The sequence below is a fragment of the Nocardioides sp. YR527 genome (assembly GCF_900101045.1).
GTDB lineage: Bacteria > Actinomycetota > Actinomycetes > Propionibacteriales > Nocardioidaceae > Nocardioides.
Map to the genome: position 1 here is coordinate 226292 of NZ_FNFN01000001.1, position 113131 is coordinate 339422.

The window sequence follows — 113131 nt, forward strand, 5'->3', positions numbered from 1 at the left end:
AGGAAGTCGCCGAGTCGCCTGGGGTCGGTGGCGCCCAAACGCACCAGCCAGCCGCGCAGCTGCTCGGCGAGCGCCTCCTTCGTCTCCTCCAGGTGAGGGCCGTCGTAGAGCGCCTCGCGGCTGGCGGTGGGGCGAAGCTCGGAGATGTCCACCAGGCAGCGCACGAAGAACGCCCAGTCGGGGAGCAGGCCCTCGAGGCTCTCGGAGAGGAGCATCCGCTTCAGATAGACGCGATGGGTGGCGCGCTCGGCGGGGTTGGCGGGGAAGGGGAGCACGAACGCGACCCCGTCGAGGCCGGCAGCAGGCACCTTCAGGTCGATCACGTCGAACGGCGTGAACCCAAGCTCGTCCTGCGCATAGCCGACCAGACGGGCCTTGCGCTCGCCAGGCGTCCCGGTGCGGTCCCAGGGCGCGAGGCCGTCGCTGACCAGGTCGTCGTCGACGGTGATCGTCACGGGCAGCATCGAGCCGAAGAAGAGTGCCAGGTCGCGTACGGACTGCGGGTCGACCCACTGCTCGGCGCCGTGTCTTGCGGTCAGCGAGACCGTTGTCCCGACGTCATCGCGCTCGGGCGCTTCGGCGACGGTGTAACGGCCGTCGGCGGTGCCGACCCACAGGGTGGTGCTCCCGTTCGCGGCCTTCGTCGTCACTGCGATCTCGTCGGCGACCATGAACGCGGAGAGCATGCCGATCCCGAACTGGCCGAGAAACTCCTCCCGGGCGAAACCGATCTCGTCGCGCTTGGAGCTGCGGCCGATGGTGGCGAGCAGCTCGGAGACCTGGTCGGCGGTGAGCCCGATGCCGGTGTCGCGAACCTCGAGTCCGCCCGGGAACGTCCGGATGCTGATCTCCGCGGGCGCTTCCGAGTCCTGCAGATGGCGGGCTGTGATCGCGTCCGCGGCGTTCTGGAGAAGCTCGCGGAGATAGACGCGCGGGCTCGAGTAGAGGTGGTGGGACAGGAGGTCGACGAGTCCGTGGAGGTCGACTTGGAAGTTCCGCGCGTCTGACACAGCGTGCAGGGTAGCCGAGGGCGCCGACATGCTGGAGGGGTTTATCGGCGGGCTGCCTTGTCCCTCTCGTACGCAGCCTGGTACGCCGCCTTCACGGCCTGCTTCTGGGCCAGCTTGGCGGCCTTCTTGCGGGCGCGCTCATCGGTCGGCTCGTTGCCGTCAGCGGTGTCATCGTCTGGTGCAGGGGCGTCCTGGCGCTGTGTGCGCCGCTCGTCGTACATCAGGTAGAAGAAGCCGGCGATGGCGAGTACGCCGAAGAACCACCACTGCAGTCCGTAGAAGAAGTGGGGGCCGTTGTCGAGCTCGGGCAGGTCGGCCTGGCGCAGCTGCGTGGCGGGCTCGGGGGACTCGGTGTCGAGGTGGAGCCAGCCGGTCAGCAGCGACTCGTCGACGACCTTCGCGACCTGGGACGAGGAGAGCGCGCGGGTGGCGTGGTAGCCGTCGACTTCGGCGATGTCGGTGGAGTCACCGGTGCCGTCGGCGCGCACCCAGCCGGTGATCGTGACCTCACCCGACGGCGGCGCCGGGAGGTCCTCGAACTCGTCCTGCGACTCGGTCTGGAGCCAGCCGCGGTCGACGAGCACCGCGCTGCCGTCGGCGAGCACCAACGGGACGACGATGTCGACGCCCTTCGCGTCGTCGGGGGTGCGGTAGCGCCAGATGATCGTGTCGTCGACCGCGTACGTCCCGGTCGCGGTCACCCGCCGCCACTCGTCCTTCTCCGAGACCTGTCGGCCCGGGGCCAGCACGTCGGAGACGGGAGCCGCCTCGGCGTGCTCGTTGACGCGGACGATCTGGTTGCTGGTCTTGCGGTCCTCGAGACGGTCGAACTGCCACTGGCCCAGCCACCACGTCCCGTAGGCCAGGATCAGCACGAACACCGTGAAACCGGCCCAGCGTCGGCTGAGCAGGAAACGGAACGAACTCACCCGATGAGACTAACTGGCATGCGGTCCTCACTCACGATCCGGGTCGAGCCTGCCTAGACTGGTGTGATGACGACCTCCCCGACAGATCAGACCCAGCAGAGGCTCGTCGACCGGTTCGGCCGGGTCGCGACCGATCTGCGGGTCTCTCTGACCGACCGCTGCAACCTGCGGTGCACCTACTGCATGCCGGCCGAAGGGCTCGACTGGCTGCCCGGCGACGAGGTGCTCACCGACGACGAGGTGGTGCGGCTGATCGGCGTGGCCACCGGTCAGCTCGGGGTCCGCGAGGTGCGGTTCACCGGTGGCGAGCCGCTGGTGCGGCGTGGGCTCGTCTCGATCGTCGCGCGCACCCGCGAGGTCGCACCCGACGCGGAGCTCTCGATCACCACGAACGCGCTGGGGCTGGCCAAGATGGCCGGGGCGCTCGCCGAAGCCGGCCTCGACCGGGTCAACGTGTCGTTGGACTCGATCCGGCCCGAGACCTTCGCGCAGATCACCCGCCGCGACCGGCTGGCCGACGTGGTCGCCGGGCTGGAGGCCGCGGCCGCTGCCGGTCTGGGCCCGATCAAGATCAACGCGGTGCTGCTGCGCGGAGTCAACGACGACCATGCCGCCGAGCTGCTCGGCTGGTCGGTCGAGCGCGGCTACGAGTTGCGGTTCATCGAGCAGATGCCTCTCGACGCCCAGCACGGCTGGTCGCGCGACAAGATGGTCACCGCCGACGAGACCCTGGCGGCGCTGTCGGCGGCCTTCGAGCTGACGCCCGCGCAGGAGCCCCGCGGCAGCGCCCCCGCCGAGCTCTTCTACGTCGACGGTGGCCCGGCCAAGGTCGGCATCATCGCCTCCGTCACCCGCCCCTTCTGCGGAGACTGCGACCGGGTGCGCCTCACCGCCGACGGGCAGGTGCGCGACTGCCTCTTCGCGCGCTCGGAGTCGGACCTGCGTACGCCACTGCGTGCCGGCGCCTCCGACGCCGATCTCGCCGCCCGCTGGGTCACCGCCATGGCCGGCAAGCGCGCCGGCCACGGCATCGACGACCTCGGCTTCCTCCAGCCCGACCGTCCGATGTCCGCCATCGGCGGCTGACCACCAGCCGAGGCGTCACCCGCGTCGGCCGAGCTGGCACCGCGTTGACGCCTCGGCCGACGGGAGTGACGCCTCGTCAGCTGCCTACGCGGTCGAGGGCGTCGAGGACGAGGTCCCAGTAGGCAGGTACGTCGAGGGTGATCGCGACCTGGGCGTTGGGCGGCTCGTCGAGGCGGCCGTGCAGGTCGACGACGGTGGCGCCGCGGGTCCAGCGGCCCTCGGTCTCAGCGGCCACGAACGACTTGTGCCAGGTGATCAGGCCGGGGTCGATGAGGGCCGCGATGGTGCAGGGGTCGTGGACCGGGGGAGCGGCGAAGTCGAAGACGTCGGAGTAGGTGCCGCCGAAGAAGCCCATCAGGTCGGCGCACGCCCGGCCGACCGGATGGTCCATGGCCCGCATCCGCGCGACGACGTCGGGAGTGGCCAGCGCCTGGTGGGACAGATTGAGCCCGACCATCCGGATCGGGAGGCCGCTGGTGAGGACGAGGTCGAGCGCCTCGGGATCGGCGTAGGCGTTGAACTCGGCGGCCGGCGTGGTGTTGCCGCGCTCGGTCGAGCCGCCCATGAAGAGGATCTCGGCGATCTTCGGACCGACCTCGGGATGGTCGCGCAGCAGCAGCGCGATGTTGGTGATCGGTCCGGTGGCGACGACGGTGACGGGGTCCGGGGCGGCCAGGAGAGACGTACGCAGGAACTCGACCGCTCCGGCGGCGACCGGGGGAGCGAGCGGCTCGGGAAGGTCAGGACCGTCGATCCCGGTCGTGCCGTGGATGAAGTCGCCGATGTGGGCGGTGCCGGTCAGGGGCGCGGCAGCCCCCGCGGAGACCGGGATGTCGGGCCGCCCCGCCAGGGCCAGCAGACGCTGGGCGTTGTAGGTCGCCTTCTCGACCCGGCAGTTGCCGAACGTGGTGGTGATCCCGAGCAGGTCGATGCGCGGGCTGCCCAGGGCCAGCAGGATCGCGATGGCGTCGTCGTGGCCGGGGTCGCAGTCGAGGAGAACAGGGATCGGGTTCAACGCACGACCTCTCCGGGGGAACAGCTAGTGAGGGACGACGTCCTTGAGGAATCCGCGCGCTCCCAGAAAGTCGCTGAGCGACTCCTTGTGGGTCTCGCACGCGAGCCAGATCTTACGCCGATCGGCCGTGTGGATCTTCGGATTGTTCCACTGCAGCTCCCACGAACCGGGGTCCTGGCAGCCCTTGGCCGAGCACAGGTCGGAATCGAGCGCGCCCATCAGCTCTCGTCCTTCTCGTTGAGCTGCTGCTCGCGGCCGCTGCTGAGCTGGCGCGGGCCGTAGGGCGAGTCCATCAGGTTCATCTCGTCGCTCTTGGTGTTGGTCGCGTTGGCCATGACGACCGCGACGTAGGGCAGGATCAGGGCCGCCACGATCAGGATCGGCCACAGCCAGCCGATACCGGCCAGGCCGGCGATCACGGCACCGATGAAGCACAGCGAGCGGATCGACATCGAGATGGCGTAGCGCTTCTGGCGGATCGCGATGTCCTCGGCGCGGCTACGGCCGGCGGTGGTGATCCTGATCGGTTGTGCCTTGGACATACCGCCAGTCTAGGTCGTGGCCGATGGCATCCGGTCAATGGTGTGGACCCAACAGGGGCTCTCCGATGGACTTTGGATGGTTCTCACAAGCAAATCCAAGACATTGGTCGTACGCCGAAGTAATCGCTACCGTCGCGCCTGTGACTGACAGTGAAAACCCCACAAGCAAGCCGCCTCGCTCGGTGCTTGTCACCGGCGGCAGCCGCGGCATCGGCCGGGCGATCGCCGAGGCCTTCGTGGCCAACGGCGACAACGTGGCCGTGACCTCCCGCAAGGGCGGGGCTCCGGAAGGTGCCCTGGACCTGGTGTGTGACATCACCGACCCGGCCGCCGTCGAGGAGGCGTACGCCGCCGCCGAGGCCGCCCACGGACCCGTCGAGGTCCTCGTCGCCAACGCCGGGATCACGAAGGACACCCTCGTGCTCCGGATGTCGGAGGACGACTTCACCTCGGTGATCGACACCAACCTGACCGCGTCGTTCCGGCTCGCCAAGCGGGCCTCGAAGGGCATGCTGCGGCTGCGCCGCGGGCGGATCATCTTCATCTCCTCGGTCGTCGGGCTGCTGGGCAACCCGGGCCAGGTCAACTACGCGGCCTCGAAGGCCGGGCTGGTCGGCATGGCCCGCTCGCTCGCGCGTGAGCTCGGCTCGCGGGGGATCACCGCCAACGTGGTCGCGCCGGGGTTCGTGGAGACCGAGATGACCGCGGTCCTGACCGATGAGCAGCAGAAGGCGATCACGGACCGGGTGCCGTTGGGGCGCTACGCGTCACCGGACGAGGTGGCCTCGGCCGTGACGTGGTTGGCAGATGCGGGTTATGTGACCGGGGCCGTGATCCCGGTCGACGGCGGACTTGGAATGGGGCACTGATCATGGGTTTGTTGGACGGCAAGACTGTTCTCGTCGCAGGGGTCACGATGGATTCCTCGATCGGCTTCGCGGTGGCCAAGGTGGCCCAGGAGCAGGGCGCCCGCGTCCTGATCTCCAACTTCGGGCGCGCGCTGTCGATCACCAAGCGGATCGCGAAGCGGCTCCCCGAGGAGCCGCCGGTCCTCGACCTCGACGTCACCAACCAGGAGCACCTCGACGGTCTGGCCGACGCGCTCCGGGCCGAGGGCGTCGAGCGGCTCGACGGGGTCGTGCACTCGATCGCGTACGGCAACCCCGAGACGCTTCTCGGTGGCAAGTTTCTCGACGGCCCGTGGGACGACGTCTCCCAGGCGGTCCAGGTCAGCGCCTACTCGCTGAAGTCGCTCGCGATGGCGACCCGGCCGCTCCTGGCTCCGGGTTCGTCGATCGTGGGGCTGACCTTCGACGCGACGATCGCCTGGCCGGCGTACGACTGGATGGGTGTCGCCAAGGCCGCGCTCGAGTCGACCTCGCGCTACCTCGCCCGCGACCTCGGTCCCGACGGGATCCGCTGCAACCTCGTCTCCGCCGGGCCGCTCAAGACGCTCGCCGCCAAGGCCATCCCGGGCTTCGAGGAGCTCGACGAGGGCTGGGGCACCCGGGCGCCGCTGGGCTGGGACAACACCGACCAGGGCCCGACCGCGAAGGCCGTCTGTGCGCTGATCTCGGACTTCTTCCCGGCGACCACCGGCGAGATCATCCACGTCGACGGGGGCTATCACTCGCTGGGAGCGTGAGGTCATAGGGTTGCCCGCATGCGGACCCTCGTCATCATGCGGCACGCCAAGGCGGAGTCGTCGGCACCCACCGACTACGAGCGCCAGCTGACCGAGCGCGGCCATGCCGACGCGGTCGCGGCGGGGAAGTGGCTGGCCGAGCAGGGCGTGGTCCCGGACTACGCCCTGGTCTCGGCGGCCGACCGCACCACCCAGACCTGGGAGGACGTCGCCGTCGCGGCGTCGTGGGACCTGACGCTGGCCGAGTACGACCAGGGTCTGTACGCCGCCGGCACCTCCACCGCCCTCGACCTCGTCCGCGGCGTCGATGACGGCATCTCGACGGTCATGGTGATCGGTCACAACCCGACCGCGTTCTCGCTCGTGCAGCTCCTGGACGACGGCGAGGGCGACGACGAGGCCGGCAACGAGCTCGCCCTCGGCTTTCCGACAGCCGCCGTCGCCGTACTCACCTACGACGGCGACTGGTCCGAGCTCGACGAGGCCGAGGCCTCCGTCACCGCCTTTCACGTCGGCCGGGCCTGACCGACGAGGCGTCACCTACGTCGGCCGAGACGTCACGTACGTCGGCCGAGACGTCACGTACGTCGGCTGAGATGTCACGCGCCTGCCACCTCGGCCGACGCGAGTGACGCCTCGGCAGGGCTCAGATGAGCGGCGGGGCGGGGGTGACGATGCCGGCTTCGGCGTCGGCGGCCTCGATCTCCTCGCGGGAGATCCCGAGGAGATACATGATCGTGTCGAGGTAGGGGACGTTGATGGCGGTCCCGGCAGCCGAACGGACCGCGGGCTTGGCGTTGTAGGCGATGCCGAGGCCGGCGGCTGCGAGCATGTCGAGGTCGTTGGCGCCGTCGCCGATGGCGACCGTGGCGGCCTCGGGGATGCCGATCTCGGCGGCGAACTCGCGAAGCGCGCGGGCCTTGCCGGCGCGGTCGACGACCTCACCGACGACCTCACCGGTCAGTACGCCGTCGACGATCTCGAGCTCGTTGGCGCGGGCGTAGTGGATGCCGAGGTCGGCCGCCAACCGGTCGGTGATCTGCGAGAACCCGCCGGAGACGATGGCGAAGCGGTAGCCGAGGCGGCGCAGGGTGCGGACCATCGTCCGCGCTCCCGGGTTGAGCTGCAGCCCGGCGTAGACCTCGTCCAACGCGGTCGCGGGGACACCCTTGAGATACTTCACCCGCCCGCGGAGCGACTCCTCGAAGTCGAGCTCGCCGCGCATGGCCGCCTCGGTGACCGAGGCGACCTCCTTCTCGTAGCCCGCGTGGGCGGCGATCATCTCGATCACCTCGCCGTCGATCAGCGTCGAGTCGACGTCCATGACGATCAGACGCATGCCGCGGCGGACCAGATTGGCGGGCTGCACCGCGATGTCGACGCCCTGGGCGGCCGCCTCGGCCGCCAGCGTCACGCGCAGCTCGTCGGGAGAGGCACCGGAGACGTGCAGGTCGAAGGCGGTGACCGGGTAGCGAGCCAGCCGGATGATCCGGTCGATGTTGCCGCCGGCCGAGGCGATCGTACGGGTCACCGACGCGAGCGCGGCCGCCTTCAGCGGCAGGCCCAGCACCGTCACCCGGGCGCGGTCGGCGGGCTCGCGCGGGGTGTCGCCGACGCCCTCCTCGATCTCGACGGTCATGTCGAGGGCGTGGGCGGTCTCCTCGATCGCGTGCTTGAGCGCTTCGGTGCTCGCCGCGTCGGCCGGCGCGGTCACCAGGAGCCCGAGCACGAGCCGCGCCCGCAGCACGATCTGCTCCAGGTCGACCACGTCGACCCCCGCCAACGCGAGCGTCGCCAGGGTGGCCGAGGTCAGCCCGGGTCGGTCGTTTCCGGCGAGGGTGATCAGCAGAGTGTCGGGACGGCGCTCGAGCGCGTCGAATTCCTCGGTCATCGCTGCACAGGATAGTGGAGCCGGCCCCCGCGTCTCAGTTCGGCGGCCACACCTCGGGCGATCCCGCCGCGGTGAGCGCCCTCCGGGCCGCGCGGTCGAGGCCGACCAGCGCCTCTCGCCGCCGGAGCATCTCCGAGGCGGACACGGCGCCGCCGTCGTCCTCGAGTGCCACCGCGACGATCTCTCTCGCCTGTACGCCACGGGCAGCGAGCTCCACGCACCGCGGCGGCACGCCGGGAGCCCCGGCCAGCGAGGGCCGGTGGCGCAGGTTCATCAGCCGGTCGGCGACCTCGGGCCGCCACCGGGCGACGTCGAGCTCGGCGAGCGCCGTCGCGGACTCGCTCAGCGCGAGCCGCAGCGCACGGTCGGCCTCACCGACGTCGGGCAGCTGACGTCGAGATGCCGCGTACGCCTGCCACTCGACGACCGCGCCGACCCGGACCGGAACGAGCCCGATGCCGGCGTCGCACACCGTCGCCTCCCCGGCCTCCATCGCTGCCGAGTTGAAGGCCCGCGGCCCACCCAGCCCGACCGGGTCGCCCTCGGCCGGGAACGCGACCCCGACACCGGTCGCTCCCTCCGTACGCAGCCGTCCCATCCCGCTGACCAGGGTGTCCGCGACCCCTTCGGTGCCACCGAGCCCCAGCGTGGCGAGCCCGCTGACGGTGTGGGTCGCATCGGGCCCGATCACCGCATCGAGCACCAGGTCGGTGACCGCCTCACCGCGCAACCATGCCGTCACCCACCAGGCCAGCCGCAGCGCCTCAGGGGTGGTCTCCAGCGACCCTGAATTCAGCTCCGCATCGTCGACACTCACAGCCGCCTACCCTAACCCCGGGCCGGCCGACCCCTGCCGATAGATTTGCCGCCATGGCAGCCGTGCTGGAGTTCACCGACGTCACCGTACGCCGCGGGGGCAACGCCCTTCTCGACTCTGTGAGCTGGGTGGTCGAAGAGGATGAACGCTGGGTCATCCTCGGCCACAACGGCGCCGGCAAGACCACGTTGCTCCAGACCGCTGCGGCTCAGCTCCACCCGACCTCGGGCGTCGTGAAGGTGCTCGGCGAGCAGATCGGCCGCATCGACGTCTTCGAGCTGCGCCCGCGTATCGGCCTCACCTCCGCTGCGCTCGCAGACCGGATCCCGCGCCAGGAGCTCGTCCGCGACGTCGTGGTGAGTGCCTCCTACGGGGTGGTCGGGCGCTGGCGCGAGCACTACGACGACCTCGACCACGACCGTGCCCAGGCGCTGCTGATCGAGGTCGGCATCAAGCACCTCGGCGAGCGGAAGTTCGGCACGCTGTCCGAGGGTGAGCGCAAGCGCGTCCAGCTGGCCCGCGCGCTGATGGTCGACCCCGAGATGCTGCTCCTGGACGAGCCCGCCGCCGGGCTCGATCTTGGCGGTCGCGAGGACCTGGTCTCGACGCTGTCGACGCTGGCCTACGACCCCGACAGCCCGGCGACCGTGCTCGTCTCCCACCACGTCGAGGAGATCCCGCCCGGCTTCAGCCACGTGCTGATGATGCGCTCCGGCCGGATCACCGCCCAGGGGCTCATCGAGGACACCCTGACCTCGGCCAACCTGTCCAAGACCTTCGGTATGCCGCTCGAGCTCGAGGAGAGCGAGGGCCGCTTCTGGGCCAAGCGTCGCGCCCGTCACACCCGGTAGGCCGAACGTTAAGAAGTCGGTACCCGAACCTCCCCACAACGCATGGCCCGTCTGGATAGGGTGACGCCCATGGACTGGCAGGACTGGGACTGGGCGATCTGGACGGCACTCGGAGCGCTGCTCGTCGTCGGAGAGCTCTTCAGCCTCGACCTGATCCTGCTGATGCTCGCCACCGGCGCCTTCGCGGGTGCCTTGACCGGCGCGTTCACCGACAGCTTCGTGATCCAGGCGATCGTCGCGATGGCGGTCTCTGTCTCCATGCTCGCGGTCGTACGCCCGGGGTTGGCCAGGCGGCTCCACAACGGCCCGGAGATCCAGATCGGCGCGCAGAAGCTGATCGGTGTCCAGGCCATCTCGCCCGTCGAGATCAGCGCCCACAAGCCTGGGCAGCTCAAGCTCGAGGGCGAGCTCTGGACCGCTCAGCCCTACGACGAGACGCTCGTGATCGCGGCCGGCACGCCGGTCGAGGTGCTCGAGATCAGAGGAGCGACGGCGTACGTCCATCCTCTTCCGGAGCTCGGGACTCCGTAGCTTCCGGGCAACCTGACGCACAAACGAACAGACAAGGACTGATTGGCAATGGGTGGCATCATCCTGGCCCTCCTGGTCATCTTGGCGGTGCTGGTGATCACCACGCTGGCCAAGACGATCAAGATCATCCCGCAGGCGCGGGTCGGCATCGTGGAGCGCTTCGGCAAGTTCCAGTCGAAGCGCGACCCCGGCCTGAACGCGGTGATCCCGTTCGTCGACAAGGTGCGCTACATGATCGACATGCGTGAGCAGGTCGTCGCGTTCGCACCGCAGCCGGTGATCACGGAGGACAACCTGACCGTCTCGATCGACACGGTCATCTACTTCCAGGTCAACGACCCGGTGGCGGCGACGTACGAGATCGCCAACTACATCCAGGCCGTCGAGCAGCTCACCATGACCACCCTGCGAAACATCGTCGGTGGCATGACCCTGGAGGAGACGCTGACCAGCCGCGAGCAGATCAACTCCGGTCTCTCGATCGTCCTGGACGAGGCCACCGGTCGCTGGGGCATCAAGGTCAAGCGCGTCGAGATCAAGTCGATCGACCCGCCCATGTCCATCAAGGACGCGATGGAGAAGCAGATGCGCGCCGACCGCGACAAGCGCGCCGCGATCCTCACCGCCGAGGGTCAGCGCCAGTCCGCGATCCTCTCCGCCGAGGGAAACAAGCAGTCCGCCATCCTCAACGCTGAGGGTCAGCGCGAGTCGCAGATCCTCGCGGCGCAGGCCGACCGCGAGGCCGCGATCCTGCGCGCTCAGGGTGAGGGCCAGGCCATCCAGACCGTCTTCCAGGCGATCCACGACGGCCGCCCCGACCAGTCGCTGCTGGCCTACCAGTACCTGCAGATGATGCCGAAGATCGCCGAGGGCGACGCCAACAAGGTGTGGATCGTCCCGAGCGAGATCGGCAAGGCCCTCGAGGGCCTCGGCTCGACGATGAACAGCCTCCGGGGCATCCCGGACGAGGTCGAGGGCCCGGTCAAGCGGGTCGACATGGGCTCGACCGAGCCCGTGATCGACCTCGAGCAGTCGGCCGCGGCCGCGGCCGTCGAGCAGGCGCTGGCCGAGGCCAAGGAGGCCGAGGCCCCCAACCGGCCGAAGCCTCCTGCAGAGCCGACCGCCTAAGTGGATCCTGTTCAGTCCGCCCTCATCCTGATCGCCGGGGTGGGGGCGGGCACCATCAATGCCGCCGTCGGTTCCGGGACGCTGATCACGTTCCCGACGCTGCTGGCCTTCGGCGTACCTCCGGTCGTCGCCAACGTGTCCAACACGATCGGCCTGGTGCCGGGCTCGCTGGCCGGCGCCTGGGGCTACCGCCGCGAGCTCGCCGGTCAGCGCGGGCGGATCCTGCGGCTCGGGGTCGCGGCACTCATCGGCGGCGCGGTCGGCGGGATCCTGCTGCTGGTGCTCCCGGCGGGTGCGTTCGAGGCGATCGTCCCGGTGCTGATCGGGCTCGGGGTGGTCCTGGTGATCACCGGCCCGCGGATCTCCCGGTGGGTCGCCAGACGGCACGGCGACCTGCCTGACGACGGCAGCGAGCGCTGGTGGGTCTGGCCGGCGGTCGCGATGCTCGGCGTCTACGGCGGCTACTTCGGTGCCGCTCAGGGCGTGCTGATGATCGCGATCATCGGCATCGGGGTCGCCGAGTCGCTGCAGCGTCTCAACGGGCTCAAGAACGTCCTGGTCGCCATCACCAACGGCATCTCCGGGCTCATCTTCGCCGTCGTGGCCGACGTCGACTGGCAGATCGCCGCGCTGATCGCCGTCGGCGCGGCGATCGGGGGGCTCCTGGGTGCCAGGATCGGCCGGCGGCTGCCGCCCAACGTGCTCCGTGGCGTGATCGTCGTGGTCGGCATCACGGCACTGGTCGCCTTCTTGCTGGGCTGAGTCTGCTGGGATGGAGCCATGGAGCTCTACGAGGCGATGCGGACCACCCATGCGGTACGTGATTTCACCGACGACCCGCTGCCCGACGAGGTCCTCGCCAGGATCCTCGACAACGCCCGGTTCGCGCCCTCCGGCGGCAACCGGCAGGGCGCACACGTCGTGGTCGTACGCAGCCAGGAGACCCGCGAGCGCCTGGTCGAGCTGACCGCGACGGGTGCCCGCAGGTACCTCGCGCAGCAGCAGGCGGGGGAGATGCCCTGGAACACCGTGCATCCGACGGCGGTCACCGAGGAGCAGATCGCCGAGACCCGCGTGCCACGTGGGATGACCGAGCCGCTGCGTACCGCTGCGGTGGTGCTCGTCTTCCTCGTCGATCTGAGCGTGATCGCCTCGATCGACTCCGAGCTGGACCGGGTGGGTGTCGTCTCCGGCGCCTCGGTCTATCCGCTGGTGTGGAACACGCTCCTGGCCGCGCGCAACGAGGGTTTCGGCGGGGTGATCACGACGATGGCGGTGGCCGAGGAGCCGGCGCTCCTCGACCTTCTCGGTGCCCCCGAGAGCTACGCCGTCGCCGCCGTCGTCCCGCTGGGCAAGCCCGTCAAGCAGCTCACCAAGCTGCGCAGGCAGCCGGTCGAGGAGTTCGTCACCCTGGAGACGTACGCAGGTACACCGCTCAGAGACGACTGATGGCGGGTCCCGGAGGACCCGCCATCAGACTCAGACCTCGCGGATCAGGCCTTGTCGGCAGGAACCGCGGTGGCGGTGTCCTCGGCCGAAGCCAGCTCGGCGCCGTTGCTGCTGTGGTCGTCCTCGACGACCGCGAGCGCGAAGTCGTCACCATGCTCGGTGACGCCGGTGATGACCGCCTGCTCGACCGCCTCCGCGGCGTACTGACCACGCACGATCAGCGGGTCGTGGGCCAGGTCGCGCTGCAGCGAGACCGCCAGCCCGACCATGATCACCGCGAACGGCAGTGCTGCCACGATCGTGATCGTCTGCAGACCGGAGAGCGCATCCGCACCACCGGCGATCAGGCCCAGGATGGCCACGAGACCGGTCGCGACGCCCCAGAAGACCACCGTGGGCCGGCTCGGCTCCTCCGAGCCGTGCTCGGAGAGGGTGCCCATCACGATCGAGGCTGCGTCGGCTCCGGAGACGAAGAAGATCGCCACCAGGACCATGACCAGGATGCTCATCACGGTGGCCAGCGGGAACTGGTCGAGCGTGGTGAACAGCTGCGACTCGACCCCGCCGAGGCCGGCGATGTCGACGGTGCCGTCGCGCTGCAGGTCGATGGCGGTGCCGCCCATGATGCAGAACCAGAGCACGCTGACGGCGCTCGGGACGAGGAGCACGCCGGCGACGAACTGCCGGATGGTGCGCCCACGCGAGATCCGCGCGATGAACATGCCGACGAACGGCGTCCAGGAGATCCACCAGGCCCAGTAGAAGACGGTCCAGGAACCGAGCCAGGCCGAGGTCTCCTCGCCGCCGACGCCGGTGCGCGCCGACATCTGCGCGAGGTCGCCGACGTACGTGCCGAGCGAGGTCGGGATCAGATCGAGGATGAAGACCGTCGGGCCGACCACGAACAGGAACAGCGCCAGGAACAGCGCCAGCACCATGTTGATGTTGGAGAGCCACTGGATGCCCTTGGCCACACCCGAGACCGCAGAGATGACGAAGCAGACCGTCAGGACCGCGATGATCCCGATGAGGACGTTGTTGCCGACCTCGCCGAGCCCGGCCACGATCTGCAGGCCGCTCTCGATCTGGATCGCGCCCGTGCCGAGCGAGGTGGCCGAGCCGAACAGGGTCGCGAAGATCGCGAAGATGTCGATCGCCTTGCCGGCCGGACCCTCGACGGTCTTCTTGCCGAGCAGCGGCGTGAAGGCCGCGGAGATCAGGCTGACGCGGCCCTTGCGGTAGGCGCCGTAGCCGATCGCAAGGCCCACGACCGCGTAGATCGCCCAGGGGTGCAGCGTCCAGTGGAACATCGTGGTCGCCATCGCGTGCTGGATGGCCTCGGGGTTGCCCGCCTCGCCGGTGCCCGGAGGCGGCGTGACGAAGTGCGAGATCGGCTCGCTGACGCCGTAGAACATCAGACCGATGCCCATTCCGGCGCTGAACATCATCGCGATCCAGGACGCCGTCCTGAACTCCGGCTTCTCGTCGTCACGGCCCAAGGGGATGTTGCCGTACTTGCTGACGGCGAGCCAGACGATGTAGATGACGAAGCCGCTGGCGGTCAGGACGAAGAACCAGCCGGCCTTGTCCAGCACCCAGGCGAGGGCGTCGCCGGCGACCTTGCCCATGCCGTCGGTGTTGATGAAGCCCCAGGCCATGAACGCGATGGCGATGGCCGCCGCGACGCCGAAGACTACCCAGTCGATTCCCTTGCGTTGGTCCTGTTCGCTCGAGATCGGCAGGTCCAGCGCAGGGTGGGGAACGACTTCGCCCGTGGGGGATTTGATGAGACCAGTAGCGTTGTGATGGTCGGAATTTTTCGGACTGTCTGTCTTCTTCTCAGAAGTCACACTGTTGTCCTTCCGGTTGGGTTCGGGACCACAGCACCCTAACGCGCACTGTCTTTGCCTTCTGTTCACCGGGGTGGCGCGGCCGTCGATTGAAATCGACTTCTGGATCGACTGTGTCCGGCCGGTTCGCGTGTTGTTCTGGTGATGTGGTCCGCCGTGCTGCAGCGGTGTCTGAGGCTCACACCGTGGAAATATTGCGGCTCTACCGTTGATGTCATGCGCTACCGGCAGAGTCTCCACGGGCACGGCTTCGAGTTCGACGGTCTGGTGGAGGTGCTGGCGCGGGCGACGCCGCTGCGCTCCGGCGACATCCTGGCCGGATGCGCCGCACGGTCCGACACCGAGCGGGTCGCGGCGCGGATGCTGCTCGCCGACCTGCCGCTGACCACCTTCCTCGAGGAGCAGGTGGTTCCGGCCGAGTCGGACGACGTCACCCGGCTGATCCTGGAGACCCACGACGAGGACGCGTTCGCGCAGGTCAGCGGCCTGACCGTCGGGGCTCTTCGGGAGTGGCTGCTCGACGCCGCCGCCCGGCGCGACACCGCCGCGCTGACCGCGGTCGCGCCGGGGCTGACCCCCGAGATGGTGGCGGCCGTCTCCAAGATCATGCGCAACCAGGATCTGATCGCGGTGGCCGCGGCCACCGAGGTGGTGACCGGCTTCCGTACGACGATGGGACTGCGGGGCCGGCTGGCGACCCGGCTGCAGCCCAACCATCCCACCGACGACCCGAGCGCCATCGCGGCCTCGATCCTGGACGGCCTGCTTCTGGGGTCCGGGGACGCGCTGATCGGCATCAACCCGGCCTCCGACAACCCGCGCACGGTCGCCGACCTGCTCCGGCTCGTCGATGAGGTACGCCTCCGCTACGAGATCCCGACGCAGAGCTGCGTGCTGACCCATGTCACCACCACGATCGACCTGATCGAGGCGGGGCTGCCGGTCGACCTCCCGTTCCAGTCGATCGGTGGCACCCAGGGTGCGAACGAGGGTTTCGGGGTGACCCTGGCGATGCTGGCGGAGGCCGACGAGGCTGCCCGGTCGCTGGCGCGCGGCACCGTGGGGGACGAGGTGATGTACTTCGAGACCGGCCAGGGCTCGGCGCTCTCCACCGGTGCCCATCTCGGCAGCGGTGGCAGGCCGGTCGACCAGCAGACCCTGGAGGCCAGGGCGTACGGGGTCGCGCGGGCGTTCCGGCCGTTCCTGGTCAACACGGTGGTCGGCTTCATCGGCCCCGAGTACCTCTACGACGGCAAGCAGATCATCCGCGCCGGGCTCGAGGACCACTTCTGTGGCAAGGTGCTGGGCGTGCCGATGGGCGTCGACGTCTGCTACACCAACCATGCCGAAGCCGACTCCGACGACATGGACAACCTGCTCACCCTGCTCGGTGTCGCCGGGTGCACGTACGTCATGGCCGTCCCGGGTGCCGACGACGTCATGCTCGGCTACCAGTCGACCTCCTTCCACGACGCTCTCTACGCCCGCCAGGTCCTCGGCAAACGCCCGGCGCCGGAGCTCGAGGAGTGGCTGGCCTCGGCCGGCCTGCTCGACCCGGACGGTTCCGTACGCGACATCGACCCGGCCACCACGGTGCTGAAGGAGCTGGCGCGATGAGCGAGTTCTGGGAGTCGTTGCGCAGGGCTACCCCGGCACGGATCGGACTGGGCCGGGCCGGCAACTCGATCCCGACCGCCGAGGTCCTCGCCTTCGGCGCTGCCCATGCGGCGGCCCGCGACGCGGTCCATCTCCCGCTCGACGTCCATGCCCTCGTCGAGGCGCTCGACGGCCTCGCACTGGGTACCCCGCGGGTGGTCGCCTCGGCGGCACCGGACCGGACCACCTACCTGACCCGGCCGGACCTGGGGCGTGTGCCAGGCGCCGACCTGGAGCTCGGGCGGGGCGGAGCCGAGATGGCGGTCGTCGTCGCCGACGGCCTCTCCGCCGAGGCGGTGGCGAAGCACGCGGTGCCGCTCCTGGAGAATCTGGTCCCGCTCCTCGACAGCGCCACGACCGTCGCCGCGCCGGTGGTCGCCACCCAGGCCCGGGTGGCGCTGGGCGACCACATCGGCCGGGCGCTGGGCGCGCGACTGGTCCTGGTGCTGATCGGCGAGCGGCCGGGGCTCTCGTCCAGCGACTCGTTGGGCGCCTACCTCACCTGGGACCCACGGCCCGGCGTCCTCGACTCGGCCCGCAACTGCGTCTCCAACATCCGTCCACCCCACGGCCTGGACCATGCGACCGCCGCGCGCACCATCGCCGGCCTGGTCGCCGGGGCCCGGGCGCTCGGCGCGACCGGGGTGACGCTCAAGGACGGATCTTTCACAGCGCCGTTACCTGGCGCGACCACGACCGCCACGGACCGTTTCTAGCCTCAGGCACATCCACCCCCACGAAATCCGGAGGCGTGCCATGCCCGAGGCACCTGAAACCGTCGAGCCGGCCCAGCTCGACGACGAAGCACATCTCGCCCGGCTCGGCTACAAGCAGGAGCTGGCCCGCACCTGGTCGGGGTTCTCGAACTTCGCCATCTCGTTCTCGATCATCTCGATCCTGGCCGGTTGCTTCACCACGTTCGGCCAGGCCTGGAACAACGGCGGACCGGTGGCCATCTCATGGGGCTGGCCGATCATCTCCGCGTTCATCCTGATCATCGGCTTCACCATGTCCGAGCTGGTCTCGGCGTACCCGACCTCGGGCGGCATCTACTGGTGGGCGGCCAAGCTCGGCGGCCCGGCGGCCGGATTCTTCACCGGGTGGCTCAACCTGATCGGTCTGCTCGCGGTGACCGCGAGCGTCGCGTACGGAGCCGCCACCTTCCTCGACCTCACCCTCTCGACCCTGAGCGCGAGCTGGGCGGAGGGCTACTCCCTGGGCCGGGTCTACCTGATCTTCCTGGCCATCCTGGTGCTGGCCGCGCTCGCCAACATCTTCTCCAGCCACCTGCTGGCCGTCATCAACAACGTCTCGGTGTGGTGGCACGTCGCCGGCGCCGCGGTCGTGGTCCTGGTGCTGATCATCGTCCCGGACGACCACCAGAGCATCAGCTACGTCTTCACCGAGCGGATCAACAACTCCGGCTACGCCGACGCGAAGTACTGGTTCCTGGTGCTCCCGCTCGGTTTCCTGCTGACGCAGTACACGATCACCGGGTTCGACGCCTCCGCCCACCTCTCCGAGGAGACCCAGGGCGCCGCCGACGGCGCCGCGAAGGGCATCTGGCGCTCGATCTTCTACTCCGCGGTCGGCGGGTACGTCCTGCTGCTGGCCTTCCTCTTCGCGGTCCAGGACCCGGAGGGCGTGAGCGCGGGCGGCGGCGCGGTCGACGTGATCTTCGGTCAGGCGCTTCCGGACTCCTGGCACTTCGTGGTGCTGCTGATCTCCACCGCCGGGCAGCTCTTCTGCGCCACCGCCTGTCTCACCAGCGCCTCCCGGATGACGTACGCCTTCGCCCGCGACGGCGCGGTCCCCGGCTCCTCGCTGTGGGCGAAGGTCAGCCCGAGCAGGAAGGTCCCGGTGAACGCGGTGCTCCTGGTGGCGGTCGTCGGTGCGGCCATCACGCTCCCCGCACTGTGGGGCGTCGGTGGCATCCCGCTGGCCTTCTACGCGATCACCTCGGTCGCGGTGATCGGCCTCTACCTCGCCTTCGCGATCCCGATCTTCTTGCGCTGGCGGGCCGGGGACGCCTTCGAGACCGGGCAGTGGACCCTCGGCAAGCACTACAAGTGGCTCAACCTGGTCGCCGTCGCCGAGATCGCGATCATCTCGGTCTACTTCATCCTGCCGTTCGTGCCGTCCGGCTGGATCACCAGCGACGACTTCTCCTGGGCGTCGGTCAACTACGCGCCGATCCTCACGGTCGGCTCGCTGGTCGTCCTCGGCCTGTGGTGGAGGCTCTCCGCGCGCAGGTGGTTCAAGGGCCCGAAGACGACCCTCGACTGATCCGGCTCAGACGCCGTACGCCGCCAGCCACCGCTCGATCTCGGCGTAGGCCTGCTTGCGGACCTCGGGGCGCGACAGGATCACGTCGTGCTTCGCCCCGGGGACCGCGACGTAGGTGACATGGCTGCCGATGGCGGTCGACCAGCGGCGGATCTGGCGCACGTCGAGCACGATGTCGGTCGAGTGGACGAGCTCGCCCATCGCCTTCGGCTTGCTGGAGCGGTCGGAGGAGAGCACCAGCACGGGCGCCTTCACGTCCAGGCCACGGTGGAGCCGGGCGTGGCCGTCGCGGATCGCCTTGAGCCAGCCGAGCCGGATCGGGTAGGAGCCGACCGGCTTGAGGCCGAGGTCGAACTCCCACTCGCCGTCGTGCTCGACGTGGAGCGACATGGTGTAGAAGCCGCTGACGTCGCGGCCGAGCTCGCGCATCGGGGCGCGGTGGCCGACCCGGCGCACCACCGGGCTGGCGACCTCGCGCAGCAGGAACGAACCCTGCAGGTCGAGCCACGGCGAGTTGAGCACCATCCCGGCCAGGGCGTCGGGCTGCCGGTCGTCAGCCCACAGCGAGACCGTCAGCCCGCCGGTGGAGTGGGCGCTGAGCATGACGTGCGAGTGACCGTCACGCTCGGTGATCCGCTCCCAGGCGGCGTCGATCTCGTCGAAGTACTCGACGAGATCACCGACGTACGTCCCCGACTGGTGCTCACGCAGCGAGCGACCGTACTTGCGCAGGTCGAGGCCGTAGAAGTCGTAGCCGCGAGCGGTCCACCACTCGGCGTACTCCTTCTGGAAGAAGTAGTCGGAGAAGCCGTGGACGTAGAGGACGGCGCCCTTCGCCTCGCCGTCGGCCGGCCGCTTGACCAGCGTGGCCACGACGGTGCCCTCGAAGTCGTCCGCGAGCTCGATGGTCTCCACGGTGTAGGGCTCACCGAGTACGTCGATCGTCATGAACGCATCCTCTCACCAGAAGGAAGGAGTGAGTCCCCGACGTCCGTAGACGGTGGTCACGATCTCCTTCAGTCGCTCGGAGTCCGGGATCGCGTCGGGGTCGAGCGCGCGGATGCCGAAGGTGCAGGTCTCTCCGACCTCGCTCCACCACGATGTGACGCCGCCCCGCATCCGGCGAAGCTCGCCGCGGGTCGCGCCGAGCGCCAGCGCACGGAAGAGGATCGAGTCGGCGGCCACGCCGAACGGCGCCACGAAGTCGGGGTCGGGGCGGCCGAGGTTGGAGGCCAGGCCGAGCGGGGTGACGACGTTCTTGAGCAGCGTTCCGGCCAGCTTGTCCGGGATCATCTGCGCCAGCGGTGCGATGTGCGCGATCGGGTCGGGGCGGGTGCCCTTGAAGAGCGCAGAGAACTCCTTCTTCGACCGCTCCCGGATGTGGGCGAGGTCGGTGACCCGGCCGACGCCGTCGCGCAGCTCGGTCTCGACCGCGATCGAGACGCCCGAGGTGGCGTTGGAGCGCAGGTCGCCCTCGCCGCGCATCGAGACGGGCAGCGACATCTTGACCGGCTCGCCGGGGCGTACGATCCCGGCCTCGAGGAGCACCTCGACCGAGATCGCGACCTGCAGCGCGTTGGAGGTGCCACCGGCCCGCGCCACGGCCACGTCCCACTCCTCGACGGGGCAGTCGGCGCCGGCGAAGGCGACCTCCTGGACGACGCCGTCGTCGGGCTGCGGGGCGGGCAGTGGCCGCTTCTCGGAGGACTGGGCCTCCAGCACCGGGGGCTTCCCGGCCCTGCGGGCCGCCCGGAGGCCGCGAGCGGCGGCGCGGGCCATCGTGCGTGCGTCGCGCCGATCGTCCTTCCGGGTGACCTCGGCCTCTGCTTCGGCGATGGGGAGGCGGGGCAGAGGCTGGCGGCGTACGGCCGCGATCAGCGCCCCGAGCTTCATCCCGCCGTCGCAGACGATGTGGGAGGCGTTGTAGGCCACCACCGTGCCACCGTCGGTGGTCTGCGCCATGAATAGCGCCCACAGCGGGCCCGTCACCGGGTCGAACGGCACCTCCTCGGCCGTGCTGTCGAGCCAGGCCATGACCTGGTCGGGCTTGATCCGGTCGGGGTGCAGACGGACCGGCTCGGCCGTCGTCGCCGGCACCCAGTGCGAGCGCGCGCCGATGGCGCGGGGGCGGACCACCAGCCGGTTGAGCGGGCCCTTGGCCAGCTCGTCGACGACGCCCTGGACGGCCTCCACCGGGATCTCGGCAGGGAACCGCCAGGCGGTCTGGGCGACCACCGGGACCCCGATCACGGTCGCCGTCCGGAGGAAGACCTCGTCGTCGTACGTCAGCCGGTTGGTCGGCTCGGGAGTGAACGGCGCCGGGCGGGCACCGGGGCTCGCGGGCGGCAGCATCACCACACCTCGACGCTCAGACCCCACGAGCCGAGCTCCTCGACGACCAGATTCTTGAGAAACTCCAGGTCGGGCACGCGGTCGGGCTCGGCGGCGACCAGGTTGAGCGTCGTACGCGGGCCCGACTGGATCAGCCAGGAGATGATCCCGCCGCCGACGTCGTAGGCGTCCTGGGCGGTGGCGTTCTGGTAGCCGGCGAGCCCGGCCACGAGGCGTACGTCCTCGCCCATCGCGTAGCGGTAGTCGTCGGGGAGCTGCGGCAGGTTGGAGGCCATGCACGCGGCCGCCGGCGGCTGCGGGAGCTTGTCGAGCACCGCGTCGGGGAGCATCTGCATCATCGCCAGCGGCACCGGGACCAGCCCCGGGCCGGCCTGGCCGAGGCGGATGTAGGCGGCCTTGGAGAGCTTCTTGATCGCGGCGAGATCACGCCGCTCGAGCACGTCGCGCGGCACCTCGACCATGGCCACGCGCGTCGAGTTGGACCGTACGTCCCCGGGCTGGAAGTCGCTCATCGGCAGCGAGACCGGGACGTCGCCCCGGTCGACCGGCACGTGGTCGATGCGGACGAGCAGGTCGGCGACCACGTTGATGAACCAGGCGTTGGTCGAGCCGCCGTGCTCGGCGGCGATCTTCGTCATCGCCTCGGTGTCGAACTCGGCGATCATCCGCGGCATCCGCCAGGCCTCGGGCGCCGGGTTCGGGGTGGCCTCCGGGTAGACCCGCGGTGCCTTGGTGGCCAGGGCCGCGGTGCCGTCCTTCTTCGCCTGGCGACGGGCCTTGGTCCAGTCGCGGACGGCGCGCCACTGCGCTCGGCTGTCGGCGGCCTCGGCACGGACACGGTCCCAGCCCTTGGCGGGCGCGTGCGGCAGCCGCAGCGGCTCGCCGCGAGAGGCCCGGGACACGGCGTCGAGGACGGAGCCACCGTCGCCGACGGCGTGGGCGAGCAGCATCGAGACGACCGAGGTGCCGTCGTCGAGGTTGATCGCGGTCAGCCGGTAGGTCAGGCCCTCGTGCGGGTCGAGGTGGTCGCTGTGCCGCTTCTGGAGCCAGTCGGTGATCTCGGCGACGGGGAGGATCTCGTCGTAGAGCTCGATCGACGGGTCGCGGTCGGCATTGGTCCACAGGTCGCGAGCGCCCGGGAACTTCGCCCGGTGGAGCCTGCGCGAGAGCCCGCCCTCGGCCAGGCCGGCCGCGATGTAGCGCAGCCTGTCGGCGTCGTAGGGACTGTTCATCCGCCAGATCCACTGGTTGGCGATCGGGCTTCCGAGACCGCGATGACGCCGGGCGAAGAGGTCGTCGGCGAACTGCAGGCGGCCGGAGTTGTCGACGGGTGCACGAGTGGCAGCGGGCATGGGGGATCCTCGAGATAGGGCGGGCGGCCAAGGGGAGGAGTCAAGCGGAGTCGATACCGTATGTAAACCCCCAGGGGCAATTTGGTTGGTGTGGGAATCACCACGTCCAGGGTGGCTCGAAACCGAGGGTGGACCTGTGTGCACAATAGGCCGCGACGTGGGGCGACATCGCTGTCGTCCCAGGCAGTACGCCTTCTCGGGCTACGGCGTTCTTGAGGTTCGTTCGGGTCCCTGAGATGGCGCTTGCCCGCACATGAGCCCCCACCTCAGAGAGGAACTCCACCTCCGATGGAGTACACCGAGCTGTCCGCGTACGACGTACCCCCGGGCGAGGTGACTGCGTGGATCCCCACCGCGGAGCCGAGTGCCTGGGTCGACGACGACCGCCGACTGTCCCACAACCACGAGCTGCACCTCGACACCGCCGAGGCGGGCTCCTGGATCGGCTCGATCATGCGGTTGCACGGGCTGCTCGACGTGACGGCACTCGGCCTCGCGCTCCGGGCCTGGATCGGCCGGCACGAGGCGTTGCGCGGGACCGTCGAGGAGACTCCGGCCGGCCGGCAGCGTCGTGCGGTCGCCCCCGCGGACGTGTCGATGACGACGACCGTTCTCGGCCGGTTCGACGGCGAGGACGCCCGGGGCTGCATCTCGGACTTCCTCGCCGATCACATCGACCCCTCGGCCTGGCCCTACGTCGTGTTCGCGACGGTGGCCGACGCCGACGGCTTCACCCTGGTCTTCGGCGCCGACCACGGTGTCATGGACGCCTACTCCCAGCTGCTCTGGTTCGAGGAGATCGCCACCCTCTACGAGCGGGCGCTGGCCGGCGAGCCGTTCGCGGAGTTGGCCGTCGCCACGACCGGGAGCCACATCGACCACGCTGCCGAGGAGCGGGTCACCGGGGATGCGATGTCGCTGGAGAGCGACTCGGTGCGGGTCTGGCGCGACTGGCTGAGCACCCCTTCGGGCACGCTGCGGTTCGCCGACTTCCCGGTCACGGGCATCACCGACGTACCCGCTTCGGCGGAGCCGCTGCCGCAGGCCAGCCTGTCGCAGTGGCTAGGCGACCCGCGCGAGGCCAGAGCTCTCGGCGAGCTGTGCAAGAGCGCCGGCGTCTCCTTCCAGGCCGGGATGATGGGCGCGATGGCGTACGTCCTGCGGGCCCGGTACGGCGTGGAGCGGATGCGTTTCGTGGCGCCCATGCATACCCGCTACACCGCCGAGCACGCCGCCGCGGTCGGCTGGTACGTCGGCCTCGTCCCGATCACGCTCGACATCTCCGGCGCCTCGACGCTGCCCGAGGTCGCCGCCCGGGTCCACACCGCGCTCGGTGAGTCGAAGCCGCTGGTCCCGCAGCCGTTCGCGCGGGTCGCGGACCTGCTCGGCGTCTCGGACGCACCCCACTTCGTTGTCACCTTCGTCGACACCCGCTTCATCCCCGGCGCCGAGCGCTGGAACTCCTGGGACGCCCGTACGCTGCGGGCCCCCGTCCGCGCCGACGACGAGGTCTATCTGTGGCTCGTGCGTGACCGGGACGGTCTCAACGTCTCGACGCGCTACCCGGAGACCGTCGCCGCCGAACGGGTCGTGCGCGACCTGATCGGCGGGATGAGCGACCTCTTCGAGGAGATCGCGCGGCCCGAGACCGCCGACCTGGAGGGCACCGCATGAGTGAGCGCCAGCGAACGACAATCGGGCTCATGCCGCCGCTTCCGTATTCTTTGCTCTCCTCGACGGAGGTGGCGGCATGAGGATCGGGGCGCTGGCCGAGCTGGCTCCTGCGCCCGGGCGGGTGGTCGTGCTGCGCCCGACGGCCGAGTGTCAGGCGGCGGCGGATGCGGCGCCGATCTCTCCCGGAGCGCCGTCGTTCCTGCAGGCCGATCACCTCAACGCCTATCGGGCCAAGGTCGGCTCCGGTGGGGTGCACCGCGCCTGGACCGGCACCGCGGGGGAGTTCTCCGTTGCTTTCTCGGCCCCGGCCTACGTCGAGGCGCTGACCACGTTCGTGCGGCGCCACGAGGGCCTGCGGACGTGGTTCGACCTCTCGGGAGAAACCCCTGTCCGACACCTCGTCCCGGCCGAGGCGATCGCCTTCGAGGCCGTCGAGGTCGAGGCGCCGTCCGACTGGTCCGGCGGCTGGCAGGACCTCCTCGTCAGCCTGTGGGACGAGCAGTGCCGCCCCGACTCCTGGACCCCGTTCCTGCTCGGCGCGATCGTGCGCGAGGACGGCTTCAGCTACTTCTGGGGCTGCGACCACGCCTTCACCGACGGCGCCTCGCAGCTGATGGTCCCGGCCGAGCTCGGCGCCGCCTATGCCGCCGCCCTGGGAGCCCCTGCGCAGGAGCTGCCGGAGGCCGACAGCTTCGTGGCGTACGCGGCCGGCGAGCAGCAGCTGGCTGCCCAGTGCGACGCGGAGACACCGGCGGTGCGCGAGTGGGCCGACATCGTCTCGCGTCACGACGGGCGGCTGCCGCGCTTCCCGGTCTCGCTGGGGCTGGCCGAAGGCGAGACCGCACCGGTCCGGATCCGGCGGTGGACCGCTCTCGAGGGTGAGGCGGTCGACGCGCTCGAGTCGCTGTGTCGTGCCGCCGGCGGTCGGTTCACCAGTGGCGTCTTCGCGCTGCTGGCCCACGCCGAGCAGCGACTGACCGGCGCCTCCGACTATCTGGGCATCACCGTGCTGGGCACCCGGTCGCCACAGACCACGATGTCGCACGGCTGGTTCTGCAACTTCGCCCCCGTCTCGATGCCGCTGGGGGAGACCTTCGCGGAGACCGTGGTCGGCGCGGAGAAGGCCTTCGGCGTGGCTCGTGAGCTGGCCAGGACCCCGGTCCACGTGCCGCTCGGTGCGATGGTCGCCGGCGGGATCCTCGCGCCGACCGAGCTGGCGAGCCCGCAGATGGTCTCCTACCTGGACGTACGCAAGTTCCCCGGCGCCGGGACCACCCCCTTCGACACCGGGCTGCACTTCACCGGCGAGGGCCGCACCGCCAACGCGAGCCTGTGGGTCAACCGCTTCGAGGACCGCTTCGAGCTGGCCACCCAGAGCCCCGACACCGAGCAGGGCGGACGGTCCGTGGCGACCTTCTTCGCGGCGGTCCACGACGTGCTCGCCGGGCTCGGCCTGTCGGTGCGTCCGGTCGATGCCGAAGCGATCATCGGGACCGGACATGCTGGTCACGACCGCTGACCTGTGGGAGCCCCGGCCGGGCACGTTGCTGCGCTGGGACCTCTCCGCGCCCGGTCGCGGCGCGCCGACTGAGCTCTCGCTCAACCAGCGCAACCACCTCGCCGGCGCGATGGCCGGGGCGCCGACCGTATGGCTGGCCGCCGCCTTCGACGTCGACGGGCCCATCGAGCCGGTCGCGCTCTCGCGCACCTGGCGCGCCTTCCTCGCCCGCCACGGCAGTCTGCAGCTCGAGGTCGTCGCCGGGTCCGAGGGGCTCCATGCCCGCCGACACCACCCCGGCACCCTGACCTGGTCGGTCGCCACCGTCGGCCACACCAGCACCGTCGAGGAGACCCGCGCCGCGCTGCACGCCGCCCTCGACGAACGGTGCGGCCCCTTCGCCTACCCGGCCTTCCTGCCGGCCGCGATCTCCCGCCCCGACCGATCCACGATCGTCCTCGGCATGGACCACCTGCACTGCGACGCCCACTCGGTCGCCGTCGCGGTCGAGGAGCTCGCCCACCTCTACGCCGCCTTCACCGAGAGTGGCGAGGAGCCGCCGCTGCCGCCGGTGACGTCGTTCCTCGAAGCCGTCGCCGAGGGACACGACGGGCCCGCCTGGGTGGCCGCCGACGACCCGCTGCTCCGCGGCTGGAGCGAGTTCCTGAGCGGTCGCGACCACCGGCTGCCGACCTTCCCGCTCCCGCTCGGCCTCGAGCCCGGCGAGCGGGCCGCCCAGGCCACCGCCGTCGCTCCGCTGGCCGACGCCGCCCTGATGGAGCGCATCGGCACCCGCGCCCGCAACAGCGGCGCATCGACGTACGCCGCCGTCCTGGCCGCTCTCGCCACCGCGATCTCCGACCTCGGTGGCGGCGACCGGCTGGACACGATGGCGCCGGTCTCGACCCGCTCCGCGGAGGCGCTGACCCGCTCGATCGGCTGGTACACCACCACCGTCCCGCTCACCGTCCCCGCCTCGCTCACCGATCTGGGCCTGGCAGAGGCCGGTGACGCGGTCCGTCAGGGCGTACGCCTCGGGTCGGTGCCGCTCGACCAGGTCCTCGGCTCGCTCACCGAGCCGTTGGTGCAGACCCGCAGCGACGTCTTCGTCGTCTCCTGGGTCGACTACCGCCACGTCCCCGGCGGCTCGGCCCACCTCGACCGCGACGCCCAGCACATCTCGGCCTCCACCCAGGCCGACGACGTCCAGATCTGGTTCGCCCGCACCCACACCGGCCTCGCCGTCCGCGTCCGCTACCCCGACACCGCGGTCGCCGCCGTCTCCGTCGAGTCCCTCCTCGACCGCCTGCGCCACACCCTCGCCGACCTCTCCCGCCAGCCCGACGACCTCACCGTCCTCCGCATCGACTCCTGAGTTCTCCGCGTCGTCCGAGGTTGTCGGTGGGTCCGTCTACAGTCGGCCACAAGGCCGCGGACAAGGCGAAACCCCGGCGATGTGGCTGCTGCCAGGGATCGTTCCGGGGTCTTCGCGTTCAACTCTACGGGGGAACGGTGGGATGTCAAACGCCAGCCGAGGGAACGGCGGATGGACGGATGCGACGCTTCGTCATCTCCTGACCGCAGAGAGATTGAGTTCCTACCTGCATGCCTGCGGCGAGGACATCAGTCGCTCGCTGCGGCTGTACGAGTGGAACATGAGCGCCGGGTCGGCGGTCATGGCTACGACGGGGACGGTGGAGGTCATCGTTCGCAATGCCATCGACCGCCAACTCCTCTCGTGGGCGCGTCGGAAAGGTCACCAAGACTGGGTCGGCGTCCTGCCACTCGACCAGCGCGGACGCGATGACGTCGCCAAGGCTCGATCCAGGGCGACCCTGCGCGGAAGGCGGCCGGAAGAGCATGGGCGAGTGGTCGCGGAGCTGAGCTTCGGGTTCTGGCGTTATCTGGTTTCCCAGCGCTATCACGCCTCGTCATGGGTTCCTTCGCTTCACAAGGCGTTCCCAGGCGCCGCCCCGGACATCCGGAAGAGACGTCGGGACGTCGAACGACGTCTTGTGAGTCTGATGCTGGTCCGCAACCGGGCCGCCCACCACGAGCCCATCCATCGCCGTGACCTACTCGCGGACCTCGAGGACGCCATCGAGCTCGTTGGATGGGTTCATCCGGAGGCCGGCGCATGGGTAGGCACGGTCTCAGCATTACGCCAGGTCGCCAACGCGCGACCCACGTGACGATCAGCGGGAGTAGAGCTGCCGGATGACGTCCTCGATGTCGGGCTCGTGGATGGACAGATCGGCAACGTCGTACGCAGCCGCGACCTGCGCCACCAGCGGCGCGGCGGAGGCGCCGGCGGGGAAGGAGAGCCATTGGCGGGGGCCCTCGACCTTCAGAACCCGAGCGCCCTCGATGGCGATCGGGGAGGCCTCGTCGACGAGGTCGACGACGAGGGTGCGGGAGGCGTCGCCGTTGGCTCGCAGGGAGGGCAGGGGGCCGTCGAAGACGGCGGTGCCGTGGTCGATGACGATGACCCGGTCGCACAGCGCCTCGATGTCCTGCAGGTCGTGCGTGGTGAGCATCAGGGTGGTGCCGCGCTCGTGGTTGAGGGCGCGCAGGAACTCCCGCAGGCGTCCCTTGGAGATCACGTCGAGGCCGATCGTGGGCTCGTCGAGGTAGAGGATCTCGGGGTCGTGAAGCAGGGCGGCCGCGATGTCGCCGCGCATCCGCTGCCCCAAGGAGAGCTGCCGCACCGGCGTGTCCATCAGGTCGCCGAGGTCGAGCAGGGCGACGTGGTCGTCCAGGTTGCGGTGGTAGGTCCGGTCACCGATCCGGTAGATGCGTCGCAGCAGCTCGAAGGAGTCGCGCAGCGGCAGGTCCCACCACAGCGACGTACGCTGCCCGAAGACCACCCCGATCCGCCGGGCGAGCTCCCGGCGCTGGCGCGACGGCTCCAGACCGGCCACCCGCGCCGACCCGCCGGAAGGCACCAGGATGCCGGTGAGCATCTTGATGGTCGTCGACTTCCCGGCGCCGTTCGGGCCGATGTAGCCGACCATCTCACCGGCGTCGATCTCGAACGAGAGGTCGTGGACGGCCTGCTTCACCACCGACGTACGTCTCAGACGACCCGCCCTCTTGCGGATCGTGAACTCGCGGGACAGGTCCCGCACCTCGATCAGCGACACATCAGCTCCCAGTCGATCGGTAGCGGCGAAGCCCCTGGCGCCACACCAGCGTGGTCACGCCGACCAGCGCGAGCGCGGCCAGGGGAGAGGCGAAGCGGAACCAGTCCGGGGCACCGAACGGGTCGTGGAGGCCGAGCAGGAACAGGCAGGGGTACCAGTTCACGAACGTCAGCGGCAGCAGGTAGGTCAGCGAGCGGACGACCTCGCGCGGGAAGATCGTCATCGGGTACTGCATGATCGTGTTCCCGCCGTAGGTGAAGGCGTTGGCGAACTCGGAGGCGTCCAGGGTCCAGAACTGGATGGTCGAGAACGTCACGAACACGCAGAAGTAGATGACCACGCCCGAGACCAGCGCCATCACGAGCACCGCCAGCCGCTGTGGGGTCCACTCGACGGTCGGCGCGGCCCACGCGAACACCGCGACGGCCTGGGCGATCTGGCCGAGCCGGCGCAGCTCGAACCGGTCGGCGCACAGCTGCACCAGCACCGGGACCGGCTTGCTCATCATCGCGTCCAGCTCCCCGGTGCGTACCTTCTGACCGATCTTCTCCACGCTGCCGACCAGCATGTCGGCGACCCGGAACGCGATCGAGGTGACCCCGTAGAGCAGCGCGATCTCGCGCAGCGTGAAGCCGCCGTAGGAGTCGATGTGGCTGAACATCAGCCAGATCGCCACGAAGTCGAGGAAGGTGATCAGCACCCCGCCGACGGTCATCGTCCAGAAGGAGAGGGGATAGGCCATCGCCGCCCGGATCCACAGCAGCGCGATCAGCCAGTAGGAGCGCACCGCATGAGCGACCTCAGCCACCCTGGACCACCACCTTGCGGGTCGCGGCGCGCAGCACGAGTGCGCAGACCCCCAGGAGCACGACCGCCCAGGCGACCTGCAGCCCGATCGCGGCGAGCATGTCGAGCCCGGTGTGGCGGCCCAGCCAGATGTCGGCCGGGGTCTGGATGTAGGAGGCGAACGGCAGCGCCAGCGCGACCTGGCGCAGGCCGTCGGGGAAGAGGTTGAGCGGCAGAGTCAGCCCGCTGAAGAACGTCGCCAGCACGCTGAGCAGGACCCGTGGGCCGGTCGCGTCCAGGAGCCAGAACGCGCTGGCGGCGAAGAGGAACCGGACCGCGAAGCTGACCACCACCGCGAGCGTGACGCTGACCAGGAACCCGACCGCACCCGCGGGGGAGGGCATGACCAGCCCGAACAGCAGCGCGCCGATGATCGTCGGGGCCACGCCCCGGGTCGCGAAGTGGTAGAGCCCGCGGCCGAGGTCGGCCGCGAGATACCAGCCGAGCACGCTGACGGGACGGTAGAGGTCGACGGCGATGTCGCCGTTGCGGATCCGCTCGGCGAGGTCGTCGGTCGCCCCGCCGCTCCACAGCGCGATCGTCATCAGCAGCGCCTGCCCGATCCAGACGAAGGTCACCGCCTGGTCGGCCTCGTAGCCGCCGGCCGACGGGTTCTGCTCCCACAGCGCCAGATAGGCGAAGCTGAGGATGATGCCGAAGACCGAGTTGGTGAAGATCCCGGCGAGCGTCGCCACGGTGTAGGTGGAGTAGCGGCGGAAGGACCTGGTCGCGATCGCGGCGTACACACTGATCTGTGCATGCAGGGCCCCGGACACCTGACGTACGTTGGCACAACAGGGCCTGCGTACGCCAAGGGGTTTCCTGGAATAAGGTTGATGCAGCAACTGTTTGCCGAGTAGTTCGGATTTCAACTATCGTGGAAGAGTCCACGAAAGGGGCAGGGAACCATGGGTATGCAGTTCGGCATCTTCACCGTCGGTGACGTCACGATGGACCCGACGACCGGCAGGACCCCGACGGAGCACGAGCGCATCAAGGCGACCGTCGAGATCGCCAAGCACGCCGAGGAGGTGGGCCTGGACGTCTTCGCGACCGGTGAGCACCACAACCCGCCGTTCATCGCCTCGAACCCGACCGCGACGCTGGCCTACATCGGCGCCAAGACCGAGAACATCATCTTGAGCACCGCGACCACCCTGATCACCACGACCGACCCGGTGCTGATCGCGGAGGACTACGCCAAGATCCAGCACCTCACCGACGGTCGCGTCGACCTGATGATGGGCCGCGGCAACACCGGCCCGGTCTACCCCTGGTTCGGCAAGGACATCCGCCAGGGCATCAACCTGGCGGTCGAGAACTACGCCCTGCTGCGCCGGCTGTGGAGCGAGGACGTGGTCGACTGGTCGGGTAGGTTCCGCACCCCGCTGCAGGGCTACACCTCGACCCCGCGGCCGCTGGACGGCGTCGCGCCGTTCGTCTGGCATGGTTCGATCCGCTCGCCCGAGATCGCCGAGCAGGCCGCCTACTATGGCGACGGTTTCTTCCACAACCACATCTTCTGGCCGGCCTCGCACACCAAGCAGATGGTGCAGCTCTACCGTCAGCGCTTCGAGCACTACGGCCACGGCACCGCGGACCAGGCCATCGTCGGGCTGGGCGGGCAGTTCTTCATGCGGCCCAACTCCCAGGACGCGATCGACGAGTTCCGGCCCTACTTCGACAACGCCCCGGTCTACGGCCACGGCCCCTCGCTGGAGGACTTCACCGAGGCCACACCGCTGACCGTCGGGTCGCCGCAGCAGGTCATCGAGCGGACGCTCTCGTTCCACGAGTACGTCGGTGACTACCAGCGCCAGCTCTTCCTGCTCGACCACGCCGGGCTGCCGCTGAAGACGGTGCTGGAGCAGCTCGACCTCTATGGCGAGATCCTCCCGACCCTGCGCGCGGAGTTCGAGAAGCTGCGCAAGCCCGGTGTCCCGGACGCCCCGACCCACGCCTCCCTGGTGGAGAAGGCCGGCGGCGCGAAGGACTCCACCGTCTACGCCGAGGGTGACTCCGCCACCGGCTCGTCCGACCGCGACCTGGAGGACCCGGAGGTCGCCAAGGTTCTCGAGGGGGAGCTGTGACCCGGATCGTCGTGGTCTCCGCGGGGCTCTCGGTCCCGTCCTCGACCAAGCTGCTCGCCGACATGCTCGGCGACGCCACGACCCGGGCCGTCCAGGCCCGGGGCGCGGAGGTCGAGGTCGAGCACGTAGAGCTGCGCGGCCTGGCCCACGAGCTGACCGACAACCTGCTCACCGGCTTCGCCAAGCCGGCGCTCCAGTCGGCCATCGACCAGGTGCGCTGTGCCGACGCCGTCATCGCGGTGACGCCTGTCTTCTCGGCCTCCTACTCGGGCCTGTTCAAGACGTTCTTCGACGTACTCGAGCAGGGCGTCCTCGACGCGAAGCCGGTCCTGATCGCCGCCACCGCCGGGACGGCCCGGCACTCGCTGGTGCTCGAGCACGCGCTGCGGCCGCTCTTCGCCTACCTGCACGCCGTGGTCGTCCCCACCGGGGTCTTCGCCGCCACCGAGGACTTCGCGGGCGGGCCGGAGCTCCCCAAGCGGGTCGACCGGGCCGCCGCCGAGCTTGCAGCCCTGCTGGCGGTGGGCGTCGCCTCGCCCTCCCCGGCGCCGCATCGGACGCTGGTGGAGGACGAGTTCGCGAACCCGACGTCCTTCGAGACGCTGCTCAAGAGAGCCTCCGAAGGGCCGCCGGAGTTCTGACCTGCCGGGGTTCGGTTCGGCTGCCGATGTGAACACGGAGCCGAGATACCGGGGGTTTGCGAGGAAGTGCGACAGAATGCGTCTCGACCGCTACCCCCAGCACCGAGCGGAGCCGTTGTGCCCAGCTATGAGCCGAGCGTCGTCGTTGCCGACGAGTCGCCTCTCCTTCGTGCTGGACTCACGGCCCTGCTCGCGCGTGGTGGCTACCAGGTGGTCGCCGACGCCGCTGATGCCGAGGCGCTCGTCCAGGCGGCGACCGACACGCTGCCCACGCTGGTCGTGACCGACGCCCGGCTCGGCTCGGGGCCGGACGACGAGGGCATCCGGGCAGCCCTCCGGCTGCACGAGAAGGTCCCGGAGATGGGCATCGTCGTGCTCGCCGACACGGTCGAGACGGCCTACGCGTCCGCTGTCTTCGCCAGCGCCGGCACCGGCGGTCTCGGCTACCTGCGCAAGTCCCGCGTACGCACCGTCCCTCACTTCCTCGACGTCGTCGGCCGGGTGGCCTCAGGTGAGGTCGTCGTCGACCCGGAGGTCATCGCTCGGATGGTCGAGGCGTCGCAGGACGCCGATCCGGAGGTGATCGCGAGGCTGACGATGCGCCAGAGCGAGGTGCTGGGCATGATCCACGCCGGATTCCCCAACCGCGCGATCATCAGCAGGTTCTTCAGTGGCAGGCGGCAGTTCGAACAGTGTCTGAGCGAGATGTTTCTGGCGTTCGGCCTCTCCGGCGACGTCGAGCATCGACGTACGCCGACGCTGCTGACCCACCTCGCATCCGGCTGACGACGGGAGCCCTGGGGCTCCCGCCGTCGGAGGCTCAGTGCTGGTAGGTGCCCACCACGACGGCGCGGGCCAGCGCCTTGAACGCCAGGTTGAAGGAGACGACGGCCGGGGTGACCTCGTCGTTCACTCCCAGCGTCTCCTCGCCGACGGCGTGGACGACGAAGTAGTAGCGGTGGACCTGGTCACCGGCCGGGGGAGCGGCGCCGCCGAACTCCTTGGTGCCGAAGTCGGTCGCGACGTGGAACGCCTTGCCCGGGAGCTCGGCGGTGCCGGCCCCGGCACCGGCGGGCAGTTCGGTCACGTCGGCGGGGACGTCGACCAGTGCCCAGTGCCAGAAACCGCTGGGGGTGGGCGCGTCGGGATCGAAGCAGGTGATGACGTACGACTTCGTGCCCGCGGGTGCGCCGCTCCAGCTGAGCTGCGGGGAGGTGTTGCCGCCGTCGTAGACCTGGTCCTGCTTCAGCGGCTGGCCGTCCGTCACGTCCTCGCTGGTCAGCGTGAAGGACGGCAGGGCGGGCATGAGCGAGTAGGGATCCGGCTTCACCGGACGATCGAGTGCCATGCCCACCAACGTAGTCCGCGAATCGACCCGTTGTCAGGCCGCGCCCCGGTGTTGGGCGAGGATGTACCCATGAGTTCTGAGCATGCCGTTCCCTATCCCGCCGGTCTCATCCTGGAGGGGCGCAGGGTGGTCGTCGTGGGTGGCGGCCGGGTGGCGCAACGGCGCGTGCCTGCGCTGATCGCCTCGGGGGCGCGGGTCGAGGTCGTCTCGCCGTCGCTGACCCCCGCCCTGGAAGGGCTGCTCGGCTCGGGCGAGATCACCTGGCACCGGGCCCGCTTCTCGGCCGACGTGCTCGACGGCGCCTGGTACGTCATCGCCGCGACCCAGAACGCCGACGTCAACGAGGAGATCTCGGCCGCCGCCGAGGAGCGACGGATCTTCTGCGTACGCTCCGACGACGGCACGCAGGCCACCGCCTGGACCCCGGCGACCGGACACGATGGCGACCTGACCGTCGCCGTGCTGGCCAACCGTGACCCGCGGCGCTCCGCGGGCGTGCGTGACCGGATCCTCGACGGACTGCGCTCCGGTGACCTGATCGCTCCGCACGAGCGTCAGCGCGTGCCCGGCGTGACCTTGATCGGTGGCGGCCCGGGTGACCCCGGGCTGATCTCGGTCGCCGGCCGCAAGGCCCTGATGGAGGCCGACATCGTCGTCGCCGACCGGCTGGCGCCGCGAGAGCTGCTCTCCGAGCTGCCTGCCGACGTCGAGCTGGTCGACGTCGCCAAGCTTCCCCGCGGCCGCTCTGCCCAGCAGGGGGAGATCAACCGGATCATCGTCGAGGCGGCCCTGGAGGGGAAGGCGGTCGCGCGCTTCAAGGGCGGCGACAACTTCATCTTCGGCCGCGGCTTCGAGGAGGTGCTGGCGTGTCGTGAGGCCGGCGTGCCGGTCCACGTCATCCCCGGCCTGACCTCGCCGGTGACCGTGCCCGGTGTCGCTGGGATCCCGGTGACCCACCGCGGCGTCGCGCACGAGTTCACCGTCATCTCCGGCCACGTCCCGCCGGGCGACCCCACCTCGCTGACCAACTGGTCCGCCGTCGCTCAGCTCGGTGGCACGCTGGTCCTCCTGATGGCCGTCCAGAACGCCCCGGCGATCGCGACCGCGTTGCTCGATGGCGGTCGCTCCGCGTCGACCCCGGTCGCGGTGATCTGCGACGGCACGATGCCCACGGAGCGTACGGTCCTGGCGACCCTCGAGACCCTCGAGAAGACCTTGGCCGACGAGAACGTCCAGCCCCCGGCGATCATCGTCGTCGGCGAGGTCGTCCGCGTCGCCCACCCCGACTCTTTCTGACCCAGATTCAGCGGGTCGGCTATCCGTCGGTTCGTTGCAATGAGTCGGCTCTTGGGTTGCCGTGTGAGCCAGTAGTCCGAGGGAGTATCCCTCCGCACCAAGCCGGGCTCCGCTGAGCTGTTGCGGGTCCTTCGTCAGGGTATACCGGTCAAGGATCACATCCCCAGCGGACCTCCGCACGGGATGTGACCCTTCGACTACATACCTCGACGAAGGTTCAACCCTGGTCGTCGGGCATAGCCGGAGGAATCCATCCGCTCCTCCGCGTGAGCACGGGATTTCTGGTGGCCCTAGGCTTGAACCCTCATGGCCCACTTGATCGAGATCTCCGACCCTGCCGATCCTCGGCTCGCCGACTATCGCGATCTTCGCGACGTCGAGCTGCGAAAGTCGCTGGAGTCGTCCGAGGGACTCTTCCTGGCGGAAGGCGAGAAGGTCGTACGCCGCGCCGTGGCCGGTGGCTTCGAGCCGCGCTCGTTCCTGATGGCGCCCAAGTGGCTTGACGGGCTCGCGGACACGCTCGCGACGACCGACGCGCCGTGCTACGTGATGAGCGAAAAGGCCGCCGAGGAGGTGACCGGGTTCCATGTGCACCGCGGTGCGCTGGCATCGCTGAAGCGTAGGCCGCTGTCGTCGGTCGACTCGGTGCTCGAGGGTGCCCGCTCGGTCCTGGTGCTCGAGGACATCGTCGACCACACCAACGTCGGCGCGATCTTCCGGTCGGGCGCCGCGCTCGGGTTCGACGCGGTGCTGCTGGCGCCACGCTGCGCCGACCCGCTCTACCGCCGCTCGATCAAGGTCGCGATGGGCGCGGTCTTCGCGCTGCCGTGGACCCGCCTGCCGGACTGGTACGAAGCGCTCCCGTCCCTCTCCGCCGCCGGCTTCACCACCGTCGCTCTGACCCTGGCCGACGACGCTGTCGACATCGAGAAGGCAGTCGAGGGCGTCGACAAGGTCGCTCTCGTCCTCGGCTCTGAGGGCCACGGCATATCCCCGCGCTGGCAGCAGGCCGCCGACCGTCGCGCCATCATCCCGATGTCCGCCGGCATCGACTCCCTCAACGTAGCCGCCGCCACCGCCGTCGCCTGCTACGTCACCGCCCGCCGCTGACCGGTCGAGCCGTCACTCCGGTCGGCCGAGGCGTCACTCCGGTCGGCCGAGGCGTCACCGAGGTGCCGCCTCGGCCGACCTAAGTGACGCTTCGGCAGTTTGGTGCCGATATCCGGAACAAATGAATGAGAATGGAAGCGAACATCAAGATATCGCCTTAAACTTTTTATTGTCATTACGACAAAAAGGGGGGGGGTGATGATGAGTGCCCGCGAACACGTCACGAACTCGACCGTCGGTCTTGGTGGCGGTGGACCTGGTGATCCTCACGATGCGTGGGACGAGCTTCCAGGTGCTGCTGATCGAGCGAGGCAACGAGCCTTTCCGTGGTTCGCGCGCACTCCCGGGAGGATTCCTCAAGCATGTCGAGGAGGACGTCCGAGACGCAGCGCTGCGTGAGCTGCGCGAGGAGACCGACTTGGACGGGGCGGGGCTGCACATCGAGCAGCTCGGCTTCTACGGCAGACCCGATCGCGACCCACGAGGACGCGTGGTGTCGGTGGTCTATCTGGCCATCGCGCCGGGGCTGCCCGAGCCGGTGGCCGGGACCGATGCGACACAGGCGGCCTGGGTCCCGGTCGAGGAGGTGATCTCGGGTCGGGTGAGGCTGGCCTTCGATCACCAGCAGATCCTCGAGGACGCGATCGAGCGGGCACGTACGAAGCTCGAGCACACCTGCCTCGCGACGGCGTTCTGCGCCGAGACCTTCACCATCTCCGACCTTCAGCGGGTCTATGAGGCCGTATGGGGCATCGGTCTGGATCCCGGCAACTTCTACCGCAAGGCCCAGCGTGCGCAGGGCTTCATCGAGCCGGCAGGGGGCGAGCGCAGGACGACCGGAGGCCGGCCGGCGCGCCTGTTCCGGGCCGGGCATGCCTCGGTGCTCAACCCACCGATCATCCGTCCCCACGACACCGCCTCACACCGAGTAACACCGGGTCACACCGCGTGAGACCGACAACCGAGTTCCAACCACACCAAGGAGAAGCCATGACTGAGCCACGGGTAGCCGTCGTGCTGACCGCCCTTGATATCGAGTACGACGCGGTGCGCGAGCATCTCGTCGACCCCGTGCCCGAGCGTCCGGAGTCGGGAACCCACTACGAGATCGGCACCGTGCGCGGCACGTCCTGCCGGGTCGTGATCGGCCGGACCGGTGCCGGCAACAAAGCGGCCGCAGCGCTGGCCGAGCGCGCGATCAACCGCTTCCGACCGGTCGCGCTGCTCTTCTCCGGCGTCGCCGGTGCGCTTCGCGACTCGATCGAGCTGGGAGACGTGGTCGTCGGCTCCAAGATCTACGCCTACCACAGCGCCGCCGGGGAGGACCACGGCCTCCGGGCGCGACCGGAGTCGTGGAAGCTGGACCACGCGGTGAGCGAGGAGGTCCGCGAGATCGTCCGGCGACGAGACTGGATCAAGCGACTCCCGGCCGGCTCGAGCCTCCCGGCAGTCATGTGTGGCCCCATCGCCGCCGGTGAGGTGGTCCAGAAGTCGCGGATCTCCCAGGAGGCGAGATGGATCAACCAGCACTACAACGATGCCGCGGCCATCGAGATGGAGGGTGCAGGCATCGCTGAGGCGGGTCACCTCAACCGCCTCCCGGTCGGTGTCGTACGCGGGATCAGCGACCGAGCCGGCGGCGACAAGACGGTCGGCAACGATCTCCACTGGCAGCCGCGCGCCGCGGCCAACGCGGCGGCGTTCACCATCGAGCTCGCGGTCGCCCTGCTCGAGGCGTCGCCGGTCGTCCCGCGCGCCCGTGCGGGGGCCGACAGGGTGTCCTCGGAGCGGGACGGCGTACGTCCCGGGGGCGGCGGCAACGTCTCCAACATCAACGTCGGCGGCACCGTCGGCGCCCAGGGTCACACGCTGGGGGCCACCACGCTGCAGATGGCGCCTGCGATCCACCGGGGCGCCGAGGCGGAGCTCGCCGAGATCATCGCGGACCTGCGGGCGCTGCTGATCATGCATCACGCTGCCGGGGACCTCGACAGAAGGACGTACCAGGCTGCCCGTGGGGAGCTCGAGGTCGCCGAGTCGCTCGCGAACCAGGAGGACGATTCCTGCCGGACCGAGGCGATCCTCGCCTTCAAGAAGCTCAGCGGGATCGTCTCCGACACGGCCGCGGTCGCAACGAAGGTGGCGCTCGCGGTCGCTGCGCTCCAGGGGCTGGCATGAGGACGGGGGACTCCGGCCAACCCGGACCCGGCGCGGCGCACAACATCGCCCAACCGGGCAGCATCGTGGAGAACCAGGCCTACGAGATCCACCACCACAACCGCCACTTCCACATCACGCCCGAGGACACCGCCGAGCAGCGCTACATCGTCGGGCGGCGCTACCTCGAAGCGGGTTCCCCGCGGCGAGCCGAAGAGCTGATCAGCGAGGCGATCAGGCGCCGCCACGACCAGGCGGAGGTTCAGTTCCACTGGCTGCTGGCGATGTTCAGCAAGCGGTCCTTCCGCGATCTCGGCGAGGACGAGCGTGATCGGCTCAGAGCAGCGATGCTGACCTTCGACTTCTACGACCCCGAGGATCGCTACACCGATGCCCTGCAGGCGCTGGGTCTGCTGATCCAGCACCTGCTCGACGGCGCGACCGGTGATGCGGTCGCGGCCGAGGCAGCGCTCCACGAGCTGGACGAGGACCTCCTCGACAAGATCAGCTATCACCTCGTGGACGTGCTCGCAGGGGTCACCGCCCAGCGCCTGTGGGAGCGTACGTTGGAGCGGGCCCGGGGGGCACGGTTCGCCAACGAGCGGACCGCCCGGGCCCGGGTCTACTTCGAGCCGACGCCGGCGATGCCTCGCCGCGGCGCCCCGGCGGCTGGCTACGAAGCGCCGGAAGGACACCCGGCGGAGGTCGCCGGAGTCGCCGTGTGCGCTCTCGCCGTCAGCATCCTGGGGTGGCTGACCCTGAGCGGTGGGAGTCCGTGGGGCGTCGCCGCGCTCATGGTGCTCCTGGTGGCCGGAGCGGTCCTCGGGAGGGACCTCTTCGGCTGGATGTACCGCGCGGACCGGGTCAGCCTCAACGAGCGCCGCCACCACGGGAACGGGTTCGCCGAGGACGGGTCCCGCGACGGCAAGGGCTTCGTCTCCCAGCTGCGCCACTCGATGAACTTCTACTACGCCAGACACCGCCCGGCCGACGTGTCGGCGCAGGAGTGGCTCGACCTGACAGCAGGGGTCAGGCAGCGGCTGCGCGAGGAGCTCGCGGAGACGTTCCGCGAGCAGCGGACCTGCGCCGAGAGCCTGCACTGGCTGATCCGCTATCACGCGATCGAGGACAAGCGGAGCTTCGAGGCCGGTACGTTCCACGACCTCGGTGCCGCGAGCCGGCCCGACTGGCGAGCGGCTCTTCGCTTCCTCGGCGCTCTCGCGGTCGCGGTCGCTGCCGCGGTGGTGCTGTTCCGGGCAAGCAGTCTCGCCGGCCAGCTCGTACTCCTGGTCGTACTGGTCAGCGGGTGTCTCGCGGTGAGCGTCGGCTACCGCCTCTACCGTGCCCGCAGGAGCGCCGCCGACGACGAGGCGGAGGCGGCGGCGTTGCTCGACCGGCGCCGCCAGGAGTTCGAGCGCTGGAAACAGACCATCAGCGACCAGATGCCGACCGAGCAGGAGATGGAGACCTGGCTGCTCAGCGACATCACGGTGCTCATCGGCAAGGTGCTCGAGGAGGCGAAATGGAAGCGTTGCGAGGTCGTCTCCAACGCCGTCATCCGCCAGCCTGGACCCGGGTGGCGGCGGGGGCGGGTCGACGACGGTCCGTGGCGCTACTCGAAGTATCAGCTCCGCATCTATCTCGTCACCGTCGACGGCGTACGCGAGGTCACCGCTGATCTCGACTTCAGGACCGGCGAGATCGGGAAGGTCTCCCGGGAGAACTTCCAGCTCGACAGCATCACCTCGGTCAAGGTCATCGAGGAGGTGAACGGCGGTCGTGTGCTCGCGGTGATGCTCAACAATGGGGAGCCTCGCGAGATCCGCGTCGCCGAGGGCGTCATCGCAGCCGAGGCGGTGGGCAGCGAGGCCGACGACGGTCTGGGCGACGGCGAGACCACCCAGGCGCCGCCCGACCCGGACCTGGTGAAGCTGGTCAGGCTCAACCTGGACGCCACCGGATTCGACCACGCCCTGCGGCTCCTCGAAGGCATCGGAGCCGATGGGAAGGGCTGGATCAGGCGTCACGCCCGGGCCTGAACCTCCCCGCCGAGACGTCAGTCCGGTCGTCCGTAACGTCAGTTGCGTCGGCCGAGTTGGCACCACGCTGCCAACTCGGCCGACCGGGCTGACTTCTCGGCTAGAGCTGCCACCAGACGGTCGTGTCGCCAGGGAGGTTGGCGGAGCCGTCGGTGACGGGGACCGGGCCCACGGAGGAGAGGAGTACGTCGCCGGGGGCGGCGATGCGTACGGGCTCCTTGGTGGTGTTGACCGTGCAGGCGAAGCCGTCGCGCTCGAACCAGAGGACGCCGGCGGGGGCCTCGTCGTGCCAGGTGACCGCGTCGCCGGCACCCAGCCCGGCGGTCGAGCGGCGGATGGCGATGGCGGAGCGGTAGAGCTCGAGGGTCGAGCCGTCCACGCCGGTCTGGGCCTCGACGCTCAGCTCGCCCCACTCGGCGGGCTGCGGCAGCCAGGAGCCGCCGTCGCCGAAGCCGTAGGACGAGCCGGAGCGGGTCCACGGCAGTGGCACCCGGCAGCCGTCGCGGAAGCCGTCCTGGCCGCTGGCGCGGTGGAACGAGGGGTCCTGGCGGACCTCGTCGGGCAGGTCGGTGACGTCGGGGAGGCCGAGCTCCTCGCCCTGGTAGACGTAGGCCGAGCCGGGCAGCGCGAGCATCAGCAGCGTCGCCGCACGAGCCCGCCGGAGCCCGAGAGACCGGTCGCCGGCGGTCCGGATCTGGGTCCCCGATCCCGGCGGGTTGGCGAACCGGGTGGCGTGCCGGGTGACGTCGTGGTTGGACAGCACCCAGGTCGCCGGAGCGCCGACCGGCCGCATCGCGTCCAGCGAGCTGTCGATGACTTTGCGCAGCGCGGCGGCGTCCCAGGCGGTGTCGAGGTACTCGAAGTTGAAGGCCTGGTGCAGCTCGTCGGGGCGTACGTAGTTGGCCGACCGCGCCACGGTCGGGGTCCACGCCTCGGCGACGAAGATCCGGCCCGGGTAGTCCTCCAGCACCCGCCGCCACGACCGGTAGATCTCGTGGACGCCGTCCTGGTCGAAGAAGGGCATCACGTCGTTGCCGAGCAGGTGGAGCTGGTCCGCGTGGCCGATGGAGGGCAGGCCCTCAGCCTTGACCAGACCGTGGGCGACGTCGATGCGGAACCCGTCGATGCCGAGGTCGAGCCAGAATCGCAGGATGTCCAGGAACTCCGCGTGCACCTCGGGGGAGTTCCAGTTGAAGTCGGGCTGCTCGGGGGCGAAGAGGTGGAGATACCACTCGCCGTCCTCCACCCGGGTCCACGCCGGACCGCCGAAGATCGAGTCCCAGTCATTGGGCGGCTCCGAACCGTCCTCGCCGAGCCCGGGCAGGAAGTGGTAGCGCGACCGCATCGGCGACCCGGGACCCTCCGCCAACGCCTGCTGGAACCATACGTGCTCCGAGGAGGAGTGGTTCGGCACGATGTCGGCGATGATCTTCAGCCCGAGCTCGTGGGCGTCGGAGATCAGCAACCGAGCGTCGTCCAACGTCCCGTAGCGCGGGTCGACTGCGCGGTAGTCGGAGACGTCGTAGCCTCCGTCGGCCTGCGGCGAGGCGTAGAACGGGCTCAGCCAGACGGCGTCGACCCCCAGCGAGCGGAGGTACGGGAGTCGGGACCGAATCCCGGGAAGGTCACCGGTGCCGTCGCTGTCGCTGTCGGCGAAGCTGCGCGGGTAGACCTGGTAGATGACGGCGTCGCGCCACCATTCGGTGCTCATGAGGAGAGAAACCTTTCAGCCCTTGACGCCGCCGGCGGTCAGACCGGTGACGACGTGTCGTTGGACGAGGTAGAAGAAGATGGTCACGGGGATGGCGATGAGGACCGCGGTGGCGGCCATCAGGTTCCACTGCGCGTCGTGCTCGCTGACGAAGCTCTGCAGCCCGACCGCGAAGGTGTACTTCGAGTCGTCGAGCAGGAACGTCGAGGCGAAGGCGACCTCGGCGAAGGCGGTGATGAAGGCGTAGAACGCGGCCACCGCGAGACCCGGACGGGCCAGCGGCAGGATCAGCCGCCAGAACGTACCGAACGGGGTGAGCCCGTCGATCATGCCGGCCTCGTCGAGCTCGACCGGGATGGTGTCGAAGTAGCCCTTCAGCAGCCACGAGCAGTAGGGGACGATCGTGGTGCAGTTGACCAGGATCAGGCCCAGGTGCGAGTCGACCAGGCGGAGCTGGGAGAAGATCTCGTACATCGGCACGATCAGCACCGCGATCGGGAACGCCTGCGTCAGCAGCAGCACCCACATCAACGGCCGGTGACCGGGGAACCGCATCCGGGAGACCGCGTAGCCGGTCGTCGCCGCCGACATCACGCCGAACAGCGTCGTGCCCCCGGCGACCACGAGCGTCGACCACAGCCAGTTGAAGAAGGCGGTGTTGGTCAGCACGAACGAGTAGTTGTCCAGCGTTGCCTTCGCGAAGATCCCGCCGGGGTGGAGGTAGTCGTCCTTGTCCGGTCCCAGGGACAGGTAGACGAGCCAGACGATCGGGAACAGCGCGATCAGCGACGCCACCGTGAGGGTCACGTGCGTGCCGACGCGTGCGACGGGGCCGAGCTCTCCGCGCCGGCGCTGCTTAGTACTAGGCGAGCTGGTCATTGCGTTTCAACCACCGGTAGTAGAAGGACGTGAAGACGATCAGGATCGCGAGCAGGAGCACGCCGTACGCCGCCGACATGGCGAAGTCGCGTGGCTGCTGCCCGAACCCGAGTCGGTAGGCCCAGGTGACCAGGATCTGCGCGTCCGGCGCGGTGTTGCCGAAGAGCAGGAAGATGATCGCGAACTGGTTGAAGGTCCAGATCACGCCGAGCAGCACGACGGTCGAGCTCACCGACGACAGCCCCGGCAGCGTGACGTGGCGGAACCGCTGCCAGGCGTTGGCGCCGTCGATCTCAGCTGCCTCGTAGAGGTTCTCGTCGATCGACTGCAGCCCGCCGAGCAGGGAGAGCATCATGAACGGCACGCCGCACCAGGTGTTGACCATGATCGCGGCCGTACGCTGCCAGGTCGGGTCCTCGAGCCAGCTCGGCGAGGCGAGACCGATCGTGTCGAGCATCGAGTTGATCACGCCCGCGTCGGCCAGCATGATCCGCCAGGCGAAGACGGTGACGAACGTCGGCACCGCCCAGGGCAGGATCAGCAGCAGCCGGTACGCCACCCGCCCGCGCAGCCGCTGGTTGAGCAGCATCGCCAGACCGAGGCCGATCGCGTAGTGCAGGAGGACGCAGGTGACGGTCCAGACGATCGTCCACACGAAGTGGGACCAGAAGCGGTCGTAGGCCGCCGGGCCCCACAGGATCTCGGCGTAGTTGTCCAGACCGATGAACTTGTACGTCGCGTCGATCGTGTTGACGCCGATCGTGCGCGCCGAGTTGAGGCTGTTGGCGTCGGTCAGGGTCAGGTAGAAGCCGCGCAGGAGCGGGTAGCCGACCAGCACGCCGAGCACGATCACGACGGGCGCGACCATCGCATAGGCGTACCAGTAACGGCTGTAGGAGTCTCGCAGGCGCTGGACGGGGCGGGGCGCCCGCCGCCGAGACCGCGGGGTCTCGGCGGCGGGCGCTGGTGCTGTCAGAGTCATCGGCTCACTTAGAACTGTGTCAGTTGGAGAAGTCGGGCAGCAGGTCCGCGAAGGCCGTCTCCAGCGTGGCCAGGCCCTCGTCGAGGGTCTCGGCGCCGGAGGCGATCTTCGGGAGCTCCTGGTCCATCGGGCCCCACAGCGAGGAGTACTCGGGCAGCTCGGGTCGCGGCTGGGCGGCCGGGAGCACGGTCTGGAAGCCGGCGATGCCCGGGTCGGCCTTGACCTCGTCGGTGTAGGCGTCGTCGCGGGTCGGGAGCGTGGAGTTCTTCAGCGCGATCTGGGCCTGGGTGTCGGCCGAGGTCATGAACTTCACGAACGCCGCCGAGGCCTCCTGGTGCGCCTCGTCCGAACCGGCGTAGATCGACAGGTTGTGACCGCCGGTCGGAGCGCCGGCCTCGCCGGTGGAGCCGGCCGGGACGGTGGCGATGCCGAGGTTGTTCTTGTCGGCGAACGCCGAGCCCTTGTAGAAGTTCGTGATCTCCCAGGGACCCTGGATGATCGCGGCGACCTTGCCGTTGACGAAGGCATCCTGGATGTGGGCGTACGCGTCGGCGGTGGTGTCCGCCTTGTGCAGGCCCGCGCCGTCGAAGAGACCCTGCCAGGTGGTCAGGCCCTTCTTGGCCTCCGGGGAGGAGATGGTGATCTTCTTGGCCTCGGCGTCGACGGTGTCGGTGCCCTCGCCGTAGAGGAACGGCTGTGCGTAGTAGGCGGAGGTGGAGCCCCAGTAGCCGTCGACGCCGGTCTTCGACTTGATCGTCGCGGCGTCGGTCTTGAGCTCGTCCCAGGTCGTGGGGGCCTCGGTGATGCCGGCCTTCTCGAAGAGCGCCTTGTTGTAGACGAGCGCGAGGGTGTCGGTGACGAACGGGACACCGTAGGTCTTGCCGTCGAACTCGGCCTGCTTGATCAGGTTGGGCTGGAAGGCGTCCTTCTCCTCGAGCGCCTCGGTGTCGTCCAGCGGAGCGAGGAAGCCCTTCTGCGCGAACGCAGGGGTCCAGCCGACCTCGGCGCGCAGTACGTCGGGAGCACCGCTGGCACCGGCCGCGGTGTCGAACTTGTTCTGCGCCTGGTCGAAGGGCACGTTGACGTACTTGACCTTGATGTCCGGGTTGGCCTTCTCGAAGTCCTTGACGAGGGCCTGGTACGTCGGCGCCTCGTTGGTCGCGTTCGAGGTGTCCCACCAGGTGATGGTGACCGGGCCGTCGCTGCTGTCGCCGCTGCCGCCGCCGCATGCCGATGCCGCCAGGGCGAGCGATGCCGCCACTGCGGTGGCCACGATGCCACGTCGCATGAGTTCTCCTTCGATATGGGGCCGGGCGAGGAGTCCGCCCGGTGGTGTGACGAAGGTAACCCCGCGTCGAGGAGAATGTAAGAGCCTTTCAGCAAAAGTTGCAAACTTGCAGAAAGTTCTTGCAGGCCGTGTAGGGAGGGGGCATGATGTGACCGTGCCCATAACACCAGCCTCCGCCCGTCTTGCTGACATCGCGGCCCATGCGGGCGTGAGCGAGGCGACGGTCAGTCGCGTCCTCAACGGCAAGCCCGGGGTCGCCGCGGCCACGCGGGAGGCGGTGCTGGCGGCGATCGACGTCCACGGCTACGAGCGCCCGGTGAAGCTGCGCCAGCGCAGCGAGGGGCTGGTCGGGCTGATCACGCCCGAGCTCGACAACCCGATCTTCCCCGCGCTCGCGCAGGTCATCGCGCAGGGGCTGACCCGGCAGGGCTACACCCCGGTGCTCGCCACGCAGACCCCCGGAGGCTCGACCGAGGACGAGCTCACCGAGATGCTCGTCGACCGCGGTGTCACCGGGATCATCTTCGTCTCCGGTCTGCACGCGGACACCACCGCCGACATGACGCGCTACGAGAAGCTGCGTGCCCAAGGCGTTCCGTACGTCCTGCTCGACGGTTTCACCCCCGACATCAAGGCGCCGTTCATCTCGCCCGACGACCGCGAGGCGATGCAGCTGGCGGTCACCCACCTCGCGACGCTCGGCCACACCAAGATCGGCCTCGCCGTCGGGCCCCGCCGCTTCGTCCCGGTCCAGCGCAAGATCGAGGGCTTCGTGGCCACGATGGCCGACCGCTTCGGTCTGAGCGCCGAGGAGATCGAGAAGGGCCACATCCGCGACTCGCTGTTCACCCTCGAGGGCGGCCAGGCCGCGGCCTCCGAGCTCCTGGACGAGGGTTTCACCGCGATCGTGTGCGCGAGCGACATGATGGCGCTGGGCGCCATCCGTGCCGCCCGCTCGCGCGGCCTGCGGGTCCCCGAGGACGTCTCCGTGGTCGGCTACGACGACTCCCAGCTGATCGCCTTCACCGACCCGCCGCTGACCACCGTCCGCAAGCCGGTCCATGCGATGGGACAGGCCGCCGTCCGCGCCATCCTCGACGAGATCGCCGGCACCGGAACGCCGCACTCGGAGTTCGTCTTCCACCCCGAGCTGATCGTCCGCGGTTCCACGGCCTCCGGCCCGCGCGTCAACCCCTGACCTCCCGGAGGCAGCCCGCACGCGGCTGGCAGGATGGGCGCGTGACGATTGTGGCTGCTGCTGATGGTTCGGCGCTCGGTAACCCGGGACCCGCGGGGTGGGGTTGGTACGTGGACGAGTCCACCTGGGCCTGTGGCGGGTGGCCGCACGGGACCAACAACCAGGGCGAGCTGACCGCGGTCCTCGACCTGCTGCGGCAGACGGCGCACGCCGGCGAGCCGCTGCTGGTCTACTGCGACTCCAAGTACGTCATCAACTCGGTCACCAAGTGGATGGCGGGCTGGAAGCGCAAGGGCTGGAAGAAGGCCGACGGCAAGCCCGTCCTCAACGTCGAGATCATGAAGGATCTCGACGCGGCGATGCAGGGTCGCGACGTCCGGTTCGAGTGGATCAAGGGCCACTCCGGGCACCCGCTCAACGAGGCCGCCGACAAGCTCGCGAACGGTGCCGCGCTGGCCTACCAGCAGGGTCGTACGCCGGACCCCGGTCCGGGTTTCGCAGGGGCCGTCGAGGCGCCCGCCGTCGCCCCGCAGATCGCGCGGCCCGAGCCCGAGCCGGACGACCTGCTCGGCCTGCTGAGCGCGGTGCCGGCCGTGGGCGAGACGGGCCAGGCGTACTCCTTCTCCGTCGATCAGAACCGGATCGACCCCGACTGGGTGCACAGGATGCTCGCGCAGTCCTACTGGGCGAGCGACCGGACCCGGGAGGTGCAGGACGCGGCCAACAAGGCCTCGCGCTGCTACGGCGTCTACGACACAGCGGGCAAGCAGGTCGCCTTCGCCCGCGTGGTCAGCGACTTCGCCGCCTTCGCCTGGTTGTGCGACGTGATCGTCGACCCGGGCGTACGCGGCCAGGGGATCGGCAAGCTGCTGATCGAGGGCATCGTCGCCGACCTCGATCCCTACCGCATCCGCCGGACCCTGCTCGCCACCGAGGACGCCCACGGGCTCTATGCGCAGTACGGCTGGGAGCCGCTGCCTGCGCCTGAGCGCTGGATGATCCGGAACCTCTAGGGCGCGCCTCTCTCTAAGACACGGCCACCGGCTCGGGCACGTCCCTTCTGCGCCCGACGGCGACGACTCCCCAGGCGACGAGCGTGAACGCCGCCGCGATGCCGGCGACGTAGAACGAGACCACCAGGTAGCCGTCCTGCACGTGCGGGTTGAGGAAGGGGTACGGGTACCACCAGCCTTCGCCGGTGAGAGGGGAGACGACGAGCTCGCCGCGGAGCAGGGTGTAGACCACCCACGCGATCGGCCACGCGATGATGGCCGCGACCGTGGGCCACGGCAGCCGGCGGCGCGGGGGAGCGAAGAGCAGGTCGACGATCAGGAACAACGGGCCGATCAGGTGCAGCACCTCGTTCGCCCACGGGGTCGCGGCGAGCGCGATCCCGCGCAGCAGCAGGTTGTAGACCAGACCGGTGATGGCCATGAACGTGGTGGCCGCCGCGAGGAGCACCGCGATCCACACCGGCTCACGGCTCTTGCGGGTCAGCGCCCAGACCGCGGCCGCGGTCAGGGCCGCGAGGGCGAAGAGATTCGACTGGATCGTGAAGTAGCTGAAGAAGTTCACCAGGACCGTCGCCTCGCTGGAGCCTTCGGCAGGCACCGTGCTCATGGCGTTGCCGAACTCGGTCACCACAGCCGCGAGGATGAGCGCCGCCATGATCAGGCGCAGGATCGACCAGGTCTTCGTCACCTGCTCACCGTAGAACCACCGCTCACCGATCGTGGCGGATTTCGGGGTGAGCCGCGTCGGTGTCGCGTGGTAGCGTCGCGGCGATCGTGATCCGACAGCAGGAGGTGAGTCCCGTGCAGGCAGTGTCCACAGCGGGTGCTCCCCGCCGCCCACGATCGCGAGACTGAGGCCGGATCCGGGCCGAGTCGCAGGGAGCGCCGACAGAGAACTCCCGAGAGGCGACTCCCATGAACAACACCACGACCCCAGGGCCAGCGCACACATCTGAGCGCGCACTGGTCCTCGGTGGCGGCGGATCGGCAGGCAACGCCTGGCTGATCGGCGTCGTTGCCGGTCTGCTCGAGGGCGGGGTGGACGTGACCGAGGCCGATCTGGTCATCGGCACCTCCGCCGGCGCGACCACGGCCGTCCAGATCAGCGGCTCGAGCCCGTCCGACCTGCTCGCGGCGGTCCTCGCGGCACCGGAGGTGCCGAGAGCACAGCGCGGGCCTCGCCCTGACGGCCCGACCCATCTGGAGCGGACCAACGCCATCATCGCGGCCTCGGCGGACATCGCCGACATGCGGCGCCGGATCGGCGCCGACGCGATCGAGCTCGCCGCGGCCTGGGGTGCGGAGGGCCGTGAGCGATGGCACCGGACGGTCGCCGCCCGGCTGCCCGGCCCGCACTGGCCGAACCGCAACCTGCTCCTCACCGCGGTCGAGGCCGACACCGGTGAACCGGTCGAGCTCGACCGCGACAGCGGGGTCGACCTGGTCGACGCGGTCGCCGCCAGCTGCGCCGGCGGCCCGGCGTACGCCATCGACGGCCGCGACTACATCGACGGTGGCTACCGGCGATCGAGCGAGAACGCCGACCTCGCCGCCGGGTACGGACGGGTGCTCGTGCTCTCGCCCCTCGGCGGCCGGACCCGGCATCCGGCCGCGTGGCGCAGCGAGCTCGCCGCCCAGGTCGAGGAGCTCCGCGCCGGCGGCAGCCGGGTCGAGACGATCCTGCCCGACGCCGACTCGCTCGAGGCGTTCGGCGAGAACATGATGGATCTCTCGACCCGGCCCGCGGCCGCCCGCGCCGGGCATCGCCAGGGTCAGGGCGTCGCCGCGAGACTGTCCGGATTCTGGAGTCGCTAGGGCCGGCACGGCGTACGTTCTTTCTCGGGGACCTGTCGAAGGCGCCCGGATCCGTTCGTGGAGCGAGTAGAGGGTGGCGATGAGCGCTGCCCGGAAACAGGAGGTTGTTCGATGACCAGGTATCTGATCACGTTCCGCGACGAGGCGATGGACTTCCGCGAGGAGGAGGTGGCCGACATCGCCGAGGCATCCTCCGAGATGACCCGTGAGGCCATCGCCGCCGGCGCGTTCGTCTTCGGCGGAGGAATCAAGGGCGGTCTCGAGGACGCGTGGACGGTCGACGAGGCCGGCGTCGTCACCGACGGTCCCTACCCGGAGAGCAAGGAGCACCTCGGCGGCTTCATCGTCGTCGACGTCGACAACCTCGAGGAGGCGCTGATGTGGGCGGGGAAGTGCGCCTCGGCCTGCCGTGCCACCGTGCAGGTCCGCGAGCTCCTCCCCGGGGCCGAGGCACGTTGACCACGACCGGGGTCGTCGGCGGCGGGATCGTCGGGCTGGCGGTGGCGCGCGAGATCCTGCGCCGCCGCCCGGCCGAGACGGTGATCGTCTTCGAGAAGGAGACCAGGCTCGGCTCCCATCAGACCGGCCACAACTCGGGCGTGGTCCATGCGGGGATCTACTACAAGCCCGGCAGCCTCAAGGCCCGGCTCTGCACCCGTGGACGCGATCTGCTCGAGGAGTTCGTGGCCGAGCACGAGATCCCCTACGAGGCCTGCGGGAAGCTCGTCGTCGCGGTGGACGAGTCCGAGATGGGGCGCTTCGACGCGCTGGAGAAGACAGCGACGGCGAACGGCGTACCCGGCCTGCGGCGAGTGTGCCCCGAGGAGATCGAGGAGATCGAGCCGTACGCGGCCGGTCTGGCAGCCCTCCACTCACCGAGGACCGCGATCATCGACTACGTCGCCGTCGCCGAGGCGCTCGGCCGCAGCATCACCGAAGCCGGGGGAGAGGTACGCCTTGGCGAGGAGGTCACCGGCATCGGTCGCGTGACGGGCGGGATCGAGGTCGAGACGCCGGCCGGGCGGACCCGGGTCGATCACCTGGTCGTCTGCGGTGGCTTGGAGTCCGACCGGCTCGGTGAGCTGACCGGAGGTCCGAAGGCGCCCCGGATCGTCCCGTTCCGCGGTGAGTACATGCAGGTCAGTGCGGCGAAGCAGGATCTCGTCCGGGGCATGGTCTATCCGGTCCCCGACCCGCGCTACCCGTTCCTCGGCGTGCACTTCACCCGCCGGGTCAGCGGTGGCCTCGAGGTCGGTCCCAACGCCTTCCTGGCGCTCAGCCGCCGGCGCTACGGTCGGACGTCGCTGACCCCGCGTGATGTCGTCGACACGCTGGCGTGGCCGGGGTTCTGGCGGTTCGCCGCCGAGCACTGGCGCACCGGGTTCACCGAGCTTCGCGGCGTACTGTCGAAACAGGCCTACATGCGGGAGGCTCAGCGCTACGTGCCGGAGATCGGCGCAGCGGACGTGACCCGCGCGGGGCTGGGGCTGCGGGCCCAGGCCGTCGAGCGCGACGGCTCGCTGGTGGACGACTTCGTCATCCACCACGCCGACGGCATCACCTCGGTGCGCAACGCACCGAGCCCGGCCGCGACCTCCAGCCTCGCGATCGCGGAGTACGTCGTCGACCGGATGTGACTACTCGGCGACCGGCCAGGTCGCCGGGAACTCCTTGGCGAGGCGGTCGTGCTCCTTGGTGAGCTTCTTGCGGGCCTTGGCGGAGATGCGGTCGCCGAAGACGGTGCCGTTGGTGTGGTCGGTCTCGTGCTGGAGGCACCGGGCCAGCAGGCCGTTGCCCTCGAAGTGGACCGGCTTGCCGTCGAGGCCGAGACCGTCGACGGCGGCCCAGTCGGGGCGGGCGCAGTCCACGAAGGCACCCGGGAAGGAGAGGCAGCCCTCCAGGTCGACGTCGAGATGGCGGTCCTCGCCCTCGGGCAGGGTCAGGACCGGGTTGCAGACGATCCCGACGGTGCGCTGCCCGGTGGCGTCGGGGCAGTCGAAGACGAAGATGGCGACGTCCTCGCCGATCTGGTCGGCGGCCAGGCCCACGCCCTCGGCGGCGTACATCGTCGCGACCATGTCGGCGGCCAGCTCGGCCAGCGTCGCGTCGAAGTCCTCGACCTGCTTCTTGGGCCGGTGCATGACCGGGGTGCCCCAGCGGGTCATCGGCCGCACCTTCCCGCCCTCGGGCAGGGCGCCGTGGGGCGCGAGCGGAGCACGGGATTCGAGCGAGGAGTCGGCCATGTGCCAAGCCTATAAATAAGTCGTGCGTGGTTTGTTACCGCCATCACCACCCCGAACTGTAGACCGCGTTGTAACTCCAAGTTACAGTTCTACTCATGAGTATCCTCCAAGGCCTACGTGGCGGGCTCGCGAACGGCGTCCCGTCCGGCGAGTCGCGTGATCCGATCGGGTTCGCCGTGGCCGGTCTGCGCAAGCTCTCGCAGAGCCCTGCGCTCGACCGGCTCGGTGTCCGCAAGCAGACCGAGCAGGTCGTCTTCACGGTCACCCGCAGCGGGTTCAAGACGATGGCGGCGACCAGCCGCGCGTTCAAGAAGAAGGGCAAGCAGGGCGCCCCGGGCGTACGCGTACCCAACGCCATCCCCCAGGGTGTCTTCGACCTGACCCCGAGCGAGGACGAGCAGATGCTCGTCGACGTGGTCGCCGAGTTCGCCGCCGAGGTCGTACGTCCCGCCGCTGCCGAGGCCGACGAGGCCTGCGCCGCACCGGACGAGCTGCTCAAGTCCAGCCTGGAGATCGGGCTGCCGATCCTGGGTGTCCCCGAGGAGCTCGGCGGCATCTCCGAGACCCGCTCCGCGGTTGCCGGCACCCTGGTCGCCGAGGCGCTCGCCAAGGGCGATCTCGGTCTGGCCGTCGCCGCCCTCGCGCCCGGCTCGGTCGCTACCGCCCTGGGCCTGTGGGGCACCGACGAGCAGCAGCAGACCTACCTGCCGGCCTTCACCGAAGGATCCGTGCCCGCTGCCGCGTTCGCGCTCAACGAGGACAAGGTCCTCTTCGACGTGCTCTCCCCGTCGACCACGGCCACGAAGACGGCCGGCGGCTACACGATCAACGGCGCCAAGTCGCTGGTCGCCCGCGGTGCCGAGGCCGAGCTCTTCGTGGTCGGCGCCGCCCTGGACGGCAAGCCGGTCCTGTTCCTCATCGAGTCCTCGACCGATGGGCTGAGCATCGAGTCCGAGCCGGCGATGGGCGTACGCGCCGCCTCGCTGACCAAGCTGACCCTGACCGACGTGAAGGTCCCTGCGACCGCTGTCCTGGGCGAGACCGACGGCTCGACCTACACCGAGGCCGTGCGGCTCTCCCGCCTCGCCTGGTGCGCGCTGTCGATCGGCGTCGGCCAGGCCGTCCTCGACTACGTGACGCCCTACGTCAAGGAGCGCGAGGCCTTCGGTGAGCCGATCGCGCACCGCCAGTCGGTGGCGTTCATGGTCGCCAACATCGCGATCGAGCTGCAGGCGATGCGCCTGGTGACCTACAAGGCCGCCAGCCGGGTGGCCCAGGGCATCGACGCGACCCGCGAGATCGCGCTGGCTCGCAAGCTGTGTGCCGACAAGGGCATGCAGATCGGCCTCGACGGCGTACAGCTGCTCGGTGGCCACGGCTTCGTCAAGGAGCACCCGGTGGAGCGGTGGTACCGCGACCTGCGTGCGATCGGGATCATGGAAGGCACGGTGCTGGTCTGATGGCCATCAATCTGGAAGACCCCAAGAAGCTCAAGCCGCTGCGTGAGCAGGTCCACCAGGTCGCGATGAACATGCTGCGGCCGATCTCGCGCAAGTACGACAAGGCCGAGCACGAGTACCCCACCGAGCTCGACATGCTCGCGGCCATGGCCGACGGCCTCGCCGAGTCCGGGCAGGGTGAGGGCGCGGGCGCCACCGGCGTACGCCGTGACTCCAAGCCCGACGACGGCAAGGTCAAGAACGGCGCCAACATGTCCTCGGTCCTCTCCGTCTCGGAGATGTGCTGGGGCGACGTCGGGCTCACGCTCGCGATGCCGCGCCAGGGCCTGGGCAACTCGGCCATCGCGTCGGTCGCCAACGACGAGCAGCACGAGCGCTTCGACGGCATCTGGGCCTCGATGGCGATCACCGAGCCCGGCACCGGCTCCGACTCGGCCAACATCAAGACCACCGCCACCCTCGACGGCGACCACTACGTCCTCAACGGCGAGAAGATCTTCGTCACCTCCGGTGACCGCTCCGACGCGGTCGTGGTGTGGGCGACCCTCGACAAGGAGCTCGGCAAGGCCGCGATCAAGTCGTTCGTGGTCGAGAAGGGCACACCGGGGATGAAGGTCGAGCGTCTCGAGCACAAGCTCGGGATCAAGGCCTCCGACACGGCCACGATCACCTTCACCGACTGCCGGGTGCCTGCGGAGAACCTGCTCGGCAGTCCCGAGATCAACGTCAAGGAGGGCTTCGCCGGTGCGATGGCCACCTTCGACAACACCCGTCCTCTGGTGGCCTCGATGGCGGTCGGCTGCGCCCGCGCGGCGCTCGACTACACCCGAGACCTGCTCGAGAAGGCCGGCGTCGAGATCGACTACGACCGGCCGGCTCACCTGCAGTCGGCGGCCGCGGCCAAGTTCATTCAGCTCGAGTCGGACTACGAGGGCGCCTATCTCCTCATGCTCCAGGCCGCCTGGATGGCCGACAACCGCCAGCCCAACTCCATGGAAGCCTCGATGGCCAAGGCGAAGGCCGGCCGGATGGGCTCGGACGTGACGCTGTCCTGCGTCGAGCTGGCCGGCACCATCGGCTACTCCGAGGGTGAGCTGTTGGAGAAATGGGCCCGTGACTCGAAGATCCTCGACATCTTCGAGGGCACCCAGCAGATCCAGCAGCTGATCGTGGCGCGACGGGTTCTCGGGCTCTCCTCCGCACAGCTCAAGTAGGTCGATACTCTTCGGCATCATGAGCGTTCTCGTGGTGTCAGCGACGAAGGCCGAGGCGGCCCATGTTCCTTCCGGGCTCAAGGTGGTGATCACCGGGATGGGGAAGGTGGCGTCCGCCTCGGCCGTCTCGCGTGTGCTGGCGGCCGACAAGACCATCCGGCAGGTCGTCAACATCGGTTCGTGCGGTGCGCTGCGGGATGGCCACACCGGGATCTACGAGGTCGGGACCGTGCTGAACCACGACTTCTCCTCCGCTGCCATCCGGGCGCTGGGTCACCCGGTCGAGGACGCGCTGGAGGTCGGGGAGTCGGACATCGTCTGCGCCACCGGCGACCTCTTCGTCACCGACACGGTCGTACGCGCCGAGCTCGCCCAGCGCGCTCACCTGGTCGACATGGAGGCCTTCGCCGTCGCCTGGGCCGCTCGTGAGGCCGGTGTCCCCGTACGCATCGTGAAGCACGTCTCCGACAACGCCGACGAGAGCGCCCTCGACTGGGCGAACGTCGTCGACCGCTCCGCGCGAGACCTGGCCGGGTGGCTGTCCGCTCACGTTCTGTGAAAGCGCACCCCTGCCCGGTCGCCGGTGGAAGCATGGGAACGACGTTGCCGCTTCGACCGAAGGGATGCTCATGATCGTTCGCTACTGGCGGGGCTGGACCACTCCCGCGAACGCGGATGCCTACTTCACGGTGCTCACCGAGCAGGTGATCCCCGGGATCGCCGCTCGCGCCATCCCCGGGGTCGAGGGACCGGTCGTCCTGCGGCGGGACCTGGGGGACGAGGTCGAGTTCGCGACGGTGATGACGTTCGCCGACGAGGACGGCGTCGCGGCGTTCGGCGGGGCCGAGGGTGGTGCGGTCGTGCCTGCGGCGGCCCGAGAGGTGCTGTCGCGCTTCGACGAGTACTCGGCGCACTACGAGGTGGCTGCCGGGACCGCAGCCGTCACCCGCCCGAACGTGTGACGTGCGCCCCTGCCCGGGCGTGTCGGAGCGACCCGATGCCACGTGCTACTCCTCAGTAGGATCACAATCCAGGTGTGGACGCATTGCAATCGGGAGTGGTCGAGCTGCTCCGGTCCCGTCTGAGCGGGAACAGTGATGATGAGGCGACGCTGGCTCTCGTGATCGAGGGCGGTGGGATGCGGGGGATGCTGTCGGCGACCATGGCCGCGGTGCTCGCCGACCAGGGGATCGTCGACGCGGTCGACCTGGTGGTCGGCACCTCCGCCGGAGCCGCCAACGCGACCGCGGTCGCGGCCGGGACCATCGGCGCCTTCAGCGAGTCGTACGCCTCGGTCTTCGCCTCGCCCGAGTACATCGGCGCCGGGCGGATGCTGCGGCGCAAGTCGATGGTGGACACCCGCGGGATCACCGCCCGCTCGGCGGAGCTGTTCGAGTGGTCGCTCGCGCTGCGTGAGGGGGCGCCCCGGCTGGCCGCGGTGGCCACCGACGTGGTGACCGCGAAGGCGGTCCCGCTCACCGACTTCACCGGTCCCACCGACCTGACCGACTCGGTGATCGCCTCGAGCCAGCTGCCCCTGGCCGGCGGTCTCCCGGTGACCGTACGTGGCCGCCGCTGGCTCGACGGCGGCCTGGTCGAAGCGGTGCCGGTCGCCTCGGCGGCGGCGCTCGGGGCGACGCACGCGATCGTGCTGGTGACGCGGCCGTTCGGTACGGCGCCGACCTACGGGCCGGCGGACCGGGTCATCGAGCGCTACCTGCGCCGGGTGAACCCGGACCTCGGTGAGCGCTATCGGAGCCGGCCGGAGCGTTACCGCGCCACGGTCGCCGAGATGCGGGCCGGTGACCACGCCGGAGTGCGCACGCTGACGTTCGCGCCCGATGCGGCCGACCCGATCCCGGGTCGGACCGAGACCGACGTCGACCTGCTGCGTGCGGCGCGCGAGGCTGCTGCCGCCACCGCGACCCGGATGCTCACCGAGGTAACTCGGTGAACTCGCACTGACTTCGTGGAGTTCGACGAAGTCAGTGGCTGCTCACCGAGTTAACTCGGTGAACATCGCGCCGGCCGACGGGCTGGCGATCAGGTGCCCAGGAGCGCCATGACCCGCCTCGGCGAAGGCCTTGTCGATGGCCGCGCTGACCGTCTCGACGGCGTCGGTGGGGAGGATCGAGACGATCGAGCCGCCGAAGCCGCCACCGGTCATCCGCGCCCCGTCGGCACCGGCGTCGACCGCGGTCGCGACGGCCAGGTCGAGCTCGGGGACGGAGATCTCGAAGTCGTCGCGCATCGAGGCGTGCGAGGCGGCGAAGAGCTCACCGATCGCGACCCAGTCACCGGCACCCAGCGCGGTCACGGTCGGCTCGACGCGGGCGATCTCGGTGACGATGTGGCGCGCCCGGCGGCGTACGACCTCGTCGCCGAGGGACTCGACCTGGCCCAGCGTGGCCTCGCGCAGCGAGCGCAGCCCGAGATCCGCGGCAGCCTTCTCGCACTGGGCGCGCCGGGAGGCGTAGCCGCCGTCGGTCAGCTGGTGCTTGACCCGGGTGTCGGTGACCAGGATGGTGCGCTCGCCGAGTGCGAGCGGGACGTTGCGGTGCGCACCGGAGTCGAAGTCGATCAGCAGGGCGCCGCCGGCCTCGGCGAAGACGGCGACCGACTGGTCCATCCCGCCGGTCGGCGCCTTGGCGACCTCGGTCTCGGCCCTGATCCCGGCTGCGACGACCGCCCGCTGCAGGTCCTCGTCGAGAGCCCGGCCGGCCACGCCCAGCGCTGCCACCGCGGTGGCGCACTCGACCGATGCCGAGGAGGACAGGCCGGCGCCGAGCGGGACCGAGGACTCCAGGTGCATGTCCAGGCCGCCGCTGACGAGGCCGGCCTCGCGCAGCGTCCAGAGCACCCCCGCGACGTACGCCGCCCAGCCCTCGATCTCCGGGCCGAGCTCGTCGATGTGGCCGGTGAACGGCTCCGGCTCCTGGCCCGATGCGATCCGGATGACGCCGTCGGTGCGCGGCGCGGCCGCGGCGTAGGTGGCGTGGGGGAGGGCGACAGGCAGCACCAGCCCGGCGTTGTAGTCGGTGTGCTCACCGATCAGGTTGACTCGCCCCGGCGCCCTCCCGACCACCGTGGCCTCGGTGCCGAAGGTCGTCCGCAGCGCTTCGGTCGCGCGGGCGGTGAGGTCGGTCGGTTCGAGCATGGTGCAAAGTCTGCCGGGTCCGCGCGCCGCGCGGGGACCCGGGGCTCAGTAGACCGCGATCACCCGGACGGTCGCGGTCCGATCGCCCGTGTCGAGACTGCGGAGCACGCCGACGACGACGACGTTGTCGCGGTGCTCCAGCTCGTCGAAGTCCTCCTGCTTCCCGCGGCTGCCGACGTGCATGGTGATGGTCAGGCCGTGACTCTTCTGCTCCAGCGTCGCGGTGTTGTCGGGGCCGTCGCCGACAGGCGCCGGGACCGCGAGCACGGCTTGGCGCAGGTCGGGGCCGGCCACGTTGAACTGGAGGAACTGGTCGTCGGTGTCGGTCCGCGAGACCAGGGCGGCCACGAGGTCGAGGTCGGCGTCGGGCTCGTGGAGCAGCCCGCGCACCTGTAGTGCGGCCAGCACGTCACCGACGAGGGTCTCGTTGGTGGGCTGCGCCTCCTCGGTGTACTTCTTGGCGATCTCGCGGGCGTACCTCGTCACGGCCTTGACCGGTGGGACGTCGATCCCGGCCTCGGCACCGCCCGAGGAGGTCCTGACGATCTCGCGGAGACGGGAGCCGACCTTGCCCCTGAAGAGCTGGGCGTGGAGCATCGCGACCCGGGTCTCGGAGAGGAAGTAGTAGGTGTGGATCGGCCGCCCCTCGGGTCCCCGGGGCGGGCCGGGCTCGCGGTCGGGACGGGGATCGCGGGAGCCGAGGGTGGCGGCGCCGGAGCCCAGCGCCAGCGCGCCGACCGCGCCGACCGCCCAACCCCACGCGCCGGTGGCGACGGCCGCGCCGGCCAGCGGGACGGCGGCGACGGCTCCGGCGGTGGCCCAGCCGGAGTTGATGATTCTGGTGAGGGTGGACCGGGGCCTACTGGTAGTCACGGATCTCCTGGAAGATCTTGCGGAGGTCGGCGGCGTCCTTGGCGACGACGTCGCGGCCGCCGGTGTGCTCGGCGAAGTCGACCAGCTGATCGATGCCGGCGTCGTCCGAGGTGGCGGCGTCGCCGACGAGCACCACGTAGAGCGGCACCCCGAGGTCGCGGTAGGCCGACTCGTACTTCTTGCTCAGCTGGGCATAGGACTGCCCGCCGTTCTGCTCGCCGTCGGTCATCAGCACGATGGAGGTGGTGGCGCCTTCCTCGGGCGCGGCCTCGATCGCGGCGTAAGCGGCATCGATGGCGTCGTAGTAGGCGGTGCCGCCGTGGCCGGTCAGCTCGCCGACGCGGTCGATGAGGTCGCCGAGCGCCTCGTCACGCTCCGGCTGGTCCGCGACCACGACGGAGCCGAGGGGCCGCGCCTCGTCGGCGTAGGTGTAGACCGAGAGCCGCTCACCCTTGCGGAAGCGTTTGAACTGGCCGCTGATCGAGGTGTCGTCCCCGGCAAGGCCCTCGAAGGCCCGTCGCAGCTGGTTCAGCTTGATCTCGTCCATCGAGGCGGAGGTGTCGAGCAGATAGGTCGTCCGGGTCTTGGGGGCGAACTCGTCGAAGTAGGTGAAGATCAGCTCGTCGATGGTGCCGAGATCGTCAGGCAGCGGGAGCGTCTTGACGTCGTTGTCGGGCACGCCGGGGGAGGGCGCCACGCTCGTGCGACCCGGGCGCCGCCCGCTCGTCTCGCTCAGCTCCTTCTGCACCTCGGCCGTACGCAGCCACGCGACCGCCGTCTCGTACGCCTTCTGCTTCCCGGCGTCGATGAGCGTGACCGGGTAGGTGGCCTCGGTGGTGCCGTCGCTGGGGTAGACGATGTCGAGACCCTCGACCTGCTTCGAGAGCGCCAGCACCTCCGACTCGTAGTTGAAGATCGCGTCGTAGGCCGACGGGTTCTCGCGGAACGTGTCCGAGAGCCACCCCGAGCTGGCCGCGCGGCCGAGCTGGCCGCTGAAGAGCTGGCGCACGTCCTTCTGGATCAGGCCGACGTCCTCGCTCTGCAGAGGCGGCTCGGGGTCGAAGGCGGTGGCGACGCCGGCGAGCGTGGACAGGCCGGAGTTGGAGGAGGCGGGGCTGGTCATCAGGAACCCGAGCTCGCCGTCGGCGGCGCGGCGGGCGATCTCCTCCCAGGAGACGTCGGCGTCGCCGGTCCAGCCGAGCCGGGTGGCGACGTCGTGGTGCACGCCGAGCACCACCGGTGATCGCATGATCGGGTCGGAGGAGGTCAGGTCGTCGGTGCCCTTGGCCGCCAGCGCGAGGCGCAGGTAGTCGTCGGAGGCGAACCAGGCGGCGTCGTAGCGGTCCGGGTCGGCGACGATCGCGTCGGTGGCCTCGAGGGTGCCGATGAACTCCGGCTCGAGCTCGACGTTCGTCTCCTCCTTCAGCCGCTGCACCAGCTTGCTGGGCTTGCAGCGCACCGCAGTGCCGGTCGACTCCTCAACCCTGCTGGTGCTGCCGGCGCACAGCACGTCGTCGAGCTCGGAGCCGGCCGCGACCTTCAGGGTCACCGGGTCTGCCAGCTTGCCGGGATCGCTCCCGGCCGGGAGCACGTTCGCGACCAGGAACCAGACGAGCAGGGCCACCCCCAGACCGCCTGCGACGACGGTCGTCCATCCCGTGCGGTTCACCCGAAACGCCTGCCTTCTGTCTGATCGGGCAGAGTCTAGGGACGTGCGCAGACCGCGCTCCGGGTAATCGGAGCAGGAGAGGCAGATGTCGCCAGGCGTTCACCCGGCATTTGCCGGGCTCTCAGCCGCGAGAGGAGTTGCGCGAGCGGCCGCGGACGATGCCGATGAAGGTCTGCACCCGCTCGTCGTCGTTGTCGATCAGCCAGGCCAGGCCGACGGTGGTGGGCTCGATGCCGGTGACCGGCCGGAAGACGGCGTCCTTGCGGTGGTAGAGCCGGGCGATCGACATCGGCACGATCGCGACCCCGGTGCCGGCCGCGACCGTCTCGACGGCATCCTTCTCGCTCATCGGCGGCCACGACATCTGCTCGGCACTCGGCGTCCAGCCCCCGCGCTCGGGGATGACCAGCTGCTCCTCGGCGAGGTCGTCGAGGGTGACCTCCTCGAGCAGCGAGAGCAGGTGCTCGTGGCCCATCACCGCGACCGGCTGCTCCTCGTAGAGCGGGATGCAGTGGAGGCCGTCGCGGTCCACGGGGAGGCGTAGGAGACACATGTCGAGCTCGCCCTCGCGCAGCAGCCGCTCCTGGTCCTCCTCGGTGACAGGAACCAGCTCGAGCCGCTCACGGCTGCGGTCTCGCCAGGTCCGGGCCCATTTGTCGGGGGTGGCTCCGGTGACGAAGCCGACGGTGAAGGTCACCTGCGCATCCTCCCATCAATCGCCCCTGAATCCCGTGCTGAAGAACGCGGCGTTCCTTGTTGCCGGGAAGTTTCTATCGTGTGACAGGTTTGCTAAGGTCGAAGACGTCAGCCGAGACCGGCTGCCGGACGAGGGAGCCGTACCCGGAGGCGCGACAAGACGGCCGTCTGGAGTGGGTCATGTCCTGGCTTTTTCTTGTTGTATCCGGCGTGCTCGAGGCCGTGTGGGCGCTCGCCCTCGGCCGCACCGAGGGATTCTCGCGGCTGGTTCCCTCGATCGTCTTCGGCGTCGCCCTGATCGGCAGCCTGGTGGGCCTCGCGATGGCCATGCGCACCCTGCCGATCGGCACCGCGTACGCGGTCTGGGTCGGCATCGGCGCCGCGCTCACCGTCGGCTACTCGATGATGGCGGGGGAGGAGGCGATCAGCCCTGTCCGCGTCGTGCTGATCGTCGCGCTCGTCGGCTGTGTCGTCGGGCTCAAGCTCACGCACTGACGGGTTTGAGGGTAGACACGTCCTCTGGCGCTTGACTCTTTCGATATGAGTGCGAAACTTACCCTCTCCCATGTTATCTATCGCACGACAGAAAAAGGCGATGCCACGGTGTCACAGATCTCGCCGCGCCCGGGTCGCGGCCGTCCACGGCTGCTCCCCGGAAAGATCGCGGCGAACCCCCGAGATCAGATCCTCGCTGCCGCTGCCGAGCTCTTCGTGAGCCGCGGCTATGCCGGCACCACCACCCGCGAGATCGCGGACGGTGCCGGGCTGAGGCAGGCCTCCATCTACTACCACTTCGGCAGCAAGGAGGAGATCCTCGCGGTGCTGCTCGAGCGCTCGGTCCAGGACCGGGTCGAGCAGGCCGGGAAGATCGAGGCCGGGATGGGGTCGGTCACGCCCGACGTCGGCCTCTACGCGCTCGCCGTCAGCGACATGAGCGCACTGGTCGCCATGCCCTACAACATCGGCATGCTCTACCGGCTCCCCGACGTCATCGCCTCACCCGTCTACGATCGCTACGGCCATCTCCGCGGTGACCTCGTCGCCGGCTACGGCCGGGCCGCGCAGCGCGCCGCGGGCGAGCGGGTCTCGGCGGCGAGCGGTGAACCCGGCCTCGGCGAGCTGGTCGTGCAGATGGTCGAGAGCGTGGTCAGCCTCCGCCGCGAGGACCGGGTCGGCAGCACGACGGTCGCCACGATCGCCGCGGCCTGCCTGCGGCTGTGCGGGGTCGCCGAGGACGCGATCGAGCAGGCCCGCGAGGCTGCGCTCACCGCACTCGCTCGCGCCTGACCCCCAGCCCTCAGTGCATCCCCGGCTCGTGGGCCAGATGCGTCTCGGGCTCGAGCTGGAAGGTGGAGTGCTCGACGTCGAAGTGACCGGCCAGGCAGGCCTGGACCCGGTCGAGGACCTTCGGTGCACTGCCGTCGACGAAGCACTCCGGGCGCAGGGTCAGGTGGGCGGAGACCGCGGGCAGGCCCGAGGTGACCGTCCAGGCGTGCAGGTCGTGCACCTCGACCACATGGTCGACGTCGAGCAGGTGCCGGCGCAGGTCCTCGACGTCGACCTCCGCCGGCGCCCCCTCGAGCAGGATCCGGCCGCTGTCGCGGAGCAGGCAGACGCCTGCGTACGTCATCAGGGCGACGACCACGAGCGAGGCCACCGGGTCCGCGCGGGTCCAGCCGGTGAGCAGGATGACGATCGCGGCGACCAGGGTGCCGATGAAGCCGTAGAGGTCGGTGAGGACGTGCTGGTAGGCGCCCTCGACGTTGAGCGAGGTGCGGTTGGCGCGTGCCATCAGAGCGGCCGCGAGGATGTTGACGGCGCAGCCGACCAGTGCGACCACGAGCATCGGCCAGCCTTCGGCGTCGGGCGGGTCGATCAGGCGCCGGATCGCCTCCACGGCGACGACCGCGGCGAAGACGAGCAGGGTGATGCCGTTGAGTGCTGCGGAGAGGATCTCGGCGCGCTTCCAGCCGTAGGTCCACTGGCCGTGCGCCGGCCGTGCGGCCAGCCGCATCGCCCACAGGGCCGCCGCGATCGCGCCGACGTCGGTCAGCATGTGGCCGGCGTCGGCGAGCAGCGCGAGCGAGTCGGCGAGGATCGCGACCGTCACCTCGCCGATCAGGAACACACCCAGGAGCGACATCGCGGCGATGAGGTAGCGCCGGTCCGCCGCGGGTGAGATGTGTTCATGATCGTGCCCCATGTTCATCGATCCTAAGCTCGAATTCCGGTTCGCGGCCGCGCCGTCCCGTGGCAGGGTGACCGGCATGTCGCTCGCCGAGAACTTCCTGTCGCTGCACCTGCCCGGACACCCCCTGCTGATGCCGAACGCCTGGGACGCGGGCTCGGCCAAGGTCCTGGCCTCGCTGGGCTTCCCGGCCCTGGCCACGACCAGCAGCGGGTACGCCGCGACCCTCGGCCGCCTCGACGGCCAGGTCACCCGCGACGAGGTGATCGCGCACGCCACCGCGCTGGTCGAGGCGGTCGACGTGCCCGTCTCCGCCGACCTGGAGGCGGGCTTCGCGGACACCACGACCGAGGTGGAGGAGACGTTCCGGCTCGCCGTGGCCGCCGGTCTGACGGGCGGGTCCATCGAGGACTACGCCGGGATCGAGAAGGACACCATCTACCCCGTCGAGCTCGCCGCCGAGCGGGTCGCCGCCGCGGCCGGAGCCGCCGGTGACGGCTTCGTCCTCACCGCCCGGGCCGAGAACCACATCCGCGGCCGCGACGACCTCGACGACACGATCGCCCGCCTCCAGGCCTATCAGGAGGCCGGCGCCGATGTGCTCTTCGCGCCCGGCGTCATCGCCGTCGAGGACGTACGCCGCCTGGTCGAGGCCGTCGACCGGCCGGTCAACGTCCTGCTGCTGCCGGGTGGCCCGTCGGTCCCGGAGCTGGCCGAGGCCGGCGCGGCGCGCATCTCGGTCGGCGGCGCCTTTGCCTTCGCTGCCCTCGGTGCGGTCAAGCGGGCCGCGGAGGAGCTTCTCGGCGCCGGCACGACCGGCTACTCCCAACTGGCGGCCGAGGGCGCGAAGGCGTTTCGCGACGCTGGTTGACTAGCCCCGTGATCGATGAGCTGAAGGTCGTGCGCGCGGGGTTCGCGCCGATCAAGGGGACCAGGCATCTTGCCCGTGACCAGGTGGTGCTCGACGCCCAGGGCGCCGTGGGCGACCGTGGGTTCGCGCTGGTGTCGGTCGACGAGGCCGACCCGGCCCGCGGGCGGGTGCTGCGCACGGTCCAGAACCCGTCGCTGGTCGCGGTGCGCGCCGAGCTGGTCGAGGACCGGCTCGAGGTCGAGCTGCCCGACGGGGAGTCCGTGTCCGCCGAGCCGGTCGTCACCGGGGAGAGCCTCACCTGCGACTACTGGGGCCGCGACGTCGAGCTGGAGCTGGTCGACGGACCCTACACCGCGCTGTTCTCGCGGTGGCTCGGCCGGCCGGTGCGCCTGGCCCGTGCGCGCAGGGGCGACGTCATCTTCGCGGGTGCGGTCACGGTCGTCACCACGGCGTCGCTGCGCGACGTCGCTGGGCAGACCGGCGATGAGCCCGTGGATGCCGCGCGGTTCCGGCCGACGCTCGTGGTCGAGACCGACGAACCCTATGCGGAGGAGTCCTGGCTCGGGCGCGAGGTCCGGGTGGGCGCCGCGACGTTGCGGATCGGCGTGCCCGTCCCGCGCTGCGCCGTGATCGACGTCCATCCGGAGACCGGGGAGCGGGACGTACGGCTGCTGAAGACCCTCGCCTCGCACCGCCCGCTCAACCGGGCCGGCGAGCCGGCGTTCGGGGTCTTCGCCGAGGTGGTCACGCCCGGCGCCGTCGGCCGGTAGCCAGCCACACAGGCCACCCACAGGAACACGCCAGCGCGGACTCAGGTGGAGTGCGTACGCTCCTGAGGGTGGATATGCAATCGCTGTTGTCGCGTGACTCCGTGAAGGTCGCCCTCGTCGTCAACGCCGGCTCACGCCGGGGAGAGCACGCACTGGATTCCTTGGAGGAGAAGCTTCGGTCCGCCGGGATCGAGGACGTCCGCTCCTACGCAGTCCACTCGGGGGAGGAGCTGGAGGCCGCGCTGGACGAGGTGGCCGCCGAGAAGCCGGACCTGTTGGTCATCGGCGGTGGTGACGGCTCGGTGAGCGCTGCCGCTGGCCGCGTCGCCAATACCGACGTCGTGCTCGCCGTCGTCCCGCTCGGCACTGCCAACGACTTCGCCCGCACGCTGGAGCTGGAGCTCGAGCCAGAGGCCGCGATCCAGCAGCTGCTCGAGGGCAAGGTCATCAACGTCGATGTCGGCAGGGCCAACGGACACGCCTATCTCAACGTGGCCTCCTTCGGTCTGTCCGTCGCGGTGACCGAGGCGCTGAGCCCGGGGATGAAGAAGCTGATCGGGCCCGCGGCCTACCCGGTGGCGACGCTGAAGGCCTACCGCGATCACACACCCTTCACCGCACGGCTGGAGTTCCCGGAGGGCGACCACGAGACGGTCGAGTTCGAGGACCTTCTCCAGGTCGCCGTGGGCAACGGCCGCCACTACGGCGGCGGCAACACCGTCTCACCCAACGCCTCGGTCGACGACGATCTCCTCGACGTCTACGCGATCATGCGAGGCAAGCTGAGCGACCATGTCTCCATCGCCCGGCTGCTGAAGAGCGGCCATTTCGTCGAGCACGAGCAGGTGCACCACACCACCACCCGTGCCGTACGGATCACCACCGAGGAGCCGATGCCGGTCAACCTCGACGGAGAGATCCTCACCGAGACGCCGGCCGACTTCACGCTCGAGAGCAACGCCATCCACGTCGCCGTGCCGATGCGCAGTCGCGCCGGCCGTCTCGACGGCCCGCCGCCGGACGCCAGCGACGAGAGGACCGAGGCGTAGACCAGACCCTAGGGGCGCCCGGCCCTCGGCACGTCGACCCGGATGGCCAGCAGCCGTGCCTCGGTGTTGGCCTTGCGCGGCTCCTCGAAGAAGTCGGGTGCGGCGCAGACGTACAGCGTCCTGCCGTCGCTCCCACCCAGCATGCATGCGAAGACGCCGCCGCCCGGCTCGATCTGCTCGAGGATCTCGCCGCCCTCGGCGACCCTGACCAGCCGGCCGAAGACCGCGTCGGCGGTCCACACGGCACCCTCGGCGTCCAGGCAGCAGCCGTCGGGCGCGAGCACCGCATCGCCCATCGCCTCCGCGAAGGCGGTGTGCGTGCTGAGCTCACCGAACTTCGCCCACGTACGCCGGTTGCTCAGCGAGCCGTCTTCCGCGATGTCGAAGGCGCTGATCCGGTTGCCGCAGGTCTCGTCGACGATGAGGGTGCCGTCCTCGGTGATCACGCTGCCGTTGGGGAACCACATGTCGTCGGCGACCTCGGTCACCGTCCCGTCCGGGTCGACGCGCAGCAGCACCGTCGGCGCCACGTCGGCGCCGGCCATGATGTCGAAGCCGAAGTTCCCGACGTACGCCCTGCCCTGCTCGTCCACCACCATGTCGTTGAGGTGGTGGACGACATGGCCGCTGAGGTCGGCATGGGTCACCAGTGATCCGTCCGTCTCGCGTCGCAGGATCCGGCGATCGCGCATCGAGACGACCAGGAGGTGGCCGTCGGGGAGCCAGCCCAGCCCCGACGGCTGCCCCGGCACCTCCGCCTCGACCCGGAGATCCGACCCGTCCTCCTGGGCCGAGTAGACCTTGTGGGAGTAGAAGTCCACGAACCAGATCCGGTCCTGGTGCCACCGCGGGCACTCCAGATAGTGCAGGTCCTCCACAACGGTGGTGATCTCTCGGGCCATGTCTGTGCTCCTCGGGTCGTCGTCGACTGCCCCCATCATGCCGAGAAGTCAGGTACGTCGGGCGAGAAGTCACTGAGGCGAATCGAGATGGCACCTCGGTGCCATCTCGACCGACCGGAGTGACGTCTCGGCCGACGTGGGTGACGGGTCGGCTACTCCTCGAGGCGCCAGGCCGCCTTCAAGGAGAGCTGGCCACCGGTCTGGAGGAGGGCACGGCTGTAGAGACGCTCGGCGAGGCGTACGAGGGCCACGCCGAAGGCGAGGAGCAGGACCACGGCGATGATCGGCTCCCACCAGGCCGCGGTGCCTTCGACCAGGCGCATCGGCATGAGGACCGCGGAGAGCGGTGGGACGTACGAACCGATGACCTCGCCGATGCCGTCGAGGTAGAGGGCGCCGAAGAACATCACCATGAGCAGCATCGTGATCGGCGTGGAGGAGGACTGCAGGTCCTCGGTGCGGGAGGCGAGCGCGCCAGCGACCGCCCACAGGGTCGAGAGCACCACGAAGCCGATCAGGAAGAAGACCACGAACCAGCCGATCGCGCCGGACAGGGCCGGTAGGGCGAAGCTGAAGTCGGTCAGGCTCAGGCCGACGAGCCCGACGGCCACGTAGATCAGCATCTGCCCGACGGCGATGACGGCGTTGCCGATGATCTTGCCGGCGAGCAGCTGCCGCAGCGGTACGGCGGCGGCGATCATCTCCACGATCCGCGACTGCTTCTCCTCCACGACGCTGTTGGCCAGCGTCATCCCGAACATGATCGAGGCGAAGTAGAAGACGATCGCGAGGGCGTACCCGACGATCCACCGAATGGCGCTCAGCTCGCTGTCGCCCTCGATCTGGTCGAACGCGACCTGCGATCCCTCGGTGAGCACGGCCGCCGAGGTGCCGGCCGCCTGGGCGTTGCCGGCGAGGACGATCTCCTGGATCGCCTGATCGACCACGTCGCGAAGGTCGGAGTCGGCCTCCTCGAGGCTGACCAGGGTCCATCCGTCCGAGGTGGCCCGCAGGTACGCGTCGGCCTGCTCCTCCTCGAGCGCCAGCCGGGCGGCGTCCTCGTCGGCGACCTCGACCGGCTCGATGCTCACCTTCTCGTCGATGTCGCTCGCCCGCTCGGCGATGCCCTCGACCATCGCCTCCGAGACCGTGGCGGAGTAGGCGAGGTCGTAGGTCTTCTCGCGGCTCTCGCTCCAAGCGGTGAAGCCGAGCACGCCCACGATGACCGCGAGCATGACCGCGGTGCCGATCAGGGTCGACTTGTCGGTGGCCCGGACCGCGATCTCGCGGCGGGCGACGATCTGCCACACGGGCTGGTTCCTGGTCTTCACCGTGGTCATGCGGTGACCTCCCGGTAGATCTCGGACAGGCGGGGTACGACGCGGTGGAAGTCGAGCACGTTCCCGCGGCTGGTGGCCTCGGTGAGCAGCTTCTGCTCGGCGCCGGGGGAGACGACCTCGATCTCGGCCTCGGGGCCGGAGACGTCACGGACGTGGAGGCCCGGCAGGTCGCGTACCCAACCGGCGTCGCCGTCGAGGACGAGCCGGTAGCGGAGCGCGCTGTCGGCGCGCAGCTCCTCACCCGTCCCCTGGGTGACCACCCGGCCGCGGGCCATCACCACCAGCCGGTCGCACAGCCGGTCGACGAGGTCGAGCTGGTGGGAGGAGAAGACGACGGGTACGCCGTCGCGAGCATGCTCGCGCAGCAGGTCGGCCATCGCGTCGATGGCGTCGGGATCTAGCCCGGAGAAGGGCTCGTCGAGGATCAGCGCCATCGGCGCGGGGACGAGGGCGGCGATGATCTGGACGCGCTGCTGGTTGCCCAGGGACAGCTTCTCCAGCGGATCCTTCATGCGGCCGCCGAGGCCGAACCGCTCCAGCAGCGCGGAGATCTCCCGGCGTGCCTCGGCGGTGGACATACCGCGCAGCCGCGCCAGGTAGACCAGCTGGTCCAGGATCGGCTGCTTCGGGTAGAGACCGCGCTCCTCGGGCATGTAGCCGAACCGGCGCCGGTCCTCACGGGTGACCTCGTGGCCCTGCCAGGACACCGTCCCGGCGTGCGCGGCCAGCACCCCCATGATCATCCGCATGGTGGTCGTCTTCCCGGCACCGTTGCCGCCCACGAACCCGGTGAGCCCACCGGACGGGACCGGGAAGGACACGTCGTCGACGGCGACCATCTCGCCGAACCGACGGGTCAACCCGCTGACCTCGAGCATCGAATCTCCTCTGCGTTGGGAACGAACGGGACCCACGCTATTTCAGCGCCGCGCTCGGCGGATCCGTCGCGAGGATGAACTCGGGCTCACCCGTTGGGAGGGCCGGCCGGAAGGAGCCCGTGGCGGTGGATGAAGACCACGGTCTGCACCCGGTCGCGCAGCTGCAGCTTGGCCAGGCAGGCCGAGACGTGGGTCTTCACGGTCGCCTCGGTGAGGAACAGCCGCCGGGCGATCTCGTTGTTGCTCAGCCCCTCGCCGATGAGCAGCAGCACCTCGCGCTCGCGGGCGGTGAGCAGGTCGAGCTCCCTGGGTGGCTTCGGTCTCGACGCCGGCGGGGCGTTGTCGCTGGTCACCCGGCCGATCACGCGCATCGTGACCTCCGGGGCGAGCAGGGCGTGGCCGTCGGCGGCGGCCCGCACCGCCTCGGCCAGCGAGTCGGGGTCGGCGTTCTTGAGCAGGAAGCCGCTCGCACCGGCGGCGAGCGCGTCGAAGAGATAGTCGTCGCGGTCGAAGGTGGTCAGGATGATCACCTTCGCGTGCCCCTCGGCCACCACCGTACGCGTCGCCTCGATGCCGTCGGTGCCGGGCATCTGCACGTCCATCAGCACCACGTCGGGCCGCAGCTCGCGCACCTTGGCGATCGCGTCGGCGCCGTCGGAGGCCTCACCGACCACCGAGATGTCGTCCTCCAACGAGAGGATGAGTCGGAATCCCGAGCGCACCAGCTGCTGGTCGTCGGCGAGCAGCACCCGGATCACGCCGGCACCTCCGTCTCGATCGGGAACCGCACACGTACCCGGAACCCCTGAACGGCCCTGGGTCCGATGTCGACCTCCGCCTTCCGGATGGCCGCCCGCTCGCGTACGCCGAGCAGACCCAGTCCGCTGCCGGAGGTGCCGTGCCGGGGCCGGCCGTTGTCGGTGATCTCGACCTCGGCGTACGGCGCGGCCGTCGCCCGGTCGACGCGGAGGACGACCTGGGCGCGGTCGGCGGTGGAGTGGCGGCGTACGTTGGCCAGCGCCTCCTGGACGATCCGGTAGACAGAGTGTGCCAGCGGCACCGGGAGGTCCTCGACCGGCCCGACGGCCTGGTAGTCGACCCACAGCCCGCTCTCGCGTGCCCCGTCCAGGAGCGCGGGCAGGTCCTCGAGTCGCGGCTCCGGGCGGCGTACGCCTTCGGCCCCTGCCTCCGCGTCGCCGGCAGGGTCGCGCAGGGTTCCGAGCAGCGAGCGCATCTGGGTGACGCCCTCGCGCGCGGAGGCCTCGACGTTGCCGAGCGCCTCGGCGGCGCCCTCGATGTCACCGGGACGGCCGCGTTCGAGCAGCTTGCGCCCGGCGGCGGCCTGGACGCCGACGACCGCGACATGATGGGCGACCACGTCGTGCAGCTCGCGGGCGATGCGCAGGCGCTCGTCGATCACCGCACGCCGCTGGAGCTGCCCGGACTGCGCGGCGATGGTCGCGGCCTGCTCGGCCAGTTCCGCCTTCTGCCGCGCGCCCCGCCAGGCGACCTGGCCGCCGACGATCGCCCCGGCGAAGTAGAGCAGGTTGACGACGGTGGTGAGCAGCACGTAGGCGCTCACCGGCCCGATCAGCGAGGACCCCTCGGTGTCCGCGGTCGACTCGCGGATCTCGTCCAGCCCGCTGCCGACCGCGTACTGCCAGGCGATCCAGGCGAACATGAACAGCGTGATCAGCCCCATCACGACCACCATGTCCCGCCGGCGCCGCGCCCAGGCCGCGCCGGCGAAGAAGGCGACGAAGTAGATGATCTGCATGGGCAGCAGTCCCATCACCATCGGCAGCCACACCCCGGCGACGAACATGTGCGCCCCGGCCAGTAGCGCGACCGTCAGCGGGAAGCGGCGTCTGAAGACCAGCAGCGCGGCTCCGCTGACCACCGCCAGCCACTCGACCCAGGTCGGTGCGTCACTGGAGTCGAGCGTCCCGACTCCCCGGATCAGCTCCAGGGTGGCCAGGCTCGCGACCAGCACGATCGCCCCGACCAGCCAGTCGCCGAGCGTGATCGAGCCCTCCCGCTCCCAGTCGTCGTCGGTCGCGAAGAAGGTCGCCAGCCGGCCCGGCGAGCCGGAGGTGTCATGCACAGTCACCCGGCCAACCCTAGTTCGGCAGAGGGGTGGGGTCCTCAGTCTCGAGTCGGAGGTCTCGACCCCGCCGGTCGAGCCGTGAGGCCGCCTGCGGCCGAGCGTGTCGAGACCAACACGGTCCTATCGAGCGCCGAGGGGACCGTGTTGGTCTCGACACGCCTTCGCCTAGCGGCTCCGGCGGCTCGACCGGCGGCTCGACCGGCGGCTCGACCAGTGGGTCGACCAGCGGGTCGACCAGCGGTGGATCAGCGAGACCCGGCGGCGCGCTGGCGCTTGCGGGCACGCGAGCCGGGGCGGCTCTTGCGGTTGCCGGTGCCCTCGCCGGCGGGGCGGCGCGGGGGCTGGGTGACGACCGGGACGAACGGGCCCGGGCGGCTGCGCTCGCCCGGGGCCAGCTCGACCAGGATGGGGTGCGAGGGCCCGTCGAGGCGAGTGGTGGTCGGCTTGATCCCGGCGGCCCGGGTCAGGGTGCGGACGTCCTTGACCTGGTCGGGGAGCATCAGGGTGACCACGGTGCCGGAGGCGCCGGCGCGGGCCGTACGCCCGGAGCGGTGCAGGTAGGCCTTGTGCTCGGCTGGCGGGTCGGCGTGGACGACGAGGGTGACGTCGTCGACGTGGATCCCGCGGGCCGCGATGTCGGTGGCCACCAGGGTGGTCGCCCGGCCGGAGTGGAACGCCTCCAGGTTGCGTACGCGGGCGTTCTGGGAGAGGTCGCCGTGGAGCTCGACGGCCGGGATGCCGGCGCGGCCGAGCTGGCGGGCGACGCCCTTGGCGCCGTGCTTGGTGCGGGTGAAGACGACCGTGCGGCCCGGAGCGGCGGCGAGGTCGGCGAGCACAGGGATGCGGTGCTCGCGGGCGGAGAGGTGGAGCACGTGGTGCTCCATCTCGGCCACCGGCGACTGCGCCGAGTCGGCCTCGTGGACGACCGGCTGCTGCAGGAACTGCTTGACCAGCACGTTGACGCCCTTGTCCAGCGTCGCGCTGAACAGGAGGCGCTGGCTGCCCTTCGGCGTCATCGCCAGCAGGCGCCGCACGGCGGGCAGGAAGCCGAGGTCGGCCATGTGGTCGGCCTCGTCCAGGACGGTGACCTCGATCGAGGACAGGTCGGCGTGACGCTGCGAGATCAGGTCCTCGAGGCGCCCGGGGCAGGCGAGCACGACGTCGGCACCCTTGCGCAGGCCGATGACCTGCGGGTTCTGCCCGACACCACCGAAGACGGTCTGCACGCTCAGGCCGGCCTCTGCTGCCAGCGGCCGCAGCGACTCCTCGATCTGGCGGACCAGCTCACGGGTCGGGGCGAGCACCAGCGCCCGCGGCTTGCCCGCCTTCGCCTTCGGGCCACCCGCGAGGCGGGCGACGAGCGGAAGCAGGAAGGCGTACGTCTTGCCCGACCCGGTCCGCCCGCGACCGAGCACGTCGCGCCCGGCGAGGGAGTCCGGCAGGGTCGCGGCCTGGATCGGGGTGGGGGAGGTGATGCCGTGGTGGTCGAGGACGGCGGTGAGGTCTGCGGGCACGCCGAGCGCGCTGAAGCTCTGCTGAGACAAGGAGTCAACTTTTCAAGCGATGTGTCTCGCCATAATGAGTTGATACCGAGAGCGGCCGGGGGCAAGACCGGAACGGGCCGCTGATGGGTCAGATACTACCGGTAGGTGACCCGTCCACCAGAATCGTGGGTGCCGTGTCTCGTGTCACGCCCAGGGGTCGACGAGGATCTTCGCGTGTGTCTCCGGGTCGGCCAGATCCGAGAAGGCCTGGGCGACGCCGTCGAGCCCGACGGTGCCGGTGTGCAGCGGGGAGGGGTCGACCTTCCCGCCGGCGATCAGCTCCAGCGTGCGCGCGAACTCGGCAGGGTCGTAGCCGAAGACGAACCGCAGGTCGATCTCCTTGTGGATCGCGATCGCGGGCCGGATCGTGTCCGGCTCCATGCACACCCCGACCACCACGACACGCGTGTGCAGCGGCGCCGCGGTCATGATCTGCTCCAGCATCCCGGGCACACCGACGCACTCAAAGACGACCGGACCCGTCGGCGACTGCCCCAGGCGGTCGGCGTTGAGCAGCACGGTCTCCCAGGGGAGCAGCGGGATGCGGCGTACGACCTGCATGGCGTCGATCCCGAAGCCGAGGTATTCGGTCAGCGAGCTCACCGGACCACGCTGCTTGTAGGCGTCCCAGGGAGAGGACTCGCGCGGGTCGACGACCACGTCGGCGCCGCACTTCACCGCCAGCGCGCGGCGCGCGGGGGAGAGGTCGGAGGCGACCACCGTCTTCACCCCCTGCGCCTTGAGCATGAGGATGACGGCCAGCCCGATCGGGCCGCAGCCGATGACCACGGCGGGGCGCCGTGCGGAGACGGCCCCGCGGCGTACGGCGTGGAAGGCGACGGCCAGGGGCTCGGTGAACACGGCCTGGTCGGGCGAGACGCTGTCGGGCACCGGGAAGGTGAAGGCCTCCTGGACGACGCAGTACTCCGCGAATCCGCCGGGGGAGTCGACGTCGAAGCCGACCATGTGGACCGCGCCGTCCGTACGCAGCACCGGCAGCGCCGTCACCGACGTGCCCGGCTCCCAGCGGCCGCGGGTCTCCGGGCCGTAGGCGACGACGGAGCCCAGGATCTCGTGTCCGAGCACGATCTCCTGCTCGGGCTTCATCGCGGTGGTGTAGCCGAGCTCGGTGACGACCTCGTTGAGCTCGTCGGCGTGCTCGCGGACGTGCAGGTCCGAGCCGCAGATCCCGGTGCGCAGCACCTTGATCAGCAGCTGTCCCGGCCCGGGCTCGGGACGCGGGACCGACCGCACCGAGAGCTCGCCGTTGTGGACCACGGTTGCGCGCATCTGGTTCATCGGCGCCGACGCTACCTCACCGCGTCCTCACCCGGTCGGCAGTGATCCGGCGGAGGCGATCCGGTGCAGGTGGGCGGTGAACGAGTGCTGGTGGTCGACCCGCGGCAGCCGCAGTGCGGCGCCGGTGACCAGGTGCAGGGTGACGTCGATGCGCGGGTTGGCCCTGCGCTCGTCGACGACGCCGGTGTCGACGCTGGTCACGTCCTCCCAGAGGATGACATCGGTGTGCCGGGCATACTCCAGGACCAGTCCACCCTCGTAGAGCCCGATGTCCACCGCCAGCGGGCGCTGCAGCCCGAGCCAGGTCAGCCGGAACCCCAGGATCAGCCCGGTGAGGGCAACCAGACCCCCGGCCAGCACGAGCACCATCGGCAGATGCGGCCGCGTGGCGATCCAGGCGCCGACCGCGATGAGCGCCGGGCCGAGGACCAGACCGACGGGCGCCAGCCACGCCCGTCCGTGCGCCGGGTGGGTGCTCAGCCGGATGCCGAGGTCTTCGCTGAGCGTCTCCTCGCCCGGCGTACGCAGCCACGTCCGCCGCCTCGGCAGGACCACCAGCCCGAGCACCGTGAGCGCGATCCCGCCCCAGAGCACCGGGTCGCGGCCCATCCCGATGATGCGGGCCGGCCACGGGTTGATCGCATGCTCGCCGTAGGCGTCGGAGTCGACCACCCACATCCGGAAGGTCGCCTTCGAGGGGTCGGGGTCGCGGCCGATGTCGCGCAGCGTGCCATGGATGCTCCCGGTGACCTGCTCGCCGTCGGCGCGCCACCTCCCCTGGCAGGAGGTGATCTCGCCGGTGCCGCCGTCGAACTCGCACCGCTCCACCACGCTCACCTCCGCCCACTGCCCGCTGTTCCAGCGGTCGGCGGCCTGCTGCCCGACCACGGTGGCCGGGAACAGCATCGCCAGCGTGCCGAGGCCCAGGGTGATCAGGACGGTCGCCACCGACGTACGTCGTTGTAGCCGGAGGACCCGGCGGGATGGGTCGATGAGACGGGACTTGGGGCCGGTGGTGGGGAGCACGAGGCCTTTCACATCAGAGACTGGCAGGGACGTCGATCGAGGCTCGGAAGTGTAGCCGTATGCCCCCACGGGTTGGCGCAGCCGAGTCGGAGCCGGCCGTCTCGCGACCGTGCCTGACACGGGGTTCACCCATTCGCAGTACGCCGCCGGCGACGGATACGATCGGAACGCCGCGCGAAGATCGCGGTCCACACATCACTGGAACCCACAGGAGCATCCGTGTCCGAGATCAAGATCGCCGTACTCACCCCCGACGGGCGCGAGGAACGGGCGGTCACTACGGGCACGAAGGCGTGGGAGCTCTTCGCGGACAACCCCGACGTGATCGCGGCCAGGGTGGGTGAGGACCTCAAGGACCTCTCCTACGAGCTCGTCGACGGCGACGCCGTCGAGGGTGTCCTGATCGACTCCAAGGACGGCCACGACATCCTGCGCCACTCGACCGCGCACGTGATGGCGCAGGCGGTGCAGGAGCTCTTCCCGGAGGCCAAGCTCGGCATCGGCCCGCCGATCACCGACGGCTTCTACTACGACTTCGACGTCGAGACCCCGTTCCACCCGGAGGACCTGGTCAAGATCGAGTCCCGGATGAAGAAGATCATCAAGGCCAACCAGAAGTTCTCCCGCCGGGTCACCACCGACGAGGACGCCCGCGTCGAGCTGGCCGAGGAGCCCTACAAGCTCGAGCTGATCGGCCTCAAGGGCTCGGCCGCCGACGCCGCCGAAGGCGCCAGCGCCGAGGTCGGCGGCGGCGAGCTGACCATCTACGACAACCTCGACCGCAACGGCGAGATCGCCTGGAAGGACCTCTGCCGCGGCCCGCACCTGCCCACCACCAAGCGGATCCCGGCCTTCAAGCTGATGCGCAGCGCCGCGGCGTACTGGCGAGGCGACGAGAAGAACAAGCAGCTCCAGCGCATCTACGGCACCGCCTGGGAGTCCAAGGAGGCGCTCGAGGCCCACCTGACCCGGATCGAGGAGGCCGAGCGCCGCGACCACCGCAAGCTCGGCCGCGAGCTCGACCTGTTCTCCTTCCCCGACGAGATCGGTTCCGGCCTCCCGGTCTTCCACCCCAAGGGCGGGATCATCAAGCGCGAGATGGAGGACTACGTACGCGCCAAGCACATCGAGCACGGCTTCGAGTACGTCGGCACCCCTCACATCGCGCGTGAGCAGCTCTTCCACACCTCGGGCCACCTGCCCTACTACGGCGACGGCATGTTCCCGGCGCTGGACGTGGACGGTCAGGACTACCGCCTCAAGGCGATGAACTGCCCGATGCACAACCTGATCTTCCGTTCGCGCGGACGGTCCTACCGCGAGCTGCCGCTGCGCCTGTTCGAGTTCGGCTCGGTCTACCGCAACGAGAAGTCGGGCGTCATCCACGGGCTCACCCGCGTGCGTGGCTTCGCCCAGGACGACTCCCACTCCTACTGCACCAAGGAGCAGGCACCGGCCGAGGTCAAGCACCTGCTCGACTTCATGCTGACCGTGCTCAAGGACTTCGGTCTCGACGACTTCTACCTCGAGATGTCGACCCGCGACGACTCCAACAAGGACAAGTTCGTCGGCAGCGACGAGGACTGGGCCGAGGCAACGAAGATTCTCGAGGACGTCGCCTCCGAGACCGGTCTCGACCTCGTGCCCGACCCGGGCGGCGCGGCCTTCTACGGACCGAAGATCTCCGTCCAGGCCAAGGACGCGATCGGCCGGACCTGGCAGATGGGCACGGTGCAGTACGACTTCAACCAGCCGGCCGCGGACCGGTTCAACCTGGAGTACCAGGCCGCCGACGGCACCCGCCAGCAGCCGGTGATGATCCACTCGGCGAAGTTCGGTTCGATCGAGCGGTTCCTGGGTGTGCTGGTCGAGCACTACGCCGGCGCCATGCCGCCGTGGCTGGCCCCGGTCCAGGTGGAGATGATCCCGGTCGCGGATGCGTTCAACGACTACGTCTACGACGTCGCCGGCAAGCTGAAGAAGGCAGGCGTACGCGTCGAGGTGGACGAGTCGAGCGACCGCTTCCAGAAGAAGATCCGCAACGCCCAGCTCCAGAAGATCCCGTTCATGCTGATCGCCGGAGGCGAGGACGTCGAGAAGGGCGCGGTCAGCTTCCGCTACCGCGACGGCCACCAGGAGAACGGCATCCCGGTCGAGGAGGCCATCGAGCGGATCGTCGCCGCCGTGGAGTCGCACGAGCAGGTCTGAGCCTGTGACCCTGCGAGGAACGAGCAGGGTCACAACGCGAAGAGATCGAGCGAGCCCCGCTTCCGCGAGCTTGCGAGCGGGAGCGACGGGCGGGTCGAGATCCGGCCTCCGTGATCGTCCAGCGCCCCGTCCCCAAGTTGGGGACGGGGCGCTTTCGTACGCCCCGAAGATACACGCGACACGAAGTCGCGCGTACTCTTGTTATCGGGACGCGTGTCCGGGTAACGTGGGTCACGTCGTCAGCTCAACGTAGAACTCAGCGATGCAAAGGAGCGATCGTCATGACCGCTGTTCAGGATGAGAAGTCCGCTGGATACGTCCGCCAGGGCAAGCAGGCCTACCTCGACACGCTTCGTACGCTGTCGGAGGCCTCGGTGGAGGTGCACTTCGACCCGTTCAAGGACATCGACTGGGACTCCGACGAGCTCGCGGTGCTGCCCGACGACGAGCGCTGGATCCTCAACGACTCCGACGAGATCGGTGCCCACCCGTGGTACAAGGCGCTGCCGAAGCAGCGCCAGATCGAGATCGGGATGTACCGCTGGGCCCAGGTCGCCAAGGTCGGCCTGCAGTTCGAGCAGCTGCTCATCGGCGGCGTCATGAACCACCTGGTCTGGTCGAAGAACAACAACCCGGAGTTCCGCTACGCGACCCACGAGGTCACCGAGGAGACCCACCACACCCAGATGTTCCAGGAGTTCGTCAACCGGGTGAACCCCGACGTGGCGGGCGCGCCGACCTACTTCAAGGTCCTGGTGCCCTTCATGGCCTCGGCGGGCGCGTTCTTCCCGGAGGCGTTCTTCACCGGCATCCTCGCCGGCGAGGAGCCGATCGACCACCTGCAGAAGGGTGCGATGCGCTCCGGCGGCAGCCACCCCGCGGCCAACCGGATCATGCAGATCCACATCGCCGAGGAGGCCCGCCACATCGGCTTCGCCCACCAGTACCTCGAGCAGCACGTGCCCGAGCTCGGCCGGGTGAAGAAGACGCTGCTGGCCTACCTCTTCCCGGTCATCATGCGCCTGCTCTGCGACGTGATCATGGTCCCGAGCAAGCAGGCCCGCCACGACATGGGCATCCCGGACGAGGTCGCCCGCGAGATCTGGTGGAAGTCGGAGGAGTCCGAGAAGCTGCTGCGTGACCTCTTCGGTGACGTACGCCTCCTGGCCGACAACCTCGGCATCCGCAAGGGTCCGGCCAAGCTGCTGTGGCGGCTGACCGGCATCGACGGTCGCGCCTCGCGCTACCGTGCCGAGCCGCGCGCGGCGTCGTACTGAACCCCTAGCCCGACGCCCCAGAACGGTAGTCACAAGTGCCTCACGTCGTCACCCAGTCGTGCTGTGCGGACGCCTCGTGCGTGGTCGCCTGCCCTGTCAACTGCATCCACCCCGCCCCGGGCGAGCCCGGCTTCGGCGAGGCCGAGATGCTCTACGTCGACGCCAAGAGCTGCGTCGACTGCGGAGCCTGCGTCACGGCCTGCCCGGCCGACGCCATCGTCCCGCACACGACCCTGAGCGCCGCGCAGGCGCCGTTCCTGGCGATCAACGCGGAGTACTTCGAGGTCTTCCCGCACTCCGACCGCACCCCGCTCGCCCTGGTCCACCCCCAGCGCCGGCTGACCCGCACCGGACCGTTCCGGGTCGCGGTGGTCGGCGCCGGGCCGGCGGGGATGTACGCCGCCGACGAGCTGCTCAAGCACCCCGAGATCACCGTCGACGTCTTCGACCGGCTGCCGACGCCGTACGGCCTGGTCCGGGCCGGTGTCGCGCCCGACCACCAGAACACCAAGCAGGTCGAGAAGCTCTTCGCGCAGATCGAGTCGCAGCCGGGGTTCCGCTACTTCCTCGGCGTCGAGGTCGGCAAGGACGTCTCCCACGCCGAGCTGACCGCCCGCTACGACGCGGTCGTCTACACCGTCGGCGCGGCGAGCGACCGGGCCCTCGGGATCGACGGCGACGACCTGCCCGGCTCGCTCAGTGCGACCGACTTCGTCGGCTGGTACAACGGCCATCCCGACAAGCAGGACCTGCCGGTCCACCTCGACTCCGACTCCCTCCAGTCGGGGCGGGTCGTCCTGGTCGGCAACGGCAACGTGGCGCTCGACTGCGCCCGGATCCTCGCCGAGGACCCCGAGCGGCTGGCCGGCACCGACATCGCCGAGGGTCCGCTGGCGGTCCTGCGTGACAGTGCGGTGCGGGAGGTCGTCGTCCTCGGGCGCAGGGGGCCCGAGGAGGCGGCCTTCACCGTGCCCGAGCTGGTCGGGCTGATGGGGCACACCGGGATCAACGTCGTCGTCGACACGGGCGATCTGCCGCTCGAGGAGGCGCTCGCCGGTGGGGAGACGACCACCCGGTTGCTGCGTGAGCTCGCCGGCCGCGAGGTCGATCCGGAGCTGCGTACGATCGTGCTTCGCTTCCTCAGCTCGCCGGTGCGCGTGCTGGGTGAGGGCCGGGTCACCGGGGTCGAGGTCGGTCGCAACCGCCTCGAGCGCGGCGAGAACGGCGTCGTCCGGGCCGTCCCCACCGGCGAGACCGAGGTCCTCGAGACCGGGATGCTGCTGCGCGCGGTCGGCTACAAGGGTCTGCCCGTGGCCGATCTTCCCTACGACGCCACGACCGGCACCGTCCCCAACGAGCGCGGCCGGGTGCTCCCGGGCGTCTACGTCGCGGGCTGGGTCAAGCGCGGCCCCAACGGGTTCATCGGCACCAACAAGTCCGACGCCGAGGAGACGGTCGAGCAGGTGCTCGACGACTTCGACACGGACCGGATCCCGGCCCCGGTCGGAGACGCCGGCGAGATCGCCGCGGTCGTACGCGGCCGCCAGCCCGCCATGGTCGACCTGGCCGGCTGGCAGGCGATCGACCGCGAGGAGAAGCGCCGCGGTGCCGAGTCCGGCCGTCCGCGGGTGAAGATCACCGATGTCGAGGAGATGCGGGCCATCGCCGCGAAGTCGCGGAAACCCCGATACGCTCTTGGACGTCGCAAGGAGCGCTGAGACGCTCTCGACAAACGTCACGGGAGCAGGGGGAGAAGCGGGTGGCCGGGGAGAAGCGTGATGGTCGGCAGGACCGGTGGAGCAAGCACAACGAGCAGCGCCGCCAGCAGATCATCGATGCCGCCATCGCGGTGATCGAGGCCGGTGAGCCGGGCGCCGACGTGCAGGTTCAGCAGATCGCCGTCAAGGCGGGGTTGTCCCGCACGGTCATCTACCGCCACTTCGAGGACCGCGCCGACCTCGACCGGGCCGTGCAGCAGGCGATCCTCGACGGGCTCTGGTCCGATCTGCTGCCGGGGATCACCCTCGACGGCACGGTCCCGGAGATCATCGAGCGGATCATCGGCACCTACGTCCGCTGGGCACGGGCCCATCCGGCTCTCCACCTCGCCGCCGACCACGACATCGACGGCGGTGACGACGGCCCCTTCCAACAGGGGATGGAGCAGCTCGCGGGCCGGATCTCGGCGATCGTCGGCACCGCCGTCATCGCTCTCGGGGGCAACCCCACCGAGGAGGAGGCCGAGGCGCTCGACCCGCTGATCTACGGCCTGGTCGGCGCCGTCTTCGGTGCCGTGCGCCGCTGGCTGACCCGCACCAGCGAGCGCCTGCCCGCCGAGACGCTGGAGCGGCTCACCGCCCAGTCGATCTGGTTCGTCATCGACGGTCACGCCCGTGGGTTCGGGATCGAGCTCGACCCCGACCTTCCTCTGGAAGAACTCCTGTCCAAGGACATCCTCGCGGTATAGCCTCCCGGTATCACCCGGCCGTACGGCCGTTCATTCCAGGAGATGACCATGCCCCACATGCGCAGACTCTCGATCGCCGTCACCGCAGGCCTGGCGGCCACCGCCGGACTGGCCGTCCCGCTCAGTCCGGCCACCTCGGCCCCGGGCAGCGGCTCCTCCGAGGGCACCGCCCGTGTCTTCATGGTCAACCCGGTCCAGTCCAGCAACGACCAGGGCCTGACCGACCAGAAGGACGCCGCGAGCGCCGTCCCGGACAGTGCCTACGCCCAGGTCCCGCTCACCCACCTGGATGGCTCGGGCTACCTCCGCGGTGACTACGCGGTCGTCGAGTCGAGCACCGGCACTCCCGCGCGCTCGGCCACCAACAGCTTCTCCTACGACCGCCACCAGGACCAGTTCGAGCAGGTCATGGGCTACTTCTGGGTCACCCGTGCGCAGACCTACCTGCACACCCTCGGCTTCGGCGAGACGCTCCCCGGCGTCCTGAACGAGCCGTTCTCGGTCAAGATCAACCAGTACGGCGGCGACAACTCCTACCAGACCGACAAGCCCTACCGGATCCGGCTGGGCAAGGGCGGTGTCGACGACGCCGAGGACGCCGAGGTGATCGTCCACGAGTACGGCCACGCCGTCCACGCCAGCCAGGTGCCCGGCTACGGCAGCAGCCTGGACGCCGGCGCGATCGGGGAGTCGTTCGGCGACTATCTCGCCGTCACCGTCGGGCTCGACGCCGCCGCTGAGTTCGGCTGGCCGGTCGCCGCCGACCCGTCCTGCCCGATGGACTGGGACTCGACCTCCTACACCGACGCCCCGCACTGCATCCGCAGCTTCCACCTCGACCTGACCCTCGAGGACCGCCGCAACCAGGTGCACTACGACGGCCAGATCTGGAGCCAGGCGCTGTGGGAGATCCGCGAGGGCTACCAGGACCTCGGCCTCACCACCCGCGACTGGGACACCACGCTGATCTACTCGCAGTTCTCCTACGCCGCCGACACCAGCTTCCAGGCCGCGGCCGCCGAGACGTACGCCGCAGCCGCGGCTCGCGACGGCCAGGCCGCCGCCGACCTCGTCCGCGACCGGTTCGCCGCCCGGGGGATCACGTTCTGACCCTCACCTCACTCCGCTAGGCCTCGCGCAGATAGGCGAGGACGGCGGAGACGCGTCGGTCGGTGGTCGGGTCGAGCCGGAGCTTGGCGAAGATGTTGCCGACATGCTTGCGCACGGCGGCCTCGGAGACGAAGAGGGTGGTGGCGATGCTGCCGTTGGTACGGCCTTCGGCCATCAGGCCCAGGACCTCGCGCTCGCGCTCGGAGAGCACGTCGAGCGGACCGTCGGGCTGGTGCCGGTTGAGGAGGCCGCGTACGACCTGGGGGTCGACGACGGTCTCGCCGCCGGCCACCCGGTCCAGGCTGTCGAGGAAGTCCCGGACGTGGCCGACCCGGTCCTTGAGCAGGTAGCCGACGCCGCCGCCACCGGTGGTGTCGAGGAGCTCGGCGAGATAGGCGTCGGCGACGTAGGCCGAGAGCACCAGGACGGCCAGGTCGGGGTGCCGCCGGCGGAGCTCGGCGGCGGCGCGCAGCCCCTCGTCGGTGTGGGTCGGCGGCATCCGGATGTCGGTGATGACCACGTCGGGGCGGGTGTGGTCGGTGAAGGCGAGCAGGGCGTCCGCGTCCCCGACCGCGGCGATGACCTCGTGGCCTGCTCGCTCGAGGATGGCGAGGAGGCCCTCGCGCAGCAGCGCGGCGTCCTCGGCCAGGACGATCCTCAGGGGAGCGTGGTCGGGCACGTCATCCTCACTTCCGTCGGTCCGCCCGGTGGGCTGGTGACCTCGAGGTGGCCGTCCAGGGCGGCCAGCCGGGTGGCCAGGCCGGCCAGCCCGCCTCCGGGACGCACGGCGGCGCCGCCGGCGCCATCATCGCGTACGCCGACCTCCAGCCGGTCACCGGTGACGTGCCCCTCGACGCGGGCGGAACGGGCACCGGCATGGCGGACGGCGTTGGTGAGTGCCTCGGCGACCAGGAAGTACGCCGCGGCCTCGACCGGCGCCGGCAGCCGGCGCTCGACCCGCAGGTCGACCGAGACCGGGATCCCGGAGGCGTCGGCGAGCTCGCGGACGGCAGCGGTGAGCCCGTGGTCGACCAGCACCCGCGGATGGATCCCGCGGACGGTGGCGCGAAGCTCGGCCAGCGCCGTCTCGGCCTGGGCGTGGGCCTGCCGGACGAGGTCGAGCCCGTTGCCCTCGGGCACCTCCAGCTCGGCGAGGCCGAGGGTCATGGTCAGCGCGACCAGCCGCTGCTGCGCGCCGTCGTGGAGGTCGCGCTCGATCCGGCTGCGCTCGGTCTCGAAGGCGTCGACGAGGTCGACGCGCGAACGGCGCAGCTCGGCGACGGCCGCGGCCATCCGGGTCTGGGCCGGTTCGAGCAGGAGCCGGGCCAGGCTGGCCTGGGCGGCGGCGAGGAGGGTGGCGGCGTAGAGGCCGGCGATCAGCAGCACCAGGCCCGGGACCACGGCGATCCAGGCCTCCGTGGGAGTGGTGAGCTGCCAGGGGCCGAACGCGACGGGAGCGTCGAGCCGGACCAGGACCGGGGCGAGCACCAGGACACCCGGGATGGTGATGATCAGGTTGATCGCGACGGCGTCGACCACCCACAGCACCGTGCCGACCAGCACGGTGTAGCCGACCTCTGGCCCGGAGATCCGCAGCCGGCGCAGAGCCCGGAGCCGGTCGTTCCAGGCGATCGGCTCCGGCGGCTCGGCCGGAGCCGGTCGTGCCTCGGGGAGAACCAGCCGGAGGCGTACCCGCTCCATGTCGGCGACGAACGCCGCCAGCAGCGGGATCCCGGCCAGAACCAGCACCCCGACCAGGAGGACCAGGGTGAGCAGCCCGACGCCGACCAGCACGAACAGCAGGAAGGCGACGACGAGACCGATCAGAGCGCTCGAGGCCAGGTAGGCCAGGGCGCGCCAGGGCCAGCTGGAGGCGAGCAGCCGCCAGGGGGAGGAGCGCAGCGCGGCCCAGACGTCGGGTGGTGGTCTCATGACTCTCGAGCCTAGGCACTCAGCACCCGTTGTGGGGTAGCGCACGCGCTACCCCACCGTGGCGTCCGCGCCCGGGTGTACCCCACGGATGACGCGTTTGCTGGAACCATGACCGCCACCATCCCGGCCGCCGTCCACGCGGCCCGGCCGCCCGGCCCGCCCGCCGTCGTCCTCGACGACGTCACCCGCACCTACCGGTCCCGCTCAGGCAAGGTCGACGCCCTGCGGGGCGTGAGCCACGCCTTCGCCTCCAAGACGTTCACCGCGATCATGGGGCCGTCGGGATCGGGCAAGTCCACGCTGATGCAGATCGCGGCCGGCCTCGACCGGCCCACCCGGGGCCGTGTCCGGGTCGCCGGCACCGACCTGGCCGGCCTGAACCGGACGACCCTGACCAGGCTGCGACGCGAGATGATGGGCTTCGTCTTCCAGCAGTACAATCTGCTCGACGCTCTCACCGCCTACGACAACGTCGCCCTCCCCGCCCGTCTCGCCGGCCGACGTCCGGATCGCGCCGAGGTGATCGCAGCGCTCGATCAGGTCGGTCTGCACGGGCTCGCCAGGAGGCGGCCGCCGGAGCTCTCCGGTGGCCAGCAGCAGCGCGTGGCCATCGCGCGTGCGCTGCACGCCCGGCCCGCGGTGCTCTTCGCCGACGAGCCCACCGGTGCCCTGGACCGCCACGCCGGCCGCGACGTGCTCGAGCTGCTGCGGAACCTCGTCGACGCGCCGGTGACCCACGGGGTGGCGCAGACGGTCGTGATGGTCACCCACGACCCGCTCGCCGCCTCGTACGCCGACAGCGTGCTGTTCCTCGCCGACGGCCGGGTCGTGGGGCAGATGGAGCGCAGCGACCCCGCCCGGATCGGCGCGCGCATGGCCGAGCTGGAGCCTGTTCGATGAGCTTGGTCTCGCTGGCCGCGCACAGCCTGAAGAGCCTGCGTCAGTCCTGGCCCCCGTACGCCGGTGCCGCCGTCGCCCTCGCCGGCGGCATCGCCCTGATCACCCTCGCCACCAACATGCTGGGAGCGCTCGGCACCGCCACCGACGGGCTGGATCCGCAGACCCGGACGCAGATCGACGACCTGGGGTCGCTGTTCGGCATCATGGCCGGGATCTCGCTCTTCCTGGCGCTCTTCGTGGTCTCCTCGACCTTCGGGTTCGTGGTGGCCACCCGGCGCCGCGAGCTCGGCCTGCTCCGCCTGCTCGGTGCCACCCCGCGCCAGGTGCGGACCCTGCTGCTCGGAGAGGCGCTCGCGGTCGCGGCGCTCGGCACCGTCGCCGGCTGCCTGCTCGGCACTGCCGTGACGGTGCCGGTGCTGCGCATCCTGCACCAGGCCGGTGTCACGCCGGTCCTGCTCGTGATGCCGAGCCAGGGCACCGGATGGGCGATCGCCGCCTCCTGCGGTGTCGGCGTCGCCCTGGTCGGTGCCTGGCGCGCGGGCGCCCGGGCCGGACGTACGCAGCCGGTCGAGGCGCTCCGCGACGCGGTCCTCGAGCGACGACGGCCCACGGTGGTCCAGGGGCTGGTCGCGCTCACCGCGGCCGGCGCGCTGGTCGCGACCGCCGTGCTCGCTCCCGAGATGCCGCTGCTGTTCGCCCTGCTCGTGGGCATGTTCCTGCCGATCGTCGCCGTGATCGGCGCCAACGCGGTGGGCGGCCTGCTCTACACCGAGCTCGCGGCGTACGCCGGTGCCACGGTGGCGGGACGGGACCCGGCGGCCCACCTGGCTCGCGACCTCGCCCGTACCAGCAGCCGGATGACCGCCGCGGTGGCGGCGCCGGTGGTGGCCATCATGGCGGTGGCCGGCTCGATGGTGCTCGCGGTCGGGGCGACCGCAGACTGGAGCGAGGGCGCCGACCGGGCCGCGCTCAGGTCGGAGCTGGTCGTCGAGCAGGCGGAGCGCCCCGAGCGGATCCGGGACGTGCCCGGGGTGGGTGTGAGCGACGTCCGCCGCACGGCGCAGGTCGGGTTCGGGGGCGGTCCCGAGGACGTCGAGGTCGTCGATGTCTCCAGCGCTGCCGCGACGCGCAGCCTGCAGGCGACGCGGGGGAGCCTCGCCGACCTGCACGGACGGGCGATGGCGGTCACCGCCTCCTACGTCACCGACCTCGGCGGCCGGGTCGGCCAGACCCGCCGGATGCGCATCGACGGCCGGGCCGTCAAGGTGCGCCTGGTCGCCGTCGTCCCCGACGCCCCGAACCTGTGGAGCGACATCATCGTGCCCGACGACCTGCCCCGCATCGACCGGGTCGCCCGCGAGACCGGAACGGTCTTCGTGCGCACCGACGCCGGCGCGGACCTCGCCGGGACCGCACGGTCGATCCGGGACACCGGAGCCGAGGTGAGCACCGGCAAGGAGTGGGTCGGTGCCGTCTCGGCCGAGGCGCGCGAGATGAACACGGTCGTGCTGTGGGTGATGCTCGGCCCGGCCGGGGTCTACGCCGCGATCGCGGCCGTCAACGCGGTCCTGATCGGGGCGAGCCAGCGCCGCCGCCAGACGGCCACCGCCCGGCTCGTCGGCGCCACCCCGGCCCAGGTACGCCGCACCGCGCTCTGGGAGACGGTCTTCACCGGCGCCGGCGCTCTGCTGGTCGGCGGCGCGGTCACCGGATTCACCGGCTGGCTGTTGCGGCAGGCGGTGGTGCGCGACGTGCCCGAGGCGCCGCTGACGTTCCCCTGGCAGGCCCTGTCCGGGATCACCGCGGCCTGCCTGGTGGTGCTGCTCGCGGCCGCCGTCGCCGGGGCGTACGCGCTGCGGGGTGGGGAAGCGGCCGAATAAGCCTGTGAGGAGTTAAGTAGTGTTTGCCGCGTGACAGAGATGGACGGCGTACTCACCCAGGACGGCATCGGCGAGGGCGACGGTCTGGAGCGGCTGTGGACCCCCTACCGGATGGCCTACATCCGCGGCGAGAACAAGCCCACCGACCCCTCGGAGACGAAGTGCCCGTTCTGTCGGGTGCCGACCCTCGAGGATGCCGAGGGGCTGGTCGTCCACCGTGGCGAGACCTGCTTCGTGGTGCTCAACCTCTACCCGTACGCTCCGGGCCACATGATGGTGTGCCCCTATCGCCACATCGCCGGCTACGTCGAGACCACCGACGAGGAGGCGGCCGAGATGGCGGTGCTGACCAAGCAGGCCGTACGCACCCTCGCCGACGTCTCGCGGGCCGAGGGCTTCAACATCGGGATGAACCAGGGCACCGCGGGCGGCGCCGGCATCGCCGCCCACCTGCACCAGCACATCGTGCCCCGGTGGGTCGGCGACCAGAACTTCATGCCGATCATCGGCCGCACCAAGACCCTGCCGCAGCTGCTGACCGACACCCGCGCCCTGCTCGCGCAGGCGTGGGCGTCGGCCTAGCAGGTCGACCTGGGGCTCAGACGATCGCCCAGGCCACGGCGGCGGCCGCGAAGCCGACGATCGAGAGCACCGTCTCCAGGACGGTCCAGGTCGCCAGCGTCTGCTTCACGGTCATGTTGAAGTAGCGAGACACGATCCAGAAGCCACCGTCGTTGACGTGGCTGAGGATGATCGAGCCGGCGGCGATCGCGACGGCGATCACGGCGAGCTCGGGCTGCGAGTAGCCGGTGCCGAGGGTCGGCGCGATGATGCCGCCGGTGGTCACGATCGCCACGGTCGCGGAGCCCTGGGCGATCCGGAGCGCGCAGGAGATGACGTAGGCCAGCAGCAGGATCGGCAGGCCGGCGTCGGAGAGCACCTCGGCGAGCGCGGCGCCCACTCCGGTCGCGGAGATCACCGCGCCGAAGAAGGCGCCGGCGCCAACGACGAGCAGGATCATGCCGACCGGCCGCAGCGAGGCGCCGGTGAACTCCGAGATCTCCTCGAGGCTCATCCCGCGCCGCAGGCCGAGCAGCCAGAAGGCCAGGAGCACGGCGATCGTGAGCGCGATCGCCGGGTTGCCGAAGAAGGTGAGCACATTCAGCAGCCGGCCCGGGTCGAGCAGCATCGTGCCGAACGTCGCGCCGAGGATCAGGACCAGCGGCACCGCGATCACCCCGAGGACGAGAGCGAGCGAGACCGGAGCCGCGTGCGTCCTGGCCTGATCCTGCTCCGCCTCGGTCTCGGCGACCAGGAACTCGTCGGGCACCGAGACCTGGACGCGCGGCGCGATCCACATCGGGAAGAGGATCCCGGCGGCGGCGAACGCGGGCAGGCCGCACAGCAGGCCCATGATGATCAGCCAGCCGAGGTCGACGCCGAGAAGACCGCCCAGCGCCGTCGGGCCGGGGTGGGGCGGCAGGAACGCGTGGGTCATCGACAGACCCGCCAGGACGGGGAGGGCGTAGAGGACGAGCGACTTGCCGCCGCGGTGAGCGGCGACGTAGACCAGCGGCGCGAGCACGAAGATGCCGATGTCGAAGAAGACCGGGATGCCGAAGATCAGGCCGACCAGGCCCATCGCGGCCGGGGTGCCGCGCTCGCCGAAGAGGCCGATCAGCCTCGAGGCGAGCACGTCGGCGCCGCCGGAGCGCTCGAGCAGCGACCCCAGCACGGTGCCGAGACCGATGATGAGCGCGATGTGGCCGAGTACGCCGCCGAAGCCGGTCTCGATGAGCGACTCCTTCGCGGAGAGGGCGGAGCCCACCATCTGCTCGACGGACAGGCCTGCGGCGACGGCGAGCCCGATGCCGCTGATGAAGAGCGCGATGAAGGGTTCGAGCTTGACCTTGATGATCAAGAGGAGGAGCACGGCGATCGCCGCGGCGCAGAGCAGCAGCAGGCCGGTCGTGCTTGTCTGGAGCCAATGCATGGTTGGTTCTCCCGTGTGAGGGTGGGGGATGGATTCAGCGCAGAGCTGCACGGAACCGGGCGGCGTTGGTGGTGATCTGCTCCCACCGGGCCTCGTCGACGTCGGCGGGCTGAACCACCGACGTCCCGGCGGTCACGGCGAGGGCGCCGGCCCGCAGGAACTCCGCGGCGTTGTCTTCGTCGACTCCGCCGGAAGGGATCAGGGCGACCTCGGGGAACGGTCCACGCAGGTCGGAGAGGTGGTGCGGGCCGACGGCCCGGGCCGGGAAGATCTTGACCGCGTCGGCACCGAGCGCGGTCGCGGCGAGCACCTCGGTCGGGGTGAGCGCGCCGAGGACGACGGCCGCACCCGCGGCGTGACCCTGCGCCACGATCTCGGCCGCCTCCGGCGGCAGGCCGGGCGTCACCAGGAACCGGGCGCCGGCCGCGAGCGCCGAGCGGGCCTGGTCGGCGGTGACCACCGTCCCGGCGCCGACGACGATGTCGTCGTCAGCGCGAGCAGCGACGTCGGCGAGCAGGTCGGTCAGACCCGGTGTCGTGTAGGTCAGCTCGACAGTCCGGATGCCCCCGGCGGCCAGCGCGTGGCAGAGCGCGACGGGATCCTCGATCCGCGAGGCGCGTACGACGACGAGCGCCTGGTCGGCCCGGAGCGTCTCGATCACGGGGTGGCTCATCGGGGGCGGGTCCCTTCGTCGGTGCGGCGCAGCGCCCTTCCGGGCAGTGCGGCGGTGCGGTGGCCGTCCTCGATGACGGCGGTGCCGTTGACAAGCACCCAGTCGATGCCGCGCGCCTGCTGGCGCGGCTGCTCGAACGTGGCGGTGTCCTGGACGGTGTCGGGGTCGAGCAGCACCAGGTCGGCGGCGTACCCCTCCCGGACGAGGCCACGCTCGTGCAGCCCGAGCCTGGCCGCCGGGCGGCCGGTGAGGTGGTGGACGCAGTCGACCAGGTCGAGGACCCCGAGGTCGCGTACGTAGCGGGCGAGGTAGCGGGGGAAGGTGCCCCAGGCGCGCGGGTGCGGGCGCTCGCCGACGAGGATCGCGTCGCTGCCGCCGCAGTGGGTGCGGTGCCGCATGATCGTCTGCACGTTCTCCTCGTGGCCGACGTGCTGGAGGATCGTGGTGGCCAGCCGGTCGCGGACGAGCAGGTCGAAGAAGACGTCCGTGGCCACCTGACCGGTCTCCTCGGCGATCTCGGCGACGGTGCGGCCGACGTGGCCGGACAGCTCCGGGTTGCGTACGCCGCTGATCTGGATCGTGCGCCAGTCGGTGACGCAGCCGTGGCAGCCGTCGGTGCCGACGTGGTCGAGCTCGTGCGCGATCCGGGCGCGGTCGCCGGGGTCCACGATCCGCGCGAGCAGGGCATCGGGGCCACCGGAGGTCGACCAGCTGGGCAGCACGGCGCTGAGCGTGGTCGCGCCCGGCAGGTAGGGGTAGGTGTCGAGGGTGATGTCGACCCCGTCGGCCAGGGCCGCGTCGATGAGGTCGACGAGGTCGCCGGCCCGCCCGCGGTTGGGGTCGAAGTTCATCGTCGCGTGGGTGAGGTGGAGGGCGCACCCGGAGGCCCTGGACACGGCGATCATCTCGGCGTACGCCTCCAGCGCACCGGCCCCGTAGGAGCGGTGGTGCGGGCTGTAGTAGCCGCCCGCATCGGCGACGACCCGGCACAGGGTGGCCAGCTCCGCGTCGTCGGCGAACATGCTCGGCGGGTAGGTCAGGCCGCTGCTCATCCCCACCGCGCCCTCCTCGAGACCGACCCGGAGCAGCCGCGCCATCTCGGCGATCTCGGCGGTGGTCGCCGGCCGGTTGTCCGGACCGACGACCATGAGCCGCAGGGTCCCCTGCGGAACGAGGTACGCCGCGTTGCACGCGATCCCGCGGTCGAGCCGGTCCAGGTAGCCGGCGACGGTGTCCCAGTCGAAGTCGAAGTCGTCGGGCTCGCCGTTCCACCCCGCGATCTGCCGGCGCAGGTGGGCTCGCGTGGCTGGGTCGGCGGGCGCGAAGGAGAGGCCGTCCTGCCCGACGACCTCGAGGGTGACGCCCTGGCTCACCTTGGCGGTGTGGTCGGGGTTGACCAGGATCTGCAGGTCCGAGTGCGCGTGCATGTCGATGAACCCCGGGGTCAGCGCCCGCCCGGCGGCATCGACGGTGCGCCGTGCGGCCGGCGCCTGAGCACCGGTGTGGATGCCCGTGATCCGCCCGGCGTCGATGCTGACGTGGGCGTGGAACGCCGGGGCTCCGCTGCCGTCGATGACGGTCGCGTCGCGGATGAGGAGGTCGGTCATGGTGGGTCCTCTCTCAGAACCAGGTGCGCACGAGGTCGACGACGAGCGGGTCGTCGGCGTCGGCGTCGTCGAGGACCGGGACCAGGCTCCACTTGTCGAAGGCGGTGCACGGGTGCGAGAGCCCGAGGCGGAGCTCGTCGCCGATCAGGACGGGTGCCTCGGTGTCGGGGTCCCACCGGAGGAAGCCGTGCTGGTCGTTGAGCGCGGTCACCTCGACGCCGGTGAGGGGGGTCGCGGGGGAGCCGGTCTCGCGCACCCGAAGGAGCTGGACCTCGGGCAGGCCCTCGTCGAAGGGCAGGTCGCGCTTGCCCGCGTCGAAGAGCGCGAGTCCCGGCTCCGGCTGTGAGGAGATCCGCACCCAGCCGTGGAGGGCGCTGCGCAGGCCCGGACCGGTGGTCCGCGGTGAGCTGCCGAGGGGCGAGATGGTGCGGTAGAACCCGTCGTCGTGGGTGATGTAGGCGCCGCTGCGCAGCACCACACGGGCCTCCTCGTCGGCCACCAGCGGCGCGAGCGCGTCGGCCACCTGCTCGAAGTAGGCGCTGCCGCCGGCGCTGACCACCGGCGTCCGGCCGGCGGGCAGCAGGCCGGAGATCCGCCGGTGCAGGGAGACCAGGCTGTCGACGTACGCATGGACGACGCCGAGCGCGGCCGCGTCGGTGGTGTGGGCGAGGGCGCCCTCGTAGCCGGTGACGCCGGCGAGCTCGAGGTGGGGCGAGGCGGCGATCGCCTCGGCGACGGCGACGGCGGTCGCCTCGTCCCGGGCGCCGGTGCGGCCGCCCGCGGCTCCGCGCTCGACCAGGACGGCCAGCGGGCGTCGGGTGCCGACCTGCGCGGCATGGGCCGCGAGCGCGTCGTGCATCAGGGCCACCGTGCGTGGCGAGTCGGCCCATACCAGGACCTCCAGGCCGGGTTCCTCGGTGATCTGGTCGGAGATCCAGCGCAGTGTGAGCGGCGAGACGATCGCGTTGGCCACGATCACCCGGGAGAGGCCGAAGGCGCGGGCGATGGCGAGCTGGGGGAGGTTCGCCACGGTGATCGCCCAGGCGCCGGCGGCGAGCTGCTCGGCCCACAGCTGCGGAGCCATCGTCGTCTTGCCGTGCGGAGCCAGGGCGATGCCGCGCTCCGCGCACCAGGCGGCCAGCACGTCACGGTTGTGGCTCATCGCGACCCGCGAGAGGGAGAGCACGGGCGTGGGCAGCTGCGAGAGCCGCGGCGCCGCCTCGAGCACCTCGGTGACTGTACGTCCCCACAGCGCGGGTGGGATCGCCTTGTGGCGCCAGTCGACCCGCTCCTCGCGCAGTGCCGCGACGGCCGTCGTGTCGATGTGGGCTGCCGGGTGATCCATGGCCCGTCCTTCCTTCGTTGCACATTATGCAACAGTGATTGCGTAATTCGATTCGTTAGTTGTAGCATCGGCCACACCGGGCGTCAACGGCTCGGCGGAGAACCAACAGGGGAGGAGCTCCATCCGTGGGCAGTAGCGGAGACGTGCGAGTGGTCTGTCTCGGGGAGGCGATGGTCGTGCTGCGTCCGGAGGGCGACCAGTCGCTCGCCGCGGCGACGACCCTGCGCCGTTCGGTCGGTGGCGCCGAGGCCAACGTGGCCGGAGCCCTGACCGCGCTCGGGGTGCGGACCGCCTGGGTCTCGCGGCTCGGCCAGGACCCGTTCGGCGACGTCGTGACCGAGGACCTGGTCGCCCGCGACGTGGACGTCGAGGCAGAGCGCGATCCCGAGCGGCCCACAGGGCTCTACCTGAAGGAGCCCGCCCCCGGCGGCAGCCGCATGCACTACTACCGGGCAGGCTCCGCGGCGGCCGCGATGGACGCCGATCTGCTCGATCGCCCCGAGGTCGCGCGAGTGCTGGCCACGGCCGAGGTCGTGCACACCTCCGGCATCACCCTCGGAATCCTCGAGGAGGGTTCGGCGCTGGTCGCCCGCCTGCTGGCGTTGCGTGACGAGCTCGGCTTCCTGCTCAGCGTCGACCTCAACTGGCGTCCGGCGCTATGGGCCGGCCGCGACACCACGCCCCTGCTCGATCTGCTCCGGGCGGCCGACGTCGTCCTGCTCGGCGCCGACGAGGCTCGCGCGGCGCTCGGCGCGGACACCCCTGAGGACCTGCGTGAGCTCGTGGGCCAGCGGCCGCGGCTCGTGATCAAGGCCGACTCGCACGCCGCTGGAGAGCACGACCCGGACGGGCGCACGACCGAGGTGTCCGCTCTCCGCGTCGATGTCGTGGAGCCGGTGGGCGCCGGTGACGGCTTCGCGGCCGGCTATCTCGCCGCACTCGTCGACGGCGCCGGTCCGGTGGGCCGACTGCGCCAGGGTCACCTGGTCGCCGCGGGCGTGCTGGCCGTGGCCGGTGACCATGCGACACCGCCACCCGAGGACGTACGTTCGCGGCTGCTGGAGTGCTCCGAGAGCGACTGGGCCGCGACCCGGGTCAGCGCCCCCGGCATCGACTCCCCGGCGCTCGCGGTGCGGGAGGGGATCCGATGAGCCAGAGTCTCTCCCGCGCGCTGCAGATCCTCATCGAGCTCGGTGAGGGCGAGCGTTCGCTCGACCAGGTGGCCGCCAGCCTCGAGGTCCACAAGACCACCGCGATGCGGCTGCTGCACACCCTGGAGGCCGACCGCTTCGTACGCCGCGACGACCGCCAGCGCTACCACCTCGGCTCCCGGCTGTTCGCGCTCGGCGGCGCCGCGCTCGCCCAGCACGCGATCCGCGACGTGGCCCAGCCCCACCTGGCCCGGCTCGCGGCCGAGACGGGCGGCCAGGCCGTCCACCTGGCTGCGTACGAGAACGGCACGGCCATCTATCTGGCCAAGGTGGAGAGCACCCACGCCGTGCGGATGTACTCCCGCGTCGGTCTGCCCGCCGCGCTGCACGCGACCGCGGTCGGCAAGGTGCTGGTCGCCGACCTGCCGCCGGGGGAGCGCGACGCCGTGATCGCGGGCATCGAGTTCCGGCCCTTCACCAGCCGCACCATCGCCGACGCGGCGGGTTACCGCGAGGTGCTCGCCCGCACGCGCGAGCAGGGCTGGGCCGAGGACGCCGCCGAGCACGAGGACTTCATCAACTGCGTCGGGGCGCCCGTACGCGACGAGGCCGGGCGCGTGGTCGCCGCGGTCTCCGTCTCCGTGCCCGACGTCATCCTGCCCCGCGAGGGGGTGCGCGCCCTGGTGCCGCAGCTCCTCGCCGCCACTGAAGCGATCTCCGCCGACTGGGCCGGCCGGAGCTCATGACACCACCCGAGAGGAACCACATGTCCGACATTTGCATCTCCACCGACCAGGCCCCTGCCCCCGCGCACACCTTCTCCCAGGGGGTCGTCCGCGGCGGCCTGATCCAGGTCTCCGGCCAGGGCCCGGTCGACCCCGCCACGAACGAGTACCTGTTCCCCGGCGACGTGAAAGCCCAGACCGTCCGCACCTTGGCGAACGTCGAGGCCATCTTGGCCGCCGCCGGCGCGGGCTTCGAGGACGTACTCATGCTCCGGGTCTACCTGACCACCCGCGACGACTTCGCCGCGATGAACGAGGCCTACGGCGAGTTCATCGGCTCGCGGGTCGCCGAGGGCGGCATCCTCCCGTGCCGCACCACCGTGATGACCGGCCTGCCGCGTGAGGAGATGCTCGTCGAGATCGACGCGCTCGCCGTGGCCCGTTAGCCGATGACCCGGGCGAGCTCCCGGCTGAGGTAGGGCGCCAGGGTGCGGGCGTAGCGCGAGGTGATGTGGTTGCCGTCGCGGTAGACGATGACGTTGCCGATCACCGCCGGGCAGACCTCGTCCCCGCAGAACAGGCGGGTCAGGTCGACCAGGTGCGCGTTGGGATCGCGCGGGACCGCGTCACGGTGCGGGTCCTCGACGAGTACGTCGGTGCGCGGCCGCCCGCACGCCTCGCCCGCGGTCTCGGGGGAGTGCCGCTGGATACAGCCCAGCGTGGTGCGGAGGTAGGCGGCGTTGTCGGGCTCGAACATCGGGTTGTCGACGAGCGCGATCACCGGGACCCGCTTCGAGGGCCGGTGGCTCCAGGCCTCGACCAGACCGTTGACCGTGGACTCGTACGGCGTCTCGCCGGCCAGCGGCTGGGTCGTCTTGCGGGCCGAGTGGGTCACGATGATCGCGTCGAGGTCGTGTTGTTCGGGGGCGCGCAGGTAGGCCTCGAGCTGCCGGTTCCACTCCGCGCAGGCGGGGCGGTTGTCGGAGATGTTCTGCCCGAGCGGCCGGGTGTTCCAGTGGCAGGCGGCGCGGGCGGCGACGTCGATGCGCCAGTTGCGCTGGTCGCCGATCAGGTCGAGCGCGCCGACCGGGGCGACCGCATGGGAGTCGCCGACCATCAGCAGCCGCTTCTGGTAGCCCTCGACCGTCCCGTTCGGACAGGCGGTGAAGCGCACCGGACGCTCCTCGAAGGACCAGCACTCGCCCCGGTTCTCGTCGTCCGCGCCGATCGCGGCCACCGCCGGGATCAGCTGGCCGCGCAGGTCGGGGTTGCGGCACGAGCCTTCCGCGGAGCTCACCTCCAGCGCGGACGCACCGAGACACTCGGTCGTGAACGGGTCGGCGGTGGCGAGCCGGGCCGCCGCCGCGATCGCCCTGTCCTCCGAGTGGTCGATCGCGGCAAGCCCGCTCCAGCCGGCCCCGACCGCGACCACGAGGGCGGCCAGGGTGGCGACCAGGGCTCGTGGACCGCCGGGTCTGATGACGTACGTCTGGACCTGGCGGGTGACGAGGCGGTTGGTCGCCCAGGCGAGCAGGATCGAGACGATCAGCACGCCGGCGGCCGAAGCGATGGTGAGCCGCTCCTCGCCGCTGTAGTAGAGCCAGGCGATCAGCAGCGGCCAGTGCCACAGGTAGAGCTCGTAGGAGATGTCGGCGACGAACCGCAGTGGAGGTGTCTCCAGCAGGCGCCGCGGCCCACGCGGTGACGGGGTGGAGCCGACCATCACCAGCAGCGCCCCCGCGACCGGCCACAGGGCCGGCGGCCCCGGGAAGTGGTCGGCGCCGTCCATCACGAAACCGCAGGTCACGACCAGGGCGAGCCCGGTCCACGCGGCGTACGGCTTGATCGTCTCGGGCAGGCTCAGGCGCCGCAGAGCGAGCGCGGCCAGGGCGCCGGCGGCGATCTCCCAGAAGCGGGTGAGGGAGTTGAAGTACGCGGCCGCCTGGTCGGTCCCGGAGACCTTGATCGCGTAGGCGAAGGAGAGCGTGAAAGCCACCGTGGTCAGCACGAACAGCACCCGCGCGAGGCTGAGCCGCCCGCGCAGTCGGCCGCGGGCCACCACGCGGAGGGCCAGGGCGAGCCCGACGACCACCAGCGGCCACAGCAGGAAGAACTGCCCCTGCACCGCGAGCGACCAGAAGTGCTGCACCGGCGTCGAGGACGGCCCGGCGGCGCCGTAGGAGAGCTGGCTGGCGATGAGCTCCCAGTTGAGCGTGTACGTCGCGGCCGCCACGATCTCGCGCGTGGTCTGCGCCCACAGCGTCTGCGGCATGAAGGCCACCATCAGCGCCGCCGTCGCGGCCAGCACGATCAGCGCCGGCGCGGCGAGCCGCGCGAACGTACGTCCGTAGTGCTCGCCCAGCCTCACCTGGTTGCGTTCGGCCCTGCCCACCAGCGACCGGGTGGCGAGGAAGCCGGAGATCACCAGGAAGACGTCGATCCCGCCCGAGACCCGGCCGTTGCCGAAGAGATGGAAGGCGACCACGAGCGCCAGGGCGATGCCGCGCAGGCCGTGGATCTCGCTGATGTGTCCAGAGGTGTGCCCAGATTTGGGGCTGTTGGGATCGCTGTCGGCCCGGCTGGTCGTGGGCGTGCGGAAATCCAAGATGGCGGTCACGTGATCGCTGTTCTAGTGGGCGTTGACGGGTGGGAGCCGTCGCACCGTAACGAGCAGCGGTGACGTGAAGGCGTACGGCCGTTATCAATCCGCCGTCGAGATCTCCTCAGAACCGCTTCATATCGCTGCTGAAGGAGATAGGTTGCACCCCGACGTGACATAGATCACACCCAGGACTGAGGAGTTCGACGATGAACACGCACAAGATCGGCCGCCTGATGGCGGTCGCAGCGGTGGCGACCCTGTCGACCGCATCGCTCGTGGCATGTGGAGGCTCGGATGACGATGGCGACTCGGGAGACTCGGGCGGCACCGACGTCGGAGTGATCCTGCCCGACGCGACCACGTCTCCCCGATGGGAGTCCCAGGACCGGCCCAACCTCGAGAAGGCGTTCGCCGATGCCGGCCTCGAGGCCACGATCCAGAACGCCCAGGGCGACACCGCGAAGTTCGGTCAGCTGTGCGACAGCATGATCAACGAGAACGTCAAGGTCATCATCATCACCAACCTCGACTCCGAGTCGGGCGCGGCCTGCCTGAAGAAGGCGGCGGACGCGGGCGTGACGAGCATCGACTACGACCGGCTGACGCTCAACGGCGGCGCCTCCTACTACGTCTCCTTCGACAACGTGAAGGTCGGCGAGCTGATGGGCGCAGGCCTCGACGCGTGCATCACCGAAGCGGGCAAGACCGGCGGCAACATCGTCTACGTCAACGGCGCGGCCACCGACAACAACGCGGCCCTGTTCAAGTCGGGCTACGAGAAGGCGCTCGAGCCGAAGATCGCCGACGGCACCTACAAGCTCGTCGGTGACCAGTCGGGCGAGTGGGACGCCACCAAGGCCGGTGAGGTCTTCGACCAGATGTACACCGCCAACGACGGAAAGATCGACGGCGTGGTCTCCGCCAACGACACCATGGCCGGCGGCATCATCGCGCGGCTGAAGGCCAACAACGCGCAGGGCAAGATCCCGGTGACCGGCCAGGACGCCTCGGTCGAGGGTCTGCAGAACATCCTGCAGGGCTTCCAGTGCGGCACCGTCTACAAGAACACCGAGCTCGAGGCCAAGGCTGCCTCCGACCTGGCGATCGCGCTGATCGAGGGTGACGAGGACGCCGCCGCGGAGCTGGCCACCGGCTCCGTGGAGGACACCGAGGCAGGCAAGGACGTGCCCTCGGTGCTCGCCGAGCCCGTCTGGGTCACCAAGGAGAGCGTCAAGACGGTCATCGAGGACGGTCAGGCCGACGCCGCCGAGGTGTGCGCCGGCGCGATCGCCGACCTGTGCACCGAGAACGGCGTGCCTCAGTGAGTTCGCTGCTGGAGCTGCACGGCGTCGAGAAGTCCTTCGGCGCCGTGCAGGTCCTGCGCGGAGTGGACCTCTCGGTGCAGGCGGGCCGGGTCACCGCGCTCGTCGGCGACAACGGCGCAGGCAAGAGCACCCTGGTCAAGGGAATGGCCGGGATCCATCTCTTCGACGCCGGTGACTACCTCTTCGAGGGAGAGCCGGTGAAGGTGACCAACCCCAAGGACGCCGCCGCGCTCGGGATCGAGGTCGTCTACCAGGACCTCGCGCTGTGCGACAACCTCGACGTCGTCCACAACATGTTCCTCGGCCGGGAGATGAAACGCCTCCGGCTGGTCGACGAGGACAGCATGGAGCAGCGCGCTCGCGAGACCCTCGACGGTCTCTCGGTGCGTACGCTGAAATCGGTGCGTACGCCGGTGGCCTCCCTCTCCGGTGGCCAGCGCCAGACCGTGGCGATCGCCCGCGCCGTGCTGTGGAACTCGAAGCTGGTCATCCTCGACGAGCCGACCGCGGCTCTCGGCGTGGCGCAGACCGAGCAGGTGCTCCGGCTCGTTCGTCGCCTGGCCGACCGGGGTCTCGGCGTCCTGCTGATCAGCCACAACCTCAACGACGTCTTCGAGGTCGCCGACGACATCGCGGTCCTGTACCTGGGCGGCATGGTCGGGCAGATCGAGGCCGCCTCCACCACGCGCGAGCGGGTGGTGCAGGCGATCACCACGGGCGTCGTTCCCGAGGGAGGTGCGGCATGAGTATCGACACCGATGACCCGACCATCGCTGCGGCACCGGACCCGGAGCCCGACAACTCGCTTGCCGGGATCTTCCGGGCCTACATGGCCAAGCTCAGGGGAGGCGAGGTCGGTTCGCTGCCGGCGGTGCTGGGTCTGATCGCGCTGGTCGTGGTCTTCTCCGCGCTGCGTCCCGAGCAGTTCACCAACTCGTTCAACTTCGCCAACCTGATCGGCCAGTCGGCAGGCGTGACCGTGCTCGCGATGGGCCTGGTCTTCGTGCTGCTGCTGGGCGAGATCGACCTGTCGGCCGGGTTCGCGGGCGGGACGTGCGCCGGGGTGCTCGGGGTGTGCCTGACCCGGCAGGAGTGGCCACTGGTCCCGGCGCTGCTGGCGGCTCTCCTCACCGGGGCGCTGATCGGCCTGCTCATCGGGCTGCTGGTGGCCAGGCTCGGGATCCCGTCGTTCGTGGTCACGCTGGCCGCGTTCCTCGGGCTGCAGGGCGTGCTCCTGACGATGATCGGCGAGGGCGGGACGATCCCCATCCGCAACGACTTCATCAACGGCCTCAACAACTCCAACCTGCCGGTCTGGCTCGGCTGGGTGCTCGGCGTCGTCTGCATCGTGGGCTATGCGGGCTCGACGTACGTCACCGATGCGCGCCGCCGCGCCAAGAACCTCACCGTGCAGCCGATCCTGCTGTGGGCGCTGAAGACCGGGCTGCTGACGGTCGTGGTGCTCGCCGTGGTCGGCTACCTCTCCGTCGAGCGCAGCCGCAACCCGGCGCTGACCTCGCTCAAAGGGGTACCCGTCTCGCTGGTGGTGATCGTGGGGCTGCTGATCATGCTCACGTTCATGCTGACCCGCACCGGCTGGGGCAGGCACGTCTACGCGGTCGGTGGCAACGCCGAGGCGGCACGCAGGGCCGGGATCAACGTGTTCCGGGTGCGCCTGTCGTGCTTCATCCTCTGCTCCACCATGGCGGCGGTCGCCGGCATCATGATCGCCAGCCGGACCAACTCGGTGAACCCGAACACGGGCGGCGAGACGACCCTGCTGTACGCCGTGGGCGCCGCCGTCATCGGCGGCACCTCGCTCTTCGGCGGCAAGGGCCGGGTCATCGACGCCGTCATCGGTGGCACCGTGGTGGCGGTCATCGACAACGGGATGGGCCTGCTCGACCAGCCCCAGGGCACCGTGTGGATGGTCACCGGCCTGGTCCTCCTGGTCGCTGCGAGCGTCGACGCGCTCTCCCGGCGCCGGGCATCGGCTACCGGGCACGTGTAGCGGGGCGTTCCTTCGTCACGGTATGCAGGCGAAGGCGCACATCCCCAGCGGAACTCCGCGCGGGATGTGCGCCTTTCGCTGCATACCCTGCTGAAGGTTCACGCCGGCGGCGCGGTGCTGCTGCGCACGACCAGCTCGGCGGGCAGCCGCAGGTGGCGCTCGGTCTGCTTGCCCTCCAGCAGTTCGAGCAGGAACCCGAGCGCGGCCCGGCCCATCTCGTGGAGCGGCTGGGCGACGGTGGTGAGCGGGGGAGTGGCGTCGCGGGCCTCGGGTACGTTGTCGAAGCCGATCACCGAGAGGTCCTCGGGCACGCGTAGGCCGAGCGAGCCGGCGACCTCGATGACCTTGATCGCGGAGATGTCGTTGGCGGCGAAGATGGCGGTGGGCCGTTCGCTGGCCGGGAGCGAGAGCAGCTCGCGGGCCGGTGCCTCGGCGAGCTCGGGGTGGTAGCCGCCCACCCGGATCAGGTCGGGGGAGACGCTCAGGCCCGCCTCGTAGAGGGCCTCACGGTAGCCCTGCTCACGCAGGCCGGCGGAGCGGAGGTCGGGGCGCCCGCCGAGGAACCCGATGCGCCGGTGGCCGAGCCCGACCAGATGGTCGACGGCGAGCCGGGCGCCGGTGACGTTGTCGGCGTCGACGGTCATCGGGCCGTCCGGTCCGGTGTGGGGGTCGATCGCGACGACCGGGATGGTGGTCTCGTCGGTGATGATCATCGACGGCGTGACCACGATCGCGCCGTCGATCAGGGTGTGACCGAGGCGGGAGAGCGAGCGGCGCTCCCAACCGGTGTGGTTGTGGGCGCCGGTGCGCCCGGCGTGGGCCAACAGCTCATAGCCGGTGCCGTCCAGAGCCGCCGAGATCCCTTTGAGGAGCTCGGCGGAGTAGGGCTCGAACTCGGCCACGAGCACGCCGATGACGCCGGTGGACTTGCGGCGCAGGCTCGAGGCGATCAGCGAGGACTGGTAGCCGAGCTCGTCGATCACCGCGAGGACCTTCTCGCTGGTCGCCTCGCTGACTCCGTAGCGCTCGTTGATCACCTTGGAGACGGTGGCCACCGAGACCCCGGCTTCCCGGGCCACGTCGGTGATCGTGACACGGCGGGGGCGGGGCTGGTCGAGCGTGCTCATGGCTCGACACTAGCCCACCTGGGGCATCCGGCAACCATCTACGAAAACGTTATCGACAACGATTGACACGACCGCCCGGTACGCGCCATGCTCGACCCCGACAATGTGGCGGCAGTCACATAACCCACACATCCAGAGCTGTGACGAAGAGGTCCCAAGATGTCGAGGAAGACACAAGCGCTCGCCGCGCTGTGCGCCGGATTGATGATTGCCGCCACCGGTTGTGGCGGCTCGGGCGACTCCGGTGGCGACGACAACACCATCATCTGGTGGCACAACTCCAACAACGACCCCGGCAAGGGGTACTACGAGCAGGTCGCGAAGGACTTCGAGGAGGCCAACCCCAGCGTCGATGTCAAGGTGCAGGCCTTCGCCCACGAGGACATGCTCACCAAGCTCGATGCCGCGTTCCAGAGCGGTGATCCCGAGCAGGTCCCCGACGTCTACATGGAGCGTGGCGGCGGCGAGCTCGCCGACCACGTCGAGGCGGGCCTGACCAAGGACCTGTCCGAGGACGCGGCCGACGAGATCGAGATGATCGGCGGCTCCGTGGCCGGTTGGCAGGTCGACGATAAGACGTACGCTCTGCCGTTCTCGATCGGCGTGGTCGGCTTCTGGTACAACAAGGACCTCTTCGCCGAGGCCGGCATCACCGCCGCGCCGACGACGATGGATGAGTTCGACGACGCCGTCGCGAAGCTCAAGGCCGCGAAGATCCAGCCCGTCTCCGTCGGCGCCAAGGACGCCTGGCCGGCCGCGCACTACTACTACTGGACCGCGGTCCGGGAGTGCTCCGAGGATGTCTTGACAGCAGCCGTCAAGAGCCTCGACTTCTCCGACCCCTGCTTCGCCAAGGCCGGCGACGACGTCGCCGACATCGTCGCGAAGGAGCCGTTCAACAAGGGCTTCCTCTCCACCGGTGCCCAAGAGGGTCCGACCTCGGCCTCCGGCCTCCTTGCGACCGGCAAGGTCGCCATGGAGCTGGCCGGCCACTGGGAGCCGGGAGTGATGCAGGGCATCACCGAGGACAAGAAGGGCCTGGGTGACAAGACCGGCTGGTTCTCGTTCCCGACCATCACCGGTGGCCAGGGCGACCCGGGCGCGCAGATGGGCGGCGGCGACGCCTGGGCCGTCTCCGAGGGTGCTCCGGACGCCTCGGTCGACTTCGTGAAGTACCTGCTCTCCACCGACGTCCAGAAGGGCTTCGCGGAGAACGGCATGGGTCTGCCGACCAACCCGGACGCGGTCGGCTCGCTGACCGACCCGGCGCTGGCCGACCTGATCAAGGTGCGCGACAGCGCGCCCTACGTCCAGCTCTACTTCGACACTGCTTTCGGCCAGTCCGTCGGAGGTGCCATGAACGACGCCATCGTCAACGTGTTCGCGGGCAAGGGCACGGGGGCTGACATCGTGACAGCCACCCAGGAAGCCGCGGACAAGGAAAAGTGAGCTGAGCCTGTGACGTACGACGTGACCGAGGCCGCTCCGGCGGTGTCAGGGCACGCCACATCGGACGCCCGGCGTACAGGTGCTGTACGCCGGGCGCCCGGGGGTTCCGGACCTCGTGGTGATGCCTGGCGCAAGCGCTTGGAGATCCTTGTCTTCGTAACCCCCGCACTCGCGCTCATCGCGCTCTTCGTCGCCTGGCCGATCGTCACCGCGGTGCGCTTCTCGGTCTATGACTGGAAGGGTTTCGGCGACCTGACCGACTTCGTCGGCCTGGAGAACTACGCCGAGGTCCTCGGCGACGAGGTCTTCCGCAGCGCGGTCGGCCACAACATGGTCATCGTGGTGGGCTCGATCCTGCTCCAGCTCCCGCTGGGTGTGGCCATCGCCCTCCTGCTCAACCGCAAGATGCGGGGCCAGGGCCTGCTGCGCACGATCATCTTCGTGCCGTACGTCCTGGCCGAGGTCATCGCCGCGGTCATCTGGCTGCAGCTGCTGCAGCCGCAGTACGGCTTCATCGACGCGCTGACCGCGAGGGTCGGGCTGACCCCGCCCGAGCAGGGTTGGCTCGGCACCCCGGAGTACGCCCTGTGGATCGTGCTCCTGGTGCTGACCTGGAAGTACCTCGGGCTGGCCGTGCTGCTCTTCCTGGCCGGCATGCAGGGCATCTCCGAGGAGCTCTACGAGGCCGCCCAGCTCGACGGCGCCTCCTGGTGGCAGACGCAGCGGCGGATCACGATCCCTCTGCTCGGCCCCACCATGCGTACCTGGGCCTTCTTGTCGATGATCGGCTCGATCCAGTGCTTCGACATGATCTGGGTCCTCACCCAGGGCGGTCCGGCGGACGCGACGGCGACGATGTCGACGTACCTCATCGACGAAGGCACCAAGCGGCACAACTACGGCATCGCCGGCGCCGCCTCGGTGATCCTCTTCGTGGTCGCCTTCGCGATGGCCCTCGCCTACCAGGTCCTCATCCTGCGTCGCGACGTCACCGACGACGCTCCCGCCAAGCAGCACCGTACGAAGCGAAAGGCGGCATGATGACCAGAGCCATCCGCGGCAACCTCTGGGTCTACCTGCTCGCGCTCGTCGTGGTCGCGATCACCATCGGCCCGGTCCTCTACGGCGCGATGGGCGGCTTCCGCACCAACGCCCAGCTCGCCGACAAGCCGGCCGGGCTGCCCGACCCATGGGTGTGGACGAACTACGCCGGCGTGCTGAGCAACCCCTCGTTCTGGCAGTACGCACTCAACTCGACGATGATCGCGATCATCACCACGGTGGTGACCGTCGTGTTCGGGCTGATGGCGGCGTACCCGTTGGCTCGCTACCAGTTCCGGGGGCGCGAGGCGCTGTTCATGGTCTTCGTGCTCGGCCTGCTCTTCCCGGCGGCCGTGGCGATCATCCCGCTGTTCATCATCATCACCCGCAACCTGCAGATGGCGAACACCTGGTGGGGCGTGGCCCTGCCGCAGGCCGCGTTCGCGCTGCCGATGACGGTGGTCATCCTGCGGCCGTTCCTGATGGCACTGCCCAAGGAGCTCGAGGAGGCGGCGCTGATGGACGGCGCCAGCCGGATCGGCATCTTCTGGCGGGTCCTGATGCCGCTCTCGGTGCCGGGCATGATCACCGTCGGCGTGCTGGCCTTCGTGACTTCCTGGAACGCCTACCTGCTGCCGCTGCTGCTCCTCCAGGACAAGATGCGCACCCTCCCGCTCGGCGTCGCCGACTTCTCGACCGAGCACTCCGCCGACACCGCTGGTGTCCTCGCGTTCACCACGCTCGCGATGATCCCCGCCCTCGTGCTCTTCCTCGCCTTCCAGCGCCGGCTCGTCAGCGGCCTGCAGGGTGCGGTCAAGGGCTAGAACGGAACCTTCCTGTGACTCACTCAGCACCCCTTCCCGCCTGGCCGCGGGTCTCCGAGCGCGTGCGCGATCTGCACGCCCGGATGAGCCTGGAGGAGAAGCTCGCCCAGATCGTGGGCTACTGGCTCGACCGCGGCGGCGACGTCGTCGCGCCGATGGCCAACGAGATGGACGCGGGCGACGGCCGGCGACTCCCCGAGATCACCGCCCACGGGCTCGGCCACTACAGCCGGGTGTACGGCACCCGGCCCGTCGACCCCGCCGAGCGCGCCGCGTGGTTGTGGGCCGAGCAGAGACGCCTGGTCTCGCAGACCCGACTTGGGATCCCGGCTCTGGTCCACGAGGAGTGCCTCACCGGACTGGCGACCTGGCAGGCGGCGACCTTCCCCACGCCGCTGGCCTGGGGCGCCTCCTTCGACCCCGAGGGCGTCGAGGAGATGGCCCGGACGATCGGCGCCGACATGCGTGCGCTCGGGGTGCACCAGGGGCTCGCCCCGGTGCTCGACGTGATCCGCGACGCGCGCTGGGGCCGGTGCGAGGAGGCCATCGGCGAGGATCCCTATCTCGTCGGGACGGTCGCCACTGCGTACGTCCTGGGGCTTCAGTCCGCCGGCGTGCACGCCACGCTGAAGCACTTCGTCGCCTACTCGGGCTCGCGCGCCGGCCGCAACCACGCGCCCGTCTCCGCGGGGCCGCGCGAGATCGCCGACATCTATCTGCCGCCCTTCGAGATGGCGCTGCTCGACGGTGGTGCGAGGTCGGTGATGGCGGCGTACAACGACATCGACGGGGTGCCGCAGCACTCCTCGGTCGAGCACCTCACCACGCTGCTGCGCGAGACCTGGGGCTTCGACGGGGTCGTGGTCGCCGACTACTTCGGGGTCGCGTTCCTGGCGGTGATGCACACGATCGCCGCCGACCGCGGACGGGCCGCCGCGGTCGCCCTCGAGGCCGGTGTCGACATCGAGCTGCCGACCGGCGACGCCTACCTCGAGCCGCTCGCGGCGCTGATCCGCTCCGGTGAGGTCTCCGAGTCGATCGTCGACCGGGCGGTGTTGCGGGCGTTGACGCAGAAGGAGGAGCTCGGCCTGCTCGAGGAGTCCTTCGCGGGCACGCTGGAGGAGGGTGCTCCGGAAACCGTCGACCTGGACTCGCGGGCACACCGCTCCTTGGCTCGGAGGCTGGCCGAGGAGTCGGTCGTGCTGCTCGGCAACGACGGTGTGCTTCCGCTCGAAGGCGGCCTCGGCAAGGTGGCGATCATCGGCCCGAACGCCGACCGCCCCGAGGCGCTGATGGGCTGCTACTCCTTCGTCAACCATGTGATGGCGAGCTATCCCGACCAGCCGCTGGGCATCGAGCTGCCGACGATCGCCGAGGCGATCCGGGCCGAGCTCGGCGCCTCCTCGTACGAGGTGGTGGCCGGGTGCGAGGTCGAGGGCACGGACCGCTCCGGTTTCCCGGCGGCGGTCTCGGCGGCCGAGGGCGCTGACGTGGCGATCCTCGTCGTAGGCGACCAGGCCGGGCTCTTCGGCCGTGGCACGGTCGGGGAGGGCAACGACTCCGAGTCGCTCGACCTTCCCGGGGTCCAGCGCGAGCTGGTCGACGCGGTCGTCGCGACGGGGACGCCGGTCGTGCTCGTGGTCGTCACCGGCAGGCCGTACGCCCTGGGCTGGGCGCTCGACGACGCGACCCGTCCGGCCGCGGTGCTGCAGGCGTTCTTCCCCGGCGAGGAGGGCGGACCGGCCCTGGCGCGCGTCATCTCCGGCGCGGTCAACCCCTCGGGCCGGCTCCCGGTCTCGCTGCCGCGGGTCTCCGGGACCCAGCCCTACAGCTACCTTCAACCGCTGCTGGGTGGTCCCTCCGAGGTCACCAGCACCGACCCGACGCCGGCGCGCCCGTTCGGCTTCGGGCTCTCCTACACCACCTTCGGCTACAGCGGGCTCTCCGCGGATCGCTCCGTCGCTGCCGGTGGCACCTTCGGGGTCGAGGTGACCGTGACCAACCTCGGTGATGTCGCGGGTGTGGACGTGGTTCAGCTCTACGGCCGCGATCTGCTGGCCTCGGTCGTGAGGCCGGTCTCGCAGCTGCTCGGCTACCAGCGGGTCGCGTTGGGGCCCGGCGAGTCGGCGACGGTGCTCTTCGAGGTGCCCACGACGCGGCTGGCCTTCACCGACCGCAGCCTCACCCGCATCGTCGAGCCCGGCGACGTCGAGGTCTGGGTGGCCGCCTCGGCCGGGGAGAAGGTCGCCACCGCGGTCGCCGAGGGCATCGCCGAGCTCTCCGGCGTCGACGCCGCCTCGGCCGCCGGCGAGTCCGGCAGCGACAAGGCGCTGGTCACCATCACCGGCGAGGTCCACCGCGTCAGCACCGCCGACCCCCGGATCACGACGGCGACGGTCTCACGCTAGGTGGCGCTCGGGAAGTCCCGTCGAGTCGGCTCGTCATGACGAGCCGACTCGGCAGGGTTGACGGTCAGGATGAGCCGACTCGGCGGGCGGTGTTCCGGGCGAGGTACGCCGCGGGGTCACCGATGACGCGGCGTACGACCGTCCCGGCCGCTCCGCGCACGGCCGCGTCGCTGCCGAGTCCGGAGACCATCAGCGGCGGCGGCTCGGTGGCGCCGGTGTGATGGCTGATCGAGGCCGAGGTGGCCGCGGAGAGCCACGGTGCGAGCGTGGCGAACGCGCCCCCGAGCACGACAGCGGCCGGGTCGAGGAGGGTGAGGACCGAGGCGAGCGCGATCCCGAGGTAACGGCCCGCGTCGGCGACGGCGTCGAGCGCGGCCTGGTCGCCCGCCTCGCAGGCCCGGGTGAGGTCGGCCATGGTCTCCACCCCCGCCCGGGCGAGGATCTCCTGCTGTCCCGCCATCCGTTCCAGGCAGCCGTGGCCACCGCAGGCGCACCGCGGACCGTCGGGGGCGACCACGACGTGGCCCAGCTCGCCGGCGCCGGCGTGTGCGCCGCGGAAGACCTGGCCGTCGATCACGATGCCGCCGCCGATGCCGATCTCGCCGGAGACGTGCACGAAGTCGCGCAGAGGGGTGCCGTCCTGCTCGTGGCCGCCGAACCACATCTCGCCGAGCGCGGCGACGTTGGCCTCGTTCTCGAGGTCGACCTCGAGCCCGGTGTCCTCCTGGATCGCGGCGGCGAGCTCGACCTGGGTCCAGCCCAGGTTGGGAGTGCGTACGACGGTGCCGTCGACGGTCAGGCCGGGCACCGCCACACAGGCCGCGGCCAGGGGGAGACCCTGGGAGGCCGCGCTGCGGGTGGCCGTGCGGGCGACCTCCAAGACGTCGGCGACCACCTCGGCGACCTCGCGACCGCGGTTGTCGCGGCGTACGACATGGTGGTAGCGCGGCGCCCCGGACAGGTCGGTCACCACGGCGGCCAGGTAGTCGACGTTGATCTCCAGGCCGAGCCCGGCCGCGCCGTCCGGGGCGAGGGTGAGTGCCGTGGCGGGGCGGCCACGCTCGACCGCCGCCGGGGCGCTCTCCTCGAGCAGGCCGGCGTGGATCAGGTCGGTCACCAGACCGGATACCGACGACTTGGTCAGGCCGGTGTGGGCGGCGACCCGGGCGCGGGAGGCGGGGCCGGTGCGAGCGACCTCACCGAGCACGAGCGAGAGGTTGCTCGCCCGCATCCCGGCATGTTGCGCAGGCTCTGAGCGAGGGTTCATGCAGGGATTAGACCAAGTCATGAACTTGAGGTCAAGGAGGCGTTCTCTCGCGTCATCTGGTTGACAATGTGACGTGGGTCGCGTTGGATAGTGCGAGATAGTCCAAGTCGTGAACTAAGTAAGGAACCTGCTATGACGGCGTACACCCCCACCCCGGAAGACAAGTTCACCTTCGGCCTGTGGACCGTCGGCTGGCAGGGCGTCGACGTCTTCGGTGGCCCGACCCGGCCGCAGATGGACATCGCACACTCGGTGGAGAAGCTCGCCGAGATCGGCGCGTACGGCATCACCTTCCACGACAACGACGTCTTCGAGTTCGACGCGACCGACGCCGAGCGTCAGGCTCAGATCGACAAGCTCAAGGGCGCGCTCGAGGAGACCGGCCTCAAGGTCCCGATGGCGACCACCAACCTGTTCAGCCACTCCGTCTTCAAGGACGGCGGCTTCACCTCCAACGACCGCGACATCCGTCGCTTCGCGATCGCCAAGACCGCCAGGAACATCGACCTGGCCGCCGAGCTCGGGGCGACGACGTACGTCATGTGGGGTGGCCGCGAAGGCGCCGAGTCGCATGCCGCCAAGGACATCGCGCACGCGCTCGACCGCTACCGCGAGGCCGTCAACCTGCTGGGCGACTACGTGACCGAGAAGGGCTACGACATCCGCTTCGCCATCGAGCCGAAGCCGAACGAGCCCCGTGGTGACATCCTGCTGCCGACCATCGGCCACGCCATCGCCTTCATCAACTCCCTCGACCGGCCCGAGCTGGTCGGTCTCAACCCGGAGGTCGGTCACGAGGAGATGGCGGGCGTCAACTTCGCCGCGGGCATCGCGCAGGCGCTGTGGCACGGCAAGCTCTTCCACATCGACCTCAACGGTCAGCACGGCCCGCGCTTCGACCAGGACCTGCGCTTCGGCGCCGGCAACCTGCGCGGTGCGTTCAACGTCGTCGACCTGCTCGAGAGCAAGGGCTACGACGGCCCGCGCCACTTCGACTTCAAGCCGCCGCGCACCGAGGACGAGGCCGGCGTGTGGGCCTCGGCCGCCGGCTGCATGAAGAACTACCTCGTGCTCAAGGAGCGGGCGCTCGCCTTCCGGGCCGACCCGGAGGTGCAGGCCGCACTCGCCGCGTCCCAGCTCGACGAGCTCGCCCAGCCCACGCTCGCCGCGGGGGAGACCCTCGACGACCTGCGCGACGCGTCCTACGACATCGACAAGCTCGACCACGGCTTCGGCTTCGAGCACCTCGACCAGCTCGCGATGGACCACCTCCTCGGTCTCCGTTGAGCATGGCGCTCGTAGCCGGGGTCGACTCCTCGACCCAGTCCTGCAAGGTCGTCATCCGCGACGTCTCGACCGGAGAGCTCGTCCGCTCGGGTTCGGCCAAGCACCCCGAGGGCACCGAGGTCCACCCCGACCACTGGTGGACCGCGCTCGGCGAGGCGGTCGCGGCGGCCGGAGGTCTCGACGACGTCGAGGCCATCGCCGTCGGCGGCCAGCAGCACGGGATGGTCACGCTCGACGCGTCCGGAGAGGTCGTACGTCCCGCGCTGCTGTGGAACGACACCCGCTCCGCGCCCGCGGCCGACGCCCTCAACGCCGAGCTCGGTGCGGAGCGGTGGGCGGCCCAGACGGGTTCGGTGCTGGTGGCCTCCTTCACCATCACCAAGCTGCGCTGGCTGGCCGAGAACGAGCCCGAGCTGGCCGCGAAGGTGGCCGGCGTCTGCCTGCCGCACGACTGGCTGACCTGGAAGCTCTCCGGGGCCGCCGGCCTGGACACGCTCACGACCGACCGGTCCGATGCGTCGGGCACGGGCTACTGGGCCACGCCGTCGGGGGACTATCGGCGCGACCTGCTCGAGCGAGCCTTCGGCCGCGGCGACCTCGCCCTTCCGTGGGTGCTCGGTCCGGCAGAGTCGGCGGGCCGTACGTCCTCGGCTCTCTCCACCGGTGCCCTGCTGGGCGCCGGCGCGGGAGACAACGCCGCCTCGGCCCTCGGTCTGGGCGCTGTGCTCGGTGATGTGGTGGTCTCGATCGGCACCTCGGGCGTGGCCTGTGCGGTCGCGGAGGCACCGACGGCAGAGACGACGGGCACGGTGGCGGGCTTCGCCGACGCGACCGGCCGCTACCTGCCCCTGGTCTGCACCCTCAATGCCGCCCGCGTGCTCTCGTCGACGGCCTCCCTGCTGGGCGTGTCCCTCGAGGAGCTCTCCGACCTCGCGCTCTCGGCGCCCTCGGGCTCCGACGGCCTCGTGCTGGTGCCCTACCTGGAGGGTGAGCGCACCCCCAACCGGCCCGACGCGAAGGGCGCCCTGCACGGCCTCACCCTCGCCACCGCCACCCCGGCGCACCTGGCCCGGGCAGCGGTCGAGGGTCTGCTGTGCGGCCTCGCCGACGCCATCGACGCGCTCGTCGAGCAGGGCGCCGAGGTACGCCGCGTGCTGCTCGTCGGCGGCGGCGCCAGATCCGAGGCCGTCCGCCGGATCGCACCCGTCGTCTTCGGCCGTCCGGTGGTCGTACCCGAGCCGGGGGAGTACGTCGCCGACGGCGCCGCCCGCCAGGCCGCCTGGGTCCTCACCGGCGGCGAGGAGCCGCCGGCCTGGGAGCTCGCCGGCACCGAGACCTACGAGGCCGACCCCGATCCCGCCGTCCGCTCCCGCTATGCCGAGGTCCGCGACCTGACCGAAGGAACCTAGCTCCGCTGGTCGAGCCGCCGGAGCCGCTGGGCGAAGGCGTGTCGAGACCAACACAGTCGGATGGAGCGCCGAGACGACCGTGTTGGTTTCGACACGCTCGCTGCGCTCGTGGCTCAACCAGCGCCTACTTCGGATAGCGTGAGCGACGCCATGTTGGATCACATCAAAGGCTTCGTTCAGGGAGTCGTCCTCGCGCCCATCGTCCGGTTGTTCGTGGCGCTGAAGATCAGCCCCGACGTCGTGACGCTCGTCGGCACCATCGGAGTAGCGGTCGGAGCGCTGGCGTTCTACCCGCGCGGCGAGCTGCTGGCCGGCACGATCTTCATCACCTGCTTCGTCTTCAGCGACCTGATCGACGGAGCGATGGCGCGCTCTGTCGGACGCACCTCGAAGTTCGGTGCCTTCTGGGACTCCACCCTCGACCGGATCGGCGACGGCGCGGTCTTCGGTGGCCTGGCGCTCTACTTCGCCGGCCCGGGCGACTCCGACCTCTATCTCGCGCTGACCCTGTGGTGCGTGGTGATGGGCGCGGTCACCTCCTACGCCCGCGCCCGCGCCGAGTCGCTGGGCTTCACCGCCAACGTCGGCATCGCCGAGCGCGCCGACCGCCTCGTCCTGGTTCTGGTGCTGACCGGCTTCGCCGGCATCTTCGACCTCGACCTGCTGATCTACATCGCGCTGTGGATCCTCGCCGTCGCCTCGACCGTCACCGTCGGCCAGCGCGTCTGGACGGTCCGCAAGCAGGCCATCGCCGAGGAGGCGTCGGCGTGACCGCGCCGACCGAACACGACGTACGCCTGGCGACCGAGCTCGTCCGCGGCGCCGGCTCGCTCGCCGCGAAGATGCGCAGCGAGGGCATCGGCGACTCGATCGAGACCAAGACCTCGGTCTCCGACCTGGTCACCGCCGCCGACAAGGCCGCCGAGACGGCGATCGTGGAGCGCCTCACCGCCGAGCATCCCGGCGACGGCATCCTCGGCGAGGAGGGCTCGGCCCGCGAGTCGACCACCGGCCGGGTGTGGACCATCGACCCCGTCGACGGCACCTACAACTTCGTACGCGGCCTCGACTGGTGGTGCTCGGCGCTCGCCCTGACCGACGAGCACGACATCGTCCTGGGGGCGGTCTACTCACCGGCCGAGGACGCCGTCTACGTCGGCGGCCCCGAGCTGCCCACCACCCGCAACGGCGTCCGGCTCGACGCGATGCCCGACGCCCCTCTCGCCCACGCCTGCCTGACCACCTACCTGCACCCCTCGAAGCTGAAGCACCCGGTCGGCGAGGCCTACGTCCGCGTCGCCAGCCAGGCCGCCTCGATCCGGATCCTCGGCTCCGGGTCGATGGACCTCACCGCGATCGCCCAGGGCAGGCTCCACCTCTTCTGCCAGCACTCCGTCCCAGACTGGGACCGGCTACCCGGTGCCGGGCTCGTCCTCGGCGCCGGCGGCACCACGGCCCAGGTCGAGGCCGGGGGAGTCCTCTGGTCGCTCGCCGGCGCCCCGACCGCGGTGGCCGAGGCGGTCGACGCACTGGCCTCCTAGCACTGGCCTCCTAGCAGTCCACTTCGGGAACAGTGGCCTGAGCAGGGCTTTCCGAGGGTGGCGTACGTCCTGCCCCGACTTACGATCGCTCCATGGCAACAAGCACGAATGAGACGGGAACCTCGCGGGTCAAGCGCGGGATGGCGGAGATGCTCAAGGGCGGCGTGATCATGGACGTGGTCACCCCCGAGCAGGCGAAGATCGCCGAGGACGCCGGGGCGGTGGCGGTGATGGCGCTCGAGCGCGTCCCGGCCGACATCCGCGCCCAGGGCGGCGTGAGCCGCATGTCCGACCCCGACATGATCGACGGCATCATCGAGGCCGTCTCCATCCCCGTCATGGCCAAGGCCCGCATCGGCCACTTCGCCGAGGCGCAGGTGCTGCAGTCCCTGGGGGTCGACTACATCGACGAGTCCGAGGTGCTGACCCCGGCCGACTACGAGAACCACATCGACAAGTGGGCCTTCACGGTGCCGTTCGTGTGCGGCGCGACCAACCTCGGCGAGGCGCTGCGCCGCATCACCGAGGGCGCGGCGATGATCCGCTCCAAGGGCGAGGCCGGCACCGGCGACGTGTCCAACGCGGTCACCCACATGCGTACGATCCGCCGCGAGATCCGGCGTCTCGGCGCCCTCGCCGACGACGAGCTCTACGTGGCGGCCAAGGAGCTCCAGGCCCCCTACGAGCTGGTCAAGGAGGTTGCCACCAACGGCAAGCTCCCGGTCGTCCTGTTCACCGCCGGCGGCATCGCGACCCCGGCCGACGCGGCGATGATGATGCAGCTCGGCGCCGAGGGCGTCTTCGTCGGCTCCGGCATCTTCAAGTCCGGCAACCCGGCCCAGCGCGCCGAGGCGATCGTGAAGGCGACGACCTTCCACGACGACCCCGACGTCGTCGCCAAGGTCTCCCGCGGCCTGGGTGAGGCGATGGTCGGCATCAACGTCGACGAGCCGGCCCGTTCGATCCAGTTCGCGGAGCGCGGCTGGTAGGTCGCGACCGACGTCGTACAGAAGCGGCTGCGCATCCCCTCGGTGGGGTGCGCAGCCGCTTCGCATGTGAGAGGAAATAGATCCGAAATGCACTGAACTGCCATAAAACTGACCAACGGATTGAAATAAAGTAGTTATGGGTTTCCTATGTGAAAACGTCCCCAAGTAATGGATCTTGG

Annotated in this window: 105 protein-coding genes and 1 riboswitch (1 of these 106 only partly in view); of the genes, 62 read left to right on the forward strand and 43 right to left on the reverse strand. The window is 70.3% G+C overall.

Annotation, left to right across the window (positions count from 1 at the left end; all coding sequences use genetic code 11):
• Positions 1–1010, reverse strand: the 5' portion of a protein-coding gene (locus BLT25_RS01055) for an HSP90 family protein (protein ID WP_256328391.1). The gene continues 769 nt to the left of window position 1, outside the view; the window shows 1010 of its 1779 coding nt (coding positions 1–1010); the start codon lies at positions 1008–1010; the stop codon falls past the left edge of the window.
• 41 nt (positions 1011–1051) lie between these two features.
• On the reverse strand, positions 1052–1939 hold the full coding sequence (locus BLT25_RS01060; RefSeq protein ID WP_091041075.1) for an SURF1 family cytochrome oxidase biogenesis protein: 888 nt from the start codon (positions 1937–1939) through the stop codon (positions 1052–1054).
• 66 nt (positions 1940–2005) lie between these two features.
• Here BLT25_RS01060 and moaA point away from each other — a divergent pair, with 66 nt between their 5' ends.
• Positions 2006–3025 (forward strand): GTP 3',8-cyclase MoaA, encoded by a 1020-nt coding sequence (gene moaA, locus BLT25_RS01065; protein ID WP_091041077.1) that lies wholly within the window; start codon positions 2006–2008, stop codon positions 3023–3025.
• A 76-nt stretch (positions 3026–3101) separates the two neighbouring features.
• Here moaA and BLT25_RS01070 read toward each other — a convergent pair whose 3' ends face one another.
• Genes BLT25_RS01070 through BLT25_RS01080 form a run of 3 tightly spaced genes read right to left on the reverse strand, consistent with a single transcriptional unit; the run spans position 3102 to position 4582 of the window.
• A complete protein-coding gene (locus BLT25_RS01070; RefSeq protein ID WP_091041078.1) occupies positions 3102–4040 on the reverse strand; it encodes a nucleoside hydrolase in 939 nt (312 codons plus the stop codon).
• 24 nt (positions 4041–4064) lie between these two features.
• Complete coding sequence (locus tag BLT25_RS01075) at positions 4065–4259, reverse strand: acetone carboxylase (protein ID WP_091041080.1); 195 nt, start codon at positions 4257–4259, stop codon at positions 4065–4067.
• Complete coding sequence (locus BLT25_RS01080; protein ID WP_091041081.1) at positions 4259–4582, reverse strand: DUF3099 domain-containing protein; 324 nt, start codon at positions 4580–4582, stop codon at positions 4259–4261. Before BLT25_RS01080 ends, BLT25_RS01075 begins: the two co-directional genes overlap by 1 nt.
• 140 nt (positions 4583–4722) lie before the next feature.
• Between BLT25_RS01080 and fabG the strand changes: the two genes are divergently transcribed.
• Genes fabG through BLT25_RS01095 form a run of 3 tightly spaced genes read left to right on the forward strand, consistent with a single transcriptional unit; the run spans position 4723 to position 6752 of the window.
• On the forward strand, positions 4723–5451 hold the full coding sequence (gene fabG / locus BLT25_RS01085) for a 3-oxoacyl-ACP reductase FabG (protein ID WP_176883516.1): 729 nt from the start codon (positions 4723–4725) through the stop codon (positions 5449–5451).
• A gap of 2 nt (positions 5452–5453) precedes the next feature.
• The gene (gene fabI, locus BLT25_RS01090; RefSeq protein ID WP_091041084.1) at positions 5454–6227 is read left to right on the forward strand and encodes an enoyl-ACP reductase FabI; all 774 of its coding nucleotides are present in this window, start codon (positions 5454–5456) and stop codon (positions 6225–6227) included.
• A gap of 18 nt (positions 6228–6245) precedes the next feature.
• Positions 6246–6752: a SixA phosphatase family protein gene (locus BLT25_RS01095; protein ID WP_091041086.1), complete on the forward strand. Its 507-nt coding sequence runs from the start codon at positions 6246–6248 to the stop codon at positions 6750–6752.
• A 121-nt stretch (positions 6753–6873) separates the two neighbouring features.
• On the opposite strand, the gene serB is transcribed toward BLT25_RS01095, so the two are convergent.
• Positions 6874–8118: a phosphoserine phosphatase SerB gene (gene serB, locus BLT25_RS01100; protein ID WP_091041087.1), complete on the reverse strand. Its 1245-nt coding sequence runs from the start codon at positions 8116–8118 to the stop codon at positions 6874–6876.
• A 34-nt stretch (positions 8119–8152) separates the two neighbouring features.
• Positions 8153–8935 (reverse strand): hypothetical protein, encoded by a 783-nt coding sequence (locus BLT25_RS01105; protein WP_256328392.1) that lies wholly within the window; start codon positions 8933–8935, stop codon positions 8153–8155.
• A gap of 53 nt (positions 8936–8988) precedes the next feature.
• Between BLT25_RS01105 and BLT25_RS01110 the strand changes: the two genes are divergently transcribed.
• From BLT25_RS01110 to BLT25_RS01130, 5 genes are all read left to right on the forward strand, one after another.
• Positions 8989–9786: an ABC transporter ATP-binding protein gene (locus tag BLT25_RS01110; protein ID WP_091041089.1), complete on the forward strand. Its 798-nt coding sequence runs from the start codon at positions 8989–8991 to the stop codon at positions 9784–9786.
• A 69-nt stretch (positions 9787–9855) separates the two neighbouring features.
• Entirely contained in the window at positions 9856–10317 is a 462-nt protein-coding gene (locus BLT25_RS01115; RefSeq protein WP_091041090.1) for an NfeD family protein, read from the forward strand.
• A gap of 48 nt (positions 10318–10365) precedes the next feature.
• Positions 10366–11445, forward strand: coding sequence for an SPFH domain-containing protein (locus BLT25_RS01120; protein ID WP_091041092.1), 1080 nt, complete (start codon positions 10366–10368; stop codon positions 11443–11445).
• On the forward strand, positions 11446–12207 hold the full coding sequence (locus BLT25_RS01125; protein ID WP_091041093.1) for a sulfite exporter TauE/SafE family protein: 762 nt from the start codon (positions 11446–11448) through the stop codon (positions 12205–12207).
• Between the two features lie 18 nt (positions 12208–12225).
• A complete protein-coding gene (locus tag BLT25_RS01130) occupies positions 12226–12894 on the forward strand; it encodes a nitroreductase family protein (protein ID WP_091041095.1) in 669 nt (222 codons plus the stop codon).
• A 44-nt stretch (positions 12895–12938) separates the two neighbouring features.
• Here the strand turns inward: BLT25_RS01130 and BLT25_RS01135 are convergent, their stop codons facing one another.
• Positions 12939–14552 (reverse strand): BCCT family transporter, encoded by a 1614-nt coding sequence (locus tag BLT25_RS01135; protein ID WP_371113313.1) that lies wholly within the window; start codon positions 14550–14552, stop codon positions 12939–12941.
• A 408-nt stretch (positions 14553–14960) separates the two neighbouring features.
• On the opposite strand from BLT25_RS01135, the gene BLT25_RS01140 reads away from it, so the two are divergent.
• Genes BLT25_RS01140 through BLT25_RS01150 form a run of 3 tightly spaced genes read left to right on the forward strand, consistent with a single transcriptional unit; the run spans position 14961 to position 18686 of the window.
• Complete coding sequence (locus BLT25_RS01140) at positions 14961–16361, forward strand: ethanolamine ammonia-lyase subunit EutB (RefSeq protein ID WP_091041098.1); 1401 nt, start codon at positions 14961–14963, stop codon at positions 16359–16361.
• Positions 16358–17116, forward strand: coding sequence for an ethanolamine ammonia-lyase subunit EutC (eutC, locus tag BLT25_RS01145; protein WP_091041100.1), 759 nt, complete (start codon positions 16358–16360; stop codon positions 17114–17116). The genes BLT25_RS01140 and eutC overlap by 4 nt, the downstream gene beginning before the upstream one ends.
• Positions 17117–17156: 40 nt before the next feature.
• Positions 17157–18686 carry an amino acid permease gene (locus BLT25_RS01150; RefSeq protein ID WP_091041102.1) on the forward strand — a complete coding sequence of 510 codons (1530 nt, stop codon included), beginning with the start codon at positions 17157–17159 and terminating at the stop codon, positions 18684–18686.
• A 6-nt stretch (positions 18687–18692) separates the two neighbouring features.
• Here the strand turns inward: BLT25_RS01150 and BLT25_RS01155 are convergent, their stop codons facing one another.
• Genes BLT25_RS01155 through BLT25_RS01165 form a run of 3 tightly spaced genes read right to left on the reverse strand, consistent with a single transcriptional unit; the run spans position 18693 to position 22390 of the window.
• Positions 18693–19634: an alpha/beta hydrolase gene (locus BLT25_RS01155; RefSeq protein WP_091041106.1), complete on the reverse strand. Its 942-nt coding sequence runs from the start codon at positions 19632–19634 to the stop codon at positions 18693–18695.
• A gap of 12 nt (positions 19635–19646) precedes the next feature.
• The gene (locus tag BLT25_RS01160) at positions 19647–21038 is read right to left on the reverse strand and encodes a hypothetical protein (RefSeq protein WP_176883518.1); all 1392 of its coding nucleotides are present in this window, start codon (positions 21036–21038) and stop codon (positions 19647–19649) included.
• A complete protein-coding gene (locus BLT25_RS01165; RefSeq protein ID WP_091041108.1) occupies positions 21038–22390 on the reverse strand; it encodes a hypothetical protein in 1353 nt (450 codons plus the stop codon). The genes BLT25_RS01160 and BLT25_RS01165 overlap by 1 nt, the downstream gene beginning before the upstream one ends.
• Before the next feature lie 288 nt (positions 22391–22678).
• Here BLT25_RS01165 and BLT25_RS01170 point away from each other — a divergent pair, with 288 nt between their 5' ends.
• The 4 genes from BLT25_RS01170 to BLT25_RS01185 all read left to right on the forward strand — a co-directional run bounded on the left by BLT25_RS01170 (position 22679) and on the right by BLT25_RS01185 (position 27754).
• A complete protein-coding gene (locus BLT25_RS01170; protein WP_091041109.1) occupies positions 22679–24064 on the forward strand; it encodes a condensation domain-containing protein in 1386 nt (461 codons plus the stop codon).
• 76 nt (positions 24065–24140) lie between these two features.
• Positions 24141–25583 (forward strand): condensation domain-containing protein, encoded by a 1443-nt coding sequence (locus tag BLT25_RS01175; RefSeq protein WP_091041112.1) that lies wholly within the window; start codon positions 24141–24143, stop codon positions 25581–25583.
• Positions 25564–26937 carry a condensation domain-containing protein gene (locus BLT25_RS01180; protein ID WP_176883520.1) on the forward strand — a complete coding sequence of 458 codons (1374 nt, stop codon included), beginning with the start codon at positions 25564–25566 and terminating at the stop codon, positions 26935–26937. Before BLT25_RS01175 ends, BLT25_RS01180 begins: the two co-directional genes overlap by 20 nt.
• A 214-nt stretch (positions 26938–27151) precedes the next feature.
• The gene (locus BLT25_RS01185) at positions 27152–27754 is read left to right on the forward strand and encodes a hypothetical protein (RefSeq protein WP_218131205.1); all 603 of its coding nucleotides are present in this window, start codon (positions 27152–27154) and stop codon (positions 27752–27754) included.
• 3 nt (positions 27755–27757) lie between these two features.
• On the opposite strand, the gene BLT25_RS01190 is transcribed toward BLT25_RS01185, so the two are convergent.
• The 3 genes from BLT25_RS01190 to BLT25_RS01200 are packed head-to-tail and all read right to left on the reverse strand — an operon-like array spanning position 27758 to position 30327.
• Positions 27758–28705 (reverse strand): ABC transporter ATP-binding protein, encoded by a 948-nt coding sequence (locus BLT25_RS01190; protein WP_176883522.1) that lies wholly within the window; start codon positions 28703–28705, stop codon positions 27758–27760.
• 1 nt (position 28706) lies between these two features.
• Positions 28707–29513: an ABC transporter permease gene (locus BLT25_RS01195; RefSeq protein ID WP_091041118.1), complete on the reverse strand. Its 807-nt coding sequence runs from the start codon at positions 29511–29513 to the stop codon at positions 28707–28709.
• On the reverse strand, positions 29506–30327 hold the full coding sequence (locus BLT25_RS01200; protein WP_256328393.1) for an ABC transporter permease: 822 nt from the start codon (positions 30325–30327) through the stop codon (positions 29506–29508). Before BLT25_RS01200 ends, BLT25_RS01195 begins: the two co-directional genes overlap by 8 nt.
• 138 nt (positions 30328–30465) lie before the next feature.
• Here BLT25_RS01200 and BLT25_RS01205 point away from each other — a divergent pair, with 138 nt between their 5' ends.
• From BLT25_RS01205 to BLT25_RS01215, 3 genes are all read left to right on the forward strand, one after another.
• Complete coding sequence (locus tag BLT25_RS01205; protein ID WP_091041120.1) at positions 30466–31641, forward strand: LLM class flavin-dependent oxidoreductase; 1176 nt, start codon at positions 30466–30468, stop codon at positions 31639–31641.
• Entirely contained in the window at positions 31638–32282 is a 645-nt protein-coding gene (locus BLT25_RS01210) for an FMN reductase (RefSeq protein WP_091041122.1), read from the forward strand. The genes BLT25_RS01205 and BLT25_RS01210 overlap by 4 nt, the downstream gene beginning before the upstream one ends.
• 117 nt (positions 32283–32399) lie before the next feature.
• Positions 32400–33068: a response regulator gene (locus tag BLT25_RS01215; RefSeq protein ID WP_176883524.1), complete on the forward strand. Its 669-nt coding sequence runs from the start codon at positions 32400–32402 to the stop codon at positions 33066–33068.
• Positions 33069–33102: 34 nt separating this feature from the next.
• On the opposite strand, the gene BLT25_RS01220 is transcribed toward BLT25_RS01215, so the two are convergent.
• Positions 33103–33630: a YbhB/YbcL family Raf kinase inhibitor-like protein gene (locus BLT25_RS01220; RefSeq protein WP_091041125.1), complete on the reverse strand. Its 528-nt coding sequence runs from the start codon at positions 33628–33630 to the stop codon at positions 33103–33105.
• A 69-nt stretch (positions 33631–33699) separates the two neighbouring features.
• Between BLT25_RS01220 and cobA the strand changes: the two genes are divergently transcribed.
• The 5 genes from cobA to BLT25_RS01245 all read left to right on the forward strand — a co-directional run bounded on the left by cobA (position 33700) and on the right by BLT25_RS01245 (position 40232).
• Complete coding sequence (cobA, locus tag BLT25_RS01225; protein ID WP_091041127.1) at positions 33700–34926, forward strand: uroporphyrinogen-III C-methyltransferase; 1227 nt, start codon at positions 33700–33702, stop codon at positions 34924–34926.
• Positions 34927–35232: 306 nt separating this feature from the next.
• Positions 35233–36036 carry a TrmH family RNA methyltransferase gene (locus tag BLT25_RS01230; RefSeq protein WP_091041129.1) on the forward strand — a complete coding sequence of 268 codons (804 nt, stop codon included), beginning with the start codon at positions 35233–35235 and terminating at the stop codon, positions 36034–36036.
• A 244-nt stretch (positions 36037–36280) separates the two neighbouring features.
• The gene (locus BLT25_RS01235; RefSeq protein ID WP_256328394.1) at positions 36281–36988 is read left to right on the forward strand and encodes an NUDIX hydrolase; all 708 of its coding nucleotides are present in this window, start codon (positions 36281–36283) and stop codon (positions 36986–36988) included.
• A 38-nt stretch (positions 36989–37026) separates the two neighbouring features.
• Positions 37027–38214 (forward strand): 5'-methylthioadenosine/S-adenosylhomocysteine nucleosidase family protein, encoded by a 1188-nt coding sequence (locus BLT25_RS01240; RefSeq protein WP_091041131.1) that lies wholly within the window; start codon positions 37027–37029, stop codon positions 38212–38214.
• On the forward strand, positions 38211–40232 hold the full coding sequence (locus BLT25_RS01245; protein ID WP_091041136.1) for a hypothetical protein: 2022 nt from the start codon (positions 38211–38213) through the stop codon (positions 40230–40232). The genes BLT25_RS01240 and BLT25_RS01245 overlap by 4 nt, the downstream gene beginning before the upstream one ends.
• A 100-nt stretch (positions 40233–40332) precedes the next feature.
• Here the strand turns inward: BLT25_RS01245 and BLT25_RS01250 are convergent, their stop codons facing one another.
• The 4 genes from BLT25_RS01250 to BLT25_RS01265 are packed head-to-tail and all read right to left on the reverse strand — an operon-like array spanning position 40333 to position 45092.
• On the reverse strand, positions 40333–41943 hold the full coding sequence (locus tag BLT25_RS01250) for a glycoside hydrolase family 13 protein (protein WP_091041139.1): 1611 nt from the start codon (positions 41941–41943) through the stop codon (positions 40333–40335).
• A 15-nt stretch (positions 41944–41958) separates the two neighbouring features.
• On the reverse strand, positions 41959–42822 hold the full coding sequence (locus tag BLT25_RS01255; RefSeq protein ID WP_091041146.1) for a sugar ABC transporter permease: 864 nt from the start codon (positions 42820–42822) through the stop codon (positions 41959–41961).
• A complete protein-coding gene (locus BLT25_RS01260; RefSeq protein ID WP_091041148.1) occupies positions 42806–43804 on the reverse strand; it encodes a carbohydrate ABC transporter permease in 999 nt (332 codons plus the stop codon). Before BLT25_RS01260 ends, BLT25_RS01255 begins: the two co-directional genes overlap by 17 nt.
• A 19-nt stretch (positions 43805–43823) precedes the next feature.
• On the reverse strand, positions 43824–45092 hold the full coding sequence (locus tag BLT25_RS01265) for an extracellular solute-binding protein (protein WP_091041149.1): 1269 nt from the start codon (positions 45090–45092) through the stop codon (positions 43824–43826).
• 154 nt (positions 45093–45246) lie between these two features.
• Here BLT25_RS01265 and BLT25_RS01270 point away from each other — a divergent pair, with 154 nt between their 5' ends.
• Entirely contained in the window at positions 45247–46290 is a 1044-nt protein-coding gene (locus tag BLT25_RS01270; protein WP_256328395.1) for a LacI family DNA-binding transcriptional regulator, read from the forward strand.
• Between the two features lie 41 nt (positions 46291–46331).
• Positions 46332–47303 carry a GNAT family N-acetyltransferase gene (locus tag BLT25_RS30640; protein ID WP_176883526.1) on the forward strand — a complete coding sequence of 324 codons (972 nt, stop codon included), beginning with the start codon at positions 46332–46334 and terminating at the stop codon, positions 47301–47303.
• 13 nt (positions 47304–47316) lie between these two features.
• On the opposite strand, the gene BLT25_RS01280 is transcribed toward BLT25_RS30640, so the two are convergent.
• On the reverse strand, positions 47317–47991 hold the full coding sequence (locus BLT25_RS01280) for a Pr6Pr family membrane protein (protein WP_091041151.1): 675 nt from the start codon (positions 47989–47991) through the stop codon (positions 47317–47319).
• Positions 47992–48218: 227 nt separating this feature from the next.
• On the opposite strand from BLT25_RS01280, the gene BLT25_RS01285 reads away from it, so the two are divergent.
• The 3 genes from BLT25_RS01285 to lhgO all read left to right on the forward strand — a co-directional run bounded on the left by BLT25_RS01285 (position 48219) and on the right by lhgO (position 50755).
• Positions 48219–49118: a patatin-like phospholipase family protein gene (locus BLT25_RS01285; protein ID WP_091041153.1), complete on the forward strand. Its 900-nt coding sequence runs from the start codon at positions 48219–48221 to the stop codon at positions 49116–49118.
• A 111-nt stretch (positions 49119–49229) separates the two neighbouring features.
• Complete coding sequence (locus BLT25_RS01290) at positions 49230–49577, forward strand: YciI family protein (RefSeq protein WP_091041154.1); 348 nt, start codon at positions 49230–49232, stop codon at positions 49575–49577.
• Complete coding sequence (gene lhgO / locus BLT25_RS01295) at positions 49574–50755, forward strand: L-2-hydroxyglutarate oxidase (protein WP_091041156.1); 1182 nt, start codon at positions 49574–49576, stop codon at positions 50753–50755. Before BLT25_RS01290 ends, lhgO begins: the two co-directional genes overlap by 4 nt.
• On the opposite strand, the gene def is transcribed toward lhgO, so the two are convergent.
• The gene (gene def / locus BLT25_RS01300; protein WP_091041157.1) at positions 50756–51361 is read right to left on the reverse strand and encodes a peptide deformylase; all 606 of its coding nucleotides are present in this window, start codon (positions 51359–51361) and stop codon (positions 50756–50758) included.
• A 95-nt stretch (positions 51362–51456) separates the two neighbouring features.
• Between def and BLT25_RS01305 the strand changes: the two genes are divergently transcribed.
• From BLT25_RS01305 to BLT25_RS01325, 5 genes are all read left to right on the forward strand, one after another.
• A complete protein-coding gene (locus tag BLT25_RS01305; RefSeq protein WP_091041158.1) occupies positions 51457–52821 on the forward strand; it encodes an acyl-CoA dehydrogenase family protein in 1365 nt (454 codons plus the stop codon).
• The gene (locus BLT25_RS01310; protein WP_091041160.1) at positions 52821–54035 is read left to right on the forward strand and encodes an acyl-CoA dehydrogenase family protein; all 1215 of its coding nucleotides are present in this window, start codon (positions 52821–52823) and stop codon (positions 54033–54035) included. Before BLT25_RS01305 ends, BLT25_RS01310 begins: the two co-directional genes overlap by 1 nt.
• 19 nt (positions 54036–54054) lie before the next feature.
• Positions 54055–54594, forward strand: a complete 540-nt coding sequence (locus BLT25_RS01315) for a nucleosidase (RefSeq protein ID WP_091041161.1) — start codon at positions 54055–54057, stop codon at positions 54592–54594.
• Positions 54595–54664: 70 nt separating this feature from the next.
• Entirely contained in the window at positions 54665–54997 is a 333-nt protein-coding gene (locus tag BLT25_RS01320; protein ID WP_091042367.1) for a hypothetical protein, read from the forward strand.
• 74 nt (positions 54998–55071) lie between these two features.
• A complete protein-coding gene (locus BLT25_RS01325) occupies positions 55072–55989 on the forward strand; it encodes a patatin-like phospholipase family protein (protein WP_143033610.1) in 918 nt (305 codons plus the stop codon).
• 42 nt (positions 55990–56031) lie between these two features.
• Here the strand turns inward: BLT25_RS01325 and galK are convergent, their stop codons facing one another.
• From galK to BLT25_RS01345, 4 genes are all read right to left on the reverse strand, one after another.
• Positions 56032–57192, reverse strand: a complete 1161-nt coding sequence (gene galK / locus BLT25_RS01330; protein WP_091041164.1) for a galactokinase — start codon at positions 57190–57192, stop codon at positions 56032–56034.
• Between the two features lie 45 nt (positions 57193–57237).
• Positions 57238–58065 (reverse strand): hypothetical protein, encoded by an 828-nt coding sequence (locus BLT25_RS01335; protein ID WP_091041166.1) that lies wholly within the window; start codon positions 58063–58065, stop codon positions 57238–57240.
• Entirely contained in the window at positions 58052–59734 is a 1683-nt protein-coding gene (locus BLT25_RS01340) for a VWA domain-containing protein (protein ID WP_091041167.1), read from the reverse strand. Before BLT25_RS01340 ends, BLT25_RS01335 begins: the two co-directional genes overlap by 14 nt.
• 121 nt (positions 59735–59855) lie before the next feature.
• Complete coding sequence (locus BLT25_RS01345; RefSeq protein WP_091041169.1) at positions 59856–60431, reverse strand: LysR family substrate-binding domain-containing protein; 576 nt, start codon at positions 60429–60431, stop codon at positions 59856–59858.
• Positions 60432–60535: 104 nt separating this feature from the next.
• Positions 60536–60599, forward strand: a riboswitch (guanidine-III (ykkC-III) riboswitch).
• 41 nt (positions 60600–60640) lie between these two features.
• Between BLT25_RS01345 and BLT25_RS01350 the strand changes: the two genes are divergently transcribed.
• A complete protein-coding gene (locus tag BLT25_RS01350; RefSeq protein WP_371113314.1) occupies positions 60641–60925 on the forward strand; it encodes a DMT family transporter in 285 nt (94 codons plus the stop codon).
• A gap of 108 nt (positions 60926–61033) precedes the next feature.
• The gene (locus BLT25_RS01355; protein ID WP_176883528.1) at positions 61034–61717 is read left to right on the forward strand and encodes a TetR/AcrR family transcriptional regulator; all 684 of its coding nucleotides are present in this window, start codon (positions 61034–61036) and stop codon (positions 61715–61717) included.
• 10 nt (positions 61718–61727) lie between these two features.
• Here the strand turns inward: BLT25_RS01355 and BLT25_RS01360 are convergent, their stop codons facing one another.
• Positions 61728–62552, reverse strand: a complete 825-nt coding sequence (locus BLT25_RS01360) for a cation diffusion facilitator family transporter (protein WP_371113318.1) — start codon at positions 62550–62552, stop codon at positions 61728–61730.
• A gap of 79 nt (positions 62553–62631) precedes the next feature.
• Between BLT25_RS01360 and BLT25_RS01365 the strand changes: the two genes are divergently transcribed.
• The 3 genes from BLT25_RS01365 (at position 62632) to BLT25_RS01375 (ending at position 65308) form a co-directional block, all read left to right on the forward strand.
• Positions 62632–63489, forward strand: coding sequence for an isocitrate lyase/PEP mutase family protein (locus BLT25_RS01365; RefSeq protein WP_256328396.1), 858 nt, complete (start codon positions 62632–62634; stop codon positions 63487–63489).
• An 8-nt stretch (positions 63490–63497) separates the two neighbouring features.
• On the forward strand, positions 63498–64259 hold the full coding sequence (locus BLT25_RS01370) for an MOSC domain-containing protein (protein WP_091041176.1): 762 nt from the start codon (positions 63498–63500) through the stop codon (positions 64257–64259).
• 74 nt (positions 64260–64333) lie between these two features.
• A complete protein-coding gene (locus BLT25_RS01375; RefSeq protein WP_091041177.1) occupies positions 64334–65308 on the forward strand; it encodes a lipid kinase in 975 nt (324 codons plus the stop codon).
• An 8-nt stretch (positions 65309–65316) separates the two neighbouring features.
• Here the strand turns inward: BLT25_RS01375 and BLT25_RS01380 are convergent, their stop codons facing one another.
• From BLT25_RS01380 to BLT25_RS01415, 8 genes are all read right to left on the reverse strand, one after another.
• On the reverse strand, positions 65317–66210 hold the full coding sequence (locus BLT25_RS01380; protein ID WP_091041178.1) for an SMP-30/gluconolactonase/LRE family protein: 894 nt from the start codon (positions 66208–66210) through the stop codon (positions 65317–65319).
• A gap of 152 nt (positions 66211–66362) precedes the next feature.
• On the reverse strand, positions 66363–67550 hold the full coding sequence (locus BLT25_RS01385) for an ABC transporter permease (RefSeq protein WP_091041180.1): 1188 nt from the start codon (positions 67548–67550) through the stop codon (positions 66363–66365).
• On the reverse strand, positions 67547–68428 hold the full coding sequence (locus BLT25_RS01390) for an ABC transporter ATP-binding protein (protein ID WP_091041182.1): 882 nt from the start codon (positions 68426–68428) through the stop codon (positions 67547–67549). Before BLT25_RS01390 ends, BLT25_RS01385 begins: the two co-directional genes overlap by 4 nt.
• A gap of 86 nt (positions 68429–68514) precedes the next feature.
• Positions 68515–69186: a response regulator gene (locus tag BLT25_RS01395; protein ID WP_091041183.1), complete on the reverse strand. Its 672-nt coding sequence runs from the start codon at positions 69184–69186 to the stop codon at positions 68515–68517.
• The gene (locus BLT25_RS01400) at positions 69183–70538 is read right to left on the reverse strand and encodes a sensor histidine kinase (RefSeq protein WP_218131207.1); all 1356 of its coding nucleotides are present in this window, start codon (positions 70536–70538) and stop codon (positions 69183–69185) included. The genes BLT25_RS01395 and BLT25_RS01400 overlap by 4 nt, the downstream gene beginning before the upstream one ends.
• Positions 70539–70780: 242 nt before the next feature.
• Positions 70781–72079 (reverse strand): DEAD/DEAH box helicase, encoded by a 1299-nt coding sequence (locus BLT25_RS01405; protein ID WP_091041185.1) that lies wholly within the window; start codon positions 72077–72079, stop codon positions 70781–70783.
• 144 nt (positions 72080–72223) lie between these two features.
• Complete coding sequence (locus BLT25_RS01410; protein ID WP_256328397.1) at positions 72224–73378, reverse strand: zinc-binding dehydrogenase; 1155 nt, start codon at positions 73376–73378, stop codon at positions 72224–72226.
• Positions 73379–73405: 27 nt separating this feature from the next.
• Entirely contained in the window at positions 73406–74404 is a 999-nt protein-coding gene (locus BLT25_RS01415) for a hypothetical protein (RefSeq protein ID WP_143033611.1), read from the reverse strand.
• Positions 74405–74623: 219 nt separating this feature from the next.
• Here BLT25_RS01415 and thrS point away from each other — a divergent pair, with 219 nt between their 5' ends.
• The 5 genes from thrS to BLT25_RS01440 all read left to right on the forward strand — a co-directional run bounded on the left by thrS (position 74624) and on the right by BLT25_RS01440 (position 81466).
• The gene (gene thrS / locus BLT25_RS01420; RefSeq protein WP_091041188.1) at positions 74624–76612 is read left to right on the forward strand and encodes a threonine--tRNA ligase; all 1989 of its coding nucleotides are present in this window, start codon (positions 74624–74626) and stop codon (positions 76610–76612) included.
• Positions 76613–76893: 281 nt separating this feature from the next.
• Entirely contained in the window at positions 76894–77889 is a 996-nt protein-coding gene (locus BLT25_RS01425) for an AurF N-oxygenase family protein (RefSeq protein WP_091041189.1), read from the forward strand.
• A 35-nt stretch (positions 77890–77924) separates the two neighbouring features.
• Positions 77925–79607 carry an FAD-dependent oxidoreductase gene (locus tag BLT25_RS01430; RefSeq protein WP_091041191.1) on the forward strand — a complete coding sequence of 561 codons (1683 nt, stop codon included), beginning with the start codon at positions 77925–77927 and terminating at the stop codon, positions 79605–79607.
• A gap of 41 nt (positions 79608–79648) precedes the next feature.
• The gene (locus BLT25_RS01435) at positions 79649–80356 is read left to right on the forward strand and encodes a TetR/AcrR family transcriptional regulator (RefSeq protein ID WP_091041192.1); all 708 of its coding nucleotides are present in this window, start codon (positions 79649–79651) and stop codon (positions 80354–80356) included.
• A 42-nt stretch (positions 80357–80398) separates the two neighbouring features.
• Entirely contained in the window at positions 80399–81466 is a 1068-nt protein-coding gene (locus BLT25_RS01440; RefSeq protein ID WP_256328398.1) for a M36 family metallopeptidase, read from the forward strand.
• 16 nt (positions 81467–81482) lie between these two features.
• Here BLT25_RS01440 and BLT25_RS01445 read toward each other — a convergent pair whose 3' ends face one another.
• Entirely contained in the window at positions 81483–82145 is a 663-nt protein-coding gene (locus tag BLT25_RS01445; RefSeq protein ID WP_091041193.1) for a response regulator transcription factor, read from the reverse strand.
• Complete coding sequence (locus tag BLT25_RS01450) at positions 82124–83398, reverse strand: sensor histidine kinase (RefSeq protein WP_091041195.1); 1275 nt, start codon at positions 83396–83398, stop codon at positions 82124–82126. The genes BLT25_RS01445 and BLT25_RS01450 overlap by 22 nt, the downstream gene beginning before the upstream one ends.
• Before the next feature lie 108 nt (positions 83399–83506).
• On the opposite strand from BLT25_RS01450, the gene BLT25_RS01455 reads away from it, so the two are divergent.
• Genes BLT25_RS01455 through BLT25_RS01465 form a run of 3 tightly spaced genes read left to right on the forward strand, consistent with a single transcriptional unit; the run spans position 83507 to position 86760 of the window.
• Entirely contained in the window at positions 83507–84298 is a 792-nt protein-coding gene (locus BLT25_RS01455) for an ABC transporter ATP-binding protein (protein ID WP_091041196.1), read from the forward strand.
• On the forward strand, positions 84295–86178 hold the full coding sequence (locus BLT25_RS01460; RefSeq protein WP_091041197.1) for an FtsX-like permease family protein: 1884 nt from the start codon (positions 84295–84297) through the stop codon (positions 86176–86178). Before BLT25_RS01455 ends, BLT25_RS01460 begins: the two co-directional genes overlap by 4 nt.
• A 39-nt stretch (positions 86179–86217) precedes the next feature.
• Positions 86218–86760 carry an HIT family protein gene (locus BLT25_RS01465; protein WP_091041199.1) on the forward strand — a complete coding sequence of 181 codons (543 nt, stop codon included), beginning with the start codon at positions 86218–86220 and terminating at the stop codon, positions 86758–86760.
• A 16-nt stretch (positions 86761–86776) separates the two neighbouring features.
• On the opposite strand, the gene BLT25_RS01470 is transcribed toward BLT25_RS01465, so the two are convergent.
• From BLT25_RS01470 to BLT25_RS01485, 4 genes are read right to left on the reverse strand one after another with little or no spacing between them, the layout of a single operon-like run.
• The gene (locus BLT25_RS01470) at positions 86777–88171 is read right to left on the reverse strand and encodes a GntP family permease (RefSeq protein WP_091041200.1); all 1395 of its coding nucleotides are present in this window, start codon (positions 88169–88171) and stop codon (positions 86777–86779) included.
• Between the two features lie 34 nt (positions 88172–88205).
• Complete coding sequence (locus BLT25_RS01475) at positions 88206–88844, reverse strand: bifunctional 4-hydroxy-2-oxoglutarate aldolase/2-dehydro-3-deoxy-phosphogluconate aldolase (protein WP_091041201.1); 639 nt, start codon at positions 88842–88844, stop codon at positions 88206–88208.
• The gene (locus tag BLT25_RS01480) at positions 88841–90451 is read right to left on the reverse strand and encodes an N-acyl-D-amino-acid deacylase family protein (RefSeq protein ID WP_091041203.1); all 1611 of its coding nucleotides are present in this window, start codon (positions 90449–90451) and stop codon (positions 88841–88843) included. The genes BLT25_RS01475 and BLT25_RS01480 overlap by 4 nt, the downstream gene beginning before the upstream one ends.
• 13 nt (positions 90452–90464) lie before the next feature.
• Entirely contained in the window at positions 90465–91796 is a 1332-nt protein-coding gene (locus BLT25_RS01485) for a type III PLP-dependent enzyme domain-containing protein (protein ID WP_091041204.1), read from the reverse strand.
• A gap of 125 nt (positions 91797–91921) precedes the next feature.
• Between BLT25_RS01485 and BLT25_RS01490 the strand changes: the two genes are divergently transcribed.
• Genes BLT25_RS01490 through BLT25_RS01500 form a run of 3 tightly spaced genes read left to right on the forward strand, consistent with a single transcriptional unit; the run spans position 91922 to position 94118 of the window.
• Positions 91922–92947, forward strand: coding sequence for a sugar kinase (locus tag BLT25_RS01490; protein ID WP_256328399.1), 1026 nt, complete (start codon positions 91922–91924; stop codon positions 92945–92947).
• Positions 92944–93693: an IclR family transcriptional regulator gene (locus BLT25_RS01495; protein WP_091041206.1), complete on the forward strand. Its 750-nt coding sequence runs from the start codon at positions 92944–92946 to the stop codon at positions 93691–93693. The genes BLT25_RS01490 and BLT25_RS01495 overlap by 4 nt, the downstream gene beginning before the upstream one ends.
• Positions 93694–93713: 20 nt before the next feature.
• On the forward strand, positions 93714–94118 hold the full coding sequence (locus BLT25_RS01500; RefSeq protein WP_091041207.1) for a RidA family protein: 405 nt from the start codon (positions 93714–93716) through the stop codon (positions 94116–94118).
• On the opposite strand, the gene BLT25_RS01505 is transcribed toward BLT25_RS01500, so the two are convergent.
• Positions 94115–96289, reverse strand: coding sequence for an acyltransferase family protein (locus BLT25_RS01505; protein ID WP_091041209.1), 2175 nt, complete (start codon positions 96287–96289; stop codon positions 94115–94117). The genes BLT25_RS01500 and BLT25_RS01505 overlap by 4 nt on opposite strands.
• A gap of 191 nt (positions 96290–96480) precedes the next feature.
• On the opposite strand from BLT25_RS01505, the gene BLT25_RS01510 reads away from it, so the two are divergent.
• Genes BLT25_RS01510 through BLT25_RS01520 form a run of 3 tightly spaced genes read left to right on the forward strand, consistent with a single transcriptional unit; the run spans position 96481 to position 99610 of the window.
• Positions 96481–97599: a sugar ABC transporter substrate-binding protein gene (locus BLT25_RS01510; RefSeq protein WP_091041211.1), complete on the forward strand. Its 1119-nt coding sequence runs from the start codon at positions 96481–96483 to the stop codon at positions 97597–97599.
• Entirely contained in the window at positions 97596–98345 is a 750-nt protein-coding gene (locus BLT25_RS01515; protein ID WP_091041212.1) for an ATP-binding cassette domain-containing protein, read from the forward strand. The genes BLT25_RS01510 and BLT25_RS01515 overlap by 4 nt, the downstream gene beginning before the upstream one ends.
• Positions 98342–99610 carry a sugar ABC transporter permease gene (locus BLT25_RS01520; protein WP_091041214.1) on the forward strand — a complete coding sequence of 423 codons (1269 nt, stop codon included), beginning with the start codon at positions 98342–98344 and terminating at the stop codon, positions 99608–99610. Before BLT25_RS01515 ends, BLT25_RS01520 begins: the two co-directional genes overlap by 4 nt.
• Before the next feature lie 98 nt (positions 99611–99708).
• Here the strand turns inward: BLT25_RS01520 and BLT25_RS01525 are convergent, their stop codons facing one another.
• The gene (locus BLT25_RS01525) at positions 99709–100737 is read right to left on the reverse strand and encodes a LacI family DNA-binding transcriptional regulator (RefSeq protein WP_091041215.1); all 1029 of its coding nucleotides are present in this window, start codon (positions 100735–100737) and stop codon (positions 99709–99711) included.
• A gap of 159 nt (positions 100738–100896) precedes the next feature.
• Here BLT25_RS01525 and BLT25_RS01530 point away from each other — a divergent pair, with 159 nt between their 5' ends.
• The 4 genes from BLT25_RS01530 (at position 100897) to BLT25_RS01545 (ending at position 106459) form a co-directional block, all read left to right on the forward strand.
• Complete coding sequence (locus BLT25_RS01530) at positions 100897–102186, forward strand: ABC transporter substrate-binding protein (RefSeq protein ID WP_091041217.1); 1290 nt, start codon at positions 100897–100899, stop codon at positions 102184–102186.
• Between the two features lie 138 nt (positions 102187–102324).
• Positions 102325–103227, forward strand: a complete 903-nt coding sequence (locus tag BLT25_RS01535; protein WP_256328401.1) for a carbohydrate ABC transporter permease — start codon at positions 102325–102327, stop codon at positions 103225–103227.
• Positions 103227–104051 (forward strand): carbohydrate ABC transporter permease, encoded by an 825-nt coding sequence (locus tag BLT25_RS01540; RefSeq protein WP_256328402.1) that lies wholly within the window; start codon positions 103227–103229, stop codon positions 104049–104051. Before BLT25_RS01535 ends, BLT25_RS01540 begins: the two co-directional genes overlap by 1 nt.
• Positions 104052–104065: 14 nt before the next feature.
• On the forward strand, positions 104066–106459 hold the full coding sequence (locus BLT25_RS01545) for a beta-xylosidase/alpha-l-arabinosidase (RefSeq protein WP_091041221.1): 2394 nt from the start codon (positions 104066–104068) through the stop codon (positions 106457–106459).
• 64 nt (positions 106460–106523) lie between these two features.
• On the opposite strand, the gene BLT25_RS01550 is transcribed toward BLT25_RS01545, so the two are convergent.
• The gene (locus BLT25_RS01550) at positions 106524–107726 is read right to left on the reverse strand and encodes an ROK family transcriptional regulator (protein WP_091041223.1); all 1203 of its coding nucleotides are present in this window, start codon (positions 107724–107726) and stop codon (positions 106524–106526) included.
• A gap of 132 nt (positions 107727–107858) precedes the next feature.
• Between BLT25_RS01550 and xylA the strand changes: the two genes are divergently transcribed.
• The 5 genes from xylA to pdxS all read left to right on the forward strand — a co-directional run bounded on the left by xylA (position 107859) and on the right by pdxS (position 112952).
• On the forward strand, positions 107859–109013 hold the full coding sequence (gene xylA, locus BLT25_RS01555; RefSeq protein ID WP_091041224.1) for a xylose isomerase: 1155 nt from the start codon (positions 107859–107861) through the stop codon (positions 109011–109013).
• A gap of 2 nt (positions 109014–109015) precedes the next feature.
• A complete protein-coding gene (xylB, locus tag BLT25_RS01560; protein ID WP_091041226.1) occupies positions 109016–110422 on the forward strand; it encodes a xylulokinase in 1407 nt (468 codons plus the stop codon).
• A 150-nt stretch (positions 110423–110572) separates the two neighbouring features.
• Complete coding sequence (gene pgsA / locus BLT25_RS01565) at positions 110573–111193, forward strand: phosphatidylinositol phosphate synthase (protein ID WP_091041228.1); 621 nt, start codon at positions 110573–110575, stop codon at positions 111191–111193.
• Entirely contained in the window at positions 111190–111963 is a 774-nt protein-coding gene (locus tag BLT25_RS01570) for an inositol monophosphatase family protein (protein ID WP_091041229.1), read from the forward strand. The genes pgsA and BLT25_RS01570 overlap by 4 nt, the downstream gene beginning before the upstream one ends.
• A gap of 92 nt (positions 111964–112055) precedes the next feature.
• Complete coding sequence (gene pdxS, locus BLT25_RS01575; RefSeq protein WP_091041231.1) at positions 112056–112952, forward strand: pyridoxal 5'-phosphate synthase lyase subunit PdxS; 897 nt, start codon at positions 112056–112058, stop codon at positions 112950–112952.
• The last annotated feature ends 179 nt before the right edge of the window (positions 112953–113131 follow it).

Excerpts from the sequence above, each read along its gene's own strand:
- moaA (WP_091041077.1), top strand. The coding sequence starts at position 2,006 with ATGACGACCTCCCCGACAGATCAGACCCAGCAGAGGCTCGTCGACCGG.
- BLT25_RS01075 (WP_091041080.1), bottom strand. The coding sequence starts at position 4,259 with ATGGGCGCGCTCGATTCCGACCTGTGCTCGGCCAAGGGCTGCCAGGAC.
- BLT25_RS01080 (WP_091041081.1), bottom strand. The coding sequence starts at position 4,582 with ATGTCCAAGGCACAACCGATCAGGATCACCACCGCCGGCCGTAGCCGC.
- fabI (WP_091041084.1), top strand. The coding sequence starts at position 5,454 with ATGGGTTTGTTGGACGGCAAGACTGTTCTCGTCGCAGGGGTCACGATG.
- BLT25_RS01095 (WP_091041086.1), top strand. The coding sequence starts at position 6,246 with ATGCGGACCCTCGTCATCATGCGGCACGCCAAGGCGGAGTCGTCGGCA.
- serB (WP_091041087.1), bottom strand. The coding sequence starts at position 8,118 with ATGACCGAGGAATTCGACGCGCTCGAGCGCCGTCCCGACACTCTGCTG.
- BLT25_RS01110 (WP_091041089.1), top strand. The coding sequence starts at position 8,989 with ATGGCAGCCGTGCTGGAGTTCACCGACGTCACCGTACGCCGCGGGGGC.
- BLT25_RS01115 (WP_091041090.1), top strand. The coding sequence starts at position 9,856 with ATGGACTGGCAGGACTGGGACTGGGCGATCTGGACGGCACTCGGAGCG.
- BLT25_RS01120 (WP_091041092.1), top strand. The coding sequence starts at position 10,366 with ATGGGTGGCATCATCCTGGCCCTCCTGGTCATCTTGGCGGTGCTGGTG.
- BLT25_RS01130 (WP_091041095.1), top strand. The coding sequence starts at position 12,226 with ATGGAGCTCTACGAGGCGATGCGGACCACCCATGCGGTACGTGATTTC.
- BLT25_RS01135 (WP_371113313.1), bottom strand. The coding sequence starts at position 14,552 with ATGGCCTGGGGCTTCATCAACACCGACGGCATGGGCAAGGTCGCCGGC.
- BLT25_RS01140 (WP_091041098.1), top strand. The coding sequence starts at position 14,961 with ATGCGCTACCGGCAGAGTCTCCACGGGCACGGCTTCGAGTTCGACGGT.
- eutC (WP_091041100.1), top strand. The coding sequence starts at position 16,358 with ATGAGCGAGTTCTGGGAGTCGTTGCGCAGGGCTACCCCGGCACGGATC.
- BLT25_RS01150 (WP_091041102.1), top strand. The coding sequence starts at position 17,157 with ATGCCCGAGGCACCTGAAACCGTCGAGCCGGCCCAGCTCGACGACGAA.
- BLT25_RS01155 (WP_091041106.1), bottom strand. The coding sequence starts at position 19,634 with ATGACGATCGACGTACTCGGTGAGCCCTACACCGTGGAGACCATCGAG.
- BLT25_RS01160 (WP_176883518.1), bottom strand. The coding sequence starts at position 21,038 with ATGCTGCCGCCCGCGAGCCCCGGTGCCCGCCCGGCGCCGTTCACTCCC.
- BLT25_RS01165 (WP_091041108.1), bottom strand. The coding sequence starts at position 22,390 with ATGCCCGCTGCCACTCGTGCACCCGTCGACAACTCCGGCCGCCTGCAG.
- BLT25_RS01170 (WP_091041109.1), top strand. The coding sequence starts at position 22,679 with ATGGAGTACACCGAGCTGTCCGCGTACGACGTACCCCCGGGCGAGGTG.
- BLT25_RS01175 (WP_091041112.1), top strand. The coding sequence starts at position 24,141 with ATGAGGATCGGGGCGCTGGCCGAGCTGGCTCCTGCGCCCGGGCGGGTG.
- BLT25_RS01180 (WP_176883520.1), top strand. The coding sequence starts at position 25,564 with ATGCTGGTCACGACCGCTGACCTGTGGGAGCCCCGGCCGGGCACGTTG.
- BLT25_RS01205 (WP_091041120.1), top strand. The coding sequence starts at position 30,466 with ATGCAGTTCGGCATCTTCACCGTCGGTGACGTCACGATGGACCCGACG.
- BLT25_RS01220 (WP_091041125.1), bottom strand. The coding sequence starts at position 33,630 with ATGGCACTCGATCGTCCGGTGAAGCCGGATCCCTACTCGCTCATGCCC.
- cobA (WP_091041127.1), top strand. The coding sequence starts at position 33,700 with ATGAGTTCTGAGCATGCCGTTCCCTATCCCGCCGGTCTCATCCTGGAG.
- BLT25_RS01230 (WP_091041129.1), top strand. The coding sequence starts at position 35,233 with ATGGCCCACTTGATCGAGATCTCCGACCCTGCCGATCCTCGGCTCGCC.
- BLT25_RS01240 (WP_091041131.1), top strand. The coding sequence starts at position 37,027 with ATGACTGAGCCACGGGTAGCCGTCGTGCTGACCGCCCTTGATATCGAG.
- BLT25_RS01245 (WP_091041136.1), top strand. The coding sequence starts at position 38,211 with ATGAGGACGGGGGACTCCGGCCAACCCGGACCCGGCGCGGCGCACAAC.
- BLT25_RS01250 (WP_091041139.1), bottom strand. The coding sequence starts at position 41,943 with ATGAGCACCGAATGGTGGCGCGACGCCGTCATCTACCAGGTCTACCCG.
- BLT25_RS01255 (WP_091041146.1), bottom strand. The coding sequence starts at position 42,822 with ATGACCAGCTCGCCTAGTACTAAGCAGCGCCGGCGCGGAGAGCTCGGC.
- BLT25_RS01260 (WP_091041148.1), bottom strand. The coding sequence starts at position 43,804 with ATGACTCTGACAGCACCAGCGCCCGCCGCCGAGACCCCGCGGTCTCGG.
- BLT25_RS01265 (WP_091041149.1), bottom strand. The coding sequence starts at position 45,092 with ATGCGACGTGGCATCGTGGCCACCGCAGTGGCGGCATCGCTCGCCCTG.
- BLT25_RS01285 (WP_091041153.1), top strand. The coding sequence starts at position 48,219 with ATGAACAACACCACGACCCCAGGGCCAGCGCACACATCTGAGCGCGCA.
- BLT25_RS01290 (WP_091041154.1), top strand. The coding sequence starts at position 49,230 with ATGACCAGGTATCTGATCACGTTCCGCGACGAGGCGATGGACTTCCGC.
- def (WP_091041157.1), bottom strand. The coding sequence starts at position 51,361 with ATGGCCGACTCCTCGCTCGAATCCCGTGCTCCGCTCGCGCCCCACGGC.
- BLT25_RS01305 (WP_091041158.1), top strand. The coding sequence starts at position 51,457 with ATGAGTATCCTCCAAGGCCTACGTGGCGGGCTCGCGAACGGCGTCCCG.
- BLT25_RS01310 (WP_091041160.1), top strand. The coding sequence starts at position 52,821 with ATGGCCATCAATCTGGAAGACCCCAAGAAGCTCAAGCCGCTGCGTGAG.
- BLT25_RS01315 (WP_091041161.1), top strand. The coding sequence starts at position 54,055 with ATGAGCGTTCTCGTGGTGTCAGCGACGAAGGCCGAGGCGGCCCATGTT.
- BLT25_RS01320 (WP_091042367.1), top strand. The coding sequence starts at position 54,665 with ATGATCGTTCGCTACTGGCGGGGCTGGACCACTCCCGCGAACGCGGAT.
- galK (WP_091041164.1), bottom strand. The coding sequence starts at position 57,192 with ATGCTCGAACCGACCGACCTCACCGCCCGCGCGACCGAAGCGCTGCGG.
- BLT25_RS01365 (WP_256328396.1), top strand. The coding sequence starts at position 62,632 with ATGTTCATCGATCCTAAGCTCGAATTCCGGTTCGCGGCCGCGCCGTCC.
- BLT25_RS01375 (WP_091041177.1), top strand. The coding sequence starts at position 64,334 with ATGCAATCGCTGTTGTCGCGTGACTCCGTGAAGGTCGCCCTCGTCGTC.
- BLT25_RS01380 (WP_091041178.1), bottom strand. The coding sequence starts at position 66,210 with ATGGCCCGAGAGATCACCACCGTTGTGGAGGACCTGCACTATCTGGAG.
- BLT25_RS01385 (WP_091041180.1), bottom strand. The coding sequence starts at position 67,550 with ATGACCACGGTGAAGACCAGGAACCAGCCCGTGTGGCAGATCGTCGCC.
- BLT25_RS01390 (WP_091041182.1), bottom strand. The coding sequence starts at position 68,428 with ATGCTCGAGGTCAGCGGGTTGACCCGTCGGTTCGGCGAGATGGTCGCC.
- BLT25_RS01410 (WP_256328397.1), bottom strand. The coding sequence starts at position 73,378 with ATGAACCAGATGCGCGCAACCGTGGTCCACAACGGCGAGCTCTCGGTG.
- BLT25_RS01425 (WP_091041189.1), top strand. The coding sequence starts at position 76,894 with ATGACCGCTGTTCAGGATGAGAAGTCCGCTGGATACGTCCGCCAGGGC.
- BLT25_RS01440 (WP_256328398.1), top strand. The coding sequence starts at position 80,399 with ATGACCATGCCCCACATGCGCAGACTCTCGATCGCCGTCACCGCAGGC.
- BLT25_RS01450 (WP_091041195.1), bottom strand. The coding sequence starts at position 83,398 with ATGAGACCACCACCCGACGTCTGGGCCGCGCTGCGCTCCTCCCCCTGG.
- BLT25_RS01455 (WP_091041196.1), top strand. The coding sequence starts at position 83,507 with ATGACCGCCACCATCCCGGCCGCCGTCCACGCGGCCCGGCCGCCCGGC.
- BLT25_RS01460 (WP_091041197.1), top strand. The coding sequence starts at position 84,295 with ATGAGCTTGGTCTCGCTGGCCGCGCACAGCCTGAAGAGCCTGCGTCAG.
- BLT25_RS01465 (WP_091041199.1), top strand. The coding sequence starts at position 86,218 with ATGGACGGCGTACTCACCCAGGACGGCATCGGCGAGGGCGACGGTCTG.
- BLT25_RS01470 (WP_091041200.1), bottom strand. The coding sequence starts at position 88,171 with ATGCATTGGCTCCAGACAAGCACGACCGGCCTGCTGCTGCTCTGCGCC.
- BLT25_RS01475 (WP_091041201.1), bottom strand. The coding sequence starts at position 88,844 with ATGAGCCACCCCGTGATCGAGACGCTCCGGGCCGACCAGGCGCTCGTC.
- BLT25_RS01480 (WP_091041203.1), bottom strand. The coding sequence starts at position 90,451 with ATGACCGACCTCCTCATCCGCGACGCGACCGTCATCGACGGCAGCGGA.
- BLT25_RS01485 (WP_091041204.1), bottom strand. The coding sequence starts at position 91,796 with ATGGATCACCCGGCAGCCCACATCGACACGACGGCCGTCGCGGCACTG.
- BLT25_RS01495 (WP_091041206.1), top strand. The coding sequence starts at position 92,944 with ATGAGCCAGAGTCTCTCCCGCGCGCTGCAGATCCTCATCGAGCTCGGT.
- BLT25_RS01500 (WP_091041207.1), top strand. The coding sequence starts at position 93,714 with ATGTCCGACATTTGCATCTCCACCGACCAGGCCCCTGCCCCCGCGCAC.
- BLT25_RS01510 (WP_091041211.1), top strand. The coding sequence starts at position 96,481 with ATGAACACGCACAAGATCGGCCGCCTGATGGCGGTCGCAGCGGTGGCG.
- BLT25_RS01520 (WP_091041214.1), top strand. The coding sequence starts at position 98,342 with ATGAGTATCGACACCGATGACCCGACCATCGCTGCGGCACCGGACCCG.
- BLT25_RS01525 (WP_091041215.1), bottom strand. The coding sequence starts at position 100,737 with ATGAGCACGCTCGACCAGCCCCGCCCCCGCCGTGTCACGATCACCGAC.
- BLT25_RS01530 (WP_091041217.1), top strand. The coding sequence starts at position 100,897 with ATGTCGAGGAAGACACAAGCGCTCGCCGCGCTGTGCGCCGGATTGATG.
- BLT25_RS01540 (WP_256328402.1), top strand. The coding sequence starts at position 103,227 with ATGACCAGAGCCATCCGCGGCAACCTCTGGGTCTACCTGCTCGCGCTC.
- BLT25_RS01550 (WP_091041223.1), bottom strand. The coding sequence starts at position 107,726 with ATGAACCCTCGCTCAGAGCCTGCGCAACATGCCGGGATGCGGGCGAGC.
- xylA (WP_091041224.1), top strand. The coding sequence starts at position 107,859 with ATGACGGCGTACACCCCCACCCCGGAAGACAAGTTCACCTTCGGCCTG.
- xylB (WP_091041226.1), top strand. The coding sequence starts at position 109,016 with ATGGCGCTCGTAGCCGGGGTCGACTCCTCGACCCAGTCCTGCAAGGTC.
- pgsA (WP_091041228.1), top strand. The coding sequence starts at position 110,573 with ATGTTGGATCACATCAAAGGCTTCGTTCAGGGAGTCGTCCTCGCGCCC.
- pdxS (WP_091041231.1), top strand. The coding sequence starts at position 112,056 with ATGGCAACAAGCACGAATGAGACGGGAACCTCGCGGGTCAAGCGCGGG.